Origin of the sequence: Frankia sp. Mgl5 (assembly GCF_023242985.1) — a bacterium.
Taxonomy (GTDB): Bacteria; Actinomycetota; Actinomycetes; order Frankiales; family Frankiaceae; genus Parafrankia; species Parafrankia soli.
Genome location: NZ_JALKFY010000828.1, coordinates 1 through 86,532 on the forward strand (window position 1 = coordinate 1; position 86,532 = coordinate 86,532).

Annotated in this window: 76 protein-coding genes; 48 read left to right on the top strand and 28 right to left on the bottom strand. The window is 71.3% G+C overall.

Annotation, left to right across the window (positions count from 1 at the left end):
* Positions 1-50: 50 nt before the first annotated feature.
* Entirely contained in the window at positions 51-311 is a 261-nt protein-coding gene (locus MXD62_RS34265) for a helix-turn-helix domain-containing protein (RefSeq protein WP_248833492.1), read from the bottom strand.
* Entirely contained in the window at positions 271-477 is a 207-nt protein-coding gene (locus tag MXD62_RS34270; RefSeq protein WP_248833561.1) for a hypothetical protein, read from the bottom strand. Before MXD62_RS34270 ends, MXD62_RS34265 begins: the two co-directional genes overlap by 41 nt.
* Positions 478-635: 158 nt before the next feature.
* On the opposite strand from MXD62_RS34270, the gene MXD62_RS34275 reads away from it, so the two are divergent.
* Positions 636-2,372 carry a vanadium-dependent haloperoxidase gene (locus tag MXD62_RS34275; RefSeq protein WP_248833493.1) on the top strand — a complete coding sequence of 579 codons (1,737 nt, stop codon included), beginning with the start codon at positions 636-638 and terminating at the stop codon, positions 2,370-2,372.
* 122 nt (positions 2,373-2,494) lie between these two features.
* Here MXD62_RS34275 and MXD62_RS34280 read toward each other — a convergent pair whose 3' ends face one another.
* Positions 2,495-3,124, bottom strand: a complete 630-nt coding sequence (locus MXD62_RS34280; protein ID WP_248833494.1) for a WD40 repeat domain-containing protein — start codon at positions 3,122-3,124, stop codon at positions 2,495-2,497.
* Between the two features lie 2 nt (positions 3,125-3,126).
* On the opposite strand from MXD62_RS34280, the gene MXD62_RS34285 reads away from it, so the two are divergent.
* Positions 3,127-4,635 (top strand): recombinase family protein, encoded by a 1,509-nt coding sequence (locus tag MXD62_RS34285; protein ID WP_248833495.1) that lies wholly within the window; start codon positions 3,127-3,129, stop codon positions 4,633-4,635.
* Positions 4,636-6,037: 1,402 nt separating this feature from the next.
* Here MXD62_RS34285 and MXD62_RS34290 read toward each other — a convergent pair.
* On the bottom strand, positions 6,038-7,249 hold the full coding sequence (locus MXD62_RS34290; RefSeq protein WP_248833496.1) for a helix-turn-helix transcriptional regulator: 1,212 nt from the start codon (positions 7,247-7,249) through the stop codon (positions 6,038-6,040).
* Between the two features lie 203 nt (positions 7,250-7,452).
* Here MXD62_RS34290 and MXD62_RS34295 point away from each other — a divergent pair, with 203 nt between their 5' ends.
* Positions 7,453-7,929: a hypothetical protein gene (locus MXD62_RS34295; protein WP_248833497.1), complete on the top strand. Its 477-nt coding sequence runs from the start codon at positions 7,453-7,455 to the stop codon at positions 7,927-7,929.
* On the top strand, positions 7,926-8,465 hold the full coding sequence (locus MXD62_RS34300) for a hypothetical protein (RefSeq protein ID WP_248833498.1): 540 nt from the start codon (positions 7,926-7,928) through the stop codon (positions 8,463-8,465). The genes MXD62_RS34295 and MXD62_RS34300 overlap by 4 nt, the downstream gene beginning before the upstream one ends.
* 84 nt (positions 8,466-8,549) lie before the next feature.
* On the opposite strand, the gene MXD62_RS34305 is transcribed toward MXD62_RS34300, so the two are convergent.
* Both MXD62_RS34305 and MXD62_RS34310 read right to left on the bottom strand, forming a co-directional pair.
* Positions 8,550-10,043 carry a WD40 repeat domain-containing serine/threonine protein kinase gene (locus MXD62_RS34305; RefSeq protein WP_248833499.1) on the bottom strand — a complete coding sequence of 498 codons (1,494 nt, stop codon included), beginning with the start codon at positions 10,041-10,043 and terminating at the stop codon, positions 8,550-8,552.
* 374 nt (positions 10,044-10,417) lie between these two features.
* Positions 10,418-11,431, bottom strand: a complete 1,014-nt coding sequence (locus MXD62_RS34310; protein WP_248833500.1) for a YafY family protein — start codon at positions 11,429-11,431, stop codon at positions 10,418-10,420.
* Between the two features lie 90 nt (positions 11,432-11,521).
* Between MXD62_RS34310 and MXD62_RS34315 the strand changes: the two genes are divergently transcribed.
* Positions 11,522-11,938: a VOC family protein gene (locus MXD62_RS34315; RefSeq protein ID WP_248833501.1), complete on the top strand. Its 417-nt coding sequence runs from the start codon at positions 11,522-11,524 to the stop codon at positions 11,936-11,938.
* 77 nt (positions 11,939-12,015) lie between these two features.
* Here MXD62_RS34315 and MXD62_RS34320 read toward each other — a convergent pair whose 3' ends face one another.
* Entirely contained in the window at positions 12,016-12,858 is an 843-nt protein-coding gene (locus MXD62_RS34320; RefSeq protein WP_248833502.1) for a prolyl oligopeptidase family serine peptidase, read from the bottom strand.
* A gap of 152 nt (positions 12,859-13,010) precedes the next feature.
* On the opposite strand from MXD62_RS34320, the gene MXD62_RS34325 reads away from it, so the two are divergent.
* The 9 genes from MXD62_RS34325 to MXD62_RS34365 all read left to right on the top strand — a co-directional run bounded on the left by MXD62_RS34325 (position 13,011) and on the right by MXD62_RS34365 (position 23,698).
* A complete protein-coding gene (locus MXD62_RS34325; RefSeq protein ID WP_248833503.1) occupies positions 13,011-14,150 on the top strand; it encodes a PP2C family protein-serine/threonine phosphatase in 1,140 nt (379 codons plus the stop codon).
* 146 nt (positions 14,151-14,296) lie between these two features.
* Entirely contained in the window at positions 14,297-14,824 is a 528-nt protein-coding gene (locus MXD62_RS34330; RefSeq protein WP_248833504.1) for an RNA polymerase sigma factor, read from the top strand.
* Entirely contained in the window at positions 14,821-16,041 is a 1,221-nt protein-coding gene (locus MXD62_RS34335; protein ID WP_248833505.1) for a hypothetical protein, read from the top strand. The genes MXD62_RS34330 and MXD62_RS34335 overlap by 4 nt, the downstream gene beginning before the upstream one ends.
* 271 nt (positions 16,042-16,312) lie before the next feature.
* Positions 16,313-18,007, top strand: a complete 1,695-nt coding sequence (locus tag MXD62_RS34340) for a TIR domain-containing protein (RefSeq protein WP_248833506.1) — start codon at positions 16,313-16,315, stop codon at positions 18,005-18,007.
* 94 nt (positions 18,008-18,101) lie between these two features.
* Positions 18,102-18,809, top strand: coding sequence for an HAD family hydrolase (locus MXD62_RS34345; protein ID WP_248833507.1), 708 nt, complete (start codon positions 18,102-18,104; stop codon positions 18,807-18,809).
* The gene (locus tag MXD62_RS34350) at positions 18,806-19,930 is read left to right on the top strand and encodes a CaiB/BaiF CoA-transferase family protein (protein ID WP_248833508.1); all 1,125 of its coding nucleotides are present in this window, start codon (positions 18,806-18,808) and stop codon (positions 19,928-19,930) included. Before MXD62_RS34345 ends, MXD62_RS34350 begins: the two co-directional genes overlap by 4 nt.
* A 118-nt stretch (positions 19,931-20,048) precedes the next feature.
* Positions 20,049-21,176, top strand: coding sequence for an FAD-dependent oxidoreductase (locus MXD62_RS34355; RefSeq protein ID WP_248833509.1), 1,128 nt, complete (start codon positions 20,049-20,051; stop codon positions 21,174-21,176).
* A 7-nt stretch (positions 21,177-21,183) separates the two neighbouring features.
* Entirely contained in the window at positions 21,184-22,539 is a 1,356-nt protein-coding gene (locus MXD62_RS34360; RefSeq protein WP_248833510.1) for an amidohydrolase family protein, read from the top strand.
* A gap of 151 nt (positions 22,540-22,690) precedes the next feature.
* Positions 22,691-23,698, top strand: coding sequence for a LacI family DNA-binding transcriptional regulator (locus tag MXD62_RS34365; RefSeq protein ID WP_248833511.1), 1,008 nt, complete (start codon positions 22,691-22,693; stop codon positions 23,696-23,698).
* 59 nt (positions 23,699-23,757) lie between these two features.
* On the opposite strand, the gene MXD62_RS34370 is transcribed toward MXD62_RS34365, so the two are convergent.
* Positions 23,758-24,147, bottom strand: coding sequence for a helix-turn-helix domain-containing protein (locus MXD62_RS34370; RefSeq protein WP_248833512.1), 390 nt, complete (start codon positions 24,145-24,147; stop codon positions 23,758-23,760).
* A 102-nt stretch (positions 24,148-24,249) separates the two neighbouring features.
* On the opposite strand from MXD62_RS34370, the gene MXD62_RS34375 reads away from it, so the two are divergent.
* The gene (locus tag MXD62_RS34375; RefSeq protein WP_248833513.1) at positions 24,250-24,873 is read left to right on the top strand and encodes an NAD(P)H-binding protein; all 624 of its coding nucleotides are present in this window, start codon (positions 24,250-24,252) and stop codon (positions 24,871-24,873) included.
* Positions 24,874-24,885: 12 nt separating this feature from the next.
* Here MXD62_RS34375 and MXD62_RS34380 read toward each other — a convergent pair whose 3' ends face one another.
* The 4 genes from MXD62_RS34380 to MXD62_RS34395 form a co-directional block, all read right to left on the bottom strand.
* Positions 24,886-25,527: a CatB-related O-acetyltransferase gene (locus MXD62_RS34380; protein WP_071059945.1), complete on the bottom strand. Its 642-nt coding sequence runs from the start codon at positions 25,525-25,527 to the stop codon at positions 24,886-24,888.
* 77 nt (positions 25,528-25,604) lie between these two features.
* Entirely contained in the window at positions 25,605-26,372 is a 768-nt protein-coding gene (locus tag MXD62_RS34385) for a glucose 1-dehydrogenase (protein ID WP_248833514.1), read from the bottom strand.
* Positions 26,373-26,402: 30 nt separating this feature from the next.
* Complete coding sequence (locus MXD62_RS34390; protein ID WP_248833515.1) at positions 26,403-27,446, bottom strand: phosphotransferase family protein; 1,044 nt, start codon at positions 27,444-27,446, stop codon at positions 26,403-26,405.
* Positions 27,443-28,645: an acyl-CoA dehydrogenase gene (locus MXD62_RS34395; protein WP_248833516.1), complete on the bottom strand. Its 1,203-nt coding sequence runs from the start codon at positions 28,643-28,645 to the stop codon at positions 27,443-27,445. Before MXD62_RS34395 ends, MXD62_RS34390 begins: the two co-directional genes overlap by 4 nt.
* 173 nt (positions 28,646-28,818) lie before the next feature.
* Between MXD62_RS34395 and MXD62_RS34400 the strand changes: the two genes are divergently transcribed.
* From MXD62_RS34400 to MXD62_RS34420, 5 genes are all read left to right on the top strand, one after another.
* On the top strand, positions 28,819-29,400 hold the full coding sequence (locus tag MXD62_RS34400) for a TetR/AcrR family transcriptional regulator (protein WP_112107908.1): 582 nt from the start codon (positions 28,819-28,821) through the stop codon (positions 29,398-29,400).
* Between the two features lie 85 nt (positions 29,401-29,485).
* Complete coding sequence (locus tag MXD62_RS39955) at positions 29,486-30,370, top strand: hypothetical protein (RefSeq protein WP_248833517.1); 885 nt, start codon at positions 29,486-29,488, stop codon at positions 30,368-30,370.
* A 48-nt stretch (positions 30,371-30,418) separates the two neighbouring features.
* Entirely contained in the window at positions 30,419-31,258 is an 840-nt protein-coding gene (locus MXD62_RS34410) for a patatin-like phospholipase family protein (protein ID WP_248833518.1), read from the top strand.
* Positions 31,259-31,478: 220 nt separating this feature from the next.
* The gene (locus MXD62_RS34415; RefSeq protein ID WP_248833519.1) at positions 31,479-31,697 is read left to right on the top strand and encodes a pyridoxamine 5'-phosphate oxidase family protein; all 219 of its coding nucleotides are present in this window, start codon (positions 31,479-31,481) and stop codon (positions 31,695-31,697) included.
* A gap of 273 nt (positions 31,698-31,970) precedes the next feature.
* On the top strand, positions 31,971-32,453 hold the full coding sequence (locus tag MXD62_RS34420; protein ID WP_368862495.1) for a PaaI family thioesterase: 483 nt from the start codon (positions 31,971-31,973) through the stop codon (positions 32,451-32,453).
* Here the strand turns inward: MXD62_RS34420 and MXD62_RS34425 are convergent.
* The gene (locus MXD62_RS34425) at positions 32,434-33,627 is read right to left on the bottom strand and encodes a winged helix DNA-binding domain-containing protein (RefSeq protein ID WP_248833521.1); all 1,194 of its coding nucleotides are present in this window, start codon (positions 33,625-33,627) and stop codon (positions 32,434-32,436) included. The genes MXD62_RS34420 and MXD62_RS34425 overlap by 20 nt on opposite strands.
* Before the next feature lie 505 nt (positions 33,628-34,132).
* Here MXD62_RS34425 and MXD62_RS34430 point away from each other — a divergent pair.
* The 4 genes from MXD62_RS34430 (at position 34,133) to MXD62_RS34445 (ending at position 38,650) form a co-directional block, all read left to right on the top strand.
* A complete protein-coding gene (locus MXD62_RS34430; protein WP_248833522.1) occupies positions 34,133-35,476 on the top strand; it encodes an ABC transporter substrate-binding protein in 1,344 nt (447 codons plus the stop codon).
* Between the two features lie 2 nt (positions 35,477-35,478).
* Positions 35,479-36,423: a carbohydrate ABC transporter permease gene (locus tag MXD62_RS34435; RefSeq protein ID WP_248833523.1), complete on the top strand. Its 945-nt coding sequence runs from the start codon at positions 35,479-35,481 to the stop codon at positions 36,421-36,423.
* Entirely contained in the window at positions 36,410-37,285 is an 876-nt protein-coding gene (locus MXD62_RS34440) for a carbohydrate ABC transporter permease (RefSeq protein ID WP_248833524.1), read from the top strand. The genes MXD62_RS34435 and MXD62_RS34440 overlap by 14 nt, the downstream gene beginning before the upstream one ends.
* 72 nt (positions 37,286-37,357) lie before the next feature.
* The gene (locus MXD62_RS34445; protein WP_248833525.1) at positions 37,358-38,650 is read left to right on the top strand and encodes an ABC transporter ATP-binding protein; all 1,293 of its coding nucleotides are present in this window, start codon (positions 37,358-37,360) and stop codon (positions 38,648-38,650) included.
* A gap of 69 nt (positions 38,651-38,719) precedes the next feature.
* On the opposite strand, the gene MXD62_RS34450 is transcribed toward MXD62_RS34445, so the two are convergent.
* Positions 38,720-39,979 carry a cytochrome P450 gene (locus MXD62_RS34450; RefSeq protein ID WP_248833526.1) on the bottom strand — a complete coding sequence of 420 codons (1,260 nt, stop codon included), beginning with the start codon at positions 39,977-39,979 and terminating at the stop codon, positions 38,720-38,722.
* A gap of 568 nt (positions 39,980-40,547) precedes the next feature.
* On the opposite strand from MXD62_RS34450, the gene MXD62_RS34455 reads away from it, so the two are divergent.
* Complete coding sequence (locus MXD62_RS34455; protein ID WP_248833527.1) at positions 40,548-41,363, top strand: alpha/beta fold hydrolase; 816 nt, start codon at positions 40,548-40,550, stop codon at positions 41,361-41,363.
* Between the two features lie 72 nt (positions 41,364-41,435).
* Here the strand turns inward: MXD62_RS34455 and MXD62_RS34460 are convergent, their stop codons facing one another.
* The 7 genes from MXD62_RS34460 to MXD62_RS34490 all read right to left on the bottom strand — a co-directional run bounded on the left by MXD62_RS34460 (position 41,436) and on the right by MXD62_RS34490 (position 48,665).
* Positions 41,436-42,671, bottom strand: a complete 1,236-nt coding sequence (locus MXD62_RS34460; protein WP_248833528.1) for a cytochrome P450 — start codon at positions 42,669-42,671, stop codon at positions 41,436-41,438.
* A complete protein-coding gene (locus MXD62_RS34465; protein WP_248833529.1) occupies positions 42,668-43,144 on the bottom strand; it encodes a PaaI family thioesterase in 477 nt (158 codons plus the stop codon). The genes MXD62_RS34460 and MXD62_RS34465 overlap by 4 nt, the downstream gene beginning before the upstream one ends.
* 1 nt (position 43,145) lies before the next feature.
* The gene (locus tag MXD62_RS34470) at positions 43,146-44,966 is read right to left on the bottom strand and encodes a fatty acyl-AMP ligase (protein ID WP_248833530.1); all 1,821 of its coding nucleotides are present in this window, start codon (positions 44,964-44,966) and stop codon (positions 43,146-43,148) included.
* A 76-nt stretch (positions 44,967-45,042) separates the two neighbouring features.
* Positions 45,043-46,452: a cytochrome P450 gene (locus tag MXD62_RS34475; RefSeq protein ID WP_248833531.1), complete on the bottom strand. Its 1,410-nt coding sequence runs from the start codon at positions 46,450-46,452 to the stop codon at positions 45,043-45,045.
* Positions 46,449-47,360, bottom strand: a complete 912-nt coding sequence (locus MXD62_RS34480) for a cyclopropane-fatty-acyl-phospholipid synthase family protein (protein ID WP_248833532.1) — start codon at positions 47,358-47,360, stop codon at positions 46,449-46,451. The genes MXD62_RS34475 and MXD62_RS34480 overlap by 4 nt, the downstream gene beginning before the upstream one ends.
* 2 nt (positions 47,361-47,362) lie before the next feature.
* Complete coding sequence (locus tag MXD62_RS34485; RefSeq protein ID WP_248833533.1) at positions 47,363-47,626, bottom strand: acyl carrier protein; 264 nt, start codon at positions 47,624-47,626, stop codon at positions 47,363-47,365.
* Positions 47,627-47,654: 28 nt separating this feature from the next.
* Positions 47,655-48,665: an acyl-CoA desaturase gene (locus MXD62_RS34490; RefSeq protein WP_248833534.1), complete on the bottom strand. Its 1,011-nt coding sequence runs from the start codon at positions 48,663-48,665 to the stop codon at positions 47,655-47,657.
* 249 nt (positions 48,666-48,914) lie between these two features.
* On the opposite strand from MXD62_RS34490, the gene MXD62_RS34495 reads away from it, so the two are divergent.
* On the top strand, positions 48,915-49,439 hold the full coding sequence (locus MXD62_RS34495; RefSeq protein ID WP_248833535.1) for an NUDIX hydrolase: 525 nt from the start codon (positions 48,915-48,917) through the stop codon (positions 49,437-49,439).
* Positions 49,440-49,569: 130 nt separating this feature from the next.
* Here the strand turns inward: MXD62_RS34495 and MXD62_RS34500 are convergent, their stop codons facing one another.
* Complete coding sequence (locus MXD62_RS34500) at positions 49,570-50,340, bottom strand: SDR family oxidoreductase (protein WP_248833536.1); 771 nt, start codon at positions 50,338-50,340, stop codon at positions 49,570-49,572.
* Between the two features lie 55 nt (positions 50,341-50,395).
* Positions 50,396-51,256: an SDR family NAD(P)-dependent oxidoreductase gene (locus tag MXD62_RS34505; RefSeq protein ID WP_248833537.1), complete on the bottom strand. Its 861-nt coding sequence runs from the start codon at positions 51,254-51,256 to the stop codon at positions 50,396-50,398.
* Between the two features lie 421 nt (positions 51,257-51,677).
* Here MXD62_RS34505 and ppk2 point away from each other — a divergent pair, with 421 nt between their 5' ends.
* The 5 genes from ppk2 (at position 51,678) to MXD62_RS34530 (ending at position 57,343) form a co-directional block, all read left to right on the top strand.
* A complete protein-coding gene (gene ppk2 / locus MXD62_RS34510; RefSeq protein ID WP_248833538.1) occupies positions 51,678-52,652 on the top strand; it encodes a polyphosphate kinase 2 in 975 nt (324 codons plus the stop codon).
* Between the two features lie 99 nt (positions 52,653-52,751).
* Entirely contained in the window at positions 52,752-53,507 is a 756-nt protein-coding gene (locus tag MXD62_RS34515) for a class I SAM-dependent methyltransferase (RefSeq protein WP_248833539.1), read from the top strand.
* A 311-nt stretch (positions 53,508-53,818) separates the two neighbouring features.
* Positions 53,819-54,691 carry a cyclopropane-fatty-acyl-phospholipid synthase family protein gene (locus MXD62_RS34520; RefSeq protein WP_248833540.1) on the top strand — a complete coding sequence of 291 codons (873 nt, stop codon included), beginning with the start codon at positions 53,819-53,821 and terminating at the stop codon, positions 54,689-54,691.
* A gap of 147 nt (positions 54,692-54,838) precedes the next feature.
* Positions 54,839-56,473, top strand: coding sequence for a hypothetical protein (locus tag MXD62_RS34525; protein WP_248833541.1), 1,635 nt, complete (start codon positions 54,839-54,841; stop codon positions 56,471-56,473).
* Between the two features lie 177 nt (positions 56,474-56,650).
* Positions 56,651-57,343 carry a DUF2071 domain-containing protein gene (locus tag MXD62_RS34530; RefSeq protein WP_248833542.1) on the top strand — a complete coding sequence of 231 codons (693 nt, stop codon included), beginning with the start codon at positions 56,651-56,653 and terminating at the stop codon, positions 57,341-57,343.
* 4 nt (positions 57,344-57,347) lie between these two features.
* Here the strand turns inward: MXD62_RS34530 and MXD62_RS34535 are convergent, their stop codons facing one another.
* Positions 57,348-58,103, bottom strand: a complete 756-nt coding sequence (locus MXD62_RS34535) for an O-methyltransferase (protein WP_248833543.1) — start codon at positions 58,101-58,103, stop codon at positions 57,348-57,350.
* A 123-nt stretch (positions 58,104-58,226) separates the two neighbouring features.
* Here MXD62_RS34535 and hisD point away from each other — a divergent pair, with 123 nt between their 5' ends.
* The 4 genes from hisD (at position 58,227) to hisH (ending at position 62,212) form a co-directional block, all read left to right on the top strand.
* Positions 58,227-59,522, top strand: coding sequence for a histidinol dehydrogenase (gene hisD, locus MXD62_RS34540; protein ID WP_248833544.1), 1,296 nt, complete (start codon positions 58,227-58,229; stop codon positions 59,520-59,522).
* Positions 59,519-60,880 (top strand): histidinol-phosphate transaminase, encoded by a 1,362-nt coding sequence (locus MXD62_RS34545; RefSeq protein WP_248833545.1) that lies wholly within the window; start codon positions 59,519-59,521, stop codon positions 60,878-60,880. Before hisD ends, MXD62_RS34545 begins: the two co-directional genes overlap by 4 nt.
* Before the next feature lie 133 nt (positions 60,881-61,013).
* Entirely contained in the window at positions 61,014-61,601 is a 588-nt protein-coding gene (hisB, locus tag MXD62_RS34550) for an imidazoleglycerol-phosphate dehydratase HisB (protein ID WP_020459523.1), read from the top strand.
* On the top strand, positions 61,598-62,212 hold the full coding sequence (hisH, locus tag MXD62_RS34555) for an imidazole glycerol phosphate synthase subunit HisH (RefSeq protein ID WP_248833546.1): 615 nt from the start codon (positions 61,598-61,600) through the stop codon (positions 62,210-62,212). Before hisB ends, hisH begins: the two co-directional genes overlap by 4 nt.
* Before the next feature lie 86 nt (positions 62,213-62,298).
* Here the strand turns inward: hisH and MXD62_RS34560 are convergent, their stop codons facing one another.
* The 3 genes from MXD62_RS34560 to MXD62_RS34570 are packed head-to-tail and all read right to left on the bottom strand — an operon-like array spanning position 62,299 to position 65,111.
* Positions 62,299-63,273 carry an ATP-binding cassette domain-containing protein gene (locus MXD62_RS34560; RefSeq protein ID WP_112105755.1) on the bottom strand — a complete coding sequence of 325 codons (975 nt, stop codon included), beginning with the start codon at positions 63,271-63,273 and terminating at the stop codon, positions 62,299-62,301.
* A 5-nt stretch (positions 63,274-63,278) separates the two neighbouring features.
* Positions 63,279-64,223 carry an ABC transporter permease gene (locus MXD62_RS34565; protein ID WP_248833547.1) on the bottom strand — a complete coding sequence of 315 codons (945 nt, stop codon included), beginning with the start codon at positions 64,221-64,223 and terminating at the stop codon, positions 63,279-63,281.
* A gap of 3 nt (positions 64,224-64,226) precedes the next feature.
* Entirely contained in the window at positions 64,227-65,111 is an 885-nt protein-coding gene (locus MXD62_RS34570) for an ABC-2 family transporter protein (protein ID WP_248833548.1), read from the bottom strand.
* A 110-nt stretch (positions 65,112-65,221) separates the two neighbouring features.
* On the opposite strand from MXD62_RS34570, the gene priA reads away from it, so the two are divergent.
* The 7 genes from priA (at position 65,222) to MXD62_RS34605 (ending at position 73,717) form a co-directional block, all read left to right on the top strand.
* Positions 65,222-65,959, top strand: a complete 738-nt coding sequence (gene priA / locus MXD62_RS34575) for a bifunctional 1-(5-phosphoribosyl)-5-((5-phosphoribosylamino)methylideneamino)imidazole-4-carboxamide isomerase/phosphoribosylanthranilate isomerase PriA (protein WP_248833549.1) — start codon at positions 65,222-65,224, stop codon at positions 65,957-65,959.
* Positions 65,956-66,720, top strand: coding sequence for an imidazole glycerol phosphate synthase subunit HisF (gene hisF, locus MXD62_RS34580; RefSeq protein WP_071065627.1), 765 nt, complete (start codon positions 65,956-65,958; stop codon positions 66,718-66,720). Before priA ends, hisF begins: the two co-directional genes overlap by 4 nt.
* A gap of 303 nt (positions 66,721-67,023) precedes the next feature.
* Positions 67,024-69,213: an ABC transporter ATP-binding protein gene (locus tag MXD62_RS34585; RefSeq protein ID WP_248833550.1), complete on the top strand. Its 2,190-nt coding sequence runs from the start codon at positions 67,024-67,026 to the stop codon at positions 69,211-69,213.
* Positions 69,210-70,976 (top strand): ABC transporter ATP-binding protein, encoded by a 1,767-nt coding sequence (locus tag MXD62_RS34590; protein ID WP_248833551.1) that lies wholly within the window; start codon positions 69,210-69,212, stop codon positions 70,974-70,976. Before MXD62_RS34585 ends, MXD62_RS34590 begins: the two co-directional genes overlap by 4 nt.
* 94 nt (positions 70,977-71,070) lie before the next feature.
* Positions 71,071-71,535, top strand: coding sequence for a phosphoribosyl-AMP cyclohydrolase (hisI, locus tag MXD62_RS34595; protein ID WP_248833552.1), 465 nt, complete (start codon positions 71,071-71,073; stop codon positions 71,533-71,535).
* Positions 71,532-73,100 carry an anthranilate synthase component I gene (locus MXD62_RS34600; RefSeq protein WP_248833553.1) on the top strand — a complete coding sequence of 523 codons (1,569 nt, stop codon included), beginning with the start codon at positions 71,532-71,534 and terminating at the stop codon, positions 73,098-73,100. Before hisI ends, MXD62_RS34600 begins: the two co-directional genes overlap by 4 nt.
* Entirely contained in the window at positions 73,097-73,717 is a 621-nt protein-coding gene (locus tag MXD62_RS34605) for a Trp biosynthesis-associated membrane protein (RefSeq protein WP_248833554.1), read from the top strand. The genes MXD62_RS34600 and MXD62_RS34605 overlap by 4 nt, the downstream gene beginning before the upstream one ends.
* A gap of 3 nt (positions 73,718-73,720) precedes the next feature.
* Here MXD62_RS34605 and MXD62_RS34610 read toward each other — a convergent pair whose 3' ends face one another.
* Positions 73,721-73,951 (bottom strand): hypothetical protein, encoded by a 231-nt coding sequence (locus MXD62_RS34610; protein WP_248833555.1) that lies wholly within the window; start codon positions 73,949-73,951, stop codon positions 73,721-73,723.
* 971 nt (positions 73,952-74,922) lie between these two features.
* Between MXD62_RS34610 and trpC the strand changes: the two genes are divergently transcribed.
* From trpC to MXD62_RS34640, 6 genes are all read left to right on the top strand, one after another.
* Entirely contained in the window at positions 74,923-75,729 is an 807-nt protein-coding gene (trpC, locus tag MXD62_RS34615; protein ID WP_248833556.1) for an indole-3-glycerol phosphate synthase TrpC, read from the top strand.
* Positions 75,730-75,794: 65 nt separating this feature from the next.
* On the top strand, positions 75,795-77,267 hold the full coding sequence (gene trpB / locus MXD62_RS34620; protein ID WP_248833557.1) for a tryptophan synthase subunit beta: 1,473 nt from the start codon (positions 75,795-75,797) through the stop codon (positions 77,265-77,267).
* A gap of 38 nt (positions 77,268-77,305) precedes the next feature.
* Positions 77,306-78,226 (top strand): tryptophan synthase subunit alpha, encoded by a 921-nt coding sequence (gene trpA / locus MXD62_RS34625; RefSeq protein ID WP_248833560.1) that lies wholly within the window; start codon positions 77,306-77,308, stop codon positions 78,224-78,226.
* 197 nt (positions 78,227-78,423) lie between these two features.
* Positions 78,424-79,539 (top strand): prolipoprotein diacylglyceryl transferase, encoded by a 1,116-nt coding sequence (gene lgt / locus MXD62_RS34630; RefSeq protein ID WP_308301369.1) that lies wholly within the window; start codon positions 78,424-78,426, stop codon positions 79,537-79,539.
* A 528-nt stretch (positions 79,540-80,067) separates the two neighbouring features.
* Positions 80,068-84,720, top strand: a complete 4,653-nt coding sequence (gene gltB / locus MXD62_RS34635; RefSeq protein ID WP_248833559.1) for a glutamate synthase large subunit — start codon at positions 80,068-80,070, stop codon at positions 84,718-84,720.
* A gap of 304 nt (positions 84,721-85,024) precedes the next feature.
* Positions 85,025-86,470: a glutamate synthase subunit beta gene (locus MXD62_RS34640; protein WP_071065617.1), complete on the top strand. Its 1,446-nt coding sequence runs from the start codon at positions 85,025-85,027 to the stop codon at positions 86,468-86,470.
* Positions 86,471-86,532: the final 62 nt, after the last annotated feature.

An 86,532-nucleotide genomic window follows, 5' to 3' on the forward strand; every position in this document is an offset into this window, starting at 1 on the left:
CATGACAACCCAGGCGAACCGCCAGACCCGAAGATCACGGACAGATCAACTCAGAACGCGAGCGTGCCGGAGCCCTGCTCGGACAGCTGCTTACGTAACCGCAGCACGAGCTCGACCGTCGCCGACGGTGTCGCGCTCGGGGACGACTTCGGCCGCCGGGATCGCGGCTTGCGCGCCGCCTGGCCCTCGGTCTTATGGCGGGCCTTGAGCTTGTACACCCAGCCCCGACTCACCCCGTACCGGCGAGCGACCTCCGCAGGGCTCTGCCCCTCAACGACCAACGCCGCGATGACCAACCGCGCCTTCGACATCGCCGGTCATCGAACACACCAGCACTGTCACCGATGACCCGGGACACGTGTCGTCGATGTCCTGAGCCAGGACAATAATCAGGTGCCTGCAAAAGCGCGATAGTGTGGATATTTTAAATCCTGCTAATGGTACTACAGTAACACCCGTCGCGATCTGGAAGTGCACCTGTCCTCCGACCGGCTATACCTATCGATCTCTGTGGCTACGGGACTTCATGTATGGCGTGTCGTCGACGACGCGCCAGGAGGTTTTGCTGTAATGGCGGCGGGCTGTTGGCCCCGAAGCAAAAAATCCCCATGATGCCGGCAAGGGAGAAGGTAGGCATGAGAAGCCGACAATTAAGTCGCAAAGGATGTCTGGCGGGAATTTGGGGTGCCACCCTGTCCTGTCTGGCTGCTGCCACCGTACCAATCGTATCGGCGGCACCCGCATCCGCATCAACCGAAACCGATAGAAATATAATCATCGACTGGTACCAGACCAGTGGTTTTCTGCTGTTCAACAGGGGTTTGACGGGCGCAACCCCGCCGTGGGTCTCCGCACCCGACAAGGCGATTGTCAACGGTGCGGTCTATGACGCGACAAACGGGATCTCCCGTACCCATCAGGCATACGTTGCCATACCTCCCTCGGCGGATCCAGGCGACTCTGTGGGAGCGGCGGCGGCGACAGCTTCCTACAGGGTGCTGTTGAGCCTCCTCCCGGAGATGGAATCAATGCTCGATTCCAAATACCAGTCCACCCTCGCCTTGATTCCCAACGGCCCCGCGAAGAACGGCGGCATCGCTGTGGGTGAGGAGGCTGCATCGGCGATGCTCGCCGCCCGCCAGAACGATGGGCGCAATGCGGAAGACGAGACGTTCCCAACCGGAAATGAGCCTGGGAAATTCCGGCCGGTACCTCCGAGCTACCAGCTGGATGCCCATGCTTGGGTTAGGAATGTGAAGCCGTTCCTAATTCCCGGGGTTGAGCGATTTCAGGTTGAGGCGCCGATCCCGCTGACAAGTGAACAGTACGCGGCAGACGTCAACGAGACAAAAAGCCTGGGGTCGCAGTCAAGCGCGACGCGGACGCCGGAACAGCTTGATGTCGGACTATACTGGCAACAGGCGCCGTGGGGCGACATCGCCGCGCAACTCGCCCGGCGTCAGGGCCTCGATGGGTCAGAGACGGCTCGCCTGTTCGCCATGACAGCTCTTGCGGAGGCTGACGGCCAGATAATGGTTGGCCACAACAAGTACCTCTACCACAGGTGGCGGCCGGTTACGGCGATCCGCGAGGCTGACACAGACGGGAACCCGGCGACAGCGGTCGATCCGAATTGGCTGCCGTTGGAAGACCAGTCGGAGTGGGAGCATCCGGAATACCCGGCGGGCCACAACTACGCTGCTGGAGTGTACACGAGGGCATTCGAGGATTTCTTCGGCAGTGACACCATCGCCGGAGGCGCGATCAGTGTCTTCAGTCGGTCTTCCAACACAACCCGGAGCTTCACGACCTTCTCTCAAATGGCAGGAGAGATGATCAATGCTCGGATCAACGTGGGGGTTCACTTCCGCACCAGTGGTGAGGTGGGTACGAGGGGTGGTCAAAAAATATCTGACTACGAGTTCGAGAACTACTTCCAGTCGTGTGACCGCACTGTGGCCGGCACTCATCAGGGTTCGCTGAGCCTGACCACGGGTGTTACGTGCCTGGCACCAGGAGCCAGAGTGACCGGTTCGATTAATGTCTCGGGTGGCGCTGGTTTCGTCGCCGATAAAGCCAGCATCGGCGGGTCGATCAACACTGGTGGTGCGACCAGAGTTCACATCCGTAACGTCGGTGTCGGTGGGTCGCTCAGCATCGGCCAGACAACCGGCCAGGTGCTCGTTTCTCACACAAACATCGGGTCTTCAGTGCTGGTAGTTAACAACAACACAGGGCAAAGGCCGATTGTGGTGTCGGGGAACCATATCGGCGGTAGCCTGTCCTGCTCTGGTAATCAGCCCGCACCTGTCAACTACGGAGTGCTGAACACCGTCGGGGGTTGGAAGAGTAATCAGTGCAGCAGTCTCTGAATTGAGCCTGAACAAGGGAAGATCGTTGCGTCACCCGGCACCCAACTGACAGGTGGTGCAACGATCGACCCCCGATCGTCCGCACCGCAGTGCCGCAAATTATTAGTTCGCGCGGCTTCTGGTCAGGGAAGGGCCCACAGCCGTATTGGGTTGTCCTTGCTGCCGCTGGCAAGGGTTTGACCGTCCGGCGACAACGCTACCGACCAAATCCAGTCAGTGTGACCGGTCAGGGGCAGACCAAGCAGGCGGGGATGGGACCGGTCGGTCACGTCCCATATTCGTACGGTCTCGTCGTAGCTTCCGCTGATCAGGGTGTCGCCGTCCTGAGAGAACGTCACCGGTCCGACGGTGTTGGTGTGGCCGGTGATCGGCCCCCCGAGCAGGCGGGGAGCAGACCGGTCGGTGACATCCCAGAGTCGGATTGTGGTGTCCCTGCCGCTGCTGGCCAGGGTCCGGCTGTCCAGGGAGAAAGCTACTGAGTTCACTCCGCCGGTATGTCCGGTAAGGGGCAGGCCGATGAGGTGGGGATGAGATCGGTCGGCCATGTTCCACAGCCGCACTGTGCTGTCGAGGCTGCTGCTGGCCAGGGTGCGGCCGTCCATGGTTAACGCTAGCGAGGTGACCCAGTCGCTGTGGCCCGACAGGGGCGAGCCGAGGGGGCGGGCGCGGGTGCGGTCGGTGATGTCCCAGAGCCGTATTGTGTTGTCCCTGCTGCTGCTGATCAGGGTGCGGCCGTCCGGGAAGAACGCCACCCATGGATGCGATCATGCTACAGATCTATGGGTCGAAGCCCTACACTCCTCCTATGGTAACCGGCGTCACTCTCGTACCGATTTACGTCCGTATCAGCTATGACCGGTACGGGAAGCGGCACGGCGTTTCGGACCAGATCAAGGACGTGATCGCCCTTATCGAGGGGATACCCGGCCTGGAGGTCGGCGAGATCTACGAGGACAACGATGTATCCGCCTTCAAAAAGGAAGTCGAACGGGAGGGGTATAACCGTCTGATCGCCGATATCAAGGCGGGTAAATACGTGGCGGTTGCCTGTGTCCGGGGTAGCCGGCTTGTTCGGCAACGGCGACAGCGGGCAGAGTTCATCGACCTTATGGAGTCCGTCGGCGGCAAGGTATACACGACGGATGGGACGATCTACGATTTCACCTCTGAGGTTGGGCGAGGCCAGTTCGATTCCGACGGGGTGAAGGACACCAACGAATCCGAGAAAATCTCGGTTCGGACCACCCGGGCGCACCTACGTCTCGCCGAACAGGGAAAGTATGCCGGGGGCCGCCGCCCGTACGGAATAGAACGACACCTGGAAATCGTCGACGGCAAGGTTGAACGCTCCTACCGGATCAACGAGCCCGAAGCTACGATTCTTCGGGAGGCGGCGCGGCGGGTTATCGCGGGAGACTCGCTACATGCGATCGCGACGGATTTCAACCTGCGGGGAGTCCCGACCGCGAACGGCGGGAAATGGTGGGAATCACAGGCTCTGCGGTATATGCTGCGCCGCCCCGGCATCGCCGGTCTGCGGACACACCACTCGCATGACAACATTGTGGGTAAGGCCGAATGGCCTGCGATCATCAGCGTTGAAGAGTGGATGGCGGTCAAGAGCACGTTGGACAGCCGCGCCACCAAGGGCCGTAAGGCAGCGAACGACATCACGAACCTCCTGTCAGGGTTCCTGGTGTGCGCGACCTGCGGTAACAAGATGCGGAACACGTCCAGCGGGGTACGGCCACGCACCTACCGGTGCATCGTCCCGAAAGGGAAATGCGAACTGAAGATGTCCATCATGGCCGACCCGCTGGACGACCTGATCATCTCCCTGTTCGCGGCGAAACTCGCGGAATCTGCGGAATACACGGCGAGTGAGGCGCCGTCGCGATCCGCCGCGCGTGTCTCCAATCTGACCGCGAAACTCGAAAGGCTCGCTGAACAGTGGGCCACTGATGAGATCTCCGACAGTGCGTATGGGGCCGCGCACCGCGCCGCAGAGAAAGAACTAGAGAAGGCACGAACAGAAGCGGAAGAGGAAGCGCGCGCCCGCGTTGTCCTTCCGGGGGCGCACGCGGCTACCGCCTGGAAATCTGGAACCCTCTCGGAACGGCGCGCACTGCTGGAAATTCTGGTCGACCGAATCGAGATCCGACCGTCGGAACGGCGCGGGAAGTACGGAAACACGTTCCAGCCCGACCGCGTACGTGTCGTGTGGCGCCATCAGCAACAGGACGATATCCCGTCCACGCAGTAGCCGCCGGTAGACGCAAAGAGGGGCCCCACCCGAACCGGGTGGGGCCCCTCTTTATGTACCGCCGAGTACTATCTTCCGGATTCATCGGCGCCAGTAGCCCGCTGGTAGACCGGGGCCAGAATTAGGGCGATCCGCGCGGCGTCCGGGACCATAATCGGCGGGGACTCGGCAAGTGTCCGAGCAATCCATCGTGCGCGTGCATCTTCCTCCGTCTCGGCATCATCTGGAGTGCTTTCCTTATCGGTGTCATCCTCGCGTGGCGGTTGCGCATGAGAGCTCTTTCTCGGCTGTGGAATCTGAATCGATGACGGTGCGGCGGCACGACGCGGCAAACACCCTCCAGAACGCAGAACGACCGGCGATCATCTGGCCGGAAGATCACAACGAGGTGGGGTCGAGAGCGGCGCGGGTCAGGGCCGTACACCTAGTTCAACGATTCGATCAAGCTCTAAGATCCGTCAAACATTGGCAAGCGGAAGCAAACGATGCCGGCCGGGCGCAGTCGTGGTGAGAGGATGCTCAACGACGCGATAGGTTGATCACGCGATGGTCGATCGGTCCCGCCGGCCCGACCCACCATCGGCACAGCCGCGCCCACCACCCGACCGCGAACCACACGGCCCCTCCAGCGCCGCCGAGCGTGCGCATGCCTAGCAGCTCCCGAAGGACCCGCAAAGCCCGCCAGGGGCCGTTCTAGGCCCATCCGCGCGGACTGCTGCTAGGCACTAGAACCCAGGCCAGAGCCCCTTACAGCCGCTAGAGGGGCTGCTAGACCTAGCAGGTGGGGCCGCTAGGTCTAGCAGCCCCACGGACCTCCTCACAGACCCTGCCACGCCACCCACACCAGCTCCCGCCCCGGCATCGACCGGCACCTAGCGCTTGCCACAGACAGCGTTTCGCTAGCAACGGCAAGCGCGGGTAGCGGTAGCGGCTCGACGCACCCCGCACCCGGCAAGAACCCGCAACCAGGGCAACGCACCGCCGGCGGCCGCTACCCGCTACCCGCCCGTGAAACACCAGCTCAGCACCCGCGACCCCGGTAGCGGCACGGGTAGCGCCGCCGCTACCCGTAGCGGCATCCCCGCTACCCCACCGCCACCGCCAGCGCGGTCACCGGTCAAGCGACCCACAAGGCCAGATTGGTCACTTAAAGTAGCAAAATCACCGTCCGTGCGCGGCCATAGAGGCGGCTAACGTTAGCGCCGTCGGTGCTAGCGTTAGCACCCCCGTATAGCGGCGGAAAACGCCCCTGAACTGCTCGTTAGCATGTTAGCGGCTCCTATCGCAGGACCAGCAAAATGCGGGAAAGACCACCTTCCGCCCCCTCCCCGTGCGGGCAGCCTTCCCACGCAGACCCGCTCGGATGGTTACACAAGGTTACGGTGCGAGGGTCGCTTCGCGCTTAGTTGCTTACCGCCAAGCGAAGAGCATGTGCGGCATCCTTAGCCGAGACAGAAGCGAGATCGGATCCGATAATCTGTCGCGTATACCTCTGAATAATTCCCTTGATTCGCGAGGAACTTATATCCTCTATCGCGCCGAGAATTTTAGTGCTCGTGGTTTCCGCATCCTCCCATGCTTGCATGCCAGTTTGAATCCTCGCCAGATGAGCGAGGCAAAAATAGAAATATGGGCTGTCGATGGACGCGGAATCCACGTGGCCACCAAGGATCTCGGCAGCCCTTTCCCACTCTTGAAGATCTGCATACATCAGAGATTCTTGAATTAGAAACTCCGTATCATCTACCCACCAGCTCCAGCTTGGGTCGGAGTTCCTAACCCCAGCAGAGAAACAGGATTGCGCCGCTGCGAAAGAACGTATCGCCGATTCTTCGCCGCGCGCTGCGAGGGCGCGCGCCTCCCGGGCGAGAAAAAGAGCTTCAATGCGCGGCGAAACCTGCCTGTCAAGTATTCCCCGCGCAAGGTTCAGCGCTTCACTAGGCCGGTCGCTTTCGCTTGCATGCATGGACATATTCTGAATGACGAAAATCTCCATGCTTCGATCCCCGGAAAGTCCGCAGTAGTGCAGTGCTCGACTGTTCACCTCTCGGATCTTTGAGTGTCTTGCGGTGTCAACGAGGAACCACCCCGCTACTTCGAAAAATTCGGCAGCAGTCGCGAAAACGTCGCGTTCCATTCCCCGGACAATCGGCGACGCAGAAATTTTCCTCTCAAAGGATTGCGCCGAGTCTAGCGCGACACCTGATATGCGCTCCCCCCCGAATAGGTGTTCCATCTCCAGTAGCTGTCGGATCTGGACTCTTGCGCGCCCCAAGTAGACGTCATCGATCGGCTCGCGGAACTTGGCGTCTATATCGCATCCATTTTCCTGCGCGAGTATTTCCGCGTTGTAGCTCACTGGGTCGGGGGTAATATCGGCCGGATTCGGCTGGATTTTCGACGCGCAAAGGAGTTCCGACAGATCGTCTAGCGAAATCTGAAGGGTATTCGCAATAAGCGGTCTGATTGATGGTTGAGGGTCGGTCTCACCACGTTCCCAGCGGTAGACCGTCGACCGTTCTACTCCAAGCAAATTCGCAAGTGCCTCTTGGCTGAGCCCCTGGGCCTTGCGGCGGTCCGCAAGGCCCCGCCGATCCTTCCCGCTAGGCGCCATGCCGACCGCTTCCCCTCACCTCGGTGCACGCGATGCATCGATTATGCATCCGTTGCGCACCGGGATGCAGTCGCCGTGACGGTGCGCGTGGACCAGTGTCTAGGTCAGGCACCCGGGGCTCGGTCGAGCAGGGGGACGACGTCGTCTCGTGACTCCTTGGCCTCGGGTGCCATCCACGAGGAAGGGGGAAGATCTTGGTTCGCATGATTCCCGACGCGGCACTGAAACGTGCGCAAGAAGCAATCAGTGATCTGGAACTGTTCGCCGAGTCGGTGGATGAGGATTGGGGGTTACGGAAGGCCCATGATTTCGCGTGTACACGTCGCGCTGTGGTTTTCCTCCTTCCATCCGCAAGACGGGCGGATCTGATCCGCTGGTTCGTCGGAAGGTGGTCGACAATGCTGGACGGTCTCGACGCACTCAAAGAGTGGGATCGAAACTACGCTCTCCATTGTCACTGCGAGCATCCGATATTCGGACGCGAAAATCTGTCCTGGTTCCGCGTTCTGGGCTCCGGGGCTGACACATTCGAGATCGCGAATCTCGCGGACGGCTACGTGGTCCTACGGCACCGCCAGTTCCCCGACGGTCCGGCGCTGAAAATCCCGGCCGGCGAGTGGGAGATCTTCCGCTACGGAATCCAGTCGGAACACTTCGTCGTCGATGGTGAGTCCGAATGAGGTACCTCGACCCTGAACCACACGACCACGGTAACAGCGTGACGGGCAATATCAGAGACAACCTCTTCCTTCTTTTCGACCTGGAGCTGGAATCGGCCGAGCGCGTTTTTGAGAACATGCGGCGGAACCTCGACCACTACGGCTACAGTCTCGGGCTCGCAGACGCAGAGTTCAGCAGAACCCACGGCCAGATCAGCGACGCGAAGAAACGGGTGAAAGCCCTACGGGCACTGTTCGACGACGTCCGGCGGACCGGTCGGGCGCACCCCCGCAGGCAGCACTGCAGACCGGAAAACCCCCACGCAGACGCCAGACCCGAATTCCTGAGCATCGATCTCACGAACATCGATCCCGATGGAATAATCGTCCATGAGATACGAGGAAGTTCCGCTGGCGACAACCTCACGACCGGCGAGGTAATCGGGTGTCGGTCAATCCATGACGCCAGCATCGTATTTGCGCGAGTCGTGGGCTTCACGACCAAACGAAACTACGTCTGGCTACGCATTGTGTCGGGCACCCTGCGGACAACCTGACCGGCGTGCGTGTCGGGTGGGTGCAGGACTCGGAGGGCTGCACCCACCCGATGCTAGCCACAGCTAGCGCCATGCAAGCGCAGGTCAGGCCGCAAGTTCGTAAGATGCCGCAGACTGTAGCATGATCGCATATACTGGCACCGAGGTCACGGCGTCCGTGTGGCCGGTAAGGGGCTGACCGAGCGGATGGGGACGGGTGCGGTCGGTGATGTCCCAGAGCCGGATTGTGGTGTCCCTGCTGCTGCTGGCCAGGGTGTTGCCGTCCGGGGAAAACGCCACCCACATCACTCCGAGGGTGTGGCCGGCGAGGGGTTGGCCGAGGGGGTGGGGACGGGTGCGGTCGGTGATGTCCCAGAGCCGGATTGTCGTGTCCTTGCTGCTGCTGGCCAGGGTGTTGCCGTCCGGGGAAAACGCCACCGAGGCCACCCAGTCGGTGTGATCCGTCAAGGGTTGGCCCAGCGCCTGGGCGGCGGGAGCCGGCGTTTCCTGGGCGGAGGCGCCCAGTGCGACGGGGTGAGAACTGGGCTCGTTCGGATTCCCACTGCGCGCAGCGACAGGGATAAGGACGGTGCCGGCAACGGCGAGTAGGAGGAGCACCACGCCGGTGGCGAGCCGGTGGCGCGGCGACGAGGCCAGCCGGGGATGCGGCCGTGCGTGGCGCCCACGGCTGGCCACGCTCTCGCTGGCGGGCCCATCCTCCGGACTGCTGTCTGCGGTATGCGAAGGCGACATGTCGTCGGCGGCGGATGATGGTGGCAGTCGGGTGGGTCTCGCCGGGCGTTCAGCGGCGGCGCGCACATCGTCGTCGAGCCGAAGCGACACCCCGGCCGTGGAGATCCACCCCGGGCCGTATGCGGTGGCGGCGGCCTGGGCGAGATCGACGGCGAAAGCGTGCGCGGATGGCGGCCGGTCTGCTGGGACCGGGGAAAGCATGCGTAGAACCACCGTTGCCACCGGCTCGGGTACTCCGATCGGCGGCGGCAGGGTGTGCTGGTCGATGGGGTTTGACCACGGAGGCTGTGTAGCCGCCGCTGGGCCGAACGACCTTGTACCGGCCAACAGCAGATACAGCACCACTCCGAGTGCGTACAGATCTGTGGCCGGCCCCAGCCGGCCCCCCGCGATCTGCTCGGGGGCCATGAACAGCGGTGTTCCGACCACTGAGCTCGCGGTGGCCGCCGACCCGCTTAACAGCTTGGCGATTCCGAAATCGGCTACCTTGAGTAGTCCCGCGGCGTCGAACAGCATGTTGTCGGGCTTGATGTCGCGGTGCAGCACACCCCTGGAATGCGCACACGACAAGGCTCCGGCCACGGCCAGGCCGACCGCACAGGCCCCCGGCTGGCCGATGCTCGCCTGGTGGAGGGTCAGGGTCCCCCCAGCCAGCATCTCCATCACGATCAGGCGCAGGTCGTCGGTCTCGACGTAGTCGTACACCCGGACGATGTGCGGATGATCAAGGCTGGCGAGGATCTGTGCCTCGGCGGCGAAACTGGCGGCCAGCCCGGAACGGTCCCGCGCGGCCAGCACCTTGATCGCGACATCGCGCCCCAGGCGACGGTGCCAGCCGGCGAGCACCAGCCCGAACGCTCCGGCGCCGATCTGATCACCCAGCTCATAGCCCGGTAGTGCCGCAGCCACATGCGCACGATCAACAATCACGATGGGGCCTGCTCCAGGAACGACGTTCACTGACGTCCGTCGCGAAACAACCCATTTCCCCCGACACGATGCGTGAGCCTAACGACAGCTCTGCATGCCCTGGCAGCAGGGCGGGCTGTGATCGAAGAACGTGAGGGATGTACCGTGGGCTCGAGCCGGGCGGGATATCAATCGCGGACCCTGCACGGCTCGGAGGTCCGTCTGACCGGCTCGAACTCTTCCCGCCACTGCGGCCCACCACCGCGGCCGCGGCCACGCTGCCGACCCACCGCCTGGGTGTTTCGCCAGCCTCATGGGTTCCGGTCATGTGCGAGGCGGTCTGTGTGGGCGGAGGTCGCGAGGCGGTCGGCGAGCGCCAGGACGAGGCCGCGGAGGTCATCTGGTCGCTCGATGACGAAGGGCCGGTCGAGTGACGCGAGCACCGGGGGAAGCCAGTCGAGCCGTTCCGCTCGGAGCTCGACCCGCAGCCAGCGCTCGGTTCCGGGATCGGCGTCTCCTGTGGACGGAGGCTCTTCCATGATCGCGACGCTGGCGGGAAGCCGGGCGCGAATCTGTTCGACAGTTCCCTGGATCCGCAGAATCACCTCATGCCGGTACGGAGCATTGGCGAGTCCGGATAGGACGCGCTGCGCCGGATCGAGTCCGTCGGGCGGCTCGAATGACCCCGGCAGGGTCCGTGCGTGCTCGATGCGATCCAGCCGGAAGGTCCGGTCCTCGCCGATCCCGGGATCCGCACCCGTGACATACCACCGGCCGTTGTGGGCGACGAGCCCGTACGGATGCAGGGTGCGTTCGCTGCGCCGTCCGTCGGCGGCGGTGTACCTGATCGAGATCGGCCGATGATGGCGTACCGCGTCGGCGATGGGGAGCACGACGGCGGTCTCCGGGGCGGCCGCCTCGCCAGGCGGGGCCGTGAAGGCGAGGGAGTCGAGCACGGCGTCCAGCCCGCGCGCGAGCCGTTCGGGCAGTACCCGCCGGATCTTGGCCGCCGCCGTCTCGCTCGCGGTGCCGGTCGCCGTCAGCAGGCCCGCTCGGCGGCCGGCGATCAGGCCTAGCAGCACGGCGAGCGCCTCGTCGTCGTTCAGCATGAGCGGAGGCAGGCGGTAGCCGGCGGCGAGCCGGTACCCGCCGTAGCGGCCGCGCACCGACTCGACGGGCACGTCGAGGTCGATCAGGTGCTGCACGTACCGCCGCACGGTGCGCCCGTCGACGCCGAGCCGATCGGCGAGCTCGGCCACGGTCCTGGTGCCACCCGACTGCAGGAGCTCCAGCAGGGTGAGCACGTGAGCGGTCGGTCGGGCCATGGGCAGAACTTAGCCCGAATACCGGACCGATTCTGTCCTGTATCGGTTCTAGCGTGTGCGGCGACGGCTCATCCGAACGAGGAGATCACCATGAGTTTCGTGTCGATCCGCATCATCACCGGTGATGTCGCCCGTCTTGTCGGCTTCTACGAGCGCGCGATCGGCGTGCGGGCGGACTGGTCCAACCAGGATTTCGCTGAGCTCAGGACCACCTGTGCCACGCTCGCGATCGCCAGCACCCGCACCGTCGCGCTGTTCGCGCCGGACGCCGCCCACCCGTCCGACAACCGTTCCGTGATCGTCGAGTTCCTCGTCGACGATGTGGACGGCGTCTACCGGAACCTGACCGACGTCGTCGAGGATGTCGTCAGCGAGCCCACGACTCTGCCCTGGGGTAACCGGTCGTTCCTGTTCCGTGACCCCGACGGCAACCTCGTCAACTTCTTCACCCCGGTGACCCCGGCTGCCATCGAGAAGTTCGGTCAGCCGCGAGCAGCCTCGAGATGACCGCCTTCGCCTCCCGGAGCCCGGCGGCGATCCGTGACCTACCCGCCGCTCCGGCGGACGATCTCTGCCTGCAGCGGTCACAGGTTCGCGCGGAACCACTCGCTGACCACGCGGTCGACGACTTTGGCCAGCGGGATCTGCGGCGCCGGTTCGATGCCGGGCTGTTCGGCGAGTGGGTGGTCCAGGCCGGCGATCGTGCTCAGGCGGACCCGCGCCGGGTCCTGGTACTCGGCCTGGAGCGCGGCCACCAGCTCGCCGGCGTCGGCGCGGCTGATCGGGTAGTCGAGCTCGCCGCTGACCACGAGTACCGCTGGTGCCGGCCGGCGGCCGCTGATCAGCCCGGCATGGGCCACGAAATCCAGGTGATCGGCCGCGGCGTGCGCCCGCTCGTCCCATTCGTAGGACGTGCCCGCCGCCGCGGTGAAGATGTCGACCACGGTCCGCGCCCGGATGGCCGGGTTCACCAGCGCCACCGCCGACACCTGGACCGGCACCCGGGCCACCACGTTGAGCGCGACCGTCCCCCCGAGCGACGCGCCGACGATCCCGATCGGCCCGCCGCTGAGGGGGAGCTCGTCCTCCAGCGCGTCGAGCGCCGGTAGGAACTCCTCGGTGGCCTGCCGGACCACCGGATCGACGTACCGCAGCACGGGATCGGCCAGCGCGGCCTCGTACGCTCCCTCCACTGGACGTCGGCCGACCAGTGGCATCCCGAGATGCACCCGCCAGGCGGGGACGTCGGCCAGTGGGAGCGCGGCGGCGAACGCGCTGTCCGAACGGGGCGCGTCCATCATGTGCCAGGTCACCACCAGCGGTGCCGGGACGTCGGCGCCGCCGGCTGGCGGTAGTGCCGTGAACGGAACGCCGGCCGCGTATCCAGTGATCGGTCCGCTGTTCCTGCCGGTGCTGGTCTCGGTCATGGTGGCGAACCTAGAGCGAGGGGTGAGTCAGGGGGAGGGCACTCTGCCGGCAGCAGACAGGTCATCGTCACGGCCCGCCGTAGCCGTTCGTCCGGTGGCCGCCCGTTCGGGTCGGGGCACACCCGACGGGTACCACGTTGGACGTGAGCTTCGTGCGGGTCCGTTCGCGGGCAGCGATGGTGGTCCCGCTTGTCATCATCGTGGCGGTCTGCGTGGTCGACGCCGTCGGGGGACCCGACTTCGTCATCATCGCGCTCGTGGTCATGGCTCCGCTGTTGGCTGCCAGCACGGTCGGTCCACGACTGACCGGTGTCTACGCGCTCGCCGCGCTCGCCGGGGCTGGCGCGGTGGAGCTCTCCAACCAGGTCGTGGAACCGGATGCGGGAGGGGGCCAGATCGCGCGGGTGATCCGGCTCGCCGGCATCGCCCTCGGCGGCGGGATAGCCGTGGCCGCGAGCCGGGCCCGCCAGGCTCGGGAGCGCCGGCTGACCGCGCTGGTGCGGGTGGCCGAGGTCGCGCAGCGTGCCATTTTGAGCCCGGTCCCGGCGGTCGTCGACGGCCTGCGGTTCACCGCCCTGTACCGGAGCGCGGCCACGGAGGCCAGCGTCGGCGGAGACCTCTACGAGGTGGTGGACACCCCGTGGGGCGTGCGGCTGCTGGTGGGGGACGTCCGGGGCAAGGGGCTGGAGGCGGTTCGGCTCGCCAGCCGTGTCCTGGGCTGCTTCCGGGCGCTGGCGGGACGGCTCGAGGACCCGGCGGATCTGGTCGCGGCGCTCGACAGCGAGGTCGCCGCCTTCGGGAGTGAGGAGAACGAGGATTTCGTCACCGCGGTCGTCGCCCAGATCGACCGCGCCGGGCGGATGTCGCTGCTCAACGCCGGCCACCCCGACCCGCTGCGGGTCCGGGGCGGCGTCGTGGAGCCACTCGGTGTCGCCGACCGGCAGCCACCGCTCGGTCTCGGTGCCGCGCCGGCCGCGGCCCACTACCTTGTCGCCCGGTCTGACCGGATGCTCTTCTACACCGACGGCCTGGCCGAAGCCCGCAACCGCGGTACCCGGGAGTTCTTCCCGCTTCTCCCGGCCGTGTCGGACGCGTTCGCCGCCGCGGAGCTGCCTGAGGCGAACGCACACCTGGTCAGCGCGCTCGTCTGCTGGACCGGCGGCTCGCTCGGCGACGACGTCGCGCTCGTCGCTGTGGAGCGCCCCGAGCCGGGGGCCGAGCAGGCCCTACCGGCCAGCGGCGAGTCGGCCGCGGCCACATCGACAGGGCCGGGGGAGTTCAGGACCGGGTAGTGGGCGTGGCCAGGATCGGGCGGATGGACGTCGCTGGGCGCTTGAGCAGGTTCTCAAGCTCCGGTCCGGTGGTGGCGAACTCTCCTGGAGGTACAGATTCTTCCGCGGGGCGAGCATCGGATCAGCGCCTGGTGCGTCTATGTAGCGTGAAACAGACAACTACGCTGGCGGCGGGTGAGCCTCCCGGGGTCGCCGCCGTCTTCGCGGCGCACGGGGCGGGGCTGTTCCGCCTGGCGGTGCTGCTCGTCGGCGATCGGGCGACCGCCGAGGACATCGTCCAGGACGCCTTCGTCGGCCTGCAGCGACGATGGCCTGACCTGCGCGACCCGGGGCGTGCACCCGCCTACGTCCGTACCGCCGTCGTCAACGGTGCGAACTCGGCCCTTCGCCGCCGGGCCCTGACCCGGCGCCTGCACGCGTCGCACCCTCCGCCGATCTGGTCGGCCGAATCGGCCGAGTACGCGGCGATTGTCGGCGAGGACCGCCTTGAGGTGATGCGGGCACTGGCCCGGCTGCCCCCGCGGCGCCGTGCAGTCCTCGTCCTTCGCTATTACCTCGATCTCACGGACGACGAGATTGCCGATGTTCTGGGCATCAGCCCGTCCAGTGTCCGTTCCACCGCGAGCAGGGGCCTGCGGACGCTGAGTCGTGTGTTCGGGCAGGAGGAAGCATGAGCACCACTGAGGATCGGCTCCGCGATGCCCTCGCCGCGACGGCGCTCGCCGCGGGGCCGGTCCCGGAGCTGGTCATGGGCCTTGCCGCGGGCCTGGCCCCCACCGCGCACCGCCGCCGACGGCGATACGCCGCCGTCCCTCGCATGGCGTTTCCGGTCGCCGCGGCGACACTTGTGCTGATCGTTGTCGGGGTGATCGTAATGGTGCTGCGTCATGACGTACGCGATCCGGCGATGCTGGCAGCCCCCCCGTCCAGGCCGCACTTCGTCGTCAGTATCACGGGCGGCGGATCCCTCGAGGTCTTCGAACAGGATTCGCCGACCGGGACACGGCGCCTGAGCGTGCCGAACCCGCCGGGAGTCGTCTTCCACGGTCTCAACCCGACGGAGGACCACCGCGTCTTCTTCATCAGCGGCAGCGACACGCGTGGGGGTGCCGAGGTCGGAAGTATGGAGGGCGTGGTGGCGTATCTGCTCACCATCGATCGCTCCGGGCGGACTGCCGCCCTCACCGAGATCCGGAACCTCGGCGGCGTCGGGGAGGACTTCACCTCGGCGTCCCCGGACGGCACCCGACTGGTCCGCGGGAGGCTTCCCACCGGTCCCGACCTCGACGGTTCGGCGCAGTCCTCGCCCTACCGCATCGAGATCGTCACTCCTGGCACCTCGGAGACGAAGACCTTCACACTCGCCCGCAACGGTCCGGGCACCAGCTATTCCTATGGTGGTGCCGGGTCCTCCTTCAGCTGGGACGCCACCGGTCGGTACCTTGCCTTCTTTCTCTCCGGAACACGAGCGGACGACGGCATCCGCATTCTCGACACCGAGGCCGACGGGGGCGATCTGATCGCCAACTCCCGGCTGATTACTGGAACGGCGCGACTCTCGACTCCGACGGCGCAGACCCGGACCGGCACGCCGGTGCTCAGCGCCGACGCCAGGCACGTGTACGTCATCGCCTCGGAACAGGCCGCGGACGGGAGCGGGGTGTCCCGGGTGGTGGAACTCGACGCCCGTGACGGCCGGCAGACCCGGGTTCTGCTCGAGCAGCGCAACACCGACCCCGCTCACTCCCTCGGCCAGATGGCGGTCGACCTGGTCGACGGTGATCTGCGCCTGCGTGACAGCCACGACTGGCGCTACAGCATCGACGTCTCGACCGGTGCCGTGGCGAAGCTCCCCCCGTGGCATGGAGAACTACTGTCCATGGCCTGGTGACGTGACCTTCTTCGTCCGCCGGCGGAGCACGGTGAACTCGGCGTCGGCGTCGGCGGGGGCGGGGACGCGGCGCCGTCCTGTGGTGGTCGGTCTCACCGTCAGCCCGGCCTGGTGTACCTGGTCGATCAGGCAGCCGAGGTCGCCGGTGCCCGGTTGCGGCGCGGTCGCCGCGGGGGGAACGGGTCGAGCCACGAGTTGTCACGGGGAGAAGCCCGGGGCGTGACGGGGTGGCGCCATCAGCGGATCGCCACCTGTGCCAGGGTGTGTGCCCATGGCATCGGGGGACTGCGACAACGGGGGCGCGGTGGCGAATGTCGCCGGGACGGACTTCTTCGTCTCGTACGCCACCGCCGACGAGGCGTGGGCGGAGTGGATCGCCTGGAACCTCGAGGAGGCCGGGTACAGCACCCGCGTCCAGGTCTGGGATTTCGCTGTCGGATCTCATTTCGTTCACGAAATGCACCGGGCGGCAGGAGGCGCGGCCAGGACGGTCGCTGTGCTCTCCGCCGAGTATCTCGCTTCGGCCTACGCCGAGGCCGAATGGGCGGCGGCCTGGGCGCGTGACCCGATCGGCATCCATCGCCGGCTGCTTGTTCTCCGGGTCGGCGAGTGCGAACAACCCGGCCTGCTGCGACAGGTCGTCGGGACGGACCTGTTCAACGTCGACGAGAACACCGCCCGGGAGCGCGTGCTGGCGGCGGCCCGCGGACAGCGGCACAAGCCGAAGTCACCACCGACCTTCCCCGGCAGGCCCGCCACGGCGACGGCGTCCGCGAGTACGCCCACACCGGCACGGCGGTCGCCTCCGGCGCGGCCGAAGTTTCCCGGAGGCCGGGTACGGCGCGGGCCGTGGTCGGTCCCACGGGTGCTGATCGCGCTGGTGCTGCTCGCGGCTCTCACCGGAGGTGGGATCGTGGGCATCGGAGCCCTCAAGGACCGGCCAGGCGGTTCCGGGCCGTCACCGTATGCCGACACCGGCTGTAAGGACGTACAGGTGCTGGGTGGCCTGGCCGGTTCGCCCTACAGCCTGTACGCCCAGACGCTCGCCGACCTCATCAACGATCGCGCACTCAACGGCGGCAACCATTGGTCGGCCACCGCTGATCTGAGCACGTCAGGGACCTCCGCCAGCCTGCGCACCCTCGCCGCGGACCCGAAGTGCACCCTCAGCCTCGCCCAGCTCAACGTCCCGGTGGACGCGGAACGCGGGCTGGGGGATTTCCGTCCGGAGAACGGCGGTCCCATCGCCGGTCTCCGCTACGTCGGGCAGGTCTACTACGACATCGTGCACCTCATCGTGCCGCCCGACTCGCCCATCCGTGGACTCGTCGACCTGTGCGGGAAGTGGGTTCTCGCTGGACGGGACAGCTCGGGCACCAACCAGATCAGCACTGTGCTCATCCGGTACGTGCAGGACACCTGGAACTGCAAGGTGCACAGCAGCCCCGACGAGGGGCTCAAGACGGCGCTGCCACGACTGGATCCATCCTCGACGGCCCCGGTGAACGCCGTCTTCTGGGCAGCTGGTGCCCCGACGAAGCTGATCAGCGACTACCTCGCAAAGGGGCACATGATCAGGCTCGTCCCGCTGAACGACGGTCGCGTCGCCGTCGCCAAGGAATGGTCCACCGTCTACCCGGACGTGAGTCAGCCATTCGTGGCACTGCCGCTCGGCCCGGAATATCCGGGGGTGGCCAAAGTCGACACCTTCGGAACGCCGAACGGCGTGGTCGCGATGAAGTCGACGGACCGGCCGCTCGTCGCCTTTGTCGCGCGGATGCTCCAGGAGCGGAGGAAGGACTTCGAGCACGACCTGTGGCCGGCGCACCCACCGGGTTGGTTTCCCACCCCGTGGTCGTTCGCCGATTCCGGTCTGTGTCAGGCGGTCCCGCTGCACGACGCGGCCTACAAGGCGTACCTCCAGGCCCCGGACGGGCAGGCGCCATCCGGCTGCCGGGTCGGCTGACGGGACATCCGACGGATCGTGGGCGCCTGGCGCCGGATCCATGGCTTCCCTCCCGAGCCCCGGCACCGCGAGCGTCGTATGGATACTCGGGCCGATGACCGCAGCACCTCTCCAGGCAGTGATCTTCGATCTTGACGGCACTCTGTTCGACCACGACAGCTCGGCGCGCGCCGCGCTGCGCCAGTGGCTCCCGCGGCTCGGCGTCGCCGTCACGGACGACCTGGTGAACTCCTGGTTCGCGGCCGAGTACCGGCACTTCACCGCGTGGCAGAACGGGCTGGTCACCTTCGTCGGGCAGCGGCGCGGACGGCTCCGTGAGTTCCTGCCGCAGCTCGGTCACCCGGTCGGCACCGACGACGACCTCGACCGGCTCTTCGCCGACTACCTGACCTGCTACGCGACGACCTGGGCCAGGTTCGGCGACGTCGACGCGGCACTGGCCGCGGTCTCCCGGGCCGGCCTCGCGACGGCCGTGCTCACCAACGGTGTCGACCGCCAGCAGCTCGCGAAGGTCCGGGCGATCGGTCTCGCCGGGCGGGTCGGCCCGGTGTTCACCGCCGAGGCCCTCGGCGCGGCGAAGCCGCATCCGTCGACCTATCTGGCGGTCTGCGAGCGCCTCGGCGCCGCGGCCGGGTCGGTGCTGCATGTCGGCGACCGGCACGACCTCGATGTGCTGGCAGCCCGGGCGGCCGGGCTGCGCGCCGTCCACCTCGACCGGACCGGCCTCGGCCCGCACGACGAGCCGGACCGCATCACATCCCTCGACCAGATCGCCCGATACCTGCATAGGTTTGGCGGGTGACGTTCCCTCTGCGCGGGGTCCGCGTTCTCGACCTCGCCCGGCACTATCCCGGCGGGTACTGCACCCTGCTGCTGGCCGACCTCGGTGCCGAGGTGGTCAAGGTCGAGGCCCCTGGCGCCGGCGATCCGCTCCGTGGGCCGGCCGGGACGTCCCCCGCTCACATCGGCCTCAACCGGGGCAAGCGCTCCATCACCCTTGACACGCGGCGGCCGGCGGGGCTCGACGTGCTCCGCCGGCTCGTGGCCGGGGCGGACGCCGTCGTCGACAGCTCCCGCCCGGGTGCCCTGGAGGAGGCGGGCTTCGGGTATCCGCAGGCGGCAGCCGTCAACCCGCGGCTGGTGTGGGCGGCGCTGTCCGCCTTCGGTGCTGACGGCCCCTACGCCGGACGGGCCGGCCACGAGGTCACCTTTCTCGGTCAGTCCGGCGTGCTGGCCGCGATGGCCGAGCAGCTCCCGTGGATGCCCCAGACGGCGATCGCCGCGCCCATGGCCGGTGCCGTCGCGGCGATGGCCGTGGCCGCCGCGCTCGCCGGCGCTGCCCGAACCGGAACCGGCTGCTTCGTCGACGCCTCGATCACGGATGCCTCGACGTGGCTGTTGTCCGGCATGCCGGCCCAGTTCACCGCCGGTGCGCCCAAGTTGGGATGGGCTGCGGGCCGCCGGCTCTACCGATGCGCCGACGACCGGTGGGTGAGCGTCTCGGCAGCCGAGTCCCGGACCTGGCGTGCGCTCTGCCGTGTCCTCGACGCCGACGATCTGGCGGACCGGCTCACGGCCCCCGTCGAGGAGCAGACGGCGATGGCCGAGCGCTTCGAGAAAGTCTTCGTCACCCGGCCGGCGGCGCAGTGGATGGAGTCGGACCCCGCCGCGACGATCGGCGCGGTGAACGAGGGCCCGGATCTGCTGACCGATCCGCACGCCTCGGCACGCGGAGCCCTCGTGGACGTCATGGGCACGCTGGTGCCAGCGACGCCGGTCCGGCTCCGGGACGCCGAGGGACGACGGTCGTCAACGCCCACCACCGGACCGCCGGCGCTCGGCGCGGACACCGACGAGATCCTCCTCGCCGCCGGCGTCCCCGACGGCGAGCTCGCCCGACTGCGGGCCGACGGCATCATCTGAGCTGGCCCTGTTGGTTGACTGCGCGGGCATGGCGAGTCAGGGTGAAACTAGTTACTGAAACTAGTTTCAAGGGCGCGTGACGCGGCGAGAGCCGACGGCCCGGAGGGAAAGGACCGGCATGGCTGAGAACGTGGTCGTCATCGGTGCCGGTGCCTACGGCGCGGCGGTCGCCGCCTCACTGGCGCGCCGCGGTGCCCGGGTCGTCATCGTGGAGGCCGGCACCCCCGCGGGCGGCACCTCCGGTGCGACGTTCGCCTGGATCAACGCCTCCAGCAAGCAGTCACACCCGTACCACGCTTTCGGGGTCGCGGCGATGGACGCCCACCGCAGGCTGGCGGCCGAGACGCCCGCCGGCGACTGGTACCACGAGTCCGGCAACCTGCAGTGGGAGACCGCCGATGACGAGCACGAGGTGCTGCGCCGGAAGGTCGCCACCGTCGTCGCCTACGGGTACGAGGTGCGCTGGCTCAGCCGGGCCGAGGCGCTGAAGCTCGAACCGGACGTGGATCCCGCCGCGCTTCCGGCGGACGAGATCGCCTACTTCCCGCGGGAGGGGTGGGTCGAGCCGGCCCGCCTGGTCGGCCACCTGCTCTCGAAGGCGGTGTCCCGGGGCGCCGAGCTGGTGACCGACGACCCGGTAGTCAGCCTGCGGATCGCCGCTGGGCTGGTACGTGCCGTGGGCCTCGCCTCGGGTCGCTCGATCTCCGCGGGCGCGGTCGTGAACTGCGCGGGGCCGCGCGCCGGCGCGATCGCCGGGCTCGCCGGCCTGGATCTGCCGATGCGCAACACCCACGGCGTGCTCGTCCACACCTCCCCGGTCACCGTCTCGGCATCCCGCGTCATCCACGCGCCGGACGTCCACCTGCGACCGGACGGGGGCGGACGGCTGCTGCTGCACACCCAGGCGATCGACAGCGCGGTGCGTATTTCCGGCAACGGTGAAATGAGCGCGGACGGATCGGCGGTCGAGACGATCCTCGAGGCGAGCCGGGTGCTCTACCCGGGAATCCGGGCGGCGACGGTGGAGAAGGTCCGGATCGGTGAACGGCCCATTCCCGGGGACGGCCTACCCGTGCTGGGGCGGGCGGCCGAGCTGCCCAACTTCCATTTCGCCGTCTCGCACAGCGGTGTGACCCTGAGCGTGCACGCCGGTGACCTGGTCGCGGCGGAGGTGACGGGGGAGGACCGCGGCGACGAGCTCGCCGCCTTCCGGTTCGAGCGGTTCCACCCGGTGGGGGCCCGGTGAGGGGCGGATGACGCGCACGGTCGTCCTGAACGGAGGTGACCTCGTCGACGGCCGGGGAGGGGAACCGCAGCGCGACGTCGACATCATCGTCGTGGGCGACACCGTCCGCGAGATCACCCCCACCCGGTCCGCCGAGGCGTACGTCGCCGTTGACGAGATCGTCGACTGCGCCGGAAGGCTGGTGCTTCCGGGCCTCGTCAACAACCACACCCACGGCACCGCGTTCGGGCCGCTGTTCCCCAGCGGGCAGGTGGGCCTGCCGCGCGAGCAGGTGCTGGCCAACCTCGACCGGCACCTGCTGGAGGGGACGACGACGGTGCTCTGCGTGGACGGCTTCGTCACCGCGGCGGATCTCGCCGGCACGGACGAGGCACATCCGGTCAACGTCCGGCTCGCCTCCTGCAACACCCCGGCCTGCCTGGCGGCGGCGACCATCGTGGACGGCGGCGGTCTCACCGAGGCGAACCGGAGGTTCACCGCGGGGCAGGCAGTCGACGCCGGCGCGGTGGCCCTCGGCGAGATCGGGGCCGGGCACACCCTCGGCGGGGGAGGGGCGTGTTACCGGTACATCCCGGTTGAGATCGAGCGGCGCAGCGGCGTGACGATCACGCCGCGGCAGGCCAGCGGGCTGCGGGACGCGGTGCTGGGCCGGCACATCTCGGCGTCCGCGTTCGACCGGGACGGCGTCGATCGGGCGCTCGCGGACGCGGGGCTGGCGGGCCGACTGTCGGCCGAGGAGGCGCGTGAGATCGTCTCGGCCGTCGTGCTGCCGGCCTTCGACGTCGCGCTGCGCGGGCTCACGGAGGCGGCCGACCAGGCCCGTGAGGCAGGCGTCCCGGTGGTGGTGCACAATGCGGCCGCGTCGATGACCCAGGTCGCCGCCATCGCGAGGACCGACGTCCCACTGGTCGCGGGGCACTCGAACCACTCGAGCTTCGGGCTGCGCGAGGCCCTCGACCACGCCGAGCGGCTCAAGGAGCTCGGCGCTGTCGTGGACGTCTCCACCCTCGACACGTTCGGTGCGCGGCGGCTGACGGCCGGCCCCGAGCTGCTCTACGCGATGTTCTCCGCGGGGCTGGTCGACACGATCTCGACCGACTACGCGGGCGGCCACCACGACCCGGTCCTGCTCGCGATCGACCGGGCCGTCCGGGCGGGCGTGGTGACCCTCCCGGCCGCGGTCGCGATGGCGACCGCCAACGCCGCGGACGCCATCCCCGGTCTGGCGCCACGCCGTGGCCGTGTCGTCCCCGGGGCGATCGCCGACCTGGTGGTGACAGACCCCGCGGAGCTCCGCGACGTGGGTACTGTCATGGTCGGCGGCAGGTTCGCCGTTCGCGACGGCCGGTGCGTCGCCCGCTGACGGGCCGCCCTCCTGACCGGGCATCCGACGGCCGCCTACCGACTGGACGGCCGCCGGGACGTCAGCCCGCAGGGCACCCGACCGGAGCGTCGGCCGACCAGGCGGCCTGACCGGGCACCGCCGGAACCGTTCGGAGGGACGCGCAGCGACCATGGCGAAGCGAGTCACCATCGGTGACGTCGCTGCGCACGCCGGCGTCTCCACGGCGACGGTCTCCCGCGTGCTCAACGGGGGCGCCGTCACCGAGGCGACCGCGACCCGGGTGCGGGAGGCGGTAACCGCGCTGGAGTACAGCCCCAACGCGCTCACCAGAAGTATCTTCGCCGGTCGCTCCAGCACGATCGGTGTTGTCATCCGTGACCTGAGCAGCCCCTTCTACCTCGACCTGATCCGTGGCATCGACGACGTGGCCGCCGCCAACGACAGCCTCGTCATGCTCGCCAACACGTTCCGCCAGGCCGACCATGAAATCGCGCTCGTCAGGATGATGGACGAGCACCGGGTGCGCGGCCTGATCGTGACCGCCGGCGAGCAGACCGACAGCCGCACCCGCCGCCTGGCCGAGACCGGCACGCCGTGCGTGATCGTCGCGCGTACCGTGCGGGACCCTCCGCCCGACCTGCACGCCGTCAGCCTCGACAACGTCGGGGCCGGTCGTCTGATGGCCAGGCATCTGGCCGGGTGCGGGCGGTCGTCCGTCGGGGTCGTCACCTCCGGGAGCCGCCCGTCCCAGCTCGAGCGCACGGCGGGGCTGCGGCAGGCGCTCATCGAGCTCGGACGTCCGCTGCCCGCGGACGCGGTGGCCGTCGCCGAGACGGCGGAAGAGGCCGACCATGCTGTCGGCGCGCTCCTCGCGCGCGCGCATGCTCGCGGAACGCCGTTGGACGCGGTCGCCTGCGCCACGGGCCGCCTGACCGTCGCCGCGTACTCGGCGCTCACGGCTCGCGGCCTCGCCATTCCCGACGACATCGCGTTCGTGACGATGGACGACTTTCCCTGGGCCACCGCGCTCGGGATCACCGTGATCACCCAGCCCTCGTACGAGATGGGCCGGCGGGCAGCCGAGCTCGTCGTCGAACGTCCCGGTGAAGCGGTCAGCATCGTCTTCGAGCCGACGCTGGTCGCCCGCGGCTCCGCCGGCGAGAGAAACAGTCCGTGACCTGAGCAGCAGCGGTCAGTGTTCCGGGACGCCTCGGTCAGGGCAGCCGGGCGGGCTCGTCACGAGCCGGTGGGGTCCAGGCTGCCCGCGCCGTCGTGCGCCTCCCGGGCTTCGAGCAGTTCGTCCCAGTGCTCCTCCGCCCAGGCGCAGGCGATGGCCATCGGCTCCAGGATGCTGCGGCCCAGGGGGGTCAGCTCGTATTCCACCCGCGGGCTCGGCCCGGCGTACACGGTGCGCCTGACCAGACCGTCCCGCTCGAGGGAGCGCAGCGACGCGGTGAGCACCTTGGGAGAGACCCGGCGCAGCGGAACCCGCAGCTCGGAGAAACGGCGCGGGCCGTGCTCGAGGCACCGGATGACGAGCGCCGCCCACTTGTCGCCGAACCGGATCGGGTTGAGCGAGGACGGGCACAGCTCGTCGAACATGTCGGAGGGCAGCGGTTCCCTCATGGCGGCATGGTAGCCGCTATCCGGGAGGTAACCGCTGTCCCCCATAGCGTCCGGGCACTGGCCGGGCGTGAGGGCTCCGGCTCCGGTGAGAGGCGGTCCCACATGAACATCGTGATCTTCGGCGCCGGGGGTCGGGCCGGCCGGGAGGCCGTCGCCGAGGCGTGCCGGCGCGGTCACCAGGTCACCGCCGTGGTGCGCGACCCGGCACGTCACCAGATCCCGTCCGACGTGCGGGTAGTGCAGGGCGACGTCGTCGATGTGGCGAGTGTCGAGGAGGCGGCGGCCGGGCACGACGCCGCCATCAGCGCCGCCGTCGACCTGGCGGTGCCGTCCCACGATTTCTTCACCGCGTCGGCCCGTGCGCTGAGCACCGGGCTGCCGACGGCCGGGGTGCGCCGCCTGGTGCTGGTCGGCCTCGCCTCGATCATGGCCGGGGCGTCCGGTGTCCCGTTGATGGACGAGCCCGCCTTCCCGGCCGAGTACCGTCCCTTCGCCCTCGGCCATGCGGCGGGTCTCGACGAGCTCCGGGGCCGCGATCTCGACTGGGTGTACGTCGCACCCGCCGGCGACTTCGATCACGACGGAACGCGCACCGGCCGCTACCGCGTCGCCGGGCACGCGGACTGGGCGAGCCGGATCACCTACGCCGACTTCGCGATCGCGCTGCTCGACGAGATCGGGACACCGGGCCACCACCGCGCGGCGCTCATCGTCCGGGAGGCGTGACCCCGCGCCCGGCTACCTGGGGGCCGCGGCCTCGAGGTCGTCGACGCTGCCGGCCATGATGGTGCGGATGTGCCGGGTGATGTGCTCGATCGGCCAGTCCCACCAGGCCAGCGCCAGCAGGCGGGCGACGTCCGCCTCGCTGTGGCGCAGGCGGAGGAGCCGCGCCGGGTCGCCCCCGACCACGCCGTAGTCGGGGACGTCGTCCACGACGACCGAGCCGGACCCGATGATCGCGCCGTGGCCGATGCGGACGCCGGGCATCACCATGGCGCGGTACCCGAACCAGACGTCGTTGCCGACCACGGTGTCACCGCGGCCGGGCAGGCCGGTGATGAGGTCGAAGTGCTCGGCCCAGGAACCGCCCATGATCGGGAAGGGGAAGGTCGACGGGCCGTCCATGCGGTGGTTCGCGCCGTTCATGATGAAGCGCACGCCCGCGCCCAGCGCGCAGAACCGGCCGATGACCAGTTTCTCCGGCCCGTAGTGGTACAGCACGTTGCGGGTCTCGAAGGCGGTCGGGTCGTCGGGGTCGTCGTAGTAGGAGAACTCCCCGACCTCGATCAGCGGCGAGGTGCACAGCGGCTTCAGCAACACCACCCGCGGCTGCCCGGGGACCGGGTGCACCACGGTCGGATCGGCGGGCACGTCCGCCATCACGAACCACCTCCCATCAGGCCACGACAAGACCCAATCACGGCGGCGCACCGCCGGGCCGGAGTCAGCCGGCAAGCTCAGTGACCGGACATGCCGCCGTCCACCGCGAGCGTCGTTCCCGTGATGTAGGAAGCTCCCGGGCCGGCCAGGAAGACCACCGCCGCGTCCAGCTCGTGCTGCTCGCCGAGCCGGCGCAGCGGGCTGGTGTTGCCGATGAACGTCATCAGCTTGTCTGGTGGGATCTGTGCCGTCATCTCGGAGGCGAAGTATCCCGGGGCGATGGCGTTCACCCGGATCCCCCGGCGGCCCGACCACTGCTGCGCCAGGTCCCGGGTCAGCCCGATCAGCCCGGCCTTGCTGGCGGCGTAGGCGGCCTGCGGTGCGTAGGACTTGATGAGCCCGAGAACACTGGCGATGTTGATGATGCTCGAGCCCGGCTCCATCACCCGGGCGCACGCCTGCGCCGCCCAGTAGGCGCCGTTGAGATTGACATCGATGACCCGCCGGAACTCCTCCGGCCGCTCGTGGAGGGCGGGTACCGCGGTGCCGACTCCGGCGTTGTTGACCAGGATGTCGATCCGGCCGAACTCGGCGACCGCCGCCTCGACGAGGGCGGTGCACTGCTCCGGGTCACTGACGTCGGTGGTGACCGTGAGCGCCCGCCGTCCCGTCCCGCGGACGTCCCGCACGACCTCCTCGAGGCGGTCGGCGCGGCGGGCGGCGAGCACGACGTCCGCGCCGGCCTGGCCGAGCGCGCGCGCGAAGCCGACGCCGAGCCCCGAGCTGGCGCCGGTGACGACGGCGACCCTGCCGTCCAGCCGGAACAGGTCCAGCACGTTGGTCATGGTGTCTCCAGGGTCACGGTCTCTCCCAGGTCAAGGTGTCTCCAGGTTTCCGCTCAGGGCGCGCAGCCCGGCCGCGGCGAGTGGCGCCGTCGCCTCGCCGACGGAGTCGAACCCGGCGCCGCGGGTCACGCCCTGCCTGAACCGGTAGTGGATGCCCTCCGCGATCACCGCCACCTTGAAGTAGCCGAGCGCGAGGTAGAACGGGAAGTTGCTCAGGTCCCGGCCGGTGATCTCGGCGTAGCGGCCGGTCAGCTCGCTCGCGGCCGGCAGGCGCGGGCTGGTGGACGCCGCCGAGCCGCCCAGCACCGGCGCGAACGCCGGATCGGAGTAGGCGATGTGCACGCCCAGGTCGGCGATCGGGTCGCCCAGGGTCGCCATCTCCCAGTCCACCACCGCGCGTACCGTCGCCGGGTCGTCCGGCGCCACGATGACGTTGTCGATCCGGAAGTCGCCGTGCACGATCGACGCGCCGCTCTCCACCGGGTGCGCCTCGGCGAGCCTGGCGTACAGGGCGTCGACATCGGGCAGGGCGCGGGTGCGGATCCGCTGCCACTGGTCGTTCCACCGCCGTACCTGGCGGCCGAGATAGCCCTGCGGGCGGCCGAAGGCGCCCAGCCCGACCCCGTCCGGGTCGATGGAGTGCAGCCGCGCCAGCACGTCGATCAGGGCGTGGGCGCAGCGGTCGATGTCGGCCTGGGGGAGCGCGTGCAGCTCCTCCTCGGTGCGGATGACCGGGCCGGGAACGTACTCGACCACGGAGAACGGCACGCCCAGCGGGTCGCCCTCGCTGTGGGCGACCGCGCGGGGGACGGGGACCACGCTGTCGGACAGGGCCGACACCACGCGGTGCTCGCGGAGCACGTCGTGGGCCGACGGGGTGAGCCCACCCAGCGGCGGCCGCCGCAGCACCCAGCGGGTCGTCCCGTCGGTGAGCAGGTACGTGAGGTTCGAGCGGCCGCCCGACAGCCGCTCGGCCGTCAGCTCGCCGCGGAAACCGGGGATCCGCTCGGCGAAGAACCGGTCCAGCGCCGGCAGGTCCAGCCCCTCGACGGCGGTTCTCGTCGGGCGCGTCACCGGGCGGCCGTGGCAGCGGTCGCGGCGTGCTGCCTGATCGCGCGGCGCGCGATCGCCCAGCGATGGGTCTCGGACGGGCCGTCGTAGATCCGGAACGGGCGCACCTCGCGCAGGAACCGGCTCAGCGGGACGTCCCCGGACACCCCGAGCGCACCGCAGATCTGCAGGGACCGGTCCACCACCCGCCACACCGCCTCGGCGCAGAACGTCTTGCCGATCGACGTGGCCTGTGCGGCCGAACGGCCCTGGTCGAGCTCCCAGCAGGCCCGCAGGATGAGGCCCCGGGAGGCGGCGATGTCGATCTCGTTGTCGGCGATCATCTGCTGGACCATGCCCAGCTCGCCCAGCCGCGAGCCGAACAGCTCACGCTCGTCGGCACGCCGGATAGCGATGTCGTTGGCGTGCCGGGCGATGCCCAGCCAGCGCATGCAGTGCGTCATCCGGGCCGGGCCGAGCCTGACCTGCGCATTGCGGAAGCCCGCGTCGACCTGGCCGAGCACGGCGTCGTCGGGCACCTCGCAGTCCTCGAAGAGCAGCTCGACGTGGCCACCGAACAGGCTCTGGTCGAGCGTCTCGATGTGCCGCACCGTCTTCATACCGGGGTTGTCCGCGTCGACCAGGAACATCGTCGCGCCGCCCGCGTCCCCGGGGCTGCCCGAGGTGCGGGCCATGCAGATCGTGACCGCCGCCCCGTCGCCGCCCGTGGTGAACCACTTGCGCCCGTTGATCCGCCAGCCCCCGTCGACCCGCTCGGCACGGGTGGCCAGCGCGCTGGGGTCCGACCCGGCGCCGGGGGCGGGCTCTGTCATCGCGAAGCAGGACCGGATCTCGCCGGCGGCGAGGGGGCGCAGGTAGCGCTCCTTCTGCGGGCCGGAGGCGACGGCCTCCAACAGGTGCATGTTGCCTTCGTCGGGGGCGGCGATGTTCAGCGCGAGCGGGCCGAGCAGCGCGTACCCGGCCTCCTCGAACACGGCGGCCCGACCGCGCATGTCCAGCCCGTGGCCGCCGTACCCGGTGCTGACGTGCGGGGCGAACACGCCCGCCTTCCGTGCGGCGTCCTGCAGCTCGCGCCGCACCGCCTCGGAGGGGACCGGGTCCCGATGCCGCTCCTCGACCGGAAGCACCACGTCACGGACGAACCGCGCGGTGCGCTCGGCGAGGTCGGCGACCGCCGGCTCGGGCGCGAGGTCAACCACCATCGGATCTCCTGGCTGCCGCAGGGGCTAATGACTATTAGCCAGATGCTAGACACGGCTTTGCGCTGGCCGCAAGTGATCCTGACTATGATGCGAGGTGACGGTGGCCAGGCTCGGCTATCACCTGTTAGCGATCGGGGAGGGACGTGGCGGGAAAGAGCGTGGCGGGAAAGGACGTGGTCCGGCCCAGTTCGGCGCGGTCCGCGCAGATCCGCGCCGCCGCGCTCGACCTGTTCACGCGCTCCGGCTACGAGGCCACCACGATGGCCGACCTCGGTGCCGCCGTGGGCATGCGCGGGCCCAGCCTGTACAAGCACGTCGCGTCCAAGCAGGACGTCCTCGAGCAGATCATGACCGGCACCATGGAGGCGCTCCTGGCCGCGCACCGGGCGGCCGTCGCGACCACGGCGGACCCGGTGGAACGGCTGCGGCGTGCCACGGAGGCGCATGTCCGGTACCACGCGCGGCACCGGCTGGAGGCGTTTGTCGGGAACCGCGAGATCCGCAGCCTCACCCAGCCCAACCGCGAGCGTGTGCTGGGCCTGCGCGCGGAGTACGAGCGGTGCTTCCGGGACCTCATCGAGGCCGGCCTGCGGGCGGGGCGGTTCCAGGTGGAGTCCGCGAGGCTGGCCTCGTACGCGATCCTCGACCTGGGGATGGGCGTCGCGGTGTGGTTCCGCGATGACGGCGAGCTGACCGAGGACGCCGTGGTCTGGCAGTTCAGCCAGTTCGCCCTGCGCATCGTGGGCGCATCGTAGGCGCGGCCGGCTTCGGCCAGCGATCAGGTGGGCGGGTCCCGGCGGTAGCGTCGGCGCGGTGATTTCCCTCCCGGACCGGCCGGCGGTGCCTGACCCCACGCTTCCCGTGGCGGCGATCGACGCCGCCGTGCGCGTGCTGGACTTGAACGACGCGCGCAACGGGATCGAGCCCCGTGAGGGCCTGGCGTTGCGGGTCCTGAAGCTGGTCGAGGAGTGCGGGGAGGCGAGCGCCGCCCTGATCGGCCTGCGCGGCCAGAACCCGCGCAAGTCGCGTTCCTCCGAACAGGATCTGGTGGACGAGCTTCTCGACGTCGCGCTCAGCGCCCTGGTCACGGCGGCGTCCCTGACCGGCTCCTGGGCGGAGCGGTTCGGCGATCAGGTGCTGGCCAAGACGTCGCGGCTGGTCGCGGCGATACCAGGGGAGCCAGGGGCGGCGTCACCGGCACCGGGCGCGGTGCCACCGGCGGCGCCGGCCGTGGCGCCGGGTGTCGGCCCCGGTGGTGATCCCGGCCGGCCGGCTGGCCGCGGACGCGGCATCCCCACCGCGCCGTCCGTCATGGCGATGGTGCGGGAGTTCCACGGCGCGCTGGGTGACGACCTGCCGGGCTCGCCGCGTCTCCAGGACGCGGCGACCCGCCGGCTGCGGCGCGAGTTCCTGGCCGAGGAGGCCGCGGAGGCCGTCGCCGCCGACGAGAACGACGACCTCGTCGGCCTCGCCCAGGAGCTGGCCGACGTCGTGTACGTCGCCTACGGCACGGCCGCCCGGTACGGGATCCCTCTGGACGCGGTCCTCGCCGAGATCCACCGCGCGAACCTGACGAAGGAGGCGCATCCCGCCGGCGGCAAGGCGGTCAAGGGCCCGACGTTCCGACCGGCGGACGTCGCCGCTGTCATGGGCTTCACACCCGCTGCACCCGCGGAGGCCGGTGGGCCGGCCGGGCGAGCCGTCGACGAGCGCGTCGAGCCGTAGCCGGCGGGCCTTGACCTGAACCCGACTTCAGCCCCGACGCTGATCGGCATGACCTTCTCCGACGGTGCGGCGGTCGTCCTGGGGCCGGGTGGGCTGGTCGGCACGGCCTGGCTGCTCGGGCTGGCAGCCGGCCTGCGCCGTGGTGGCGTGGACCTCGCCGACGCCGATCTGATCGTGGGAACCTCCGCGGGTGCGATCGCGGGGGCGGTCCTGGCCACCGGCGGTGACCCCGAGCGCCTCTCCGCCCTGCCCGATCCGAGCCCCGACCCGACCGCTCCGCGGACCCGCCCGGACCGCGGCCCGATGGGCGAGGTGTTCGCGATCCTCGCCGATCAGGCCGATCCGGAGCGGGTCCGTCGCGTCGGCCGGATCGCGCTCACCGCCCCGACCATTCCCGAGGACGTGCACGTCGCCCGGATGGCGTGGCTGATCGGAGCCCACGACTGGCCGGACCGGCGGCTGCTGATCACCGCGGTGGACGTCGAGACCGGCCGGCCAGTCGTCTGGGACCGCGGCAGCGGCGTCCCGTTGGCCTCCGCCGTGGCGGCCAGCTGCGCCATGCCCGCCGCCTACCCGCCGGTGACCATCGAGGGCCGGCGCTACATGGACGGCGCGCTGGGCGGCGGATCCAACATCCACCTCGCTGACGGCGCCGACCCAGTCGTGGTCATCGAACCGGGGGCTCCCAGGCCCGGGCCCGCCGTGCCGGCCGCCGTGTCGCCCGTGGCGGTCGCCGTGCGGCCCGCGCCCGCCGTCGTGCGGATCGCCCCCGACGAGGCCGCGCGGAACAGCTTCGGCCCCGACCTGGGTGACCGGAGCCGTTGGTGGCCGGTCTACCAGGCCGGGTTGAACCAGGCCCGGACGGCCGCCGGACTCATCCGCCGGTGAACCGGACTCATCCGCCGGTGAAGTCGAGCGAGTTCCGTAGGCCTCCCGCTACCGTCATCTGACGGTTACCCGTAGGCGGCGTCGGCGGGACGATCGGTGGTGTGGAGCATTCGGCTGCCGAGCGGGGCGCGGCTGAGGGCCGATTTTCCGTCTCTCGGCGGCGTAGTTCGTCCAGGTCGCCGGAGGCGACCTGGCGTGGCCCGACTACCCCGGCAACAACATGTTCAACAGTCTCGGCAACCTGCAGGTCGACGACACGGCCGCGCTGGCCTTCGTCGACTTCGGCACGGGCGACACCGTTCAGATCTCGGGCCGCGCGCACGTGGAATGGGCGGACCCCGGCCCGGCGGACGACGACGGCGGAACCGGCCGGCGCGTGGTCTTCACCGTCTCCCGGGTGGTCTCGGGTGGCCCGCCGTTGCCGATCCGCGCCGTCTGACCCGCCCCGATCCGTGCGGACCGGACTGTCTGACTGGTCTTCGGCCTGATCGCGTCACGGGGGCGAGGCGCGGCTGGGAAGTAATTTCCAACTCAGACGGTCTGGGTGGCTAGGCTCCTTCTCATGCCGTCTGCCGCGCCCGACGAGCCCGCGTCTGAGTCCGAGCCAGAGCCTGTGTCCGAGCCCGAACTCCGGTCCGCCGGTGCACCGGCGGAGCCCGCCGCCGCGCCGCCGGGCGCGGACCCCAGCTGGGGCGACCTGCGCCGCAAGACCGTGACCTGGTACGACCCGGCCGCCAGCGCGCGGTCGAGCCTGGCCATGTCCGGCCTGGAGTTCCTGCGGGCGATGGTCGACGGCACCGTCCCGCCCCCGCCGATCTCGCGGGTGTTCGACTTCCGCCCGGTCTCGGCGGAGGTCGGCGACGTGGTCTTCACCTGCGAGCCGGACGAGTCCGCGTACAACCCGATCGGGCTCGTCCACGGCGGTCTCGTCTGCACCCTTCTCGACACCGCGGCGGGCTGCGCGGTGCACACGACACTGGCGGTCGGTGTCGCGTACACCTCTCTTGAGATCAAGGTCAACTACGTCCGCCCGGTCCAGGTTCTCCCCGGCCGGGTGAACACGCTGACCGTGCACGGATGGGTCACCCGTCCCGGCCGCCGGGCGGCATTCGCGGAGGGCGACGTCCGCGACGCGCAGGGCCGGGTCGTGGCCACCGCGAGCAGCACCTGCCTCGTCATGGGCGCCGGGAGCTGACGGAAGCCTGTTGGCCGGCCGGGCGCAGGAACCGTTCGACGTCGGCGGCCTCGGAACGCAGCGCCTGGGTGACGGCAGGGGAGAGCGGGGCGAAGGCAGTCAGCTCGACCCGCCCGGCGCGGACGGCCCACGTGCCGGCCGCCCGGCCGTCGACCAGGGCGAACGGGCGGAAGATGCCGTTGGACGTGACGATGCCGCGGTGCGGCCCGACGATCCAGTCCCGCGACTCCCAGCCAAGCAGGACCGGGTCGAACTGACCGAGCAGCCTCGGTGGCGGCATCCGGCCTGCGCCGGCCACATCGGTGGCGCCGTCACCGCCCGCTACGCCCGCCACGGCCGCCGCGCCTGCCCCGGCCGGGCCGGCCGCGGGGGCTGCCGGCCCGAGGCCAGGTGGGCACCGAAGCTGCGCGCGGCCGTCGTCGCGGTCGGCCAGGTCCGCGGCGATCGCGGCCAGCCCGCGGCGGGCGTCGCCCAGGGGCAGCCCGACCCAGCGGGCGAGATCGCGGTCGGTGGCCGGGCCGTGGCCCGCCAGGTACCGCCGGGCCAACTCGGCCAGCGTGTCGTCGCGCTCGCGGGGCTCCGGCGGCGGGCCCAGCCAGTCGCGGACGAGCACGTACGCCTGCTCGCCGCCGGCCACCGGGCCGCGCACGACCAGGCCGCGCACCGACGCCTCGATGAGGATGTAGATCAGCGCCTGCCCGTCCACCGGTACGCCGGCACCGCGGAGACGCTCGCGCAGCGCGTCGCGGCCCAGCGGCCCGTCGGCGGCCAGCGCCCGCTCGACGACCGAGACGCCCCTCTCGGCCTGGGCGGGGGAGACGCCCTCCTCGGTGAACCGACGCCGGATCTGGGCCTGCATCCGCGGGGCGGTCAGCGGGTGCAGCCACCAGTAGTCCTCGGCCCGGACGAGGTGCAGCGTCCCCCGGTTCAGCCAGGTGACGACGAGCGAGCGGTCGGTGGTCAGGGCCTCGTCGACGTCGGCGGCGTGGGAGCCGGCCGCGCGTGACCGGATCGTGAGGCGCATGCCGCGGGGGTCCTGCGCCTGCACGGCGAGGAGGTGGGCCACCACGTCGACGGCCGTTGACCGCGCCGTGCCCGCCAGCCCCTGGGCGGTCAGCCGGGCGGCGGCGACGGCGGGTGTCACATCACCTGGTGACGCGCTCCGACCGGCCATCCCGTCAGCCTGCCAGCCGGGCCACCCCGGCCGGGCTCGGCCCTCCGCAAGGTGAGATCCGGCTCGCCGGGGGGCCGCGTGACCGGCGTCCTTCACCTTTTCGACCCGACGTGTTCATCCACCGTTCTTCGGCGTATTGGTCGGGTGCTTTAGGCCTTGCGTCGATTGGATTACGTGATGATCGGATTCGAAGTTACGTTTGCGATCGGGAATCCGCGGTAGCACGATTGCTCGCGGCGGCCCGAACAGCCCGATTCGGGTCCGGTGCGCAGGGGGCGGGGGAACGGGCATTGGTTCCGTTCCCAGGGATCCGCCTGCCTGCCTGCTCGGGGGGACCGGCCGTCATGCTCCACCTGGACCTCGGGAATCGCGGTGACATCCCGCCGCCGGACGCGGATCGGAAGGCGGGCCGGCACGGTTCTCCCCGGCGATTCCACCAGTGCGTTGCGCTGGCCTCACGCACATCGGTGACACGGGTGTGCACGAACCTCGGAAAGGTAACAGTATGACAGGCCGGACAGGGCGCGTGCGTGGTCGGCGGCTGATTCCCGCATTGCTCGCCGCGGTTTCGGTGTTCGCCGCGGCGGCGTGTGGCAGCAGCGACGGCGACTCGGGCACCGAGAACGCCGCGGGGGCGCTGGCCCCGCTGGACAGCGCGACCAAGGTCACCATCAAGTTCCTCTCGTACAACTACGGCACCCCCGGGCTCGGCGGCACGGGGACGCAGGCCCTCATCGACGCGTTCGAGAAGGCACACCCCAACATCACCATCGAGCCGCAGGGCGTGGCGACCAAGGACGTCCTGACCCGGCTGCGGACCGACACCGCCGCGGGCAGCCCGCCGGACGTCGCGCAGATCGGCTGGAGCAAGATGGCCGAGGCCGTGCAGGCCCTGCCGATCGTGCCCGTCCAGGAGATCCCGCCGACGGCGGAGTGGGATGAGCACGTCGCCGGGATGTCGAAGAGCATCCTGTCCGCCGTCTCGGTCGACAACCAGGTGAAGGCGATGCCCTACACCATGTCGATCCCGGTGCTCTACTACAACGCCGACCTCTTCCGGGCCGCCGGGCTCGACCCGGCGAAGCCGCCGACGACGATCGCGGACGTCAAGGCAGCCGGGCTGGCCATCAAGGCCGCCGGGTCCGAGGGCGTCTACTACGGTGTCGTGGACTCCGCGAAGTCCGACTTCCTCACCCAGTCGGTGGTGAACGGCAACGGCGGCAGCCTGGTCGACGCCAACGGCGAGGTCACCCTCGACAAGCCGGCGGCGGTCGGCGCACTCACGGGGATCCAGGACCTGGTCAAGTCCGGGGCGATGCCCGCGGTGAACACCGAGACGGCGCTGGCCGCCTTCACCACCGGCAAACTTGGCATGCTCGTCACCAGCACCTCCGTCCTCGCCAGCGCGATGAAGGCCGCCACCGGCAAGTTCGAGCTGCGGACCGCGGGCTTCCCGGCCTTCGGCTCGAAGCCCGCCCGGCCCACCTACTCGGGCGCGGGTCTCGCGGTGCTGGCCAAGGACGACGTCCACAAGCGGGCGGCCTGGGAGTTCATCAAGTTCGTCACGAGCGACGCCGGCTTCGAGATCATCACCTCCAAGATCGGATACCTGCCGCTGCGCGAGTCCATCGCCACCAAGCTGGCGGACTCGGCGATCGTGAAGCTCCTCGCACCGTCGCTGGAGCAGCTCGACACCGTCGCGCCGTACACCGCCTTCCGCGGTGAGAAGGCGAACCAGGCGGTCGTCGCGCTGCAGGACGAGGCGGTCGAACCGATCGTGCTGCGGGGCGCGGACCCGGGGCCGACGCTCACCTCGGTCGCCGAGAAGATCCGGAAGCTCAGCGCCTGACGATGACCACCCTTGAGGCCGGCGCCTCGACGCTCGACGCGCGGGGGCACGCGAACAGGCGTGTCCCCGCCGCCGCCGTCCGCGCCCGACTGACGCCCTGGGCCTACCAGGCCCCGGTCCTGATCTCCCTGCTCGTCTTCGTGTACGGGCCGTTGGTGTTCACCACGGTGCTCAGCCTCCTGGACTGGGACCTGGTGTCGCCGGACAAGACGTTCGTCGGCGTGGACAACTACCGCCGCCTGGTGGAGGAACCGGAGTTCCCGCACGCGCTCGCGCGGACGGGGCTCTACGTCCTGGCGCTGCTGCCGTTCGCCACGATCGTCCCCATGGCGCTGGCGATCATGCTGTGGAAGCGGCCCGGGCGGGCCAGCGACAACTACCGGTCGCTGCTGTTCCTGCCGGTCGTCCTGGCCCCGGTCGCGACGGCGCTGTCCTGGCGGTTCGTGCTCAACCCGCTCGGCGGCGTGCTGAACCAGGTCTTCGGCGCCGTCGGCCTGCCCGAGCAGGACTGGCTCGGCGACCCCGACACCGCCATCTGGGCGATCTCGCTGATCACGTCCAGCCGGTTCGTGGCGCTGAACATCCTGCTGTACGGCGCGGCGCTGGCCTCGCTCGACCGGCGCGCGTTCGACGCCGCCCGCATCGACGGCGCCACCGAGTGGGAGATCACCCGGCATCTGGTGGTCCCCCAGCTGGTCAACACGACCGTCCTGCTGTCGTTTCTCTGTGTGGTCTTCGCGGGCCAGTGGACCTTCACCAACATCGCCGTGCTGACCCAGGGCGGCCCGGACGCCAGCACCGACAACATCTACTACCGCCTGTACACCTACGCGTTCACCTTCTTCGACGCCGGGACGGGAGCCGCCGCCGCGGTCCTGATCGTGCTGATCCTCACCGCGCTGTTCGGGCTGTCGACCCTGCTGAGGAGGCGCCGTGCCGTCGGATAGCCACGCCCTGACCAGAAGCCACGCCCTGACCGGTGGCCGCGGGGCGTCCGGTGGCCGCGGGGCGGCGGTGGGGCGGCACGCGGTGCTGCTGCTGGCCGCCTTCGTCATGCTGTTCCCGCTGCTGTGGGCGTTGTCCGCCTCGTTCAAGCCCGGCACCGACATCTACAACGCGAGTCCGCTGCCGTTCCCCGGGACACTGGACAACTACCGGTACGCCCTGCGGGAGTTCCCGATCTGGCGGCTGCTGGTCAACACCTTCGTCACCGCGATCGGGGTGACCCTGCTGCACCTCGTCGCCGGAGTGCTCGCGGCCTGGTCGTTCGTGCGCTTCGCCCATCGCGGCCAGCGGCTGGTGCTGGGCCTGGTCACGGTCGCCCTCGTCGTCCCCCCGCAGTCACTGATCATCCCGCACTTCCTGATGATCACCCGGCTGGACCTGCGGGACAGCTTCGTCGGCCTGATCGTTCCGCAGCTCGCGACCTGCGCGCTCGCCGTTCTGCTGCTGCGCGAGCACATCCGGGCGATACCGCCGACGCTGATCGCTGCCGCGACCCTCGACGGGGCGTCGCACGGCGAGACGCTGCGGCAGATCGTGCTGCCGCTGCTGCGCCCCGCCCTCGGCGCGGTCGGGATCGTCGTGTTCATCACGACGTGGAACGAGTACCTGTGGCCCTCGCTGGCCGCGCCCAGTCCGGAGCACACCACGATCCAGATGGGGCTCCTGCTCTTCGCGACCGCGGAAGGGCCCGAGCACGGCCCGATGCTCGCCGCGGCGATGCTCGCGACGCTCCCGGTCGCCGCCGCCTATTTCCTGGCGTCCCGACGGATCGCCGACGCCTTCCTCCAGGCCGGACTGCGCTAGCCCGTGACTGCTGGCCCGCCGAGCACCGGCCCGACGAGATTGCGATAGCCCGATGACGATTGCGACGGCCCGATGACCTCGACGACGAACGATCTCGCCCTGGACGACGCCTCCGCCAACCGCGCCACCGGGGACAGCGCCACCGCGAAGGATCTCGCCTCGGACGGCGCCGGGGTCCTCCTCGACGGTGTCACGAAGCGCTACGGCCGCCAGACCGTCCTCGACGTGCCGCGGCTGCACGTGCCGCACCGCTCGTTCACCGTGCTCGTCGGGCCGTCGGGCTGCGGCAAGTCCACCGGGCTGCGGGTCGTCGCCGGCCTGGAGACCCCGGACACGGGCCGGGTAGTGATCGGCGGCGTGGACGTCACGGACGTCGCGCCGGGGCGGCGCGGGGTCTCGATGGTCTTCCAGGACTTCGCGCTCTACCCGCACCTGACCGTCGAGCAGAACATCTCGTTCAGCCTGCGGCTCGAGGCCCGCCACGACCGGCGCAACGGGCCGAGCAAGGCCGACATCGCCCGCCGGGTCACCGAGGCGTGCGCGATGCTGGGCCTGGAGAAGCTGCGCGGACGCCGGCCGGCTCAGCTCTCCGGCGGCGAGCGCCAGCGCGTCGGCCTGGCCCGCGCGGTCGTCCGCCGCCCCTCGGTGCTGCTGCTCGACGAGCCGCTGTCCGCCCTGGACGCCCAGCTCCGCCAGCACGCGCGCGCCGAGCTCGTCCGGCTGCACCGGGAACTCGGCAACACCGTGGTCCTGGTGACGCACGACCAGCTCGAGGCCCTGTCGATGGGCACGAACCTGGTGGTGATGAACGGCGGGAAGGTCGTCCAGTCCGGCACGCCCGGTGAGGTCTACCGGCGCCCGGCGGACACCTTCGTCGCCGGCTTCGTCGGCAGCCCGGCGATGAACCTGCACGACGTGCGGGCGGGCACGCATCCCGCCGGGACCGAGCTGACCGCGCCCGGCCTGCGCGCGGTGATCCCCGGCGGCGGGCTGCCGGCCGAGGTCCGGCTCGGGTGGCGTCCCGGGGACGGGGTCCTCGAGGGGCTGCCGGCCGCCGGACCGGCCGCCGGACCGGCCGCCGGACCGGCCGCCGGACCGGCCGCCGGACCGGCCGCCGGACTGGGCGCCGGGGGCGAGTCGACCGGGCCGGGGCTGCACGCCGACGGCGTGGTCGACGTCGTCGAGTTCACCGGCGACGCCGTCGTCGTGCACTGCGCCGGGGAGCTCGGCCGCTGGGCGGTGGCCGTCCGGGCGGGCGTCGATCAGCCGGCCGTCGGCGACCGGGTGCGGACCAGGGTCGCGGCCGCGCATCTCCACCTGTTCGACGCGACCACCGGCCGGCGCATCGACGATCCCACCGCCTGAGCGCGGGTCACGCCGTGCCGCGGCCGGACGGCGTTCGTGCCGTCCGGCCGGGCGGCGAGGACGTGGCTCCTATCGCCACACCACCGGCACGGCGGACGGTCCCCGCTCGTACATCCCGATGACGCGCGGGGTCTCGGCATGAGAATCGAGGCGCAGACCGGGTAGGCGGTCGAGCAGCGCGGAGACCGCGGTGTGGATCTCCGCGCGGGCCACGTGCATGCCCAGGCAGATGTGCGGTCCGCCACCGAAGCCGAGATGCGGACCCGCCGGGCGGGTGGGATCGAACTCGTCCGGACGCTCCCAGCGCGCGGGATCGCGGTTGGCCGCGCCGAAGCACAGATGTACGACCGACCCGGCGGGGATCGCGACCTCACGCAGCGTCGTGTCCACTCTCGCGAAACGCGAGAACATCGGGTCCGTGGGCGTCCAGCGGATGGCCTCGTCGATTGCCGGGCGCAGGAGCGCGCGGTCCGCGCGTACGGCTTCCAGCCAGGTGGGATGGGTCAGCAGGGTGAGGAGCGTGATGCCCATCTGCTTCCACGTCGAACCGGAGCCGGCGGTCAGCAGCAGAAACGCGAAGCCCAGGATCTCCTCGTCGGTGAGGGTGTGGCGCTCGCCGTCCTCATCCGTGATTTCCGCCTGCGCGAGAACGCTGATCAGGTCGTCCTGCGGATCGCGGCGACGAGCCGCGACGATGGGCATCACGATGTCGACGAACGCGTCGGGGCTGCGCCCGTCCGAGGTCGCCGCCGCCTTTATGCGCAACGCGTCCGCTGCGCCGACACCGAAGCTGCCGCAGATGGTGAGCAGCGGAATGGCGGCACAGAACTCGACGTTGAGATCGGCCCGGCCGGCGGCCTCGAAGGTGTCGATGAGCATGTGCACGGTGGATCTGATCCACCGGTCGATCCACCAGCCAGCCTGCCTGGGCACGAACGACGGCTGGACGAGCGCCCGGTAGCGGCGGTGCCGCGCGCCGTCCATGAAGAGCAGAACAGTCTCGCTCCGCTCGTTCTCGAAGCCCGGGACGGCCGGCGCCGAGGCGAAGGTCCCAGTGTCCCGAAGCACCGCCTGGCAGGTGGCGTAGTCGAAGACCGAGAAGTGCGGCAGCTCCGGATAGGGCAGGCCCGGGAAGAAAGCGTCGCCGTGGAATCCGACCAGAGGACCGACGATGCCGGGATGCACCGGGCCGGTCTCGCGCAGCCGGTGGAACTCCGGGTAGATGTCGCCCTCGAACGCCCCGCCGCGGGCGGCGTACACCTCACTACGGAGATCGAACAGCTCGCGGATCCGTCGAGGGTCCAGGGCCGAGGCGTCGCGCGTCACCATGTCAGCCTCGCTCGGATAAGACGATCCGAGTGCGGGATTCCATCATCTGACCGCCAAATCATCTGACCGCCAATTGTCAGTGACAATAGCCGTCAGTGACAATAGCCGGATAGCGAGGTTGGCCGCAAGAGTACTTCACGATCCGTCGGTGGGCACAGCCTTCGGGTGACGGGACGGTGTTCGGTGTTCCGGTGCCGGCGTCGCCGGAACGTTGACGCGGGCCGCGTACCCGCCACCGGTCAGCAGGGCACACACCTCGTCGCCGACGGCCGGCCCGCCCGCGTCGGTGGCCGCGCCGATGGCGGAGACCCGGCCGGCACGCTCCAGATCGAGGATTTCGCTCGCGCCGGGCGGCGCGCGGGATCGGCCACCTCCGACCAGGACGTCACTTCGGGGTTGCCGGGAGCGCTTACCGAAATCGCTTCACGGGAAATATCCTAATCTTTTCGATCTCACTTTTCCGTATATTAATTGAATGTTTTCCGGATGTCGTGGAGAATATCGGTGTGGGTAGTCCAGGTGCCTGCTTCCTGGCATGGGACAAGATCTCAAGAAGGAGCGGAGCGCTGTGTCGACCATCGATGTCCGGGGCGTGTCGATCGCTTATGGAGATACCGGTTCTCCAACAGGTCGGCCGGATGCGCCGACGATTGTGTTCGGGCACGGCCTGCTGTTCGGCGGCTGGGTGTTCCGCGCGCAGGTCGCGGCGCTGCGCGAGCACTACCGCTGCGTCACCCTGGACTGGCGCGGCCAGGGTGACACACCGCCGACCCCCGGCGGGTACGACATGGACACCCTCACCGCCGACGCGGTCGCCGTGATCCAGCGGCTCGGCCTCGCGCCCGTGCACTGGGTGGGACTGTCCATGGGCGGCTTCGTCGGCCTGCGGATCGCGGCCCGCCACGGCGAGCTGCTGCGGTCGCTGACGCTGCTCGACTCGAGCGCCGATGCAGAGGAGCCGACCGAGGCCGGTGCCTACCGGCGCCTGGCCCTGGTGGCCCGGCTGGTCGGCGTCCGGCCGGTCCTCGGCCGGGTCCGTCCGACCATGTTCGGCCCCTCCTTCCTCGCGGACCCGGACGGCCGGCCCGCCGTCGCGGAGTGGGCCGGCCGGCTCGGCCGGGTCGACCGCTCCGCCCTGCGCAAGGCGGTGCTCGGTGTGGCCGACCGCCCGCCCGTCGACCACGAGATCCCCGGCATCGCGGTGCCCACGCTCGTAGTCGTCGGCGCCGACGACGTGGCCACCCCGCCCGAACGGGCCGAGCGGATGGCGGCCCGTATCCCCGGCGCCCGGCTCGAGGTCGTCGCCGACTGCGGCCACACCAGCCCGCTGGAGCAGCCCGACGTCATCACCGGCCTGCTGCGCGGGTTCGTCGCCGGGGCGTGATCCCACCGTTCCAGGGCGCCGCCGGCCCGTGACGCCGGTGGCGGCCCGGACGGCCGCCGGCCCGAGACGCCGTTACCGGACGGCGACCGTCAGCGAGGCCGGGCCGCGGACGTTGATCCGGCCGTTCCAGCGGACGTCCTCGAGCACCGGCGCGGGGAATCGCCCGGCGAAGCGGGAGATGGCCACCCGGGCCTCCAACCGGGCCAGCGCCGCGCCCACACAGTGGTGGATCCCGGCGCCGAAGGACACGTGCCGGTGCGCGTCGGCGCGGTCGAGGCGGACCTCGTCGGCGTCCGGGCCCCAGAAGTCGGGATCCCGGTTGGCCGCCGCGAGACACACCGTCACGAACACGCCGGGCGGGATCTCCGTGCCACGCACGGACAGCGGCTCCAGGGTGATCCGCCGCATCAGGTGCACCGGGCTGTCGTAGCGCAGCAGCTCCTCCACCGCGTTCCCGGCGAGCTCGGGCTCGTCGCGCAGCCGGCGCATCTGGTCGGGGTGGCGCAGCAGCGTGAGGATCCCGCCCGCGACGAGGTTCACCGTCGTCTCGTGGCCGGCGACGTACAGCAGCATGACCTGCGCGACCAGCTCCTCCGCGCTGAGAACGTCACCGTCGTGCTCCGCGCCGATGAGCGCGGTCAGCAGGTCGTCGCCGGGGTTGTCACGTTTCCAGTCGGTCACCGCGCGCATGATGGCGGCCACCTCGTCGTTCGCCGCCCGGATCTCGGCCTGCAGCCCCGGGTCGGGCAGCGGCTCGAGGGCCCGCACCATCGTCCCGGTCAGCTCGCGGAGCCTGCCGTGCTCCAGCACCGGGATGCCCAGCAGCTCGGAGATCACGGTGAACGGGAGCGGGAAGGCCAGCTCCGCGACGAGGTCGACCCGGCCCGCCTCGGCCATCCGGTCGAGAGCGTCGTCGACGATGCGTTCGATCCGCCCTTCGAGGGCGTCGACGGCGCGCCGGGTGAACGCCTTCGTCACCAGCCGGCGCAGCCTGGTGTGGTTCGGTGGATCCTGGTCGAGCATGGACAGACCGTGCATGAGCCGGTTCTGCTTGCCCAGGGTCCGCGACTCGCTTTTCCACTCCGGAAGCTCGGTGATGTGCCGTTCGTCGACGGAATGCCCGGAGCGCTGGATTCTCGCCACATCCTCGTACCGGGAGACAAGCCAGAAGCCCAGCGGATGCCGGTGCGCCGGCGCGTTTTCGCGCAGCTGGGCATAGTGCGGGTAGGGGTCCTCGGCGAAGCCGTCGGCGAACGGATTGAAGACGTACGGCCCGCTGGTGGCCCGCGGGGTTCGGGTGTCGGTCACCGGTCGGCGCCCCTCCTCGGGTCGGGGACCCTGATGTTGCGCAGAGTGACGAATGCGGTCGCGCACAGCGTCTCGACCTCCCGGCCGCGGGCGGTCGAGACGCCGTAGACGTCGGCGGCGGCGACGCTGATGGTCGGCCCCGCCTTGATGACGCGCCCGCGCGCGACGATCCGCTCCCCGCGCGCCGGGGCCACGATCTTGACCGTGTAGTCGATGGTCATGTTGGCCCAGCCGGCCGGCAGCAGCGTGCCGGCCGCGCACCCGCCGGCGAAGTCCGCCAGCGCTCCCAGCACGCCGCCCTGGACGAACCCGTCATGCTGGGTCAGCTCCGCCCGGTACGGCTGGACGAGCTCGGCCTCGCCCGGCGCCAGCCTGCCGACCTGGAAGCCGAGGTGCCGGGCTGCCGGCATGCTCAGGACCGCGTCCGTCACGGCCCGCTCGAAATCGGGGTTCGGCGCTCGTGGCGAGTCCACCTCAGGTCCTCTCGCGCGGGTTGTCGGTGCTGGGAGACGGGCCGGTGGACGGGCCGGTGGACGGGCCGGTCGGCGGCGTCCAGCGGTCGAAGGCGTCCCGCAGATAGCGGCGTCGGGCCGCGGCTCGCATGATCTTTCCGCTGGTCGTCTTCTGGAGCCGGCCCGGCAGCGTCAGCACGAGATCCCCGACGGAGACCTGGTGCTCACGCACCACCGCGGCCCGGATGGCCCCGGCGACCTCACCCGGGTCGGCCCGCCGCCGGAACTCGCCCCTGACCTCCTGGACGATGACGAGCCTCTCCCGGTCGGCACCCGGAACGGAGAACGCGGCACACCCGCCCGGGCGCAGCGCGGGATGCGCGGACTGCGCGGTGTGCTCGAGGTCCTGGGGGTAGTAGTTCCGGCCCCGGATGATCACGAGGTCCTTCAGTCGTCCCACGACGAACAGCTCGTCGTCGACCACCAGGCCGAGGTCCCCCGTGCGCAGATAGCCGCGGCCGGGCTCGTCGGCGTGCTCGGCGCGGAAGGTCTCGGTGCTCTCCCACGGGCGGTTCCAGTAGCCCCGCGCGACATGGTCCCCGGAGACCCAGATCTCCCCGATCCGGTCCGGCGGGAGAGAGCGTCCCGTCCGCGGGTCCACGATCCGCAGCGCGCCGTCCCGGGGGAGGACCCCGGAGCCGACCAGGGTGCTGCCGCGGCCCGCGGGCACCGGCGTGTAGCGGCCCGCACGCAGGTTCTCGGTGGCCGCCTCGATCACCCGCGCCCCGCGGCCCTTCTCGCTGCCGGTCACCAGCAGCGTCGCCTCGGCGAGGCCGTAGCACGGGTAGAGCGCCCGCTCGTCGAACCCGTGCGGCGCGAACGTCTCGGCGAAGCGTCGCAGGGTGTCGTGGCGGACGGGCTCCGCGCCGTTGAAGGCGACCTTCCAGCAGCTGAGATCGAGATCGGGCACCCCGCCCCGGGCGGCGCGGGCCACGCAGGCCTCGAAGGCGAAGTTCGGGCCTCCGCTGGTGTGCGCGCGGTATTGGGAGATCAGCGACAGCCACAGCATCGGCCACCGGATGAAGGCGGTCGGGGACATCAGGACGCAGGTGGCCCCGGCGTACAGCGGCTGCAGCACGTTGCCGATCAGGCCCTGGTCGTGGAAGAACGGAGCCCAGCCGACCACCGTCGAGTCGCGGTCGTGCCCGAAGGCCCGCCGGATCATCTCCTGGTTGGCGGCGAGGTTCCCGTGGGAGACCACGACCCCCTTGGGGTCCGACGTCGAGCCCGACGTGTACTGCAGGAACGCGATGTCGGCGGGATCGAGGCCCATGGGCTCGACGTCCGCGGTGTGGATGCCCGTGGGAGCCGGGCCGGCGGGGATCCGGTCGACGGGGATCCAGGACATCGCGCCGCGCGGCGAGGTCAGGGCGGCCCGGAGCTCGCGGGCCATCGCCTCGAGCGTGAGAACCGCGGCCGGCTCGCAGTCGTCCACGATCCGGCGGGTGGAGTCCTGGACACCGTCCCGGTGCGGCGGGTGGACGGGCACCGCGACCACCCGCGCGTACAGACAGCCGAGGTACGCGACGACGAAGTCCAGGCACTGCGGGAACACCAGCAGCGCCCGGTCACCGGGCTCGCAGGCCCGGGACAGCTCACCGGCCACGGCCAGCGCGCGGGCGTGCAACCCGCCGTAGGTCAGGCGGCCGGTCTCCTCCGCGCGCTCGTTCACGAAGACGTACGCCGTCCGCTCCGGTTCGAGCGCGGCACGCCCACGCGCGACGTCGGGAAGCAGCGTTCCCGGCCGCACCGCAGCTGTACCGGGCGTCGTCGTCCGTCGCATCGCCGTCCCCTCTCGCCGCGCTCGCTGTGCGCTGGTGGACCGGGCCCGCGTCACCGGCTGGATGTCCCGACGGTCGTCACCGGGACGTCTCCGGGGAGGCCGCGCCGGCGGGGCGGGCGGCACCGGCGGCGCGGGTGGTTCCGGCGGCGCGGGGGAGGGCGGTGCCGGCGGCGTGCAGAGTCACCGGGAGGTGCCGCAGCCCCCGGATGATGGAGCTGTGGTCCTGCCACTCGAGTTGGTCGGTTCGCGGCTCGATGCTGGTGGTCGCCCCGAAGAGGCACTCGAAGACGACCTGGGCCTGCATCTCGGCGAGGAGACCGCCAAGGCAGCCGTGCATGCCGTGGCCGAAGGCCAGGTGCGCCTTCGGCGCGCGGGTGACGTCGAACTCGTCCGGCCGGTCGAACACGGCCGGGTCGCGGTTCGCGGCGCCGAGACACAGCAGCACCTGGTCGCCGGCCCGGATCCGCCGGCCGTCGACATCCACGTCGCGGGTCGCGACGCGCTTGGTCATCTGCAGCGGGCTGTCATAGCGCAGCGCCTCGGTGACGGCGTCGCCGGCCAGCTCGGGCGCGCGGTGCAGGCGGGCCGCCTGGCCGGGGTGCCGCAGCAGCGCGAGGAGACCATTGCCCAGCAGCGACTTCGTGGTCTCGTTGCCCGCGACGAAGCACATGATGCAGACGAAGATCAGTTCCTCCGGGGTGAGTGCGTCCCCGCCGGCCGTGCGGGCCGCGAGCAGGCGGCTGATCAGGTCGCCGCCGGGGCGCTGCCGGCGCTCGGCGACGACCCCGTCCAGGGCCCGCGCGAACGTCTCGACGACGTCGCACACGTGCTCGAAGTCGCCGGCCCGCATCAGCCCGGGTTCGAGTAGGAACCGGATGTCGTGCGTCCACGGGCCGACCTGCGCGCGCAGGCCGTCCGGCAGCGCCATCCAGTCGCACATGACCGTGACGGGCAGCGGCGCCGCGAGGTCGGCGATGGCGTCCATGCCGCCGGCGGCCAGGGCGCGCCGCACCAGGCCACCGGCGACCTCCTCGACGCGGGGGCGCAGCGCGGCCACCTCGGTGGCGGTGAACACCCGGTTCACCAGCCCGCGCAGCCGCGCGTGGTCCGGGTTGTCGGTGAACACCAGGGACTTCTCGCCGAGCCGCACCACCCGGTCGACGTTCGCCCGGGCCAGCTGGCCGGCCCGCCGGCTGACCAACTGGGGGATGAGCCCGGCGCTGAACGTGCGGTCCCGCAGGACGCCCTGCACGTCGGCGTGCCGGGTCAGGACCCACATGCCCATCGTGCGGTGGACGGGCTGTGCCTCGCGCATCCGCCGGTACAGCGGATAGGGGTCGCGGCGGAACTCCGCGCCGAAGGGGTTGAAGCGGATCGCCGCCCGCCCTCCGCCGGCGGCGCCCCCGCCGGGGGCCCTGCCGGCGGCGGCTCCGCCAACGGTGGCCGCGGCTTCGTCGACGGCGGCTTCGTGTGCCCGCGGGGTCATCCCCTCGGCACCTCCCCGGCCGCGAAGTAGCGGTCCCGGAAAGGGCGCAGCACGATCCTGAGCAGGCAGATCTTCCCCATCCGGAAGCCGACGGAGGACAGCTTCAGGTAGCGCTCGTACCGGGCGACCACCTCGGGCCCCACCAGCCGGCCCGCCTCCGCGCGCCGCGCGCGCAGGCGGCGGGCCCACTGCTCGCACGTCCAGGCGTAGTCGAGCCGGCCGTTGCGCACCGACTGGATCTCGAAGACGCCCTCGGCCGCGGTCACGATCTCGGTCAGGGTGGGCAGCTCCGCGTTCGGGAAGATCTCCTGCTGCATGAAGCGGCTCGCCTCGGCGCCGGACATGTTCGCGTAGGCGATCGTCTGCAACGACAGCGTGCCCCCGTCGTTCAGCCAGGACCTCGTCCGGGTGAAGAACTCGCGGTAGCGCCGAACCTTCTCGGCCGGCGAGTCCTCGGGCCTGGCGAAATGCTCGAACGCGCCGATCGAGATGATCCCGTCGAAGCGGTCCTCGGGGGAGTAGTGCAGCCAGTCCTCGGTGCGGACGTCCACGCCGGGGTGGCCGCGGGAGCGCACGTGGGCCGCCTGCTCCTCGCTGAGCGTGAGGCCGACCGACCGCGCCACCCCACGCTCACCGGACAGCCGCTCCAGGATCGAGCCCCAGCCGCAGCCGATGTCCAGCACGCTCCGCGCGCGGCCCGCGTCGATCGCGTCGAGATGGAACCGCAGCTTGCGCTCCTGGGCGGCCTCCAGGGTGTCGTCCGCCGCCGCCCGGATGGCGCACGAGTAGGTGAGGGACCGGTCCAGCCAGAGTGCGAAGAACTCGTTTCCCACGTCGTAGTGATGGCGGACGGCGGCAGCCGCCTCGGCTGCCTCTGCCCTCCGGTCATTCTCGTCGGTCAGCGTCACGATCAGGTCACCTGCCGTTGCGCCTGTCGCTGCTCGTGCAGGCGTGCCGCGACGGCGTTCAGGCTGGGACTGGCGAAAAGCTCCTCGGCGGCGAGCTCGACGCCGTAACGGTCCTCGACCTCGGTGAGCAGGGATACCGCCAGTGCCGAATCGATGCCCAGCCGATCGAAGTCGGTGTCCAGATCGAGGGTTCCCGCGGGGACCTCGAGAAGTCCGGCCAGGTACTCCCGGCACCATCCCGCGATTTCCGCCTGCGTCGACTCCATTTGTGTCCCCTCCACTTGTGTCCGCTCCCTATGTCGCCGGGCCGGTCGCCGTCCCGGCGGTTCTCGGCACTCTTCGTGCGGCTATGCGTTCCGTGGACGGAACCTTGAGGTCCCAGGCGAGGCCGCCCGCCGCGAGGGTCCTGATGAGCCAGTACCCCGGGTCCAGGCGGTACCAGGCCAGGCCGAAGGAGGGGGATTCCGGAAAGGCGTGGTGGTTGTGGTGCCACGACTCGCCCAGGGTCAGCAGCCCGAAGACACCGCCGTTCCTGCTGTTCTCCCGGGAGTCGAAAGCCCGGGTGCCGAACATGTGCAGGAAGGAGTTGATCGACCAGATGATGTGCTCGAGGACGAAGATCCGCACCAGGCCGCCCCAGAGGAGCCCGCTCACCGCCCCGGCCCAGCTCCAGTAGACCAGGCCGCCGACGAGCGTCGGGATCAGCAGGCCCAGGAGGACCCAGTAGTCGTAGCGCCGCCCGATCCGGGCCAGCGCGCGGTCTCTCAGCAGGTCGGGAGCGTAGTGGGCGATGTTGGGGTATTCGTGGCGACGCATCCACAGGAAATGGGAGTGCGCCAGCCCGCGGAGCCGGCCGCGCGGCCCGCCGCCGGCGAGATTGGGGGAGTGCGGATCACCGGCGCGGTCGCTGCACTCGTGGTGCCGCCGGTGCAGGGCGACCCAGGAGACCATCCCACCCTGGCCGGCCATCGAGCCCAGAACCGCGAGCACGGCCGAGACGCCGCGCGTTGTCCTGAACGTCCGATGGGTGAACAGCCGGTGATATCCGACGGTGACACCGAGCCCGGTCAGCAGCCACATCGACGCCAGAAGCCCGAGCTCGGTGAAGCCGAACGGGTGCACGGTGAGGAAGCCGAGCGCGGCTATGGTGCCGAGAATCGGGATGATGTCGAACAGCAGGAAATGGCGACGCTGGAGGCGGTGCAGGTAGGGGCTGCTGAGCGTTTTCCGGCGGGGAGCCGGTCTCGCGTCTCCGGTGTCGGCGTCGAGGTTGGAAATCCCGGCCGCACGCTGGATGTCTGCCATTTCTGAACCGTGCCTCCTGAGTACCCACTCGAGGTCGTCATTCAGGTGGCGGCAGCGTAACAGCAGCCCAGGCGGGTTTTGTAGGCTCCGTCGCAGATACAAATCGCGCGATTGGACTCAGGTTGCCTCGGGAGGTCTGATGATCACGGTGTGGGCGGGTTGGTCGGCGGTTCGGCCGGCGGGTGGGCCGGCGGTTCGGTCAGTGGGTCGGCCGGGGGTTCGACCGGTGAGCCGGTCGGCGGGTCGGTCGTGAGCACCGGTGCGGCCGATCGGCGGTCGACGGCGGGCCGGCCGAAGACCGGGGTGACCTTCACGTTCCTGGGGTCGGCGGTGGATCCGCCGTTCGCCGCCGTCACCAGCGCGAGCGTCGTCGCGGTGACGCCGGAGGGCGGGCTGGTGCTCGCGGATCTGGCCCGCGGCCTCGACCTGCCCGGTGGGCACGTCCGGGCCGACGAGACATCCGTCGAGCAGACCGTGCGCCGGGAGGCCTGGGAGGAGGCCCGGATCAGGCTCGGCGCGCTGGTGCCCGTCGAGGTCATCCAGTCTGACCTGTTCGGTCCGGATGATCTGACGTACATGGTGGTCCGGGCCGCGATGGTCACCGAGCTCGCTCCCTGGGAGCGCACGCACGAGTCGGCGGGCCGGGTCGTGCTGCCGCCCGCGGAGTTCCTCGCCCGCCGCCCCGGGCGCCGTCCCGAACTCCTGCGGCACCTGGTGACCGCCGGTCTCGCCGCGCTCGGCCGCGACGCCGCCACGCCGCCGGAAACCCGCTGACCGCACCCGCTGACCATGCGGGCTGACCGCGGCCGCTGACGGCACCCGTGCTGACCGGCGGCGGATCGCTGGCGACCACACCATCACCGCCGCCGGGCACGGGGCCCACGCCCGCCGGGCTCGAGCGGCGTCAGAACCGTCCCGGGGTGGCGAACGCCCGAACTGCCTCGGCTCGCCCCGGAACCGTGGACCGGTTCACCGCGGTCTCAAGAGACGACTGTCCGCCCGCGATCCACAACGGACCATTGGCGATGTTGTCCAGGGCTTCCTGGGCGGCTTCGTCGGGCGCCTGAGCGGCGTCGAGGGGATAACCCAGCCGGGCCATCGCCGGAGTGGCCGTGAAGCCGATGCTGAGGTGCAGTACGTCGACTCCGTACTGTTCGCACTCGATCCACAGCGATTCGCTGAAAATGCGGCTGAAGGCCTTCGACCCGCAGTAGGCGGCCAGGGACGGTGCGCCCATGAAGCTGGCGCCCGAGCCGGACAGGATGATCCCCCCGCGCTTGCGCGCGCACATGAGGCCGCCGTAGTGCCGCGCGAACTCGGCCTGACCGAGCACGTTGACGGCTATGACCGACCGGTAGACCGCGGGATCCAACCCGACGAAATCACCGCGGACGCTGTTGGCGCCGGCGTTGTAGATGAGCAGGCCGACCTCGATGTCGTCGGTCACGGTCCGTGTCCGCTCCAGGGCGTCCGGCTCGCTCAGGTCGACGGACAGGATACGCACCTCCGCGCCGCCCGCCCGCAGATCATCAGCGAGCACCTGTAAGGGACCGGTCTTGCGGGCCGTGAGGACCAGTTTGAATCCCTGGGCGGCCAGCTTTCGGGCGTAGCTCTCACCGATGCCCTCCGAGCCGCCGACGACCAGCGCCCACGGCCCGTACTTCTCCAGATTCATGATCTTCCCTTTGGTAGCGGTGACCCGGGCGCCCCGGCCGTCCCGTCGCTCCGGTTCAGGTGGTGGTCGTGGGCTGGTCGTCCAGGTCGATCCCGAGCTCCTTGAGTTCACGTTCGGCCCAGAACAGGCGTCCGGTGTATTCCATGGGCTCGGCGCACGAGGCGAAGTAGGCGAGCATGCGGGCGGGGACGTCCATCGGTACGGCCACGCTGTTGTCGAGGCCGGCCTCCTCGACGCGGATGGCGACGAGTTCGGTGGCGACCAGGCCCGGGTGCATGCCGATCACCGCGATGCCCTTCCGGGCGAGTTCGGGAGCCAGCACGTTGCCGAGCCGGTCGAGCGCTCGCTTGCTGGAGTAGTAGCCGGGCACGGCGAGGCTGAACTCGCCGATGTTCTCGAGCTTGGGGAGCTCCTCGGGCTGGCGGAAGACCTCGCCGCTGCCGGTGCTGAGGTTGATGATGCGCCCGCCGCCGCGGCTTTCCATGATCGGTGTTACTAGCTGTATGAGGGTGAAGGGCGCGTGGAGGTTGACGTCGAACTGGTACAGCCAGTCCTCGCGTGTCAGTTCCAGGAATCTTTTGGACCAGATGTCGCCGGTGGTGGCCGCCGCGTTGTTGATGAGCACGTCGACGCCACCGAACCGCTCGACGGCGGCGTCGACCAGGTGCTGGAGATCCGCCTCGCTGGCCAAGTCGGTCTGCACGGCGATCGCGCTGGCTCCCGTGTTCTCGATCTGCGTCAGTGTCTCGTTCAGGGTGCCGGGCAGTGTTCTGTCCGGCTCGACCGTTCGTGCGGCCAGGACCAGGTTCGCGCCCCGGCGGGCGAACGTCTGGGCCGCCTGCCGGCCGACCCCCCGGCTGGCCCCCGTGATGATCACAACCTTGCCCGTAAGGTCCAGTTCCTTCTGTCGCTGCACGGTGATCCGACCTCCGCTCGCCATTTGAACACTGGTCAAATAGAGGGTAACACGGTCCCATCCCGGGCATCGGCCCGCGGACCTGGCTCCCGGGCGGGTCGACTCGTGTTCATCTGGGGGAACAGATGATGAACACCCAGCTCGGCGCGGTCCGTCCGGCCAGGTCGGTGGTGGGATCGGGGAGGACGGCCGGGGGCGCCGCGGGATCTCCCGGCCTGCCACACCCCCGGAGCGGGTACGTCGCGGACAAGGCGGGCCGGGAGACAGCGCCGACCGGGAGGCGATGCCGCCCGGCAGACAAGCCGCCCGGCAGACAAGCCGCCCGGCAGACAAGCCGCCCGGCAGACAAGCCGCCCGGCAGACAAGCCGCCCGGGACGTGCCGTATCCGACGACGGCCCGCTACCGCCACCGGAGGCTGCCATGAGTGACCTGACCACCGCGACTCCTGGTCTGCGTGCCGCCGCCGAGGCGCTGCCCGGCGTGCTCCCGGTCGAGTACCTGGGCGCGGACGTCCGCTCGCTGACGGTCGTCGAGGAGGACGCCGACGACGCGATCCTGCTCCGGCCCGACGGGACGACCATCGACACCTGGCGGGAGAACTACCCGTACGCGCAGCGGCTCTCCCGCGACGAGTACGAGCGGGACAAGCGGCTGCTGCAGATCGAGCTGCTGAAGCTGCAGTACTGGGTGAAGGACACCGGGCAGCGGCTCGTCCTCGTCTTCGAGGGGCGCGACGCGGCCGGCAAGGGCGGCACCATCAAGCGGTTCACCGAACATCTCAACCCGCGCGGCGCCCGGGTCGTCGCGTTGGAGAAGCCGACCGAGACCGAGCGCGGGACCTGGTACTTCCAGCGGTACATCGCCCACCTGCCCACCGCCGGCGAGATCGTCATGTTCGACCGCTCCTGGTACAACCGGGCCGGGGTCGAGCGGGTGATGGGCTTCTGCTCCCCGGAGGAGTACCGGGAGTTCCTCCGCCAGGCGCCCGAGCTGGAGCGGATGCTCGTCCGCAGCGGCATTCACCTCGTCAAGCTGTGGTTCTCGGTCTCCCGCCGGGAGCAGCAGACGCGGTTCCTCATCCGTCGGATCGACCCGGTGCGGCAGTGGAAGCTCAGCCCGGTCGACCTCGCGGCGCTCGACCGGTGGGACGACTACACCGAGGCCAAGGAATCGATGTTCTTCTACACCGACATCCCCGAGGCCCCGTGGACGGTCATCAAGAGCAACGACAAGAAGCGGGCCCGGCTCGAGGCGATGCGGTACGTCCTTTCCCGGCTGGACTACCCCGGCCGGGACGAGTCGGTCATCGGCCGCCCCGACGAGCGGATCGTCGGCGCGGCCGCCGGGCTGCTGGAGCCCGGCGAGCAGGCCGACCGCCAGTTCCCGAAGCTCTGAACCGTATTGGCGCTCGGCTGTGGCTGTGGCGCTGTTCGCGGGGCTGTGTGGCGCCGCGGCCTCGGGTAGATGGTGGGAGCGGTCTGTGAGGATCGGGACATGTCGCGCACGTTCGAGGATCTGGTTGCCGAGGCCGAGTCGGCGCCTGTGGATGGCTGGGGGTTTTCGTGGCTGGAGGGCCGCGCGACCGAGGAACGCCCGTCCTGGGGCTATGCCCGGTTGATGGGTGAACGGATGGCGTTGGCGTCGGTCGCGCTGGATGTCCAGACCGGTGGTGGGGAGGTTCTCGCCGGGGTGTCGAGGTTGCCGGCGGTGACCGTGGCGACCGAGTCCTGGCCGCCGAACCTTGCCCACGCCGCCGCGTTGCTGCGTCCCCGGGGAGTGGCGGTGGTAGCCGCCGGGGATGGGTTTCCTTTCGCCGACGACGCCTTCGACCTGGTGGTCAGCCGTCATCCGGTGGCCACCGGGTGGGTGGAGATCGCCCGGGTGCTGCGGCGGGGCGGGGCGTACCTCTCCCAGCAGGTCGGCCCGGGGAGTGTGTTCGAACTGACCGAGTACTTCCTCGGGCCGCAGCCGCCTGAAACGCGGCACCGGCGCCACCCCGACAGGGCCAGAGCCCAGGCCGAGTCCGCCGGGCTGGAAGTCGTCGACCTGCGGATGGAGTCGCTGCGCACCGAGTTCTTCGACGTGGGAGCGGTGATCTACTTTCTGCGGAAAGTTATCTGGATAGTCCCCGGGTTCACCGTCGCCCGGTACCGCCCGCGGCTCAGGGCCCTGCATGACCGTATCCAGGTCGATGGGTCCTTCGTCGCGCACGCGACGCGGTTTCTCGTCGAGGCCCGCAAGCCCACCTGAGGCTCGGCGCGTGGGCGTCCCCGGGGTGCCCTGGATGTCTCGTCAGCCGATCCCGCCGACACCCGGCGAGGGTGTGCCGACCAGGCGGGTGTTCCGACACTGCGCGCGCCGGCCGGAAAATGATTTTGACGGCTCGTGACGGGCTGGCCTACAGTGACCGCGGCAGCGCCGGACACACACAGCCGGCGCCGACAGTGGAGGAAGCCATGGCTGCCCGGGAACAGTCCCGGGCTTCCGGAGGTCACCCGTCGACCCGGCGCGGTGGCGCTCAGCGCTGACCGCGGGACGCGGCGCGTGACTCCTGGTGCCCGGTGACATATGTCGTCACCCTGCAGAGCACCAGCAAGGAGATCTCGGCGTTGTCCGCACATTCTTCTGTTCCTTCTTCCTCCACTCAGCTCACCGACCAGACCGGCGAACCCTCGCCCGAGTGGTTCACCGAGTTCTTCACCGAACTGCCGAACGAGTTCTGGCGCCGCGCGGCGACGCCGGAGATGACCGCCGCCGACGTCGACTTCGTCGAGACGCGCCTCGGGCTCGCGCCGGGGTCGCGGATCATCGACGTCCCGTGCGGAAGCGGCCGGCACAGCCTCGCGCTGGCGGAGCGCGGCCACCGGGTGACCGGCGTCGACCTGTCGGCGGAGGCGATCGAGCACGCCCGCCGCGCCGCCGCGGCCACGGGCACTGCCGTCGAGTTCGTTCTCGGGGACATGCGGGAGATCGCCCCGTCGGGCTCCTTCGACGCGGCGGTGTGCCTCGGTAACAGTTTCGGCTACCTCACCCCCGCGCAGACCGCGGAGTTCGTCCGTTCCCTCGCCGCGGCGGTGCGCCCCGGCGGGGGCCTCGTCCTCGACTTCGGCGCGACGGCGGAGTCCGTCCTGCCCGGCTTCACCGGCGAGGCGCGCGTCATGCGCACCGGGGACATCACGGTGGAGGCGACGGTCGACTACGACGTGGCCCGCAGCCGGATGCTCAGCCGGTACCGGTTCACCCGCGGTGACGACGTGATGGACACCACCGCCGTCCATCACGTCTACACGTGCGGGCATATCGGTGACCTGTTGGGCGCGGCGGGCTTCACCGACATTGGACGCCACTGCGATCCGGACGGCACGCCCTACCGGCTGGGCGCCGGGCGCCTGCTGGTCACCGCACGCCGGGGCCGGCTACCCGTCGTCCCTTAGGGACCCCAGCTGGTCATGGACACGGAGAGTAGTCGCTCCTAGGCTGCCGGTTGTCGACGGCTAGGCCGCCAGCCGCGACGGTGGGGGTCGTCGATGATTGTGCCTGCGTGTTTGAAAGCCGTCCCGTCCAGTAGGCGGATGGTCGCGATGGGTGCAGTCCTGGCCGTCTTCCTGCTACTGATCGTGACGGTGGAGGTCCTGCTCGCGGGGGCCGCGGGGGCCGCGACGGGTCCCGCGGCCCCCGGTGCCCCCACAGCTGCCAGGGGGCCTGTCCTCACGGCCGGCCCCGCCGGCGGCGTGTCCGCTCCCGGCGCCGTACCCCTTCCCGTTCCCGCCGGGAGGACGGCGGCGGCGCTGGCCGCTCCCGGGTGCGGCTCGGGTCGGGTGGGCCACTCGCGCCTGCTGGTCGGCGAGAGCACCACGTTCGGCGGGTGCGGCTTCGCGCCGGGCACGCTCGTCGAGATCGCGGCCAACGGCGTCCCGTCGGACGCGACCACGGCGGACGCCGCGGGGAGGATCGCGGTCCCGGTCAGCTTCATGTCGCTGGGGACGAAGCTGCTCACCGCGACCGGCGCCGGTGCCCCGCCGGCCGCGGCTGCGGGCGGCGCCCCGCGCGCGGTCCCGCTCCCGGCCACCGGTGTGCCGGCGGCGGCCGGGGCCACGGGGGTCCCGGCCGCCGGGACGTCCCCGCTCACTCTCACCGCGACGGTTCTCGTGGTCGGGTCCCCGACGGGGGCGGACGATGACGCCGACAGCTCCGACTACGGGCACGGCGGACACAAGCCTTCGAAGGACAGCGGTAGCTCGACCACCACGCCCACCACGCCCACCACGACCACCACGCCCACCGGGCTGACGCTGGGGGAGGTCATCGCGCTCCTGCAGCTTCTCCAGAGCCAGCAGAGCGCCACAGTGGTCTCCGACAGGGGCCTCACCCCGAGACTGGGCAGCCTGACCCTGGGTGATCTCGCGGGCGACGAGGTGGCGGCCGCGGAGGAGACGGCGGCCGCGGACGAGACGGCGGCCGCGGACGAGACGGCGGCCGCGGCGTCCAGACGGCCGTCCACGGCGGCGCCCGCCGGCGCGGCCCCGACCCCGACCCCGGCTCCCGCTGCCAGCGGCCCACCGGGCGGCCCACCGGGCGGCCCGCCCGGTGGGCCGCCCGGAACCGGGAAGGGCCAGGCGGGCGGCGAGCTGCCGTTCACCGGGTTGTCGGGTACCGCGCTGACCGCCCTGGCCGGCGCGCTCCTCGTCGGTGGATTCTGGTGGATGCGCCGGCGTCGCGAGCAGTACTGGCGGCAGTCTCCGCCCGGCCTCGTCAGCCCGCCCTGGGCGCCCCGCGGCTGGCCGGACCCGTCGTGGCCGGCACCGTGGCCTGCCGGCCGCGCCTGGCCGGACGGTGGCTGGCCCGGTGGATACTGGCCGAGCGGTAGCTGGCCTACCGGTGCCTGGTCGAGCGGTGGCCAGCCCGGTGACGGCGGGGCGCCCAGCCCCGGCTGGCCCGGCGGCTGGTGGCCCGGCGCGGCCGGTGGATTCGCCTGGTCGGGCGCTCCCAGGGGCTCCTCCGAGCCGGGCACCTCCCGGCCGGCCGGCTCCTGGCCGCGCGCTTCCGGCCACGGCTCGCCGAACTCCGACTCGGAGGAGCCGGAGTTCGGCGAAGAGCCCGAGACTCTCGGTGAGGCCGGGCTTCTCGGCGAGCCGGATCCCTGTGGGCCGGACCGCGGTGGGCCGGAGCGTCCCGCGGAGCCCGAGCATCCGGATGCCGCGGGGCGCGGGGACTGAGCCATCCGGCGCGACCTGAAGCGCCCGCCGCGATCTGGGACATCCGATGCGACCTGAGTCACCTGGTGCGACTATGTCGGCATGTGTCCGGATCGTCCCGGCCTGCCGGATGGGTGCGACTGGTCGGATCGGCCTGTCGTCGAGCCCAGCTGCCCGTTCACCGTCGAGCGGCCCACGATGACGCAGCGCTGGGAGCGGCTCACGTTCGTGCACTGGCCCGTCGATCCCGAGGTCGTCGGCCGGCTGCTGCCCCCCGAACTCGCCGTCGACACCTACGACGACCGGGCCTGGGTGAGCCTGGTGCCCTTCCACATGCGCGTCGCGACGCCCGGCGGGCGCGCCGTGCCCTGGGCGTCCCACTTCTGCGAGACGAATGTCCGGACCTACGTCGTGGACCGGCGGGGCCGGCGCGGGATCTGGTTCTTCTCTCTGGAGGCCGCCCGGCTCGGCGCGGTGCTGGTGGCGCGCACCGGCTTCCGCCTGCCGTACCTCTGGGCCTCGATGACGCTCACCGAGACCGGGGGGCCGTCCGGGGGGCCGGGCGAGATCCGGTACGAGTGCCGGCGTCGCTGGCCCGGCCCGCGGGGTACCTCGAGCCGGGTGCGCATCCGGATCGGCCCGCGCTACCAGCCCGGCGAGCTCGGCCCGCTCGACCACTTCCTCACGGCGCGCTGGATCGTGTTCAGCTCGACCGGATCGAGTCACCGCGCGGTGCGGGCCCACCACGAGCCCTGGCCGCTGTGGCGGGCCCACCCGGAGGAGATCGACGACGGTCTCGTCCGCGCCACCGGCCTGCTGCCGCTGCCCGGCGAGCCACTGGCGCACTACTCGCCCGGGGTCGACGTCCGGATCGGCCCTCCGGAACGGTAGAGGGCTACGGCAGCTTGCGGGCGATGGTCAGGCCGTCCGCGACGGGGAGCATGACCACCTGGACGCGGGGGTCGTCGGCCACCATCCGGTTGAACGCGCGCACGGCGACGGCGCTCGGCTCCGTCACGTCCGCGTCGAGGACCCGGCCGGACTGCAGGACGTTGTCGACGATGATCAGGCCGTTGGGCTTCATCCGGGGCAGCAGCAGCTCGTAGTAGGCGGGGTAGGAGGTCTTGTCGGCGTCGATGAAGGCCAGCTCGAAAACCGGCTCCGCCGGCAGCGCGGCCAGCGAGTCGGCGGCGGGCCCCAGCCGCAGCTCGATGCGGTCGCTCACCCCCGCGCGCTCCCAGTACCGGCGGGCGACGGACGTCCACTGCTCGCTGACGTCGAGGCACAGCAGTCGGCCGCCCGCGGGCAGGCCGCGGGCGATGCTCAGCGCGGAGTAGCCGGTGAACGTGCCGATCTCGATCGCCCGGGACGGCGCGAGGGCCGCGGTCAGGATCGTCAGCAGCGAGCCCTGCTCGGCGGGAATCTGCATCCGGGCGACGCTCCCGAGCGCCGCGGTCTCGGCCGCGAGGTCACTCAGGACCGCGTCGGGCGGGGAGCCGTGCGCCATCAGGTAGGCATACAGCGGCCGTGCCAGGAAGCCCGACTTGCCGTCGTACCTGCCTGCGCCGTTGGGGGAGGCGCCCGGATCGGGGGCGGTACCCGGAGCGGGGGCGGTGCCCGAATCGGGGGCGGCGTCCGAACTGGAGCTCACCGCCGCAGGTTACCCCGCTCGGGCCGGGTCCCGGTGCCACCGCGCCCTGCGTCGTATCACGGTGTGGTATTCCCAAAGAGTTCCACTGCTCGGACCGGCGGTCGGGCCGATACGCTCGTGGGCGTGCTCAGAAGGCTCGATCTGCGCTCCGCGCAGCCCACCACGTCGGACGTCCGTCGGCTCTTCCCACGGGCGGCCGTGGACGTCGACGTCGCGATGGACGCGGTCCGCCCCGTCTGCGACGACGTGCGCGACCGTGGTGACGCGGCCGTCCTCGACGCCGCGGAGCGCTTCGACCGGGTCCGCCCGGCCGAGCTGCGGGTACCGGCCGACGCGCTCGCGAGCGCGCTCGCGGCCCTCGACCCGGCGGTCCGTGACGCGCTGACCGAGGCGATCCGCCGTGCGCGGCTGGTGCACCGGGCCCAGCTCCGGGAGCCGGTGGTCGTCGAGGTGGCCCCCGGCACGAAGGTCACCGAGCGCTGGATCCCGGTCGGCCGGGTCGGCCTCTACGTGCCGGGCGGGCGGGTCGCCTACCCCAGCAGCGTGGTCATGAACGTCGTCCCCGCGCAGGAGGCTGGCGTCGCCTCGCTGGCGGTGGCCTCGCCGCCCCAGGTCGACAACGGCGGCCTGCCGCATCCGGTCGTGCTGGCCGCCTGCGCCCTGCTCGGGGTCGACGAGGTCTACGCGGCCGGCGGCGCCCAGGCCGTCGCGATGTTCGCGCACGGCACCGAGAGCTGCCCGGCCGTCGATGTCGTCACCGGCCCCGGCAACGTCTACGTCACCGCGGCGAAGCGGCTGCTGCGCGGGCTGGTCGGCGTCGACGCCGAGGCGGGCCCGACCGAGGTCGCCATCCTCGCCGACGGCTCGGCCCGCCCCGACTTCGTCGCCGCCGACCTGATCGCGCAGGCCGAGCACGACCCGATGGCCGCCTGCCTGCTGGTCACGACGTCGCCCGAGCTGGCCGACGCCGTCGACGTCGAGCTCGACAAGCAGGTCCCCGCCACCCGGCACCGGGAGCGGGTCGCCGAGGCCCTGGCCGGCCAGGGCGCCGTGGCGATCGTCGCCGACGTCGACGCGGGTCTCGCGGTCGTCGACGCCTGGGCCGCCGAGCACCTGGAGATCCACACCGCGGACGCGGCGGGGGTCGCCGCCCGGGTGCGCAACGCGGGCGCGATCTTCGTCGGTGCCTACGCGCCCGTCCCGCTCGGGGACTACCTCGCCGGCTCGAACCACGTCCTGCCCACCGGCGGCACCGCGCGGCACTCCAGTGGCCTCGCCGTGTCCGCCTTCCAGCGCCAGGTCCATGTCGTCGAGTGCGGCCCCGAGGCGCTCGCCGACGTCGCGCCCCGCATCGCCGCGCTCGGCGGAGCCGAGGACCTGATCGCCCACGTCGACGCGGTGGAGGTACGGGCCCGATGACCGGGAACATCAGCGGAGCGGGCGACGCCGCCCCCTCGGGCGACAGCCCCGGCCCGGGCGACAGCCCCGGCCCGGGCGACGGCGCCGGCCTGGGTGACGGCGCAGGTCCCAGCGGGGTGCTTCCGGGGGCGCCGGCCGGCCAGGGCGCGCCCGTCGGTGGCCGCGGGCGGCTGCGCTCCGCTGCGGCCACCCCGGCCGACCGTGCCCCGTGGCGGCCCGTCACCCTGGACGACCTGCCCCTGCGTGACGACCTGCGGGGGATGTCGCCCTACGGCGCGCCCCAGATCGACGTCCCGGTGCGGCTGAACACCAACGAGAACCCGCACCCGCCGTCCGCCGGGCTCGTGGATGCGCTCGGCAAGGCCGCGACCCTCGCCGCGACCGAGGCCAACCGCTATCCCGACCGGGAGGCCGAGGCTCTGCGCGCCGACCTGGCGTACTACCTGACCCCGGACGCCGGTTTCGGCGTGCACGCGGCCCAGGTGTGGGCGGCCAACGGGTCGAACGAGATCCTCCAGCAGCTCTGCCAGGCGTTCGGCGGTCCGGGGCGGGTGGCGGTGGGCTTCGAGCCGTCCTACTCGATGCACCGGCTGATCGCGCTGGCGACCGCCACCGGCTGGGTCGCCGAGTCCCGCGCGGCGGACTTCACCCTCGACGCCGACCGGGTCACCGCCGCGATCCGCCGGTACCGCCCGGCGCTGCTGTTCCTGTGCTCGCCGAACAACCCCACCGCCACCGCACTCGGCGCGGAGGTCATCGCGGCCGCCTGCGACGCCATGGCCGAGGTCAGCTCGGGTGTCGTCGTGGTCGACGAGGCCTACGGCGAGTTCCGCCGGGCCGGCGTCCCCAGCGCGCTCACCCTGCTGCCCGACCACCCCCGGCTGGTCGTCACCCGGACGATGAGCAAGGCGTTCGCGCTGGCCGGCGCCAGGGTCGGCTACCTCGCGGCGCATCCGGCGGTTGTCGACGCGCTGCAGCTCGTCCGCCTGCCCTACCACCTGTCGTCGTTCACCCAGGCGGTCGCGCGCACCGCGCTCGCCCACGCCGACGAGCTGCTCGGCACGGTGGACGCGGTGAAGGCGCAGCGTGACCTGCTCGTCCGGTCCCTGCCGGAGTTCGGCTGCGTGACCGCTCCGAGCGACGCCAACTTCGTGCTGTTCGGCCACTTCACCGACCAGCGCGCCGTGTGGCAGGGCCTGCTCGACGCCGGCGTGCTCGTCCGCGACGTCGGCCTCGACGGCTGGCTGCGGGTGACGGCCGGCCTGCCGAACGAGACGGAGTCCTTCCTCGACGCGCTGCGCCGGGTGCTGACCGCCCGCCCGGCCCTCCTGCGCGCCACCGCGGAGATCAGCTCCTGACCGACCGGGCCTGACCGACCCGACCCGAACATCCGGACCGACCCGAACATCCGGACCGGTACGACCGCCCGGACCGACCAAACAGCCGGCCGGCCGGTCCAGCGCCGCACCAGTGGAGAACCCGAGGGAAACGATGGCACGCACCGCTCGCGTCGAGCGCAAGACCAAGGAGTCGCACGTCCTGATCGAGCTCGACCTCGACGGGACGGGCCTGGCGTCGGCGGAGACCGGCGTCCCGTTCTTCGACCACATGATGGAGCAGCTCGGCAAGCACGGGGGCTTCGACCTCACCGTGCGCACCGAGGGCGACCTGCACATCGACGCGCACCACACCGTCGAGGACACGGCTATCGCGTTCGGCACCGCGCTGCGCGAGGCGCTCGGCGACAAGGCGGGCATCCGCCGTTTCGGCGACGCGACCGTGCCGCTCGACGAGGCGCTGGTGCAGTCGGCCGTCGACCTCTCCGGCCGGCCCTACTGTGTGCACGTCGAGCCGGAGCTGGTCGGCCTGATCGGCACCTACGACACCACGCTCACCCGGCACATCTTCGAGTCGATCACCGCCTCGGCGCGGATCGCGCTGCACGTGCGGGTGCTGTCCGGGCGCAACGCCCACCACGTCGTCGAGGCGCAGTTCAAGTCGGTGGCCCGGGCCATGCGCGACGCTGTGGCGCTCGACGCGCGGGTCGCCGGCGTGCCGTCCACCAAGGGCGTGCTTTGAGCGGCCCGCGGCCGGACGTCGTCGTCCTCGACTACGGCTCGGGGAACCTGCGCTCGGCCGAGCGGGCGCTCGCCCGGGTCGGTGCCGAGGTGACGGTGACGGCGGATCTCGACGCCGCCCGGGCCGCCGACGGGCTCGTCGTCCCCGGGGTCGGCGCCTTCGCGGCGTGCATGGCGGGTGTGGATGCGGTCGGCGGCGGCGAGGTCGTGCGTGAGCGGCTGGCTGCCGGCCGACCGGTCCTCGGGATCTGCGTGGGCATGCAGATCCTCTACCAGCTCGGCGACGAGCATGGTGTGCGGACGGAGGGCCTCGGCGTGCTAGAGGGGAGCGTGCGCCGGCTGACGGCGCCGGTCCTGCCGCACATGGGCTGGAACGTCGTCACGCCCCCACCGGAGTCGGTCCTGTTCGAGGGCGTCGACGCGGAGACGCGTTTCTACTTCGTGCACTCTTACGCGGCGGCGGCGCGGGAGGGTGACACCGTCGCCGAGCACGGCGAGGCGTTCGCCGCCGCCGTCGAGCGCGGACCGCTCGCGGCCACCCAGTTCCATCCGGAGAAGTCCGGCGACGCCGGTGCCCACGTCCTGCGGAACTGGCTGCGCACCCTGAGCTGATCACCCGCAGCGGCCAGCCGCCGCCGAGCCGCAGCAGCCGCCGCCGCCACAGGCGCAGGCGCAGGCGTCGGCTCCGGCCCTGTTGATCAGGGGGCGTCGGGGGCGAGTCGGTCGGTGGTGTAGAGGCGGGCGATGACGTCCTCGATCGCCGGCTCGCCGACCGAGAGGTCGACCAGCGGGTAGCGGGCCGCGATCTCGCTGACCAGCGGTGCCGCGCTGCCACCCGCCGGGAGCTCGAGCCACTGCCGGGCGCCGTGCACCCGCACGACGCGCGCTCCCTCGACGGTCATCGCCGGCAGCGGCTCGGCGAGGTCGACCCGCAGCGTCCGCGTGCCGCCGAGGCGCTCGCGCAGCGTCTCGAGCTCGCCGTCGAAGGCCAGCCGGCCGTGGTCGATGACCATCACCCGCCGGCACAGCTGCTCGACGTCGGTCATGTCGTGGGTGGTGAGCACGATCGTCGTCCCCGCCTCGCGGTTGGTGCGTGCGAGGAACGCGCGGACCGCCGTCTTCGAGACGACGTCCAGGCCGATCGTCGGCTCGTCCAGGTAGACGATCTCCGGGTCGGGCAGGAAGGCGGCCGTGATGTTGCCGCGCATCCGCTGGCCGAGCGAGAGCTGCCGCACCGGGGTGTCGAGGATCGGCGCCAGCGCCAGCATCTCGACGAAATGCTCGAGATTGTTCCGGTATCGCGGCGCCGGGATCCGGTAGATGCGGCGGATCAGTTCGAAGCTGTCGCGTAGTGGCAGGTCCCACCACAGCTGCGAGCGCTGGCCGAAGACCACCCCGATGCGCCGGCTGAGCCGCAGGCGCTGCCGGGACGGGTCCAGCCCGGCCACCCGCAGCCGCCCACCGGACGGCGTCAGGATGCCGACCAGCATCTTGATGGTGGTGCTCTTGCCCGCGCCGTTCGGGCCGAGGTACCCGACGATCTCCCCGGCCCGGACCGTGAACGACAGGTCCGCGACGGCGTGGACGTCCACCCGTTCCCGGCGCATCCAGCCGGCTCGCCGCCGCAGGACGAACGTCTTGCTGACCCCCTCGACGTCGATGACGCCGGTCATGACACTCAGCTCCCGGTGCTGCGGTAGTGGCGGAGGCCGAGGCGCCAGGCCGTCCCGGCGAGCATGGCGGTGACCAGGGCAACGGCGGGGGACAGGAACCGGGTGAGCCCCGGCAGGCCGAACGGGTCGGGCCGATCGAGCACGAACAGGGCCGGCTGCCAGTTCACGAAGGCGATCGGCAGCACCACGGTCATCAGCAGAGCCGTCCGGCGGCCGTAGACCGTCAGCGGGTACTGCGTCGCGAGCGCCGCGCCCTGCCGGACGGCGCCCACGGCGACGGACGCGTCCGGAGCGACGAACAGCACCGCCGCGGTGCCCACCGAGAGGCTCACACTGATCACGATCCCAGTGGTGATCATTAGTGGGAGGACGGCGATCCGGGCGGGGGTCCAGGGGACGTCCAGGGCGGTGAGGCTGATCACGAGGACGGCGGCGGGCTGCACCACCCGTCCTAGCCGCTGCGGGGAGAAGTCCGCGGTCGCGGCCTGCACGAGCACGCTGACGGGGCGGGTGAGCATCGGGTCCAGCTTGCCGTCCTTGATCGGCCAGCCGAGGCGGTCCAGCGGGCCGACCGCGGCCTCGGCGGCGGCGAAGGCGAGGGCCGACGTCCCGTAGAGGAAGGCGACCTCGGCGAGCGAGAAGCCGTCGAGGTCGGGCAGGTGGGCGAACACGATGCCGATCGCGGCGAGGTCCAGCACCGTCGCCGCCATCTCGACGAGGGTGTACAGGACGAGTGAGAGCCGGTACTGGGCCGTCGAGCGGAAGGCGGCGCCGACCAACAGCAGGTAGTGGCCCGCCTCCGCCCGCACCAGCCCGAGCCGCCCGCCCACGCCGCTGTCGGCAACCGTCGCCTGGGTGCCGCTCGGGTGGGTGCCACTCACGTGGGTGCCGGTCGCCGTGGTGCCGGCAGTGCTGATGCCTGCGCCTGCGGCGGCCTCGTCCGTGGTCACCGGTCAGCCTCCCTGTACGACGAGGCGGCGCAGTGCGGCGGTCGTCAGGACGCGGCCGGCCAGGCACAGCAGCAGCGCCCAGACCGCCTGGTAGGCGAGGATCCGTTCCGGGCTGGCGGCCGCGCTCCCGAGGTATGCCGTGCCGCCGGCCGGTGACCCGAGGTAGAGGTCCATCGGCGCCTGGACGACGGCCCCGAACGGCAGGAACCCGGCGATTGTCCCGAGCACGCCGGGGAACAGGCCGAGGGGCAGCACGGCGCCGGAGAAGAACATCATCACGAGCGCGGCGACGGCCTGCACCCCCCGGTCGTCGGTCAGCCAGAACGCGCTGAGCGCGACCAGGTAGCGCAGGCCGAAGCTGACCAGGAGGGCCAGCACGAGACTCGCGGCGAACAGCGCGCCGGTGCCCGACGACCGGGGGAGCCGCAGGTCGAACAGGAACGCTCCGACCACACCCGCGGGTATCGCGCGGGTGGTCAGGTACACCCCGGCCCGCCCGACCTCCAGGCCGAGCCACCACCGCTGGAACCCGACGGGCCGGACGACGTCGGTCTCGACGCCGCCGTCGCGCACCCGCCAGGCCAGGTCGACCATGCCGCCGAAGACGGCGAAGGTGCTGACGAGGGCCTGCCCGACCACGGTGAAGGTGACCGCCGCGGTGGCGTCGTAGCCGGCGAGCCCGGGCCGCTGTTCCCACACGGCCAGTGCCAGGTGGCCGCGCAGGACGGTCAGCACGATGTTGGAGATGACCGAGGCCGCGACCGTCGCTCGGTCGGTGACGTACCGGCGCGCGGCGGCGGACGCGATCGCGGCCCACATCCGCGCGCCGGCCACGGCCCGATCGGCTGCTCCCGGCATCGACGCCTGGTCCGCCGCGTCGAAGGTCATCGCCGACCACGCTAGAACGATCCGTGATCGGAGGATCCCCGGTTCCGTCAACTCGTGTGGTCCCTGTGGTGCGCATCCGCGATGGCCGGGGTGACCCGTAGGGTGGGGATGTGACGTTGACGCTGCTACCCGCGGTGGATGTGGCCGACGGCCTTGCCGTCCGCCTGGTCCAGGGCGAGGCCGGAACCGAGACCTCCTACGGCGACCCGCGCGAGGCGGCGCTGGCCTGGCAGCGCGACGGCGCCGAGTGGATCCATCTGGTCGACCTCGACGCGGCCTTCGGCCGCGGGTCCAACCGTGACCTGATCGCCGAGGTCGTCCGCTCCGTCGACGTGGCCGTCGAGCTCTCCGGCGGTATCCGCGACGACGACTCCCTCGACGCCGCGCTGGCCACCGGAGCGGCCCGGGTCAACATCGGCACGGCGGCGCTCGAGAACCCGGAGTGGGTGCGCAAGGCGATCGACCGGGTCGGCGACCGGATCGCCGTGGGCCTGGACGTCCGCGGCACCACCCTCGCCGCGCGGGGCTGGACGCGCGAGGGCGGTGAGCTCTACGAGGTGCTCGCACGGCTGGACGCCGACGGCTGCGCCCGCTACGTGCTCACCGACGTCCGCCGGGACGGGACCCTCACCGGCCCGAACGTCGAGCTGCTGCGGGCCGTGACGGCCGCGACGACCCGGCCGGTGGTCGCCAGCGGCGGCGTCTCCTCCCTGGAGGACCTGCGCGTGATCGCGACGGTGCCCGGTGTCGAGGGCGCCATCGTCGGCAAGGCGCTCTACGCCGGCGCGTTCACCCTGCCCGAGGCGCTCGCGGTCGCGGCGGAGGTGCCCGCGGCGGGCGCACCGTGACCGTCGCCGTCCGGGTGATCCCCTGCCTCGACGTCGACGGCGGGCGGGTCGTCAAGGGTGTGAACTTCACCGACCTGCGGGACGCGGGCGACCCGGTCGAGATGGCCCGGCTCTACGACGCCGAGGGCGCGGACGAGCTGACCTTCCTCGACATCACCGCGTCCAGCGGGAACCGGGAGACCACGTACGACATCGTCCGGCGCACGGCGGAGCAGGTCTTCATCCCGCTCACCGTCGGCGGCGGGGTGCGCTCGGTCGACGACGTCGACCGGCTGCTGCGCGCCGGCGCGGACAAGGTGGGGATCAACACCGCGGCCGTCGCCCGCCCGGAGCTGGTCCGCGAGTGCGCGCTGCGGTTCGGCAGCCAGTGCATCGTGCTCTCGGTGGACGCCCGCCGCTCCCGCGAGCCGGGCGGCCCCGCCTTCGAGGTGACCACCCACGGCGGGCGCCAGGGCACCGGCATCGACGCGGTCGCCTGGGCCGCGCGGGCCGTCGAGCTGGGCGCCGGCGAGATCCTGCTGAACTCGATGGACGCCGACGGCACCCAGGACGGCTACGACCTGGAAATGATCACGTCGGTCCGCGCGGCGGTGAACGTACCGGTGATCGCCAGCGGTGGCGCCGGCAGCCTCGACCACTTCGCCCCCGCGGTCGGCGCCGGCGCCGACGCCGTGCTGGCCGCCAGCGTCTTCCACTTCGGGCGGATGCGGATCTCCGAGGTGAAGAAGGTGCTGCGCGACGCCGCCATCGCGGTGCGCTGACGGTTTTCTTCCGAACGTCTCCCTTCGAACGCCGGCCTAACGCCGGTTGTCCATCAGCGGTCGGTTGGGTCATTGCTGGGTCGCCGGGCTTCCCGCGGACCAGGATGGCGGGCGCCCCACGGCCGTCCGGATGGTGATCGTCCCTGCGCCGATTCGCTGAGCAGGGGTTTTGCCGGGACTGTTACCGCCGGGTTGCGCGTTGGCGACCTATGGCGACGTCGTCCGGGGGGCGGCGCGCGGCGTCCGGTGATGCCGCGTGCCGTGGTTCCGTGGCGGCCCGTAACCGCGAAACGGAGGAGTCCAGTGCCCGGTGACCCCGCGTCCGGCGAGGCGACCCGCAGGGTGGCAGCGGCCGGCGATGCCGGGGCGGCCCGGCCCGCCGCGGCCGGCTCACCCACGGTGATCGGGCGTGGGCTGGGTGTGCTCGCGATCGCCGTCCGGGAGGAGCCGAGGGTCTTCCTGGTCGCGCTGGCCGGCAGCTCCCTCTACGCGCTGGCGACGGTCGCGAGCTCGCTCGCCCTTGGCGAGATCACCGAGCGCGTCCTCGCCCCGAGCATCGACGACGGCGCCGCCGACTGGAGCGCCGTCATCGGCGCGGCGCTGATCATGGTCGGCATCGGGTTCGCCCGGGCGGCAGGGATGTTCTTCCGCCGCCTGGTCTCCGGAATGATGCAGTACCGGCTGCAGGCCACCTACCGGCGTCGGGTCACCCGCCAGTACCTGCGGCTGCCGCTCGCCTGGCACCAGCGGCACTCGACCGGTTCGCTGCTGTCCAACGCGAACGCGGACGTAGAGGCCACGTGGGCGCCGATCGCGCCGCTGCCGTTCGCCGCCGGCGTGCTGGTCATGCTCGCCGCGGCGCTGGCCCTGCTGATCGCGACCGACCCGCTGCTGGCCCTGGTGGGCTGTGTCGTGTTCCCCGCGTTCGGTGTCGTCAACGTGGTCTACGGCCGGTGGGTGTCGCCGCTCTACGGCCGCGCCCAGCGCCTGCGAGCCGAGGTCAGCGGGGTCGCCCACGAGTCCTTCGACGGCGCGCTCGTCGTGAAGACCCTGGGTCGGGAGGCCGACGAGACGGCCCGCTTCGCTGTCAAGGCCGGCGAGCTGCGCGACGCGATGGTCCGCGCGGGCCAGGTCCGGGGCATGTTCGACCCGGTCATGGAGGCGCTGCCCAACCTCGGCGTGCTGGCCGTGATCGTCGTCGGAGCGGTCCGCATCGACGGCGGCTCGCTCACCGTCGGTGAGCTGGTTCGGGTCGCCTACCTGTTCACCCTGCTGGCCTTCCCGATCAGAGCGATCGGATGGGTCTTCGGTGAGCTGCCCAGGTCCGTCGTCGGGCACGAGCGGGTGGACGCGGTGCTCACGGCCCGCGGCGGCCTCGGCTTCGGCTCCGCCGCCCTCGCCGGCTCCGGCCCGGCGGCGCTGCGCGTCACCGGCGTCGGATACGGCTACCCGGTGCAGACCGCCGGCGACCACGACGACGTCACGGACACCTCCGCGAACATCCCCGCCGCCAGGTCGCCGTCCACCGGGGCGGTCTCGCCGGTCTCCGCCGGCGCCTCCTCCGACGCCGCCAACGGTGCCCCCGCTGCCGCCGTCGACGACGCTTCGGGTGGCGGCGGCGCGGCGGGCTCCGGGGCGGTGTGGGCCGCGCTGCACGGGGTGACCTTCGACGTGGCCCCCGGCCGGGTGGTCGCGCTGACGGGGCGCACCGGTGCCGGCAAGTCGACCCTGGTGAACCTCCTCGCCCGCCTGGTCGACCCCAACTCGGGCACCGTCCGGATCGACGGCGTGGACCTGCGTGACCTGGCGATGGGCGAGGTGACCCGCGCGGTCGCGCTCGTCCCCCAGCAGACGTTCCTGTTCGACGACACCGTGCGGGTGAACGTCGCCCTCGGCCTGGACGTCGACGACGAGACCGTGTGGGAGGCCCTGCGCCGGGCCCAGGCGGAGCGCTTCGTCCGCGCCCTGCCAGCCGGCCTCGACACCAGGGTGGGGGAGCGGGGGACCACGCTCTCCGGCGGTCAGCGCCAGCGGATCGGCCTCGCCCGCGCGCTTGTGCGCGACCCGCGGCTGCTGATCCTCGACGACGCGACGTCCAGCGTCGACCCGCGGATCGAGTCGTCCATCCTCGCCGGGCTGCGGGAGCGGGCGGGGGCGTCGACGGTGGTGATCGTCGCGCACCGGCGGTCCACCGTCGAGCTCGCCGACGAGGTCGTACACCTGGAGGACGGCCGTGTCACCGCGCAGGGCACCCACCGGGAGCTTCTGGCCAGCTCGCCCGGCTACGCGGAGCTGCTGACGGCCTACGACGAGGACACGGACGCCGGGACCGGCGACGGGCCGACCCCGGGAACGCGGGGGGAGCCCGGGCCTCACCAGGTGCCGGCGCCGGGCTCTTCCGGGCTGAACACCGCCGCATCGGGTACCGCCGCGCCTGTCGACGCGGCCTCGGTCGGAGTGCTGACGGTTCCGGACCAGGAGGGCGCACGATGAGCTCCGACGGCCTGTGGGCGACCGGGGGCCGGCTGCGCCGGCTCGTGCCGGAGCTGACCGCCGGCATCGCCGGAACCCTGGCCCTCGCCGTGACCGCCACCGTGGGCAAGGTGGTGATCCCCGTCGTGGTCCAGCAGACGCTCGACCGCGGTGTCTGGGAGGGCGGAGCGGACCTCGGCCTCGTCGGAGTCTCGGTGGCCCTCGCCGCGGTCGCCATCCTGATCACCGCGCTCGCGGCGTTCCGGATGAACGTGCGGCTCTACCGCGTCTCCGAGAGCGCGCTGGCCACCCTGCGCGTCCGGGCCTTCCGTCACGTCCACGACCTGTCGATGCTGAGCCAGTCCGCGCAGCGGCGCGGCTCGCTGACCTCCCGGGTCACCAGTGACATCGACACGATGTCGCAGTTCCTCCAGTTCGGCGGCGTCATGCTGATCGTCGCCACCGGGCAGATGCTGATCGCCACGATCCTCATGTTCGTCTACTCCTGGCAGCTGGCCCTGCTGGTGTACGCGTTCTTCGTCCCGCTGGTCATCGCCACCCGGCGTTTCCAGAAGCGGCTGGCGGTGCGGTACGGGAAGGTGCGGGAGCGGGTCGGGGACATGCTCGGCGCGATCTCGGAGTCGGTGGTCGGCGCCCAGGTCGTGCGGGCCTACGGCGCGCAGGACCGCACCTCCCGGCGCATCGACGGCACGGTGGAGGACTACCGCGCCGCACAGACCCACGCCCAGACCCTGGTGGCGGGGGTGTTCGCCGGAGTCGAGACGGTCGCCGCGCTCACCACCGCGGGGGTGGTGATCGTCGGGGTCGCGATCGGCGTCGACGGATCGCTGACCACCGGGCAGCTGGTGGCCTTCCTGTTCCTCCTCACGCTGTTCGTGATGCCCATCCAGTCACTGACCGAGGTACTGAACGACGGCGCGAACGCCTTCGCCGGGCTGCGGCGGGTCCTCGACGTCCTCGACACCCCGTCGGACGTCCGCGATCCGGCCGAGGACACCGATGGCGTGGCGCTGCCCGACGGGCCGCTCGGCGTGCGGTTCGACCATGTCGGATTCGCCTACCCGGGCGGCCCGCCGGTGCTCCACGACGTGACGCTCGACCTCGCGCCGCACCGGCGGGTGGCCGTCGTCGGGGAGACCGGCTCCGGCAAGACGACGATGGCGAAGCTGCTCACCCGGCTCATGGACCCCACCGACGGCACCGTGCTGATCGGCGGCGTCCCGCTGAACCAGGTGCGGTTCGACTCGCTACGGGGCCGGGTGGTCATGGTGCCGCAGGACGGGTTCCTGTTCGACCTCACCGTCGCCGGCAACGTCCGGTACGGGCGGCCGGACGCCTCCGACGCCGAGATCGTGAACGCCTTCGCGCAGCTCGGCCTGGGCGACTGGCTCGCCGGCCTGCCCGCCGGCATCGCCACCCCGGTGGGGGAACGCGGCGAGCTGCTCTCCGCCGGCGAACGCCAGCTCGTGGCGCTTGCCCGTGCCCAGCTCGCCGACCCCGACCTGCTCGTCCTCGACGAGGCGACCTCCGCCGTCGACCCGGCGACCGAAGTGAAGATCGCCACAGCCCTGCTCGAGCTCACCAGGGGACGCACCTCCGTCACCATCGCGCACCGACTCTCCACCGCGGAGGCCGCCGACGAGGTCGTCGTGGTCGACGCCGGGCGGGTCGTCCAGCGCGGGACGCACACAGAGCTGGTCGCCGTGCCCGGGGTCTACCGGCGGCTGCACGAATCCTGGGCGGCCGGGGTCTCGTCGCACTGACCGCCGCCCGGAGGGGTGACCCCGGTCGGCGGGCCCCGGCCCGCCTGCCGTGGTGACCTGGAGGCCTGCTGGCCGCGGCGGGCAGAATGGGCGGGTGACCGCACGTGCCTCCGATCTCGACCCCGCCATCGCGCGGCAGCTCAAGCGGGACGGCTCCGGACTGTTCCCGGCCGTCGCCCAGCAGTACGACTCGGGTGAGGTGCTCATGGTCGGATGGATGGACGACGAGGCGTTGCACCGGACCCTCACCACCGGCCGGGCCACCTACTGGAGCCGCAGCCGGGCCGAGTACTGGGTCAAGGGCGACACCAGCGGGCACGTGCAGTGGGTGCGGTCGGTCGCCCTCGACTGCGACGGCGACACCGTGCTGGTCCAGGTGGACCAGGTGGGCCCGGCCTGCCACACCGGCACGCGTACCTGCTTCACCGGCCGCGAGCTGCAGGTCGGTGGCGCCCGGCCCCTGCCGCCCACGGCCGTGAACCCCACGCCGCCGCCGACCTCCACGCCCATGTCCATGCCGGCAGCGGCGCCGGCGCCGACGACGGGAGCACCACGATGACCACCGGCGAGATCACACCGAGCCGGGCGGAGTTCCACGAGCTCGCCGCGCGCCAGCCGGTCGTCGCGGTGTCCCGCCGCCTGCTCGCCGACGGCGAGACACCGGTCGGGGTCTACCGCAAGCTGGCCGGCGGGCCGGGGACGTTTCTGCTCGAGTCCGCCGAGCACGGGGGCGTGTGGTCGCGTTACTCCTTCGTCGGCGTCCGTGCCGCGGCCACACTCACCGAACGGGACGGGCAGGCCGCCTGGACGGACGGAACCCCGCCGCCCGGTGTCCCGCTCGCCGGCGACCCGCTCGATGTCCTGCGTGCCGTGGAACGCCAGCTCTGCTCGGCCCGGCCGAGTGGCACTCCGCCGCTGCTGGGCGGCCTGGTCGGGTACCTCTCGTACGACATCGTCCGGCGCATCGAGCGGCTGCCCGCCCGGGCAACCGACGATCTCGGGATGCCCGAGCTGCGGATGCTCCTGACGACCGACCTCGCCGTCCTCGACCACACCGACGGATCGTGCCAGCTCGTCGCGAACATCTTCACCGGCGCCGGGGACCCGGCCGAAGCAGCGGACCCGGCTGGCCCAGGAGCGGCGGGCGGACCGTCCGCGCGGCGGGCGGAGCTGGACGCCGCCTACGACGATGCGGTGCACCGCATCGAGGTGATGACGGCAGATCTCGGCAAGTGGAGTGAGCCGACCGTGGCGACCACGACCGGGGCGTCCACAGGCGTGCGCGACTTCGCCTCCGCAACCCCGCCCGGCGGCTTCCACGCCGCCGTCGAGCGGTCGATCGAGGAGATCCGGGCGGGGGAGTGCTTCCAGATCGTGGTCTCCCAGCGGTTCGAGCGCCCCACCACCGCTGACGCCCTCGACGTCTACCGGGTCCTGCGGGCGTCGAACCCCAGCCCCTACATGTACCTGCTGCGGTTCGCCGATCATGATGTGGTCGGCTCGTCGCCGGAGGCGCACGTCAAGGTCACCGGCCGCCGGGCGTTGCTGCACCCGATCGCGGGCAGCCGGCCGCGGGGCGAGACCCCCGAGCGCGATGCCGAACTGGCCGCCCAGCTCCTGGCCGATCCGAAGGAACGGTCCGAGCACGTGATGCTGGTCGACCTGGTCCGCAATGATCTCGGGCGGGTCTGCGTGCCCGGATCGGTGCGGGTGGTCGAGTTCGCGTCCGTCGAGCGGTTCTCGCACATCATGCACATCGTCTCCACCGTGATCGGTGAGGTGGCGCCCGAGCGCAGCGCGGTCGACGTCCTCGCCGCGACCTTTCCCGCCGGGACGTTGTCGGGAGCGCCCAAGGTGCGGGCCATGGAGATCATCGACGAGCTCGAGCCGACGAGGCGCGGCCTGTACGGCGGGGTCGTGGGATATCTCGATTTCGGCGGTGACCTCGACACCGCGATCGCCATCCGCACAGCGGTCCTCCGTTCAGGAATGGCCTACGTGCAGGCCGGCGCCGGGATCGTGGCGGACTCCGTTCCCGACACCGAGGATCTCGAGAGCCGGACGAAGGCCGCGGCGGTTCTCCGCGCGATCGAGGTGGCGGAGTCGCTCCGCCCGCCGGTATGACAGCGCCCGCCGACCTGCCCGCGCCCGCAGGAAGCCCCGCTCCCGGCGCCCGCCGGGAGCGAGCGCTCGCCATGGTCGCGTGCCTGGTCGGATCCGCCGTCGTCCTGTTCAGCGCCAGCGCGACCTGGGTCTCGGCCCAAGTTCAGGCCGGCACGGGCGGGCAGGCCTCGGCCGTGGCGGCGCCCCTGCCGGTGAAGTGGTCGGGAGAATCGCTCGCCCCGGCCGCCACCGCGCTGGCGCTGCTCGGGCTCGCCGCCACCTTGGCGATCATCGCGACCAGGCGCGTGGGGCGGACCTTGGTGGGCGTGCTCCTGGCGGGTGCAGGGGTCGCGATCTTCCTGATCGTCGGCGGGATCGCGCTCGACCCGATGGCCGCGGTGCGGGGGACCGACGAGGTCAGGGCGCTCGTCCCCATCGGGGATCCGACCATCCTCGATCTTTCCCGCACCGTGGCTCCATGGCTCGCCTCCTTCGGTGGTCTCGTGCTTGCGATCACGGGTGCCGTCGTCGTCGCGCGCGCCGGGACCTGGCCGGCCATGTCCGGCCGCTACCAGGCCCGCGCAGCCGCACCCGCTGACGCCTGGGACGCCATCGAGCGGGGCCAGGACCCCACCTGACCATCAGGACTTCTCCTCTCGTTCGGGGAACGCGTCCCGCGCGGGGGCGGGAGCGCCGTCGACCTTCTGCTCGGGATCTGCCGTCGTGAGCCGGAGCCGCTGGCCGGCCAGGGCGGCGAAGGTCAGGTCATTACGCTCGATGTCCGCCTCGAGCAGGGAGATGAGCTCGTCCATCCGCGCGATGCGGCGGTCGAGATCCTGAACCTGCGTGATCAGCAGGTCATGCTCCGTCACCGGATCGTTCACGGGAACGCGGGACGCCGTGCCCGGGCCTGGCCGCGGAGGGCGGCCGGGCGTGTCTGGCGCGCCGCTGAGCCCCGCCCGACCCGTGCCGCCGGCACGCTCCTCAGGCGCTCCGCGGCCCTCGGGACCGCCTCCGCCGGTCTCGGTCTGGGCACCTGGCGGGGCGGTGAGCCGCGGCGGCGCCGCGCCCACTGATCCGCAGGCCACGGGACTCGCCGGCGAGAGGTCCGCGGCACCCGCTGCGCCGGTGGCCGCCGGGCCCGTGGGTCGGGGAGCCGCGGAGCCACCCGGGCTCGTGGCGGGGCGGCCGGGCGCTGGGTGCTCCGGCGTCGCGCCGCGTACTCGGGACGATGATCGCGAATTCTGGCCGATCCTCTCGTCGGCGCCACCTTCCGGCGCACTCGGAACGGGCGGCCCGGCGGGGGTGGGAATGTCGCCGGAGACCCGGCGAGCGGACCACACGGCGGCGGCGGACCAGGCCGCGACGAGCCGTTCCGAGCCGCCCCGGCGGGCCCGCGGGTAGGCCGTATCTGACCTCCGTGCCGCGTCCGCGGCGTCTCGAGGCCTCGGCTCGTCACTCCACATCGCGCCTCCCGAATCCACTCGTGTTCGAACGTGTGTTCGATGATACGGGTCGGTGGCGGACCGTCAAAGTGTCGGGTGCGCGGGCGTGTCGCGAGGTGTCTGCCCAGGTGTCGTGCCGTGGTCACGCGAGTGCGTCCGGTATCAGGGCCAACAGGAGCACCACTACCGTCGGTCGGGGCTCCGTCGCTCTTCCCGCGATCTCTCGGGTTGGTCTGGCCTCGACGTCGACGTCAGAGGTGCGGCCACTCGGATGGCCAATGCGTGGACAACCACGAATCGTGACGGCTCGGCGCCGCGGGTGGGGGCGACGGGCCTCGGGCTCGAGACTGCCCTACCATCGGCGGCATGGCAGCCGCGACTGGCACGAGCGCGGGGCGATGAACGCTCTCGAGGAGATCCTCGACGGGGTCAGAGCAGATCTGGCCGTCCGTGAGCGGGAAACGTCCCTGGCAGCTCTGAAACAACGTGTTGAGCGTGTACCCGATCCCCGGGACGCGCTGGCGGTGCTGCGCGCACCGCGGGTTTCGGTGATCGCGGAGATCAAGCGCCGCTCGCCGTCCAGGGGTGCGCTCGCGACGATCGCCGATCCGGCGGCGCTCGCCTCGCTCTACGAGCAGGCGGGCGCCGCGGCGGTCAGCGTCCTCACCGAGCAGCGGCGGTTCGGCGGCTCGCTGGCCGATCTGGACGCCGTCCGGGTGGCCGTCGACATCCCCGTCCTGCGCAAGGACTTCGTGGTCTCGCCGTACCAGGTCCTCGAGGCGCGGGCGCATGGCGCCGACATGGTCCTGCTGATCGTGGCCGCGCTCGATCAGCCGAGGCTGATCGGGCTGCTCGAGCGGGTCGAGTCGCTGGGCATGACCGCGCTGGTCGAGGTGCACGACGAGACCGAGATGCTGCGGGCTCTCGACGCGGGCGCCCGGCTGGTCGGGGTCAACGCCCGCAACCTGCGCACCCTCGAGGTGGACAGGGAGACCTTCGCCCGGCTCGCGCCGATGGTCCCGCAGGGGGTCCTGAAGGTCGCCGAGTCCGGCGTGCGCGGCCCGCGCGACCTGCTCCAGTACGCGGGTGCCGGGGCCGACGCGGTGCTGGTCGGGGAGGCCGCCGTGACCGGCGGCGACCCGCGCCAGTTCGTCGCCGATCTCGTGACCGCCGGAACGCATCCCGCCACCCGTATCGCGCACTGACCCACCGACCGCTCGGGCGCCGTGTCAGGCGGTCGGCCGAGCGGTCGCCGGCCGGGCCCGCACGGGTGCTCTGTGTTCGGAGCGTCTCCGGGCGGGGCCCGGCCCCGCACGTCACCTCGGTGGGGGTGGGCGCCGGTACAGTCGGGGCCGTGACAGCTCGATCCGTCGACACCACCGCCGACCCGACCTCCGCCATCGATCCGAGCCGTGCCACCGACCCGAGCCGCGCGACCGGCCCGGTCGAGGTCGGCACGTGGTCGGCCGCCCAGGCAGCGGGGAACTGGCAGGCCGTACCGGACGCCGCCGGCCACTACGGCCGTTTCGGCGGGCGGTTTGTCCCGGAGGCGCTGTTCGCGGCGCTCGACGAGCTCACCGCGGCCTACGAGGCCGCCCGGGTCGACCCCGCCTTCGTCGATGAGCTCGACCGCCTGTTGGCGAGCTACGCAGGGCGCCCGACGCCGCTGACCTCGGCCGACCGGCTCACGGAGCGGATCGGTGGCGCGCGCATCCTGCTCAAGCGCGAGGATCTCGCGCACACCGGCTCGCACAAGATCAACAATGTTCTCGGGCAGTGCCTCCTCACCCGGCGGATGGGCAAGACCCGGGTGATCGCCGAGACCGGAGCCGGTCAGCACGGCGTGGCCACCGCCACCGCCTGCGCCCTGCTGGGGCTGGAGTGCGTCGTCTACATGGGCGAGGAGGACACTCGCCGGCAGGCGCTCAACGTCGCCCGGATGCGCCTGCTCGGTGCCGAGGTGGTCCCCGTCGCGTCGGGCAGCCGCACCCTGAAGGACGCCATCAACGAGGCCATGCGCGACTGGGTGGCCACCGTCGACTCGACCCACTACTGCATCGGGTCCGTGATGGGCCCGCACCCGTTCCCGATGATGGTCCGTGACTTCCAGCGGATCATCGGCGTGGAGGCACGTCAGCAGACGCTCGACCTGCTCGGCCGCCTGCCCGACGCCGTCGTCGCCTGTGTCGGGGGCGGGTCGAACGCGATGGGCGTCTTCCACCGCTTCATCCCGGACACCGAGGTCGCCCTGATCGGCTGCGAGGCCGGCGGCGACGGAGTGGTGACGGGCCGCCACGCCGCGGCGATCGCCGGGGGCGCGCCCGGGGTCCTGCACGGCATGCGGACCTTCCTCCTCCAGGACGCGGACGGCCAGACCCAGGTCTCCCATTCCATCTCGGCCGGGCTCGACTACCCGGGCATCGGCCCTGAGCACGCCCTCCTGCACGAGACCGGCCGGGCCAGCTACCGGGTGGTCGACGACAGCGCCGCGATGGAGGCACTGGCGCTGGTCGCGCGGACGGAGGGCATCCTCGTCGCGATCGAGAGCGCACACGCCTTCGCTGGCGCGTTCGAGGTGGCCCGTGAGCTCGGCCCGGACGCCGTCGTCCTGGTCAACTGCTCCGGCCGAGGAGACAAGGACGTCGACACGGCCGCCCGCTGGTTCGATCTGCTGGACACGGACGACACGGGCGCCGAGTCCCGGGGCGAGGACGCAACCCCGGCCATCGAACCGTCCGCCTGACGACAACGACGAGGAACGGACGCACGGTGCGGAGTCAAGTGGCGCACGACCAGTCGGCCCAGCAGGCACGGGCCCAGGAGCAGCCGGCGAACGACCAGCCGGCGCCGAGCCGGCTCGAGCCGTCCGGGCAGCGGTCCGCCCGGCCCGGCGGGCCGAGCCCGCTCGACGAGGCCTTCGCGGCCGCGCGCAAGGACGGGCGGGCGGTGCTCGTCGGCTATCTCCCCGCGGGGTTCCCGACGGTGGACCGCGGCATCGCGGCGATGCGGGCGATGGTCGCGGCGGGCGTGGACGTCGTCGAGGTCGGCCTGCCCTACTCGGATCCGACCATGGACGGCCCGGTCATCCAGGACGCCGCGGACACCGCGCTGCGCGGCGGCGTGACCACCAGAGACGTGCTGCGCACGGTCGAGGCGGTCGCCGAGACCGGGGCCCCCACCCTGGTGATGACCTACTGGAACCCGGTGGAGCGGTACGGCATGGAGGCGTTCGCCGCCGACCTGGCTGCCGCCGGCGGGGCCGGGGCGATCACCCCCGACCTGCCGCCGGAGGAGGCCGGCCCGTGGCTCGCGGCCAGCGCCACCCACGGCCTCGACCCGGTCTTCCTGGTCGCGCCGAGCTCGACCACCGAACGGCTGCGCCTGGTGACGGCGCACAGCGGCGGCTTCGTCTACGCGGCGTCGACCATGGGCGTCACCGGTGCGCGCGCCGCCGTCGGTGTGAAGGCGGCCGGCCTGGTCGCCCGGGTCCGGGAGGTGACCGACCTGCCTGTGGCGGTTGGCCTCGGCGTCAGCACCGGTGCCCAGGCGTCCGAGGTGGCCGGCTTCGCCGACGGCGTCATCGTGGGCTCGGCGCTGGTCCGGGCCCTGGCGGCCGACGCGCGGGACGGTGCCTACGGCGTCGGTGCGATCGAGCGGCTGGCGGTCGAGCTCGCCGCCGGCGTGCGTTCGGCCACCGCCTGACCAGGCGGCCTCCGGTCGTCCCGCGCTCGCCGCGGTCCGCGGGCGCCGCCATCCGCAGGCGTTCGCCGCCATCCGGCGGTGTGGACGGGCGTGGGTCCGTCGGCGGTAGGCGGGCTGGCCTTGCCGCCGGCTGAGTACGGGGAGATAGCCTGACGCTCGTGGTGCTCGCTGCGATACCCAGTCCTTCCCGAGGGGTCGTGCATCTGGGACCAGTCCCGTTGCGCGCCTATGCGTTGATGATCGTCCTGGGGATCATCGTCGCTGTCGCCGTCACAGCCCGGCGGTTGCGGGCCCGGGGCGCGGATCCGGTGATCGCCAGCGAGGTGGCGTACTGGGCGGTCCCGTTCGGGATCGTCGGCGCGCGGATCTACCACGTCGTCAGCAGCCCCGAGGCCTACTTCGGTACGGACGGCGATCTGCTGGCCGTGTTCGAGGTGTGGAACGGCGGCCTGGCGATCTGGGGCGCGATCTCCGGTGGCGCGCTCGGCGCCTGGATCGCCTGCCGCCGGATGCGCGTCCCGTTCGGCCTGTTCGCCGACGCGGCCGCGCCGGGCCTCGCCCTCTCGCAGGCGATCGGGCGCTGGGGTAACTGGTTCAACCAGGAGCTGTACGGCCGTGCGACGGACGTGCCCTGGGCGGTCCGCATCGACCCGGCTCACCAGATGATCCCGGGTGTGACGACGTACCACCCGACGTTCCTCTACGAGTCGCTGTGGAACCTCGCGGTCGCCGGGGTGCTTCTGTTGGTCGACAGGCGTTGGCGGCTGGGCCGCGGCCGGCTGTTCTTCCTCTACGTGGCGCTCTACACCATCGGAAGGCTGTGGATCGAGGCCCTGCGGATCGACACCGCGGAGAAGGTCCTCGGGCTGCGGATCAACATCTGGGTCTCGATCGTGGTCTTCCTGCTGGCCCTGCTGGCGCTGGCGTTGGTCCGTCGCCCGATCGACCCGGACGTCGGCTGGACCAGCCCCGCCACCGACGGCGCCGCCACCGCCACCGCCACCGGCGACAGCGACGGCGACGGCGAGACGGCAGCCACGAGTGCCGTCGCCCCGGTCGGTGCCTCCCTCGGCTCCGCCGCGGATTCCGGCGGTGTGGCTGCCGGCGGTAACACCGCGGCGGCTCCCGGCACGGGGCCAGCCGACGGCCAGGTCGCGCCCGGCGGACCCGCCGGGCCGAGTGGCGGTGCCAGCGGTGCGGTCGGCGCCGCCGGCGGCCTGGTCGGCGGTACCGGGACCGCCGGTGACCCGGTCACCGAGCCAGCCGCGCCCGGCCTGCCGGCGCCGTCCGGCCACGACCAGCGGTCGGGGTAGGCCGCCGCACCCGGCGGCGGGGATCACTGGCGCGGTCGCCGGGCCCGCGACCGGGTTGACGTTTCGGGCGGACCCCCGTCCGACCAGGACAGCCCCGTGTCCCCGGGACGTCGGTGTCTCCGGGGGACGTTCGCGGCCGCCGGATCCTGGAATAGGTCCGTTCCTTGGCCGGGCGGAGCGGCAGCCGGACGAGATCCGTACACTGCGGACCGGGAGTGTGTCGTCACCCGGGTCGGCTGTCCGTCCGGGCCGGGTCGCCGGGCGACGCGTTCGGTGACAATGATGTTGCCTCGCTGTGACATTTTCTGTCATCGACGCCTTTTACCTGAACTTCGTTGATCGTCCAGGAAATCTGCCGTCATCTTGCTGTGACCTGGCGGACATTAGCGATCACGGCGGATCCGGCGCGCTCATGGCACACTCGGTAGAGGCGTGGAGCTGGCGACCAGCCCGTCATCTCGTCGCGCCGCCCTCCGGACAGCGTCGTCCGCTCCCATCGGCCCTTGAAGATGGACAGGACACCGCCGGATGCCGACTGCGCAAGGTCTCTACGACCCCACCTTCGAACACGACGCCTGTGGCGTCGGCTTCGTCGTCGATGTGCACGGCCGGCGCAGTCATGAGCTGGTCGATCAGGGTCTGACCGTGCTGCGCAACCTCGATCACCGGGGCGCGTCGGGCAGCGATCCCGACACCGGTGACGGCGCGGGCATCCTCGTCCAGGTCCCGGACGTCTTCTTCCGTGACGTCGTCGAGTTCGCGCTGCCCGCGCCCGGTCGGTACGCGGTGGGCACCGTGTTCCTGCCGCAGGTCGCCGGCGAGCGCGACGACGCCGTCCGGACCATCAGCCGGATCGTCCGCCAGGAGGGCCTGCGTGTCCTGGGGTGGCGGGAGGTGCCGACCGTCAGCCACATCGTCGGCCACGCCGCCCGTGAGGTCGAGCCGTGGATGCGGCAGGTCTTCCTCGCGCTGCCCGGCACGCCGACGCGGCCGCGCGTCGCGCCCGTCACGGCCGACGGCGCCGAGATCGCCGGTGCTGCCGGGGCCGCTGACGGCGTAGGCGCGGCGGTCCTCGCCACCGATCCGTCCGCGCCCTCGACCGCGACCGGGCCCGACGGCTTCGACGCCATGGAGCTCGAGCGCCGCGCGTTCTGCGTGCGCAAGCGGGTGCGCCGGGAGACCGGCGTGTACATGCCCTCGCTGTCGTCGCGGACCATCGTCTACAAGGGCATGCTGACCACCCATCAGCTTTCCGCCTACTTCCCGGACCTCGACGACCCGCGGTTCGCCAGCGCCATCGCGCTGGTCCACAGCCGGTTCTCGACGAACACGTTCCCGAGTTGGCCGCTGGCCCACCCGTACCGGCTGATCGCCCACAACGGCGAGATCAACACGGTGCGCGGCAACCGCAACTGGATGCGGGCGCGGGAGGCGCTGCTCGCCAGCGACCTCATCCCCGGCGACCTGTCCCGGCTGTTCCCGATCTGCGCGGACGGCGCCAGCGACTCGGCCAGCTTCGACGAGGTGCTGGAGCTGCTGCACCTCGGCGGCCGGTCGCTGCCGCACGCGGTGCTGATGATGATCCCCGAGGCGTGGGAGAACCACGAGGAGATGGACGCGGCCCGCCGGGCCTTCTACCGCTTCCACTCCGCGCTCATGGAGCCCTGGGACGGGCCGGCGTCCATCGCGTTCACCGACGGCACGGTCATCGGCGCGGTGCTCGACCGCAACGGCCTGCGTCCGTCCCGGTACTGGGTGACCGACGACGGCCTGGTCGTGATGGCCTCCGAGGTCGGCGTGCTCGACATCCCGCCGCACCGGGTGGTGCGCAAGGGGCGCCTGCAGCCGGGCCGGATGTTCCTCGTCGACACCGCGCAGGGTCGGATCGTCAGCGACGACGAGATCAAGTCCGAGCTGGCCTCCGCCGCTCCGTACGAGGAGTGGCTGCACGCCGGGCTGATCTCCCTCGACGACCTGCCCGAGCGCGAGCACGTCCTGTACGGGCACTCGTCCGTCATGCGCCGCCAGCAGGTGTTCGGCTACTCCCAGGAGGAGCTGCGGATCATCATCGGCCCGATGGCCCGTACCGGGGCCGAGCCGATCGGGTCGATGGGCACCGACACCCCGGTAGCGGTGCTCTCCAGCCGGCCGCGGCTGCTGTTCGACTACTTCACCCAGCTGTTCGCGCAGGTCACGAACCCGCCGCTGGACGCCATCCGGGAGGAGCTGGTCACCAGCCTCGGGCGCACGCTGGGCCCGGAGGGGAACCTGCTCGCGCCGTCCCCTGCGTCGGCGCGCATGGTGCACCTGCCGTTCCCGGTGATCAGTAACACCCAGCTGGCGCGGATCATCGGCATCAACGACGACGGTGACATGCCCGGGTTCGCCTCGGTGACCGTGCGTGGTCTCTACGACGTCGCCGGCGGCGGGGCGGCGCTGGCCGCACGGCTGGCGGAGATCTGTTCCGGCGTCAGCGAGGCGATCGCTGACGGTGCCCGCATTGTGGTCCTCTCGGACCGCGACTCCGATGAGCGCAAGGCGCCGATCCCGTCGCTGCTGCTGACGGCCGCCGTCCACCACCACCTGATCCGGGAGAAGACCCGGACGAAGGTCGGCCTGATCGTCGAGTGCGGCGACGCCCGCGAGGTCCACCACATCGCCCTGCTCACCGGGTACGGCGCGGCGGCGGTCAACCCGTACCTGGCGTTCGAGTCGATCGACGACCTGCTCGCCCGCGGCGAGCTCAACGGCATCGAGCGCGAGCAGGCCGAGAAGAACCTGATCAAGGGCCTCGGCAAGGGTCTGCTCAAGGTAATGTCCAAGATGGGCATCTCGACGGTGGCGAGCTACACCGGTGCCCAGGTCTTCGAGGCGATCGGGCTCGCCCAGGAGCTCGTCGACCAGTACTTCGTCGGCACCCCGAGCCGGCTGGACGGCGTCGGTATCGACGTCATCGCCGAGGAGGTCGCGGCCCGCCACCGGCGCGCCTACCCGGCCGTCCCGTCCGAGCTGGCGCACCGCACCCTCGAGGTCGGCGGCGAGTACCAGTGGCGGCGCGAGGGCGAGCTGCACCTGTTCAACCCGGAGACGGTCTTCCTGCTCCAGCACTCCACCCGCAGCCGTCAGTACGACCTGTTCCGTCAGTACACCGCGAAGGTCGACGGCCTCTCCCGGGAGAACGCGACGCTGCGCGGGCTGTTCGAGCTGCGTACCCGCGGGCGGGCGCCGATCCCGATCGACCAGGTCGAGCCGGTGTCGGAGATCGTGAAGCGGTTCGCGACCGGCGCCATGTCGTACGGCTCGATCAGCGCCGAGGCGCACGAGACGCTGGCGATCGCGATGAACCGCCTGGGCGGGAAGTCGAACACCGGTGAGGGCGGCGAGGACGCGCGCCGCTTCGTCCCCGACGAGAACGGCGACCTGCGCCGCTCGGCGGTCAAGCAGGTCGCGAGCGGCCGGTTCGGCGTGACCAGCGAGTACCTGGCGAACGCGGACGACATCCAGATCAAGATGGCGCAGGGCGCGAAGCCGGGGGAGGGCGGCCAGCTGCCCGGGCACAAGGTGTACCCGTGGATCGCGAAGACCCGGCACTCCACGCCGGGCGTGGGTCTGATCTCGCCGCCGCCGCACCACGACATCTACTCGATCGAGGACCTCGCCCAGCTCATCCACGACCTGAAGAACGCCAACCCGAAGGCCCGGGTGCACGTCAAGCTCGTCGCCGAGGTCGGCGTCGGGACGGTGGCCGCGGGAGTCTCCAAGGCGCACGCCGACGTCGTGCTCATCTCCGGCCACGACGGCGGCACCGGCGCCTCCCCGCTGACCTCGCTCAAGCACGCCGGCGCCCCCTGGGAACTCGGGCTCGCCGAGACCCAGCAGACGCTGCTGCTCAACGGCCTGCGGGACCGGATCGTCGTCCAGGTCGACGGCCAGATGAAGACCGGGCGGGACGTCGTCGTCGGCGCGCTCCTCGGCGCCGAGGAGTTCGGTTTCGCCACGGCGCCGCTCGTCGTCGCGGGCTGCGTGATGATGCGCGTCTGCCACCTCGACACCTGCCCCGTCGGCGTGGCGACGCAGAACCCGGAGCTGCGCGCGCGTTTCACCGGCCGGCCGGAGTTCGTCGAGGCGTTCTTCACCTTCATCGCCGAGGAGGTCCGGGAGCACCTGGCCGCTCTCGGGCTGCGCAGCATCGCCGAGGCGGTGGGGCGGGTCGACCTGCTCGACGCCCGCGCCGCCATCGACCACTGGAAGGCCTCCGGGCTCGACATCACCCCGCTGCTGCACACCCCGGAGCGGCCGTTCGGCGGCTCGCTGCACTGCACCGCCAGCCAGGACCACGGGCTCGACAAGGCCCTGGACAACTCCCTGATCCAGCTCTGCGAGGGCGCGATCGAGGACGGCCGTCCGGTCTGGCTGGAGATGCCGATCCGCAACGTCAACCGGACGGTCGGGACCATGCTCGGCTACGAGGTGACGAAGCGGTACGGGGCCGCCGGCCTGCCCGACGACACGATCTCGCTGCGGTTCACCGGCTCCGCCGGGCAGAGCTTCGGGGCGTTCGTGCCGCGCGGGATGACCCTCACCCTCGAGGGCGACGTCAACGACTACACCGGCAAGGGGCTGTCCGGCGGGCGGATCATCGTCTTCCCGCCGAAGGAGTCGCCGCTGCGCGCCGAGGAGAACACCGTCGCGGGCAACGTGCTGCTCTACGGCGCGACCGCCGGCGAGGCGTTCTTCCGCGGCATCGTCGGCGAGCGGTTCTGCGTGCGCAACTCCGGAGCCACCGCGGTCGTCGAGGGGGTCGGCGACCACGGCTGCGAGTACATGACCGGCGGTACGGTGGTGGTTCTCGGGCCGATCGGGCGCAACTTCGCGGCCGGCATGAGTGGCGGCGTGGCCTACCTGTACAAGCCGGTCAGCCAGCGCATCAACACCGAGATGGTGGACGTCGATCCGCTCGACGACGACGACCGGTCCGCGCTGCGCGGCATCGTCGAGAAGCACTACCGGGAGACCGGTTCGGCCATCGCGTCCCGGTTGATCGCCAACTGGGCCGGCGCCCAGGAGGACTTCGTCAAGGTCATGCCGAAGGACTACAAGCGGGTACTGGCGGCGATGCGGAGCGCCGAGGAGCAGGGCCTGTCGGTGGAGGATGCGATCATGGCCGCCGCGCGCGTCTGACCGGCGCGGCAGCCCACCTCGCGGCGATCCTTCGCGCGAGCGCGGTTTTCGGAGGACGATTCTCCGCACCGTTGCAGATCGACCGCCAGAGCGTACGACGTGCCAGACCGTACGACGTGCCAGACCGAATGACGCGCCAGCCCGACCGGACGTCGACCGAGCGGGCGTCGACTGACCCAACGACCGAACGAACGAACGTCGACCGACATCACGGCCGGGAACGCGATGCCGGCGTCCCCGAACCATCAGCGGGGCACGCGGGGCGGACACGTCACAGCGGCCTCATGGAACCGACAGGAGCGGCATGGCTGACCCGACCGGCTTTCTCAAGCACCGCCGGGAGCTGCCCACGCGCCGACCGGTGGACGTGCGCATCACCGACTGGCGCGAGGTGTACGAGTCGTTCCCGGAGCCGGCGCTGCGTGACCAGGCGGGCCGGTGCATGGACTGCGGCATCCCGTTCTGCCACGAGGGCTGCCCGCTCGGGAACATCATTCCCGAGTGGAACGACCTCGCCCGCCGCTCGGACTGGTCCGAGGCGATCGAACGGCTGCACGCGACGAACAACTTCCCGGAGTTCACCGGGCGGCTGTGCCCCGCGCCGTGCGAGGCGGCCTGCGTGCTGGGCATCGGGGACGACCCGGTGACCATCAAGCAGATCGAGGTCACCATCATCGACCGTGCCATCTCGGACGGGTCGGTCGTGCCGGTGCCGCCGTCGGTGCGCACGGGCCGTCGTGTCGCGGTCGTCGGCTCGGGCCCGGCCGGCCTCGCCGCCGCCCAGCAGCTCACCCGGGCCGGCCACGAGGTGGTCGTCTACGAGCGGGCCGACCGCGCCGGCGGCCTGCTCCGCTACGGCATCCCCGAGTTCAAGATGGAGAAGCGGGTCCTCGACAACCGTCTGGCCCAGATGGAGGCCGAGGGGACGTCGTTCGTCACCTCGTGCAACGTGGGCGTCGACATCACCGCCGACGAGTTGCGCTCGTCCTACGACGCGGTCGTCCTGGCCGGCGGGTCGACGGTGGGGCGTGACCTTCCCGTCCCCGGGCGGGAGCTGCGGGGCATCCACCTGGCCATGGAGTTCCTGGTCCCGGCGAACCGGGTGCAGCAGGGGGACCTGGCCGAGACGACGATCTCCGCTGCCGGCAAGCGGGTCGTGATCATCGGCGGTGGCGACACCGGGGCGGACTGCCTGGGCACCTCGCACCGGCAGGGCGCCCTGTCCGTCCACCAGCTCGAGATCATGCCGCGGCCGCCCGCCTCCCGGCCGCCGGCGAACCCGTGGCCGTCCTTCCCGATCGTCTACCGGGTGTCCAGTGCGCACGAGGAGGGCGGCGAGCGGGTCTTCGCCGTCTCCACCGAGCGCTTCGTCGGCGATGACGAGGGCAACGTGCGGGCCCTGCTCATGCACGAGGTCCAGATGGTCGACGGGCGCTTCCAGAAGATCGAGGGCAGCGAGACCGAGCTGCCGTGCGACCTGGTGCTGCTGGCGATGGGCTTCGTCGGCCCGGAGCGCCCCGGCCTGCTCGAGCAGCTCGGCGTCGACCTGGACGCCCGCGGCAACGTCGCCCGCGATCTTGGTTGGTCGACGTCGGTGCCCGGCGTGTTCGTGGCCGGTGACATGGGCCGTGGCCAGTCCCTGATCGTCTGGGCCATCGCGGAGGGGCGCTCGGCGGCCGCCGCCGTCGACCGGCACCTGATGGGGACGACCGACCTGCCGGCTCCGATCCTGCCGACCCGCCGGCCCTGACCCCGAGCCCCGGGGGGGGGGGGGCCCCCGCGGGGGGGGGGGGGGGGGGGGGCGGGCGGGGG

Excerpts from the sequence above, each read along its gene's own strand:
- MXD62_RS34265 (WP_248833492.1), bottom strand. The coding sequence starts at position 311 with ATGTCGAAGGCGCGGTTGGTCATCGCGGCGTTGGTCGTTGAGGGGCAG.
- MXD62_RS34275 (WP_248833493.1), top strand. The coding sequence starts at position 636 with ATGAGAAGCCGACAATTAAGTCGCAAAGGATGTCTGGCGGGAATTTGG.
- MXD62_RS34285 (WP_248833495.1), top strand. The coding sequence starts at position 3,127 with ATGGATGCGATCATGCTACAGATCTATGGGTCGAAGCCCTACACTCCT.
- MXD62_RS34290 (WP_248833496.1), bottom strand. The coding sequence starts at position 7,249 with ATGGCGCCTAGCGGGAAGGATCGGCGGGGCCTTGCGGACCGCCGCAAG.
- MXD62_RS34295 (WP_248833497.1), top strand. The coding sequence starts at position 7,453 with ATGATTCCCGACGCGGCACTGAAACGTGCGCAAGAAGCAATCAGTGAT.
- MXD62_RS34300 (WP_248833498.1), top strand. The coding sequence starts at position 7,926 with ATGAGGTACCTCGACCCTGAACCACACGACCACGGTAACAGCGTGACG.
- MXD62_RS34310 (WP_248833500.1), bottom strand. The coding sequence starts at position 11,431 with ATGGCCCGACCGACCGCTCACGTGCTCACCCTGCTGGAGCTCCTGCAG.
- MXD62_RS34315 (WP_248833501.1), top strand. The coding sequence starts at position 11,522 with ATGAGTTTCGTGTCGATCCGCATCATCACCGGTGATGTCGCCCGTCTT.
- MXD62_RS34320 (WP_248833502.1), bottom strand. The coding sequence starts at position 12,858 with ATGACCGAGACCAGCACCGGCAGGAACAGCGGACCGATCACTGGATAC.
- MXD62_RS34335 (WP_248833505.1), top strand. The coding sequence starts at position 14,821 with ATGAGCACCACTGAGGATCGGCTCCGCGATGCCCTCGCCGCGACGGCG.
- MXD62_RS34340 (WP_248833506.1), top strand. The coding sequence starts at position 16,313 with ATGGCATCGGGGGACTGCGACAACGGGGGCGCGGTGGCGAATGTCGCC.
- MXD62_RS34345 (WP_248833507.1), top strand. The coding sequence starts at position 18,102 with ATGACCGCAGCACCTCTCCAGGCAGTGATCTTCGATCTTGACGGCACT.
- MXD62_RS34355 (WP_248833509.1), top strand. The coding sequence starts at position 20,049 with ATGGCTGAGAACGTGGTCGTCATCGGTGCCGGTGCCTACGGCGCGGCG.
- MXD62_RS34360 (WP_248833510.1), top strand. The coding sequence starts at position 21,184 with ATGACGCGCACGGTCGTCCTGAACGGAGGTGACCTCGTCGACGGCCGG.
- MXD62_RS34365 (WP_248833511.1), top strand. The coding sequence starts at position 22,691 with ATGGCGAAGCGAGTCACCATCGGTGACGTCGCTGCGCACGCCGGCGTC.
- MXD62_RS34370 (WP_248833512.1), bottom strand. The coding sequence starts at position 24,147 with ATGAGGGAACCGCTGCCCTCCGACATGTTCGACGAGCTGTGCCCGTCC.
- MXD62_RS34375 (WP_248833513.1), top strand. The coding sequence starts at position 24,250 with ATGAACATCGTGATCTTCGGCGCCGGGGGTCGGGCCGGCCGGGAGGCC.
- MXD62_RS34380 (WP_071059945.1), bottom strand. The coding sequence starts at position 25,527 with ATGGCGGACGTGCCCGCCGATCCGACCGTGGTGCACCCGGTCCCCGGG.
- MXD62_RS34385 (WP_248833514.1), bottom strand. The coding sequence starts at position 26,372 with ATGACCAACGTGCTGGACCTGTTCCGGCTGGACGGCAGGGTCGCCGTC.
- MXD62_RS34395 (WP_248833516.1), bottom strand. The coding sequence starts at position 28,645 with ATGGTGGTTGACCTCGCGCCCGAGCCGGCGGTCGCCGACCTCGCCGAG.
- MXD62_RS34410 (WP_248833518.1), top strand. The coding sequence starts at position 30,419 with ATGACCTTCTCCGACGGTGCGGCGGTCGTCCTGGGGCCGGGTGGGCTG.
- MXD62_RS34415 (WP_248833519.1), top strand. The coding sequence starts at position 31,479 with ATGTTCAACAGTCTCGGCAACCTGCAGGTCGACGACACGGCCGCGCTG.
- MXD62_RS34425 (WP_248833521.1), bottom strand. The coding sequence starts at position 33,627 with ATGGCCGGTCGGAGCGCGTCACCAGGTGATGTGACACCCGCCGTCGCC.
- MXD62_RS34430 (WP_248833522.1), top strand. The coding sequence starts at position 34,133 with ATGACAGGCCGGACAGGGCGCGTGCGTGGTCGGCGGCTGATTCCCGCA.
- MXD62_RS34435 (WP_248833523.1), top strand. The coding sequence starts at position 35,479 with ATGACCACCCTTGAGGCCGGCGCCTCGACGCTCGACGCGCGGGGGCAC.
- MXD62_RS34445 (WP_248833525.1), top strand. The coding sequence starts at position 37,358 with ATGACCTCGACGACGAACGATCTCGCCCTGGACGACGCCTCCGCCAAC.
- MXD62_RS34450 (WP_248833526.1), bottom strand. The coding sequence starts at position 39,979 with ATGGTGACGCGCGACGCCTCGGCCCTGGACCCTCGACGGATCCGCGAG.
- MXD62_RS34470 (WP_248833530.1), bottom strand. The coding sequence starts at position 44,966 with ATGCGACGGACGACGACGCCCGGTACAGCTGCGGTGCGGCCGGGAACG.
- MXD62_RS34475 (WP_248833531.1), bottom strand. The coding sequence starts at position 46,452 with ATGACCCCGCGGGCACACGAAGCCGCCGTCGACGAAGCCGCGGCCACC.
- MXD62_RS34485 (WP_248833533.1), bottom strand. The coding sequence starts at position 47,626 with ATGGAGTCGACGCAGGCGGAAATCGCGGGATGGTGCCGGGAGTACCTG.
- MXD62_RS34490 (WP_248833534.1), bottom strand. The coding sequence starts at position 48,665 with ATGGCAGACATCCAGCGTGCGGCCGGGATTTCCAACCTCGACGCCGAC.
- MXD62_RS34500 (WP_248833536.1), bottom strand. The coding sequence starts at position 50,340 with ATGAATCTGGAGAAGTACGGGCCGTGGGCGCTGGTCGTCGGCGGCTCG.
- ppk2 (WP_248833538.1), top strand. The coding sequence starts at position 51,678 with ATGAGTGACCTGACCACCGCGACTCCTGGTCTGCGTGCCGCCGCCGAG.
- MXD62_RS34515 (WP_248833539.1), top strand. The coding sequence starts at position 52,752 with ATGTCGCGCACGTTCGAGGATCTGGTTGCCGAGGCCGAGTCGGCGCCT.
- MXD62_RS34525 (WP_248833541.1), top strand. The coding sequence starts at position 54,839 with ATGGGTGCAGTCCTGGCCGTCTTCCTGCTACTGATCGTGACGGTGGAG.
- MXD62_RS34530 (WP_248833542.1), top strand. The coding sequence starts at position 56,651 with ATGACGCAGCGCTGGGAGCGGCTCACGTTCGTGCACTGGCCCGTCGAT.
- MXD62_RS34545 (WP_248833545.1), top strand. The coding sequence starts at position 59,519 with ATGACCGGGAACATCAGCGGAGCGGGCGACGCCGCCCCCTCGGGCGAC.
- hisB (WP_020459523.1), top strand. The coding sequence starts at position 61,014 with ATGGCACGCACCGCTCGCGTCGAGCGCAAGACCAAGGAGTCGCACGTC.
- MXD62_RS34560 (WP_112105755.1), bottom strand. The coding sequence starts at position 63,273 with ATGACCGGCGTCATCGACGTCGAGGGGGTCAGCAAGACGTTCGTCCTG.
- MXD62_RS34570 (WP_248833548.1), bottom strand. The coding sequence starts at position 65,111 with ATGACCTTCGACGCGGCGGACCAGGCGTCGATGCCGGGAGCAGCCGAT.
- MXD62_RS34590 (WP_248833551.1), top strand. The coding sequence starts at position 69,210 with ATGAGCTCCGACGGCCTGTGGGCGACCGGGGGCCGGCTGCGCCGGCTC.
- MXD62_RS34600 (WP_248833553.1), top strand. The coding sequence starts at position 71,532 with ATGACCACCGGCGAGATCACACCGAGCCGGGCGGAGTTCCACGAGCTC.
- MXD62_RS34605 (WP_248833554.1), top strand. The coding sequence starts at position 73,097 with ATGACAGCGCCCGCCGACCTGCCCGCGCCCGCAGGAAGCCCCGCTCCC.
- trpC (WP_248833556.1), top strand. The coding sequence starts at position 74,923 with ATGAACGCTCTCGAGGAGATCCTCGACGGGGTCAGAGCAGATCTGGCC.
- gltB (WP_248833559.1), top strand. The coding sequence starts at position 80,068 with ATGCCGACTGCGCAAGGTCTCTACGACCCCACCTTCGAACACGACGCC.
- MXD62_RS34640 (WP_071065617.1), top strand. The coding sequence starts at position 85,025 with ATGGCTGACCCGACCGGCTTTCTCAAGCACCGCCGGGAGCTGCCCACG.